Origin of the sequence: [Clostridium] saccharolyticum WM1 (genome assembly GCF_000144625.1) — a bacterium.
GTDB lineage: Bacteria > Bacillota > Clostridia > Lachnospirales > Lachnospiraceae > Lacrimispora > Lacrimispora saccharolytica.
The window spans coordinates 2363782-2479124 of sequence record NC_014376.1 but is presented as its reverse complement, the minus strand read 5'-3'; the positions used below and the strand labels follow the sequence as shown (position 1 = coordinate 2479124).

The 115343-nt window shown below is 43.4% G+C and carries 107 protein-coding genes, 5 tRNA genes, 1 other RNA gene, 2 pseudogenes, 2 riboswitches and 2 other annotated features (2 of these 119 only partly in view); of the genes and pseudogenes, 97 read left to right on the top strand and 18 right to left on the bottom strand.

Annotated elements, in window-relative coordinates; translation table 11 throughout:
* A protein-coding gene (locus tag CLOSA_RS11645; protein ID WP_013272967.1) for an NTP transferase domain-containing protein crosses the window boundary here: on the bottom strand, window positions 1-448 show its start. It extends 482 nt beyond the left edge of the window; only the first 448 of its 930 coding nucleotides appear in the window; the start codon lies at window positions 446-448; its stop codon lies beyond the left edge, outside the window.
* 188 nt (window positions 449-636) lie between these two features.
* Between CLOSA_RS11645 and CLOSA_RS11640 the strand changes: the two genes are divergently transcribed.
* The 7 genes from CLOSA_RS11640 to CLOSA_RS11610 all read left to right on the top strand — a co-directional run bounded on the left by CLOSA_RS11640 (window position 637) and on the right by CLOSA_RS11610 (window position 8979).
* Entirely contained in the window at window positions 637-2016 is a 1380-nt protein-coding gene (locus tag CLOSA_RS11640) for an MATE family efflux transporter (RefSeq protein WP_013272966.1), read from the top strand.
* A gap of 158 nt (window positions 2017-2174) precedes the next feature.
* Window positions 2175-2798: an HAD family hydrolase gene (locus CLOSA_RS11635; RefSeq protein ID WP_013272964.1), complete on the top strand. Its 624-nt coding sequence runs from the start codon at window positions 2175-2177 to the stop codon at window positions 2796-2798.
* A gap of 109 nt (window positions 2799-2907) precedes the next feature.
* Window positions 2908-3819, top strand: coding sequence for an acetamidase/formamidase family protein (locus tag CLOSA_RS11630; RefSeq protein WP_013272963.1), 912 nt, complete (start codon window positions 2908-2910; stop codon window positions 3817-3819).
* Window positions 3820-3975: 156 nt separating this feature from the next.
* Window positions 3976-5043 carry a branched-chain amino acid aminotransferase gene (locus tag CLOSA_RS11625; protein ID WP_013272962.1) on the top strand — a complete coding sequence of 356 codons (1068 nt, stop codon included), beginning with the start codon at window positions 3976-3978 and terminating at the stop codon, window positions 5041-5043.
* Between the two features lie 87 nt (window positions 5044-5130).
* Window positions 5131-6042, top strand: coding sequence for an AEC family transporter (locus tag CLOSA_RS11620; protein ID WP_013272961.1), 912 nt, complete (start codon window positions 5131-5133; stop codon window positions 6040-6042).
* 66 nt (window positions 6043-6108) lie between these two features.
* Window positions 6109-6325, top strand: a binding site (T-box leader).
* A 233-nt stretch (window positions 6326-6558) separates the two neighbouring features.
* Window positions 6559-8520, top strand: a complete 1962-nt coding sequence (gene thrS, locus CLOSA_RS11615) for a threonine--tRNA ligase (RefSeq protein ID WP_013272960.1) — start codon at window positions 6559-6561, stop codon at window positions 8518-8520.
* 144 nt (window positions 8521-8664) lie between these two features.
* Window positions 8665-8979, top strand: coding sequence for a DUF1540 domain-containing protein (locus CLOSA_RS11610; RefSeq protein ID WP_013272959.1), 315 nt, complete (start codon window positions 8665-8667; stop codon window positions 8977-8979).
* A 61-nt stretch (window positions 8980-9040) separates the two neighbouring features.
* Here the strand turns inward: CLOSA_RS11610 and CLOSA_RS11605 are convergent, their stop codons facing one another.
* Window positions 9041-9454 carry an EamA family transporter gene (locus CLOSA_RS11605; RefSeq protein WP_013272958.1) on the bottom strand — a complete coding sequence of 138 codons (414 nt, stop codon included), beginning with the start codon at window positions 9452-9454 and terminating at the stop codon, window positions 9041-9043.
* A gap of 369 nt (window positions 9455-9823) precedes the next feature.
* Here CLOSA_RS11605 and infC point away from each other — a divergent pair, with 369 nt between their 5' ends.
* From infC to CLOSA_RS23680, 4 genes and pseudogenes are all read left to right on the top strand, one after another.
* Window positions 9824-10318: a translation initiation factor IF-3 gene (gene infC, locus CLOSA_RS11600; protein WP_013272957.1), complete on the top strand. Its 495-nt coding sequence runs from the start codon at window positions 9824-9826 to the stop codon at window positions 10316-10318.
* Between the two features lie 27 nt (window positions 10319-10345).
* The gene (rpmI, locus tag CLOSA_RS11595; protein WP_013272956.1) at window positions 10346-10543 is read left to right on the top strand and encodes a 50S ribosomal protein L35; all 198 of its coding nucleotides are present in this window, start codon (window positions 10346-10348) and stop codon (window positions 10541-10543) included.
* A gap of 29 nt (window positions 10544-10572) precedes the next feature.
* Window positions 10573-10929, top strand: coding sequence for a 50S ribosomal protein L20 (rplT, locus tag CLOSA_RS11590; protein ID WP_013272955.1), 357 nt, complete (start codon window positions 10573-10575; stop codon window positions 10927-10929).
* A 181-nt stretch (window positions 10930-11110) separates the two neighbouring features.
* Window positions 11111-11322, top strand: a pseudogene (locus CLOSA_RS23680) (helix-turn-helix domain-containing protein).
* Between the two features lie 387 nt (window positions 11323-11709).
* Here the strand turns inward: CLOSA_RS23680 and CLOSA_RS11580 are convergent.
* Complete coding sequence (locus tag CLOSA_RS11580; protein WP_013272954.1) at window positions 11710-12015, bottom strand: PadR family transcriptional regulator; 306 nt, start codon at window positions 12013-12015, stop codon at window positions 11710-11712.
* Window positions 12016-12114: 99 nt separating this feature from the next.
* Between CLOSA_RS11580 and CLOSA_RS11575 the strand changes: the two genes are divergently transcribed.
* Complete coding sequence (locus tag CLOSA_RS11575) at window positions 12115-12738, top strand: ABC transporter ATP-binding protein (protein ID WP_013272953.1); 624 nt, start codon at window positions 12115-12117, stop codon at window positions 12736-12738.
* Window position 12739: 1 nt separating this feature from the next.
* A complete protein-coding gene (locus CLOSA_RS11570) occupies window positions 12740-13510 on the top strand; it encodes an ABC transporter permease (protein ID WP_013272952.1) in 771 nt (256 codons plus the stop codon).
* 203 nt (window positions 13511-13713) lie between these two features.
* Here CLOSA_RS11570 and CLOSA_RS11565 read toward each other — a convergent pair whose 3' ends face one another.
* Together CLOSA_RS11565 and CLOSA_RS11560 are read right to left on the bottom strand one after the other, a co-directional pair.
* Window positions 13714-14025 carry a hypothetical protein gene (locus CLOSA_RS11565; RefSeq protein WP_013272951.1) on the bottom strand — a complete coding sequence of 104 codons (312 nt, stop codon included), beginning with the start codon at window positions 14023-14025 and terminating at the stop codon, window positions 13714-13716.
* A gap of 9 nt (window positions 14026-14034) precedes the next feature.
* Window positions 14035-15297 carry a DNA polymerase Y family protein gene (locus CLOSA_RS11560; protein WP_013272950.1) on the bottom strand — a complete coding sequence of 421 codons (1263 nt, stop codon included), beginning with the start codon at window positions 15295-15297 and terminating at the stop codon, window positions 14035-14037.
* 238 nt (window positions 15298-15535) lie between these two features.
* Here CLOSA_RS11560 and CLOSA_RS22660 point away from each other — a divergent pair, with 238 nt between their 5' ends.
* From CLOSA_RS22660 to CLOSA_RS11550, 3 genes are all read left to right on the top strand, one after another.
* Entirely contained in the window at window positions 15536-15727 is a 192-nt protein-coding gene (locus tag CLOSA_RS22660) for a hypothetical protein (protein WP_013272949.1), read from the top strand.
* 270 nt (window positions 15728-15997) lie between these two features.
* A riboswitch (purine riboswitch) is annotated at window positions 15998-16098 on the top strand.
* Between the two features lie 64 nt (window positions 16099-16162).
* Window positions 16163-17500, top strand: coding sequence for a uracil-xanthine permease family protein (locus tag CLOSA_RS11555; RefSeq protein ID WP_013272948.1), 1338 nt, complete (start codon window positions 16163-16165; stop codon window positions 17498-17500).
* 221 nt (window positions 17501-17721) lie between these two features.
* A complete protein-coding gene (locus CLOSA_RS11550) occupies window positions 17722-18546 on the top strand; it encodes a Cof-type HAD-IIB family hydrolase (protein WP_013272947.1) in 825 nt (274 codons plus the stop codon).
* A gap of 36 nt (window positions 18547-18582) precedes the next feature.
* Here CLOSA_RS11550 and CLOSA_RS11545 read toward each other — a convergent pair.
* Window positions 18583-18655, bottom strand: a tRNA-Asn gene (locus CLOSA_RS11545).
* Window positions 18656-18719: 64 nt separating this feature from the next.
* Window positions 18720-18803, bottom strand: a tRNA-Leu gene (locus CLOSA_RS11540).
* Window positions 18804-18961: 158 nt separating this feature from the next.
* Here CLOSA_RS11540 and CLOSA_RS11535 point away from each other — a divergent pair.
* The 3 genes and pseudogenes from CLOSA_RS11535 to tnpA all read left to right on the top strand — a co-directional run bounded on the left by CLOSA_RS11535 (window position 18962) and on the right by tnpA (window position 19905).
* Window positions 18962-19045: transfer RNA gene (locus CLOSA_RS11535), tRNA-Leu, on the top strand.
* 51 nt (window positions 19046-19096) lie between these two features.
* Window positions 19097-19180 (top strand) — tRNA-Leu (locus CLOSA_RS11530).
* Window positions 19181-19448: 268 nt separating this feature from the next.
* Window positions 19449-19905: pseudogene (gene tnpA / locus CLOSA_RS11525) on the top strand (IS200/IS605 family transposase).
* 188 nt (window positions 19906-20093) lie between these two features.
* Here tnpA and CLOSA_RS11520 read toward each other — a convergent pair.
* Entirely contained in the window at window positions 20094-20912 is an 819-nt protein-coding gene (locus CLOSA_RS11520) for a MerR family transcriptional regulator (RefSeq protein WP_013272946.1), read from the bottom strand.
* A 237-nt stretch (window positions 20913-21149) separates the two neighbouring features.
* Between CLOSA_RS11520 and CLOSA_RS11515 the strand changes: the two genes are divergently transcribed.
* From CLOSA_RS11515 to CLOSA_RS11480, 8 genes are all read left to right on the top strand, one after another.
* A complete protein-coding gene (locus tag CLOSA_RS11515) occupies window positions 21150-22376 on the top strand; it encodes a response regulator transcription factor (RefSeq protein ID WP_013272945.1) in 1227 nt (408 codons plus the stop codon).
* A 93-nt stretch (window positions 22377-22469) separates the two neighbouring features.
* Window positions 22470-23543: an ABC transporter substrate-binding protein gene (locus CLOSA_RS11510; RefSeq protein ID WP_013272944.1), complete on the top strand. Its 1074-nt coding sequence runs from the start codon at window positions 22470-22472 to the stop codon at window positions 23541-23543.
* 96 nt (window positions 23544-23639) lie between these two features.
* Complete coding sequence (locus tag CLOSA_RS11505) at window positions 23640-25169, top strand: sugar ABC transporter ATP-binding protein (protein ID WP_013272943.1); 1530 nt, start codon at window positions 23640-23642, stop codon at window positions 25167-25169.
* Entirely contained in the window at window positions 25166-26200 is a 1035-nt protein-coding gene (locus tag CLOSA_RS11500; RefSeq protein WP_013272942.1) for an ABC transporter permease, read from the top strand. The genes CLOSA_RS11505 and CLOSA_RS11500 overlap by 4 nt, the downstream gene beginning before the upstream one ends.
* Window positions 26200-27213, top strand: coding sequence for an ABC transporter permease subunit (locus tag CLOSA_RS11495; RefSeq protein WP_013272941.1), 1014 nt, complete (start codon window positions 26200-26202; stop codon window positions 27211-27213). The genes CLOSA_RS11500 and CLOSA_RS11495 overlap by 1 nt, the downstream gene beginning before the upstream one ends.
* Before the next feature lie 108 nt (window positions 27214-27321).
* Window positions 27322-29088: a cache domain-containing sensor histidine kinase gene (locus CLOSA_RS11490; protein ID WP_242647732.1), complete on the top strand. Its 1767-nt coding sequence runs from the start codon at window positions 27322-27324 to the stop codon at window positions 29086-29088.
* A 1-nt stretch (window position 29089) separates the two neighbouring features.
* The gene (locus CLOSA_RS11485) at window positions 29090-30961 is read left to right on the top strand and encodes a substrate-binding domain-containing protein (RefSeq protein ID WP_013272939.1); all 1872 of its coding nucleotides are present in this window, start codon (window positions 29090-29092) and stop codon (window positions 30959-30961) included.
* Between the two features lie 126 nt (window positions 30962-31087).
* Window positions 31088-31171, top strand: a tRNA-Leu gene (locus tag CLOSA_RS11480).
* Window positions 31172-31277: 106 nt separating this feature from the next.
* Here the strand turns inward: CLOSA_RS11480 and CLOSA_RS11475 are convergent.
* Both CLOSA_RS11475 and CLOSA_RS11470 read right to left on the bottom strand, forming a co-directional pair.
* Window positions 31278-32921 carry a sensor domain-containing diguanylate cyclase gene (locus CLOSA_RS11475; RefSeq protein WP_013272938.1) on the bottom strand — a complete coding sequence of 548 codons (1644 nt, stop codon included), beginning with the start codon at window positions 32919-32921 and terminating at the stop codon, window positions 31278-31280.
* Window positions 32922-33124: 203 nt separating this feature from the next.
* Window positions 33125-34342 carry a 6-phosphofructokinase gene (locus tag CLOSA_RS11470; RefSeq protein ID WP_013272937.1) on the bottom strand — a complete coding sequence of 406 codons (1218 nt, stop codon included), beginning with the start codon at window positions 34340-34342 and terminating at the stop codon, window positions 33125-33127.
* Window positions 34343-34949: 607 nt separating this feature from the next.
* Between CLOSA_RS11470 and CLOSA_RS11465 the strand changes: the two genes are divergently transcribed.
* The 8 genes from CLOSA_RS11465 to CLOSA_RS22135 all read left to right on the top strand — a co-directional run bounded on the left by CLOSA_RS11465 (window position 34950) and on the right by CLOSA_RS22135 (window position 39986).
* Complete coding sequence (locus CLOSA_RS11465; RefSeq protein WP_013272936.1) at window positions 34950-35570, top strand: hypothetical protein; 621 nt, start codon at window positions 34950-34952, stop codon at window positions 35568-35570.
* A gap of 139 nt (window positions 35571-35709) precedes the next feature.
* Window positions 35710-36237, top strand: a complete 528-nt coding sequence (locus tag CLOSA_RS11460; RefSeq protein WP_013272935.1) for a nitroreductase family protein — start codon at window positions 35710-35712, stop codon at window positions 36235-36237.
* Window positions 36238-36760: 523 nt separating this feature from the next.
* The gene (locus CLOSA_RS11455) at window positions 36761-37327 is read left to right on the top strand and encodes a thymidine kinase (RefSeq protein ID WP_013272934.1); all 567 of its coding nucleotides are present in this window, start codon (window positions 36761-36763) and stop codon (window positions 37325-37327) included.
* 136 nt (window positions 37328-37463) lie between these two features.
* A complete protein-coding gene (locus CLOSA_RS22910; protein ID WP_013272933.1) occupies window positions 37464-37610 on the top strand; it encodes a CPC_1213 family protein in 147 nt (48 codons plus the stop codon).
* Window positions 37611-37752: 142 nt separating this feature from the next.
* On the top strand, window positions 37753-37962 hold the full coding sequence (locus CLOSA_RS11450) for a cold-shock protein (protein WP_013272932.1): 210 nt from the start codon (window positions 37753-37755) through the stop codon (window positions 37960-37962).
* Between the two features lie 24 nt (window positions 37963-37986).
* A complete protein-coding gene (locus CLOSA_RS11445) occupies window positions 37987-38193 on the top strand; it encodes a hypothetical protein (protein WP_013272931.1) in 207 nt (68 codons plus the stop codon).
* 394 nt (window positions 38194-38587) lie between these two features.
* Window positions 38588-39847 (top strand): glutamate 2,3-aminomutase, encoded by a 1260-nt coding sequence (eam, locus tag CLOSA_RS11440; RefSeq protein WP_013272930.1) that lies wholly within the window; start codon window positions 38588-38590, stop codon window positions 39845-39847.
* Window positions 39840-39986, top strand: a complete 147-nt coding sequence (locus CLOSA_RS22135; protein ID WP_207636041.1) for a hypothetical protein — start codon at window positions 39840-39842, stop codon at window positions 39984-39986. The genes eam and CLOSA_RS22135 overlap by 8 nt, the downstream gene beginning before the upstream one ends.
* Before the next feature lie 175 nt (window positions 39987-40161).
* Here the strand turns inward: CLOSA_RS22135 and CLOSA_RS11430 are convergent, their stop codons facing one another.
* Window positions 40162-40377: a hypothetical protein gene (locus CLOSA_RS11430; RefSeq protein WP_013272929.1), complete on the bottom strand. Its 216-nt coding sequence runs from the start codon at window positions 40375-40377 to the stop codon at window positions 40162-40164.
* Between the two features lie 276 nt (window positions 40378-40653).
* On the opposite strand from CLOSA_RS11430, the gene CLOSA_RS11425 reads away from it, so the two are divergent.
* The 7 genes from CLOSA_RS11425 to mscL all read left to right on the top strand — a co-directional run bounded on the left by CLOSA_RS11425 (window position 40654) and on the right by mscL (window position 46485).
* On the top strand, window positions 40654-40845 hold the full coding sequence (locus CLOSA_RS11425; RefSeq protein WP_013272928.1) for a hypothetical protein: 192 nt from the start codon (window positions 40654-40656) through the stop codon (window positions 40843-40845).
* 124 nt (window positions 40846-40969) lie between these two features.
* Window positions 40970-41890, top strand: a complete 921-nt coding sequence (locus tag CLOSA_RS11420; RefSeq protein WP_013272927.1) for a YIEGIA family protein — start codon at window positions 40970-40972, stop codon at window positions 41888-41890.
* Complete coding sequence (locus tag CLOSA_RS11415) at window positions 41877-42068, top strand: capping complex subunit for YIEGIA (RefSeq protein WP_013272926.1); 192 nt, start codon at window positions 41877-41879, stop codon at window positions 42066-42068. Before CLOSA_RS11420 ends, CLOSA_RS11415 begins: the two co-directional genes overlap by 14 nt.
* 20 nt (window positions 42069-42088) lie before the next feature.
* Window positions 42089-44413 (top strand): xanthine dehydrogenase family protein molybdopterin-binding subunit, encoded by a 2325-nt coding sequence (locus CLOSA_RS11410; RefSeq protein ID WP_013272925.1) that lies wholly within the window; start codon window positions 42089-42091, stop codon window positions 44411-44413.
* A complete protein-coding gene (locus CLOSA_RS11405) occupies window positions 44410-45240 on the top strand; it encodes an FAD binding domain-containing protein (RefSeq protein WP_013272924.1) in 831 nt (276 codons plus the stop codon). Before CLOSA_RS11410 ends, CLOSA_RS11405 begins: the two co-directional genes overlap by 4 nt.
* A gap of 24 nt (window positions 45241-45264) precedes the next feature.
* Entirely contained in the window at window positions 45265-45735 is a 471-nt protein-coding gene (locus tag CLOSA_RS11400) for a (2Fe-2S)-binding protein (RefSeq protein ID WP_013272923.1), read from the top strand.
* Between the two features lie 255 nt (window positions 45736-45990).
* Window positions 45991-46485 (top strand): large conductance mechanosensitive channel protein MscL, encoded by a 495-nt coding sequence (mscL, locus tag CLOSA_RS11395; protein ID WP_013272922.1) that lies wholly within the window; start codon window positions 45991-45993, stop codon window positions 46483-46485.
* Between the two features lie 79 nt (window positions 46486-46564).
* Here mscL and CLOSA_RS11390 read toward each other — a convergent pair whose 3' ends face one another.
* Window positions 46565-48241: a S8 family peptidase gene (locus CLOSA_RS11390; protein WP_013272921.1), complete on the bottom strand. Its 1677-nt coding sequence runs from the start codon at window positions 48239-48241 to the stop codon at window positions 46565-46567.
* 236 nt (window positions 48242-48477) lie between these two features.
* Here CLOSA_RS11390 and CLOSA_RS11385 point away from each other — a divergent pair, with 236 nt between their 5' ends.
* From CLOSA_RS11385 to hslO, 14 genes are all read left to right on the top strand, one after another.
* A complete protein-coding gene (locus CLOSA_RS11385; protein ID WP_013272920.1) occupies window positions 48478-50151 on the top strand; it encodes a S8 family peptidase in 1674 nt (557 codons plus the stop codon).
* A gap of 204 nt (window positions 50152-50355) precedes the next feature.
* Window positions 50356-50889, top strand: coding sequence for a hypothetical protein (locus CLOSA_RS11380; RefSeq protein WP_013272919.1), 534 nt, complete (start codon window positions 50356-50358; stop codon window positions 50887-50889).
* 468 nt (window positions 50890-51357) lie between these two features.
* Window positions 51358-51612 (top strand): hypothetical protein, encoded by a 255-nt coding sequence (locus CLOSA_RS11370; protein WP_013272918.1) that lies wholly within the window; start codon window positions 51358-51360, stop codon window positions 51610-51612.
* 244 nt (window positions 51613-51856) lie between these two features.
* Complete coding sequence (locus CLOSA_RS11365; protein ID WP_013272917.1) at window positions 51857-53533, top strand: peptide ABC transporter substrate-binding protein; 1677 nt, start codon at window positions 51857-51859, stop codon at window positions 53531-53533.
* Window positions 53534-53667: 134 nt separating this feature from the next.
* Window positions 53668-54606: an ABC transporter permease gene (locus CLOSA_RS11360; protein WP_013272916.1), complete on the top strand. Its 939-nt coding sequence runs from the start codon at window positions 53668-53670 to the stop codon at window positions 54604-54606.
* A 2-nt stretch (window positions 54607-54608) separates the two neighbouring features.
* On the top strand, window positions 54609-55514 hold the full coding sequence (locus CLOSA_RS11355) for an ABC transporter permease (RefSeq protein ID WP_013272915.1): 906 nt from the start codon (window positions 54609-54611) through the stop codon (window positions 55512-55514).
* Window positions 55515-55524: 10 nt separating this feature from the next.
* Window positions 55525-56514, top strand: a complete 990-nt coding sequence (locus CLOSA_RS11350) for an ABC transporter ATP-binding protein (protein WP_013272914.1) — start codon at window positions 55525-55527, stop codon at window positions 56512-56514.
* 9 nt (window positions 56515-56523) lie between these two features.
* Window positions 56524-57495, top strand: coding sequence for an ABC transporter ATP-binding protein (locus CLOSA_RS11345; protein ID WP_013272913.1), 972 nt, complete (start codon window positions 56524-56526; stop codon window positions 57493-57495).
* A gap of 38 nt (window positions 57496-57533) precedes the next feature.
* Complete coding sequence (locus tag CLOSA_RS11340; protein WP_013272912.1) at window positions 57534-58301, top strand: copper homeostasis protein CutC; 768 nt, start codon at window positions 57534-57536, stop codon at window positions 58299-58301.
* Window positions 58280-59041 (top strand): DeoR/GlpR family DNA-binding transcription regulator, encoded by a 762-nt coding sequence (locus CLOSA_RS11335; protein ID WP_013272911.1) that lies wholly within the window; start codon window positions 58280-58282, stop codon window positions 59039-59041. Before CLOSA_RS11340 ends, CLOSA_RS11335 begins: the two co-directional genes overlap by 22 nt.
* Before the next feature lie 61 nt (window positions 59042-59102).
* The gene (locus CLOSA_RS11330) at window positions 59103-61682 is read left to right on the top strand and encodes a transglutaminase-like domain-containing protein (RefSeq protein ID WP_013272910.1); all 2580 of its coding nucleotides are present in this window, start codon (window positions 59103-59105) and stop codon (window positions 61680-61682) included.
* Window positions 61683-61935: 253 nt separating this feature from the next.
* Window positions 61936-62445 (top strand): SEC-C metal-binding domain-containing protein, encoded by a 510-nt coding sequence (locus tag CLOSA_RS11325; protein ID WP_013272909.1) that lies wholly within the window; start codon window positions 61936-61938, stop codon window positions 62443-62445.
* A 78-nt stretch (window positions 62446-62523) separates the two neighbouring features.
* A complete protein-coding gene (locus CLOSA_RS11320; RefSeq protein ID WP_330362222.1) occupies window positions 62524-63327 on the top strand; it encodes a class I SAM-dependent DNA methyltransferase in 804 nt (267 codons plus the stop codon).
* Window positions 63328-63331: 4 nt separating this feature from the next.
* Complete coding sequence (gene hslO, locus CLOSA_RS11315) at window positions 63332-64207, top strand: Hsp33 family molecular chaperone HslO (protein ID WP_013272907.1); 876 nt, start codon at window positions 63332-63334, stop codon at window positions 64205-64207.
* A 110-nt stretch (window positions 64208-64317) separates the two neighbouring features.
* Here hslO and CLOSA_RS11310 read toward each other — a convergent pair whose 3' ends face one another.
* Complete coding sequence (locus tag CLOSA_RS11310; protein ID WP_013272906.1) at window positions 64318-64515, bottom strand: cold shock domain-containing protein; 198 nt, start codon at window positions 64513-64515, stop codon at window positions 64318-64320.
* Between the two features lie 214 nt (window positions 64516-64729).
* On the opposite strand from CLOSA_RS11310, the gene CLOSA_RS11305 reads away from it, so the two are divergent.
* Window positions 64730-65275: a DUF5662 family protein gene (locus tag CLOSA_RS11305; protein ID WP_013272905.1), complete on the top strand. Its 546-nt coding sequence runs from the start codon at window positions 64730-64732 to the stop codon at window positions 65273-65275.
* A 109-nt stretch (window positions 65276-65384) separates the two neighbouring features.
* Window positions 65385-66284 carry an SDR family oxidoreductase gene (locus tag CLOSA_RS11300; protein ID WP_013272904.1) on the top strand — a complete coding sequence of 300 codons (900 nt, stop codon included), beginning with the start codon at window positions 65385-65387 and terminating at the stop codon, window positions 66282-66284.
* Window positions 66285-66363: 79 nt separating this feature from the next.
* Here the strand turns inward: CLOSA_RS11300 and CLOSA_RS11295 are convergent, their stop codons facing one another.
* Window positions 66364-67458, bottom strand: a complete 1095-nt coding sequence (locus tag CLOSA_RS11295) for an exonuclease (RefSeq protein ID WP_013272903.1) — start codon at window positions 67456-67458, stop codon at window positions 66364-66366.
* A gap of 293 nt (window positions 67459-67751) precedes the next feature.
* Between CLOSA_RS11295 and ruvA the strand changes: the two genes are divergently transcribed.
* The 7 genes from ruvA (at window position 67752) to CLOSA_RS11260 (ending at window position 75547) form a co-directional block, all read left to right on the top strand.
* The gene (gene ruvA, locus CLOSA_RS11290) at window positions 67752-68360 is read left to right on the top strand and encodes a Holliday junction branch migration protein RuvA (protein WP_013272902.1); all 609 of its coding nucleotides are present in this window, start codon (window positions 67752-67754) and stop codon (window positions 68358-68360) included.
* A 20-nt stretch (window positions 68361-68380) separates the two neighbouring features.
* Window positions 68381-69379 carry a Holliday junction branch migration DNA helicase RuvB gene (gene ruvB / locus CLOSA_RS11285; protein ID WP_013272901.1) on the top strand — a complete coding sequence of 333 codons (999 nt, stop codon included), beginning with the start codon at window positions 68381-68383 and terminating at the stop codon, window positions 69377-69379.
* Between the two features lie 82 nt (window positions 69380-69461).
* Window positions 69462-69830: a cell division protein ZapA gene (locus CLOSA_RS11280; RefSeq protein ID WP_013272900.1), complete on the top strand. Its 369-nt coding sequence runs from the start codon at window positions 69462-69464 to the stop codon at window positions 69828-69830.
* Window positions 69831-70073: 243 nt separating this feature from the next.
* Window positions 70074-72209: a U32 family peptidase gene (locus CLOSA_RS11275; protein ID WP_081443089.1), complete on the top strand. Its 2136-nt coding sequence runs from the start codon at window positions 70074-70076 to the stop codon at window positions 72207-72209.
* Between the two features lie 7 nt (window positions 72210-72216).
* The gene (locus CLOSA_RS11270; RefSeq protein ID WP_013272898.1) at window positions 72217-73542 is read left to right on the top strand and encodes an FtsW/RodA/SpoVE family cell cycle protein; all 1326 of its coding nucleotides are present in this window, start codon (window positions 72217-72219) and stop codon (window positions 73540-73542) included.
* The gene (locus tag CLOSA_RS11265; protein ID WP_013272897.1) at window positions 73532-74959 is read left to right on the top strand and encodes a peptidoglycan D,D-transpeptidase FtsI family protein; all 1428 of its coding nucleotides are present in this window, start codon (window positions 73532-73534) and stop codon (window positions 74957-74959) included. Before CLOSA_RS11270 ends, CLOSA_RS11265 begins: the two co-directional genes overlap by 11 nt.
* Before the next feature lie 135 nt (window positions 74960-75094).
* Window positions 75095-75547, top strand: a complete 453-nt coding sequence (locus tag CLOSA_RS11260; RefSeq protein ID WP_002603763.1) for an NUDIX hydrolase — start codon at window positions 75095-75097, stop codon at window positions 75545-75547.
* Window positions 75548-75647: 100 nt separating this feature from the next.
* Here CLOSA_RS11260 and CLOSA_RS11255 read toward each other — a convergent pair whose 3' ends face one another.
* Entirely contained in the window at window positions 75648-76469 is an 822-nt protein-coding gene (locus CLOSA_RS11255; protein WP_013272896.1) for a CZB domain-containing protein, read from the bottom strand.
* A gap of 284 nt (window positions 76470-76753) precedes the next feature.
* Here CLOSA_RS11255 and CLOSA_RS11250 point away from each other — a divergent pair, with 284 nt between their 5' ends.
* The 4 genes from CLOSA_RS11250 (at window position 76754) to cysK (ending at window position 80768) form a co-directional block, all read left to right on the top strand.
* Entirely contained in the window at window positions 76754-76987 is a 234-nt protein-coding gene (locus CLOSA_RS11250; RefSeq protein WP_013272895.1) for a hypothetical protein, read from the top strand.
* Window positions 76988-77021: 34 nt separating this feature from the next.
* Window positions 77022-78098 (top strand): 5'-3' exonuclease, encoded by a 1077-nt coding sequence (locus CLOSA_RS11245; RefSeq protein WP_013272894.1) that lies wholly within the window; start codon window positions 77022-77024, stop codon window positions 78096-78098.
* Window positions 78099-78273: 175 nt separating this feature from the next.
* Window positions 78274-79770, top strand: a complete 1497-nt coding sequence (locus CLOSA_RS11240; RefSeq protein ID WP_013272893.1) for a carboxypeptidase M32 — start codon at window positions 78274-78276, stop codon at window positions 79768-79770.
* 68 nt (window positions 79771-79838) lie between these two features.
* Window positions 79839-80768 carry a cysteine synthase A gene (gene cysK / locus CLOSA_RS11235; protein ID WP_013272892.1) on the top strand — a complete coding sequence of 310 codons (930 nt, stop codon included), beginning with the start codon at window positions 79839-79841 and terminating at the stop codon, window positions 80766-80768.
* 67 nt (window positions 80769-80835) lie between these two features.
* Here the strand turns inward: cysK and CLOSA_RS11230 are convergent, their stop codons facing one another.
* Window positions 80836-81672 carry a YihY/virulence factor BrkB family protein gene (locus tag CLOSA_RS11230; RefSeq protein ID WP_013272891.1) on the bottom strand — a complete coding sequence of 279 codons (837 nt, stop codon included), beginning with the start codon at window positions 81670-81672 and terminating at the stop codon, window positions 80836-80838.
* A 265-nt stretch (window positions 81673-81937) separates the two neighbouring features.
* Here CLOSA_RS11230 and CLOSA_RS11225 point away from each other — a divergent pair, with 265 nt between their 5' ends.
* Both CLOSA_RS11225 and CLOSA_RS11220 read left to right on the top strand, forming a co-directional pair.
* On the top strand, window positions 81938-83362 hold the full coding sequence (locus CLOSA_RS11225; protein WP_013272890.1) for an NCS2 family permease: 1425 nt from the start codon (window positions 81938-81940) through the stop codon (window positions 83360-83362).
* A gap of 240 nt (window positions 83363-83602) precedes the next feature.
* On the top strand, window positions 83603-84493 hold the full coding sequence (locus CLOSA_RS11220; protein WP_013272889.1) for an SPL family radical SAM protein: 891 nt from the start codon (window positions 83603-83605) through the stop codon (window positions 84491-84493).
* Here CLOSA_RS11220 and CLOSA_RS11215 read toward each other — a convergent pair.
* Window positions 84490-85377 (bottom strand): LysR family transcriptional regulator, encoded by an 888-nt coding sequence (locus tag CLOSA_RS11215; protein WP_013272888.1) that lies wholly within the window; start codon window positions 85375-85377, stop codon window positions 84490-84492. The genes CLOSA_RS11220 and CLOSA_RS11215 overlap by 4 nt on opposite strands.
* A gap of 113 nt (window positions 85378-85490) precedes the next feature.
* On the opposite strand from CLOSA_RS11215, the gene CLOSA_RS11210 reads away from it, so the two are divergent.
* The 15 genes from CLOSA_RS11210 to ilvC all read left to right on the top strand — a co-directional run bounded on the left by CLOSA_RS11210 (window position 85491) and on the right by ilvC (window position 104409).
* A complete protein-coding gene (locus CLOSA_RS11210; RefSeq protein WP_013272887.1) occupies window positions 85491-87221 on the top strand; it encodes an ABC transporter ATP-binding protein in 1731 nt (576 codons plus the stop codon).
* 1 nt (window position 87222) lies between these two features.
* On the top strand, window positions 87223-88968 hold the full coding sequence (locus CLOSA_RS11205; RefSeq protein ID WP_013272886.1) for an ABC transporter ATP-binding protein: 1746 nt from the start codon (window positions 87223-87225) through the stop codon (window positions 88966-88968).
* Window positions 88969-89681: 713 nt separating this feature from the next.
* Window positions 89682-89921, top strand: a complete 240-nt coding sequence (locus tag CLOSA_RS11200) for a hypothetical protein (protein ID WP_013272883.1) — start codon at window positions 89682-89684, stop codon at window positions 89919-89921.
* Window positions 89922-90011: 90 nt separating this feature from the next.
* Window positions 90012-90356, top strand: coding sequence for a zinc ribbon domain-containing protein (locus CLOSA_RS11195; RefSeq protein WP_013272882.1), 345 nt, complete (start codon window positions 90012-90014; stop codon window positions 90354-90356).
* A gap of 71 nt (window positions 90357-90427) precedes the next feature.
* Window positions 90428-90674: a binding site (T-box leader), on the top strand.
* A 73-nt stretch (window positions 90675-90747) separates the two neighbouring features.
* On the top strand, window positions 90748-91767 hold the full coding sequence (gene pheS, locus CLOSA_RS11190; RefSeq protein WP_013272881.1) for a phenylalanine--tRNA ligase subunit alpha: 1020 nt from the start codon (window positions 90748-90750) through the stop codon (window positions 91765-91767).
* An 18-nt stretch (window positions 91768-91785) separates the two neighbouring features.
* Window positions 91786-94206, top strand: a complete 2421-nt coding sequence (gene pheT, locus CLOSA_RS11185; protein ID WP_013272880.1) for a phenylalanine--tRNA ligase subunit beta — start codon at window positions 91786-91788, stop codon at window positions 94204-94206.
* 122 nt (window positions 94207-94328) lie between these two features.
* Entirely contained in the window at window positions 94329-95540 is a 1212-nt protein-coding gene (gene eno, locus CLOSA_RS11180) for a phosphopyruvate hydratase family protein (RefSeq protein WP_081443020.1), read from the top strand.
* A 128-nt stretch (window positions 95541-95668) separates the two neighbouring features.
* Window positions 95669-95902, top strand: a complete 234-nt coding sequence (gene secG, locus CLOSA_RS11175) for a preprotein translocase subunit SecG (RefSeq protein WP_013272878.1) — start codon at window positions 95669-95671, stop codon at window positions 95900-95902.
* 174 nt (window positions 95903-96076) lie between these two features.
* Entirely contained in the window at window positions 96077-98185 is a 2109-nt protein-coding gene (gene rnr / locus CLOSA_RS11170; protein ID WP_041709122.1) for a ribonuclease R, read from the top strand.
* 14 nt (window positions 98186-98199) lie between these two features.
* Window positions 98200-98664, top strand: coding sequence for an SsrA-binding protein SmpB (gene smpB / locus CLOSA_RS11165; protein ID WP_013272876.1), 465 nt, complete (start codon window positions 98200-98202; stop codon window positions 98662-98664).
* An 87-nt stretch (window positions 98665-98751) separates the two neighbouring features.
* Complete coding sequence (locus tag CLOSA_RS11160; RefSeq protein ID WP_013272875.1) at window positions 98752-100734, top strand: BMP family ABC transporter substrate-binding protein; 1983 nt, start codon at window positions 98752-98754, stop codon at window positions 100732-100734.
* Complete coding sequence (locus CLOSA_RS11155; RefSeq protein ID WP_013272874.1) at window positions 100712-101317, top strand: metallophosphoesterase family protein; 606 nt, start codon at window positions 100712-100714, stop codon at window positions 101315-101317. Before CLOSA_RS11160 ends, CLOSA_RS11155 begins: the two co-directional genes overlap by 23 nt.
* A gap of 123 nt (window positions 101318-101440) precedes the next feature.
* Window positions 101441-101534: riboswitch (NiCo riboswitch) on the top strand.
* 115 nt (window positions 101535-101649) lie between these two features.
* Window positions 101650-102588, top strand: coding sequence for a cation diffusion facilitator family transporter (locus CLOSA_RS11150; RefSeq protein WP_013272873.1), 939 nt, complete (start codon window positions 101650-101652; stop codon window positions 102586-102588).
* Between the two features lie 198 nt (window positions 102589-102786).
* The gene (gene ilvN, locus CLOSA_RS11145; protein WP_013272872.1) at window positions 102787-103287 is read left to right on the top strand and encodes an acetolactate synthase small subunit; all 501 of its coding nucleotides are present in this window, start codon (window positions 102787-102789) and stop codon (window positions 103285-103287) included.
* 111 nt (window positions 103288-103398) lie between these two features.
* Entirely contained in the window at window positions 103399-104409 is a 1011-nt protein-coding gene (ilvC, locus tag CLOSA_RS11140) for a ketol-acid reductoisomerase (protein ID WP_013272871.1), read from the top strand.
* A gap of 80 nt (window positions 104410-104489) precedes the next feature.
* On the opposite strand, the gene CLOSA_RS11135 is transcribed toward ilvC, so the two are convergent.
* A complete protein-coding gene (locus CLOSA_RS11135; protein ID WP_013272870.1) occupies window positions 104490-105389 on the bottom strand; it encodes a LysR family transcriptional regulator in 900 nt (299 codons plus the stop codon).
* 216 nt (window positions 105390-105605) lie between these two features.
* Here CLOSA_RS11135 and leuC point away from each other — a divergent pair, with 216 nt between their 5' ends.
* From leuC to CLOSA_RS11085, 11 genes are all read left to right on the top strand, one after another.
* Window positions 105606-106871: a 3-isopropylmalate dehydratase large subunit gene (leuC, locus tag CLOSA_RS11130; protein WP_013272869.1), complete on the top strand. Its 1266-nt coding sequence runs from the start codon at window positions 105606-105608 to the stop codon at window positions 106869-106871.
* Window positions 106872-106883: 12 nt separating this feature from the next.
* Window positions 106884-107372 (top strand): 3-isopropylmalate dehydratase small subunit, encoded by a 489-nt coding sequence (gene leuD / locus CLOSA_RS11125; RefSeq protein WP_013272868.1) that lies wholly within the window; start codon window positions 106884-106886, stop codon window positions 107370-107372.
* Between the two features lie 224 nt (window positions 107373-107596).
* Window positions 107597-108070, top strand: a complete 474-nt coding sequence (ybaK, locus tag CLOSA_RS11120) for a Cys-tRNA(Pro) deacylase (RefSeq protein ID WP_013272867.1) — start codon at window positions 107597-107599, stop codon at window positions 108068-108070.
* Window positions 108071-108380: 310 nt separating this feature from the next.
* Window positions 108381-109283, top strand: a complete 903-nt coding sequence (locus CLOSA_RS11115) for a cell wall hydrolase (RefSeq protein WP_013272866.1) — start codon at window positions 108381-108383, stop codon at window positions 109281-109283.
* 104 nt (window positions 109284-109387) lie between these two features.
* Window positions 109388-109852: a YhcH/YjgK/YiaL family protein gene (locus CLOSA_RS11110; protein WP_013272865.1), complete on the top strand. Its 465-nt coding sequence runs from the start codon at window positions 109388-109390 to the stop codon at window positions 109850-109852.
* A 356-nt stretch (window positions 109853-110208) separates the two neighbouring features.
* The gene (locus tag CLOSA_RS11105; protein ID WP_013272864.1) at window positions 110209-111900 is read left to right on the top strand and encodes a phosphoenolpyruvate carboxykinase (ATP); all 1692 of its coding nucleotides are present in this window, start codon (window positions 110209-110211) and stop codon (window positions 111898-111900) included.
* 162 nt (window positions 111901-112062) lie between these two features.
* Window positions 112063-112707 carry an HAD family hydrolase gene (locus CLOSA_RS11100; protein ID WP_013272863.1) on the top strand — a complete coding sequence of 215 codons (645 nt, stop codon included), beginning with the start codon at window positions 112063-112065 and terminating at the stop codon, window positions 112705-112707.
* A 103-nt stretch (window positions 112708-112810) separates the two neighbouring features.
* Window positions 112811-113074: a hypothetical protein gene (locus tag CLOSA_RS11095; protein ID WP_013272862.1), complete on the top strand. Its 264-nt coding sequence runs from the start codon at window positions 112811-112813 to the stop codon at window positions 113072-113074.
* 89 nt (window positions 113075-113163) lie between these two features.
* A non-coding RNA gene (gene ssrS / locus CLOSA_RS22130) (6S RNA) lies at window positions 113164-113342 on the top strand.
* Window positions 113343-113443: 101 nt separating this feature from the next.
* Entirely contained in the window at window positions 113444-114676 is a 1233-nt protein-coding gene (locus CLOSA_RS11090) for an AI-2E family transporter (RefSeq protein WP_013272861.1), read from the top strand.
* A gap of 9 nt (window positions 114677-114685) precedes the next feature.
* A protein-coding gene (locus CLOSA_RS11085) for a SpoIID/LytB domain-containing protein (protein WP_013272860.1) crosses the window boundary here: on the top strand, window positions 114686-115343 show its beginning. It continues 1619 nt past the right edge of the window; only the first 658 of its 2277 coding nucleotides appear in the window; it begins with the start codon at window positions 114686-114688; the stop codon falls past the right edge of the window.

The window sequence follows — 115343 nt, the reverse complement described above, 5'->3', positions numbered from 1 at the left end:
TTCCTGCGTAGGCAATGATCTCTGGAATAATTGTTTCAGAAAGGACAATCGGATGGCCGCCTTTGTCTTTACAGGAAGGCGTTACAATATCCCCGGAGGCAGCCAGAAGACTGCTTAAAGTTACTGGTGTGAACATGGGGACGTTCACCGGTGTGAATACCATCCGGTCACATTTTCCCAGTAAATATTTCAGGCCAATTTTAACAGAGTCAATAAGTTCCGGCTGTTCACAGTTCTCATTGCGGATAAAAATCACGCCATAGCTGGACAACTGGTATTTTACTTCATCCTCCTCGGCCCCGGTCACCACAACAATGGGAAAAATGCCTGCCTGCTGAAAGGATATTACAATGCGTTTGATTATGGGGATTGTCCCGATCTGCAGTAAAGGTTCCGCATCTTTTTTGCTGGCGGCTGCAATGACTCCGCCAATCCGGCTGATTTTCATTTAGGATCTTCCTCCTTAAATCAATATCTGCTTCAATCATAGCATGCAGCCGGCAGTGGGGCAAGTTCTTGTAACAAGGATCTTGACAGGATTACGAATACATAGGTTTTATTGCTCTAAGGGGAAAAACCGGATGCAAAATCAGAAGGATAATGGTATGATAAAGCAGGTAAGGAGGCAGTAAAGCTATGAAAGATACAAAAAATGACTTTTCTAAAGGAAACGTAGTGGAAAACATATTGAAACTGGCTGTTCCCATGACATTGGCCCAGCTCATCAATGTGCTTTACAATATTGTAGACAGAATTTACATAGGCAGAATTCCGGAAAATGCGACCCTGGCCTTAACAGGGCTTGGTCTTTGCCTTCCCATCATATCCGTAGTCATTGCCTTTTCCAACTTGTTCGGCATGGGCGGTGCGCCTTTGTGTTCCATTGAGAGAGGGCGGGGAAATGAAAAAGAGGCAGAAAGGATCATGGGAAATTCCTTTATCCTCCTGGTTGTCTTTGGACTGGGCCTCACTGTTTTGGGCCTGGCTTTTAAAAAGCCCATGCTGTACTTGTTTGGAGCCAGCGACTTAACCTATCCTTATGCGGATCAATACATCAGTATTTACTTATTAGGCAATGTGTTTGTCATGATCGGCCTGGGAATGAACAGCTTTATCAATTCCCAGGGATTTGGGACCATGGGGATGGGAACCGTTCTTTTGGGAGCAGTTGCCAATATTATATTAGATCCCATATTTATTTTTGCTCTGGGTATGGGGGTAAGAGGAGCAGCCCTTGCCACTATTTTGTCCCAGTTTCTTTCTGCTCTCTGGATCGTTAAATTTCTGACGGGGAAGAAGACTATTTTAACACTTAAGACTTCCTGCTTTCGTTTAAGGAAGCACAGGGTAAAAGATATCATTGCCCTGGGAATGTCAGGCTTTACCATGTCTATGACCAACAGTCTGGTGCAGATCATGTATAATGTCTCCCTTCAGCATTATGGCGGGGACTTATATGTGGGAATTATGACCGTTATCAATTCGGTCAGGGAAGTGATTTCCATGCCTGTTAGCGGCATAACCAACGGTGCCCAGCCGGTCATGGGCTTTAATTACGGGGCAGGAAAGAATGACCGGGTAAAGCGGGCTATTATTTTCACCTCGGCGGTTTCCATCGCATATACTGCAGTCATGTGGGGGCTGGTCCATGGCTTTCCGGAGTTTTTTATCCGGATTTTCAATCAGGAAGAGGAACTTCTGAAAGCAGGTGTTCCGGCCATGCGGATCTATTACTTCGGCTTTTTTTTCATGTCCCTGCAATTTGCCGGGCAGTCTGTGTTTGTCGCTTTGGGAAAAGCAAAAAAGGCAGTGTTCTTTTCCATTTTCCGCAAGGTTGTGATTGTAACTCCCCTGATCCTCATTCTTCCCGGTGTACTTGATAACGGGACCGCAGGGGTTTTTATGGCGGAGCCGGTTTCCAATCTCATCGGAGGCGGAGCCTGCTTTTTGACCATGCTGGCTACCATATGGCCGGAGCTTAGTGATAAAGAGAAAACCAAGGCTGGTACAGAATGAATAAAAGGGTGGAAGAAAAGAACCTGTATTTATTTGATTATATACATTATATAGGAATTAATGGTATAATTAAGGTGTTACGAGTCTGCGATTCCGTATGCACTTGTAAATGATTATCTGATAGTGTAATAAGAGTGTTTTTATGGGGGAGGGCGTAAATGTATAATTATATTATATTTGATATTGATGGTACAATTTTAGATACTGAAATTGCAGTTTTATCGTCACTTCAAAAATTATTGCTGGAAGAACGAAATGAAAATTTTAGTTTTGAAGATTTAAGTTTTGCTTTGGGGATTCCAGGAGAAGCAGCATTAAGTAAACTTGGAATAACTGATCTTTTAGAATCAAATGAGAAATGGAATAAATATTTGAAAGATTATTTTCATCATGTAAAGGTTTTTGATGACGTGAAGGATACTTTAGTTAAATTAAACGAAATGGGAATTGCAACAGGTATCGTTACCTCAAAGACGAAACAAGAGTTTATAAATGACTTTGAACCGTTTGGATTATCCAATTACTTTAAATTAGTTGTTTGTGCAGATGATACAGAAAAACATAAACCTGATCCGGAGCCAATTTTAAAATTCATTGAATTGTCTGGAGCAGATAAATCCAAGGCGATATACATTGGAGATACGAAATATGATAGAGACTGTGCAGTTGGTGCTGGCATCGATTTTGCATTAGCATTATGGGGCGCTAAAACATCAACGGGAATTCATGCAAATTATATTTTTGAAACTCCGAAACAAATATTGGAACATATAATCAAATAATATGAATTCTTGTAAAAATGTGAATTAAGGGAAGTCCCCAAATGACTTCCCTTAATAAATGTTATATACAATGCAATTTTAAAACATAGCCCCGAAAAAGGAGAAGAATATGAAGACCATAACCAGGAATTATATTACTAATATGATTTCAAAGGAGAATCCGCCTTGTGACAGGATCAGTGCAGGAGAGATCGTGGCCTTTGAGACCTATGACTGTTTCACGAACCAGTTTCTTCCGGAAGAAGCGACGTTTGAAAATGTGGTAAGGCTGCCGGGAAATCCTGCTACAGGCCCCCTCTATATTGAAGGGGCGCTGCCAGGGGACATGCTTAAGATCGATATTCTGGATATTGAGATGGGGCCGGTGGGAATTGTCATGCTTGGGCCCGGCAGTGGAAGTGAAAAGGAGGAATTTTCCCGGAAAGTATTAAGGCGGGTTCCTGTAAAAGGCGGATATGCCTATTTTAATGATAAAGTCAAAATTCCGGTCAGGCCCATGATCGGCGTCATCGGCGTGGCACCGGCAGGGGATGGGATTTCTACCATTACTCCCATGGATCACGGCGGAAATATGGACTGCACCCAGGTAAAAAAGGGAGCTTCCCTGTATCTGCCTGTATTTGCGGAGGGAGCGCTTTTGTCCATGGGAGATTTTCATGCTATCATGGGAGACGGCGAGGTAGAGGATTGCGGCCTGGAAATAGAAGGACGGGCTATCGTAAGGGTGAGTGTGGTGCGCAATAAAAACTGTGTCTCCTATCCGATGATTGAGACAGAGGATAAACTTATTACCATTGCATCCAGGGAAGCGGTGGAGGAAGCATGGCGGGCGGCAGCCAGACAAATGTATGATTTCCTGAAGGAGAAGGTGGGAATGGATTATGAAGAGGCCGGAATGCTCCTTACCATGACCGGGGACCTGGCCATCTGCCAGACAGTAAACCCGATGAAGACAGTGAGAATGGAGCTCCCCCGTCATATAACTCAAAGTTATGGTTTTGATTCCATTTCGGTAGAGTAAAAAAGGCTGAAATTTCTTGACATCCAGCGCTTTTTGGAAGATAATGATAGACAAATTATAGAAACTGACAGATATGCCGGTAAGGGAAACACCCTCCAGGTATCCCTTTATGTCCAGACAGCATGGGCACCTCAAGAGGAAAGGAAGAAGTATCACATGGAGAAAATCAGAATTGAAAAATCAGCTTGTCTGAAAGAAAAACCAGGCAAAGATAACCCGTTGACATTTGGAACCATCTTTACGGACCACATGTTTGAAGTGGATTATGAAGAAGGAAAGGGCTGGTATGACCCCAGGGTCGTTCCATATCATAAACTGGAGCTGGACCCGTCTTCCATGGTATTCCACTACGGTCAGGAGATGTTTGAGGGTTTAAAAGCATACAAGGCAGAAGACGGAAGGGTCTTATTGTTCCGTCCGGATAAGAATATTGAGCGTGCCAACAGAAGCAACCGCAGGCTTTGCATGCCTGAGATCCCGGAGGATTTATTTTTAGAGGGATTAAAAACAGTTGTAAGTGTGGATCAGGACTGGATTCCCACAAAGCCGGGTACCTCTCTTTATATCAGACCATTTATGATTGCCACCGATCCCTTCCTTGGGGTCAGACCATCCAATACCTACAAATTCATGATCATTTTATCTCCTGTTGGAGCTTATTATGCCAGCGGACTTGATCCGGTTAAGATCTGGATTGAGGATGAATATGTAAGAGCAGTAAAAGGCGGCATCGGAGAGGCAAAGACCGGAGGAAATTACGTTGCGTCCCTGGCTTCTCAGGTAAAGGCTCATGACGAAGGGTATTCCCAGGTGTTATGGCTTGACGGCGTCCAACGGAAATACATCGAGGAAGTAGGAGCCATGAACATCTTTTTTAAGATCAACGGCGTGGTCATCACACCAGAGTTAAACGGAAGCATCCTTCCGGGTGTTACCAGAGATTCTGTCATTGCCCTGTGCAAAAAATGGGGGGTCGCTGTTGAGGAACGGAAAATATCTGTTGATGAGGTGGTTTCTGCGGCAAGATCAGGTGCAATGGAAGAGTGTTTTGGAACAGGAACTGCGGCGGTTATATCCCCGGTGGGTGAACTTCGCTTTGAGGAAGACAGAATGTCTGTGGGAGGCGGAAGGATCGGGGAACTGACCCAGAAGCTTTATGATTCCATTACCGGTATCCAGCTTGGCAAGGCCGAAGGGCCGAAAGGCTGGGTTGTGGAAGTATAATAAAATCTGACAAACTTTCCGGCGGAGCTGATAAAAAGGCGCCGCCGGAAGCTTTGAGAAAAGACAGAAAGAAAAAGGGAGCCGGATATGACAGCAGTTCTGATAAAAGCAGGCGCATTTGTATCAATTATTATGATGGGATACCTGCTCAAACGGGCAGGTTTTTTTCAGGCAAAGGATTTTTATCTGGTTTCCAGAATCGTGATCAAGATTACGCTTCCGGCAGCCATTGTTTCTAATTTCAGCAGGATCACCATGGATTATTCCCTTCTTTTTGTATGTGTGATCGGTTTTTTATGCAATTGCGTCACAGTTGCCGCCGGGTATGGGATGTATGCAGCAAGGTCAAAAGAATCAAAGGCTTTTGCCATGCTCAATATGTCAGGGTATAATGTGGGAAACTTCACCATGCCCTTTGTGCAAAGCTTTTTAAGTCCGGTAGGTTTTGCAGCTACGAGCCTGTTTGATGCAGGAAATGCCGTTATGTGTACCGGAATGACTTATACTCTGGCCAGTATGGTCATAGGAGAGGAGGAAAAGCCTTCCGTAAAAAAAGCAGTGCTCAAGCTATTTTCTTCGGCTCCTTTTGACGCTTATGTCCTTATGACAGTTTTAAGCATATTAAATATAAAGCTGCCTTCTGTCCTGATCAGCCTGGCAGATACAGCAGGAGGGGCCAATGCTTTTCTTGCCCTTTTAATGATCGGCATCGGCTTTGAGATCCGTATGGAAAAGGAAAAGATGGGCCACATTCTCAGGATATTAGGGGGACGTTATATTCTTGGGATTTTAATGGCGGTGGGATTTTATTATCTGACACCCTTTGAGCTGGAGGTGCGGCAGGCACTGGCCATTGTGTCCCTTGGTCCTGTATCTTCCGTGGCGCCTGCCTTTACCGGAGCTTTAAAAGGAGATGTGGAGACGGCAAGTGCCATTAATTCTCTTTCCATTGTACTTAGCATAGCAGCAATTACGGCAGCTTTGATCATCCTTTTATGAAAAATTTTTCATGACACTTGACAAACTTCCTAACCGTGCTATAATCTAAAACTATAATGTAATATTGAAAAAGCATTGACAAGACCAGTATTATATCAGGAAAGGTCAGAGAGAGGCGTGTTTGGTGAAAGCGTCTTACGGGAATGATATGAGAAAACCAGCTTGGAGCGTCCCCTAATTGGGAACGGTGACACCGTTATCGTCGTAAGAAGTGGTTTGGACAGTTATTTTGTCCGCTCAAAAAGGGTGGAACCGCGATTTTTAGAATAGAATCGTCCCTTTCTGTATGGAAGCATACGGAAAGGGGCTTTTTTTATTTGTGAGGACGATGAAGCGGACGAATATACTTGCTTATTCATTGGCGATTGCCGCGGCAGCAAGAAAAATCCAAAAAGCAAGTTTTCAAATTTAGCCTGGCAGGAAGCAGCGTGGCTGTTCCGAAGGCTATAAAGCAAAGGGGATGTCCCCTTTGGAATGAGATTATTTTAAAAAATAAGTAAAGGAGATTGATGGCAAATGAAGATTACATTAAAAGACGGTTCAGTCAAGGAATATGAACATGCAATGTCAGTGATTGATATCGCTTCCGATATAAGCGAAGGTCTGGCTAGAAATGCCTGTGCAGGCGAAGTGGATGGAAAGGTTGTGGATTTAAGGACCGTTATTGACGGGGACTGCAGCTTAAGCATTCTCACTGTCAGCGATCCGGCAGGTCTTTCCGCTTATCGCCATACAGCAAGCCATATTCTGGCACAGGCTGTAAAAAGGCTGTATCCCCAGGCAAAGCTTGCTATCGGACCTTCGATTGAAAATGGGTTTTATTATGATTTTGATATTCCTTCCTTTTCTAGAGAAGATCTGGATAAAATTGAAGATGAAATGAAGAAGATCATTAAAGAAGGGGTCAAAATTGAGCGCTTTACTCTTCCTAGAGAAGAAGCAATTAAATTTATGGAGGAAAAGGGCGAGCCTTATAAGGTGGAGCTGATTCAGGATCTTCCGGAGGGGGCAGAGATTTCCTTCTACCGGCAGGGCGAGTTTACGGATCTATGTGCAGGCCCCCATTTGATGAACACAAAATCCATTAAGGCATATAAGCTCATCTCTTCTTCAGGCGCATATTGGAGAGGCAGCGAGAAGAATGCCATGCTTACCCGGGTTTACGGCACCGCTTTTGCCAAAAAAGAAGAATTGAATGAACATCTGGAATATCTGGCAAGTATCAAAAACCGGGATCATAACAAACTGGGCCGTGACCTGGAGATTTTCGCTACGGTCGATGTGATCGGCCAGGGGCTTCCCCTTCTGATGCCCAAAGGGGCAAAGATTGTCCAGACCTTGCAGAGATGGATTGAGGACGAGGAAGAAAAGCGGGGCTATATGCGAACAAAGACTCCTCTTATGGCAAAGAAGGATTTGTATATCATTTCCGACCATTGGGATCACTATAAGGAAGGGATGTTTGTTCTGGGAAATGAGGAAACCGACGATGAGGTATTCGCCCTCCGCCCAATGACCTGCCCGTTCCAATACTATGTTTATAAGCAGAGCCAGAAATCTTACCGTGACCTGCCATGCAGATACGGCGAGACTTCCACCCTTTTCCGCAACGAAGATTCCGGCGAGATGCACGGATTGACCCGCGTCCGCCAGTTCACCATTTCCGAAGGACATCTGATCGTACGTCCTGACCAGATTGAAGAAGAATTTAAAGGCTGCGTGGATTTGGCAAAATACTGTCTTACAACACTGGGACTGGAAGGCGATGTAACCTACCGGATGTCCAAATGGGATCCAAACAACGCAGACCACTATCTGGGTACGCCTGAGATGTGGGATGAAGTGGAAGACATGATGCGGAAGATCCTGGATCATATTGGAATCCAGTATACGGAAGCCGCCGGAGAAGCGGCATTTTACGGCCCCAAGCTGGATATTCAGGCAAAGAACGTATACGGCAAAGAAGATACCATGATCACCATTCAGCTTGATATGTTCCTGGCAGAGCGCTTTGATATGAGCTTTGTGGATAAGGATGGAACCAAGAAACGTCCTTATATTATCCACAGAACTTCCATGGGCTGCTATGAAAGAACCCTGGCATGGCTGATTGAAAAATATGAAGGAGCATTTCCGACCTGGTTATGCCCTGAGCAGGTACGCATTCTTCCTATTTCTGAAAAATACCATGAATATGCCGGCAAGGTTGCGGCTCAGTTAAAGGAAAACGGCATTCTTGCAACCGTTGACGAACGTGCGGAAAAAATCGGATACAAGATCCGCGAAGCGCGTCTGTCAAAGCTTCCTTATATGCTGGTGGTAGGACAGAAGGAGGAAGAGGAAGGCGTGGTATCAGTACGCAGCCGTTTTAACGGTGATGAGGGCCAGCACCCGCTTTCCGGTTTTATTGATGATATCTGCCGGGAGATTCGTACAAAGGAAATCAAAAAGATAAATATAACAGAAGAAACCAAATAAATAAAAACTATCTGGCAAAGCCTTTCCGTCCGGTAAAGGATGAGCAGCAGGGAGCGGGGATTTTGTGAGAATATTTTCCTTATTCTGTGTGCATACTAGTTTTGAAACATCATCTTAAGTAAGAATGCCAGGAGGAAATAAGCCATGACAAAATTAGACTGCAATGTAACAAGCTGTCTTCATAATTCCGATAATTATTGCTGCAAATCCGCCATCATCGTGGAAGGATCCCAGGCAAAGGATAGCTATGATACCTGCTGCGGAAGCTTTGATGAGAACAAAGACGGCTCCTTCCGTAACTTATTCAAGACTCCGGAAAGCCGTCTGGAAGTGGATTGTGAGGCGGTCAACTGCGTTTACAATGAAGACCGCCACTGCTCAGCTGAGCATATCGGAATTGCAGGAGACGGTGCAAGCACAGCAGAGCATACCGAATGTTCAACCTTTAAAACCAGATAAGGCATAAATAAAATGCGCCAGGAAAACTCCTGACGCATTTTGTTTCAAACAGACCAGCGGATCACAAGATCATAACAAAGGTTCCAACCGTAATCATCAGGATACCTATGAGCTTATTCAAGGAAAACTGTTCATGAAGAATAAGAAATGCCAGGAGTACCGTGAGTACAATGCTTAGCTTATCTACTGGAACCACCTTGGAAGCTTCTCCCATTTGAAGGGCTTTATAATAGCAAATCCAGGAAAGGCCGGTGGCAATACCGGACAGAATGAGAAAAAGCCAGCTTTTTTTGCTGATCTCTGAAACTCCTGTATGGGCTCCTGTGAAAAAAACGATCACCCAGGCCATGAGTACCACAACAACTGTGCGGATGGCCGTAGCCAGATTGGAATTGACCCCCTCGATTCCCATTTTAGCCAGAATGGAAGTGAATGCAGCAAAAACGGAGGAAAGAAGAGCGAAAACAAACCACATATCAAGCGCCTCCTGATTTATTATCTTATTATACCATCATTGTAGCTCTGCCAATGAAAAGTTGCAAGGATAACCGGAAAAGGATTTGAGACATATTTAAATGATGTCGTTAAAAAAATGTTGACAGAAAGGTAAATATATAGTATCATAATAAAAGTTGTGAAAACAGCAACAGGAAAGTAGGTATCCGCCTCACCACGGCACGAGTAAGTGTCCCTGGTTCATAGCCTTTGGTACATAGGTGTACTGTGTAGAGACTTTGGTGGTGGATAGCGTTTGTCTATCTACTTTTTTTATGCCTATGGGCAGCAATGTGGATTCCGGCCAACACACACTATATGATGGAGGTGCACGACAATTAGCGATTTAATGATTAATGAACAGATCAGAGATAAGGAAGTTCTGTTGATTGGTGAAAACGGAGAAAAATTAGGGATCATGTCTACCAGGGATGCTCTGCAGATGGCAAAGGAAGCAGAACTGGATTTGGTTAAAATTGCTCCGACTGCAAAACCACCGGTTTGTAAGATTATCGATTATGGTAAATACCGTTATGAACTGGCAAGGAAAGAAAAAGAAGCTAAAAAGAAACAGAAGGTAATCGAAGTAAAGGAAGTTCGTTTATCTCCTAACATTGATACGAACGATTTAAACACGAAGATGGGCGCCGCAAGGAAGTTCCTCGAAAAGGGAGATAAAGTTAAGGTAACCTTACGTTTCAGAGGTCGTGAGATGGCGCATATGTCAAAGTCAAAGTATATTCTGGATGATTTCGCTGAGAAGTTAGCAGATATTGCAACCATTGACAAGCCGTCCAAGGTGGAAGGAAGAAGCATGGTTATGTTTTTAACTGCAAAACGCTAATAGAACATTATCAAGGAGGAAAATACAATGCCTAAATTAAAAACAAGCAAATCAGCTGCAAAACGCTTCAAAGTTACAGGAACAGGAAAGCTTGTAAGAAATAAAGCTTACAAATCTCACATCTTAACTAAGAAATCAACTAAGAGAAAAAGAAATCTTAGAAAAGATATCGTTACCGATGCAACCAATGCAAAAGTAATGAAGAAGATTTTACCATATTTATAGGATCTTAAGTTAAGAAGGAGGAAAAACCGATGGCAAGAATTAAAGGCGGTATGAACGCTAAGAAAAAACATAACAGAGTGTTAAAGATGGCTAAAGGCTACAGAGGCGCTCGTTCCAAACAGTATAGAGTTGCAAAGCAGTCCGTTATGAGAGCATTAACAAGCTCTTATGCAGGAAGAAAAGAAAGAAAGAGACAGTTCAGACAGTTATGGATCGCCCGTATCAACGCTGCAGCCCGTATCAATGGTGTGTCCTACAGCGTATTTATGCACGGCTTAAAGTTAGCTGGAGTTGATTTAAACAGAAAAGTTCTGGCCGACATGGCAGTTAATGATGCAGAAGGCTTCACTAAATTAGCAGAGCTGGCAAAATCCAAAGTGGCTTAATTGATCGCATATACAGACCCCGGAAACCTCGTGTTACCGGGGTCTTTTAATGCTTTTGTACGGTCATCATAAGGTTTTCTCCGTTTTCCGAATGGTATAACAACTGAGCCGTATCCGTTTGGTAATCACATAATTTCAGTTACCACAAAAGCCCAGAGGACCGGCTGCGTCTGGTGGAGAATTGGTGCGTCTAACCAACGTCAGATACAGTACCCTAAAGTTCTATACAGAAGAGGGAATGCTGCCTTTTGAACAGGCAGAAACGAATCTACCAGGAGATTCAAACGTGTAGAAGCAATCGCCCGTATTGAGGAAATAAGGGAAATGCGTCAGAACGGCAAAACCATACCGCAGATAAAGGAAATGCTTCAGGAATCAGGGAAGGGCTGTTGAAAGCCCTGGGATTCACATCTTGTTTGTTTGTTTCATATAATGATGTATATACTAATAAATGAGGTGTATAATATGGGCTGTTTTAATTCAAACTCTTGCGGTTGCAACTGCAACAATAGATGTAACAATAGATGCAATCATAGATGCAATTATATTGATCCTTGCGAAGAAGCAAAAAAAGAAGCTTACTGTGCTGGTTTCCGGGATGGCTGCAATGACCCGCGCTGCCAGCATCATCATCATCATCATCACGAGAATGAATCAGATTGCTGATAAAATAAAGTTGGCGGGTACCTGGTGTTACAGGGCCCGCCTTAAAAAATGCTTTTCAGTAAAATATCCCGTCTCTGTTTTGTGTTCCATATTGCCGTTCCCAATGGCATCCGGTTACTGAATCTCTCCTTTTAATTCAGCAATTTTCTCTTTGGCTTGTTCCAGGACAGAAGTCCCTTTTTCGGTTATTGAATAATATTTTCGGACCTTCCCCTCAACGGTTATGCTTTCTGCTCTTAACAATCCGTCTTTTTCCAGATTATGAAATATTGGATACAGTGTTCCTGCACTGATTTTATACCCATGATGTTTTAACTCTTCTGTCATCCATGAGCCGTATATAGGCTCTTTTTTTGCATGGTGTAAAATATGAACTTGTATAAATGCTAAAAAAAGTTTTCTTAAAACAGGTTCTTGCATTCTGGTACCTCCCGTGATATACTTTGTATATCGAAAACCGATATTGAAGTTCGATATATAAAGCTTATCATATTTTGATGCAATAGACAAGGAGGAAATATGAATTTATTTTCTGTTCGCAACGTTCATTACAAAGGAGTTGTCAGCTATAAGCATATTATGATAGAGGAAGGGAAAGTCACTTTTATCTGTGGGAAAAGTGGTTGCGGAAAAAGCACCTTGTTAAAGCTTCTTAACGTATCTGTTTCCGCTGACAGCGGTGAAATACTCTATCGGAACAGGCCGGTCACAGATTATGACACAATCATGCTTCGACGGGAAGTCTCTCTGGTGTCTCAGAATATCTTTCTGTTTGATGACACGATTAGAAATAACTTTATTCGGTTTTATCGCTATAGAGAATTAACCCCGCCGGCAGATACAGAAATTTTGGAGTCTCTGAAGCTATGCATAGCAAATTTTCCTTTGGATATGAATTGCAGTGAGTTATCCGGCGGAGAGAGGCAGCGTGTTTTTATCTCCATTTGTCTGTCTTTTATCCCGAAAGTATTAATGCTTGACGAACCAACCTCAGCGCTTGATGAATCCACAGCCAATGCGCTGATGCAAAATTTAAAGGAGTATTGTCTGAAAAACGGGATTACCCTAATTGCCATAACCCATGACAAAGCACTGGCTCAGCAGTATGCGGATACCATCATCGTTTTGGATTTGGAGGTGTAAGATGGATGGGATTGTTGTATTAAACCTTTGGAAATTCAGTATCGTATATTTGCTTCTGCTTATTGTTTTGGCAGTTATGAAATTCTGTAAAATCAGCCAAAGCAGATTATTGATTATCGGGAGCCTCCGTATGACAGTACAGCTTGTGCTTGCAGGTCTTGTATTAACTTATATTTTTAAGAATCCGCATCCAATGTTTGTTATATGCTATCTTGCAGCTATGATTGCCATGTCCATCCATACGGCCCTTTCCAGAAGTAATGGAATCAATAGAAGGTTTCAGATAATTGTTGCTTGTTCCCTTGCATTTACCGGCCTTTCCGTAATTTTGTTTTTTATTTTGGGGGTAATAGGGGTGAGTTTTTGGAAGCCTCAGTATACCATTCCCATCAGCGGAATGATTATGGGGAATGCCATGACAGGGGTTAGCCTTGGTCTGAAGACTTTTCATGAGAATGTCACAGCGCAGAAATCCCAGATTAATACATTGATTGATATAGGGGCAACTCCCAAAAGTATTCTGATCCCGTTTGTAAACAAAGCCGTGGAAACCGCCTTGCTCCCTACGCTGAATTCTATGCTCGGCATGGGTATTATCTCCCTTCCCGGTATGATGACAGGTCAAATACTGTCGGGAACGTTGCCTGCAACAGCCATTTTGTATCAAATCGCCATTATGATAGCGATTACCACGGTCGTTTGCCTTGCGGTATTCTGCTCCTTGTTTTTTGGATATCGGACTCTGTATAATAAACGAAATCAAATATTTTAAGGCTGCTCACTGCTAACCATAGCAGATACAGCACTCCCGATCCTATAAAAAGGGAGGAGCCGGCAGGATTGGGGGAATCCTGCCGGCTGTATGAAAAAAAGTTTTATTAAAAGGTCGTTGCCTCTTTACAAATATAAATATACCGGAAAATTGTGACGGGAATATGAGGAATCTGTGAAGCGTGTGTGAAAGATGCCGCCTTTTTATATTACCATCACCCATTTGCAGGCTTCCATGTAAAAAACCAGCTTAAATTCCTGGCGTATGCCGCCGATAATTGCTATGCATTGAAATTCTTTTGAGGGAATGCCGTTATAATTTTTATCCTCGGAGCACTTTATGGCGATATCAGATATTGTTTGTATCATACCGTCATCGCCTTCGAACTTAATACTCAGGGGTCTGGGGCTGCAGCTGGCCGTGAACCATGCCTTGCAAGCAACATGGTACATCCTGCCGTGCAGTTCTCCGCCGTCAATATCTGTTACATTAGTCCCTATTCCAAATATTCCCATATCCATCACCTATAATATATTTTGTTTCTTGTAATCTACGGTCCTTTTTTCTCTGCTGATTCCGCCGCTCATATGATCAATGGTTTTAACCGATATAAAGCTGGCTCTTTTGATCGAGTCCATGCCAAAGCGCTTTCGGATTTCATCAATTGTTTTATCAAGTTTTTCTAATTTTTCGTAATTTGTGTTATCAAAGATGTTTAATTGACGGCTGCTTTCTCCGGTTACATGGCTTGTGTGGATTCCTAAATGACGGATAGGGATATGGTTCCACATGTTTTCAAAAACCTCCCGGGCTGCACTGTAAATTTCATTGGTTATATTTGTGGGAGTTAACAGAGTTTTTTGACGGCTGTAATATTCAAAATTGTAATCCCTTATTCCAACGGATACTACGCTGATTTTCACATCATCTGTCCGCAGTCTTGCTGATACGGTTTCTGCCAAAGACAGCAGTACCAGTCTGGCAGTATCTGCATCGGTTACATCGAAAGATATGGTGGTACTGTTGCCATATCCCTTATTCGGCGCAGGAACCGGCTCCACGGACGAAAAGTCAATTCCATTTGCAAAAGACCATATGACTTCCCCGTATTTGCCAAAATGGCTTTTTATAATAGATAAATTTGTCTGTGCCAATTCTCCGATGGATTTAATGCCAATATCCCCAAGCTTACGGGAAGTTGCTCTGCCTACAAAAAACAGCTCGGATACCGCCAGCGGCCACATCTTTGTGCTTATTTCATTTTGCCAAAGTGTATGGATCCGGTCAGGCTTTTGGAAGTCAGAAGCCATTTTGGCAAGAACCTTATTATTTGAAATTCCAATATTCACAGTAAACCCCAATTCCTTATGAATGCGCGTTCTGATTTCATTTGCAACATCCTCCGGATTTCCCAATAATGATTCAGTGCCTGTCATATCCATATACGCTTCATCGATAGAATATTGCTCCACGGAAGGGCTGTATTCTTTTAATATTTCTATAAATGCCTGTGATGATCTCTGATACAGATTATAATTCGGCGGTACAAGAATAAGGTGCGGACATTTTCTCAGAGCATCGGTTACAGGTTCTCCGGTCTGTATCTTGTATTTCTTTGCCGGTCCGCTTTTGGCCAGTATTATTCCGTGCCTTTTGAATTTGTCTCCTCCCACAGCAGACGGTATCTGCCGTAAGTCCAGTTTCCCTCCTAAGTGATGCAACCGGTATACTGCTTCCCAGCTTAAGAAAGCAGAGTTTACGTCAATATGGAATATAACATTGTTCATGTGATCTCACCTCAGTTACATTATATTCGAATATATGTTCGATTAATACTGGAAATAAAAGGGAAGGCTGCTCTTTGTTTAAAGTCCGCGTTTCTAACGTAAAAATAATCAGTTCCTTTCGGTAGATAATGGGTCAGAATGGATCATAAACACGCCATACACTGAAATACAAAAAGCTTCACATCTTTTCTACTGGTCCCATATAATAAAATATAAAATTAATAAAAGAGGTGTCAATATGAGTTGTTTTTGGGGCGGCTGTAATAACAACTGCAGACGTAATTGCAATTATAACTGCGGCTGTAATAATAGATGTTATTATGAAGAAGAAAAAGACGAATGTGAAAAGGAAAGAAGAGAAGCGTATTGTGCAGGTTTTCGGGATGGCTGCTACAGCGCTGCCCGCTGGCACAACGATGACGATTGCTGATACAATGAACGTACGATAAGATAGAAGCAAGGAAAATAACTTCGTTTTTAAAAACTTTAACAATAAAACAGCCCCGTGACCGTTGTCTTCGGGGCTGTTTTATTGTGGTTTTTTGGGAAATAGAAGCAAATATATAAGATCCTGTTCGCGGGATTACAATATAATGTACGAGTCACCTAAATAATTTTTTGATAACCAAAAAAATATTGACAAACATGTGAAAAATGATATATCATATAAGATGCTAAAACAGTTTTTTGTGAAAAATGAATAGTTTTATATACAGTGTCTTGTATATGCCCGGGATAATGGCCTGGGCGTCTCTATCCGACTTCCGAAATGTCAGGGCTACAAAGGCAGTTTATTTTTGCTGTCTTTAAACTTCGGAAGTTATTTTTTTACAAGAAACTGAAATACAAAAAAAGGAGAAGGAATATGAAAAGTAACTCGGAAATCAGCATGAATAATATTTACAAGCTGGATGGGCGTGTGCCGTTAGGAAAGGCGATACCATTCGGTTTGCAGCATGTACTGGCTATGTTTGTAGCCAATTTGACCCCGATTGTCATTGTGACGGGCGCAGCAGGGCTGGATCAAGGGCAGACTGCCGTACTCATTCAGAATGCCATGTTTGTTGCGGGAATAGCCACCTTGATTCAGCTGTATCCGTTATGGAAAATCGGGGCAAAGCTTCCTATCGTCATGGGGGTTAGTTTTACGTTTGTTACTATTTTGTGCTCGGTGGGAGTTAAATACGGATATCCGGGTATATTGGGGGCCATTCTCGTTGGAGGTGCAGTTGAAGGAATCCTGGGGCTTTTTGCAAAGTATTGGAGAAAGCTGATTTCTCCAATTGTTTCGGCCTGTGTGGTTACTTCCATCGGTTTTTCCCTTTTAACCGTTGGCGCCAGATCTTTTGGCGGCGGCTACAGTGACTCTTTCGGGTCGGCAACTAATCTTTTAATAGGGTTTGTGACGCTGCTTAGCAGCATCTTGTTTAACGTTTTTGCCAAATCCTTTTGGAAGCAGCTTTCTGTTTTATTTGGACTGGCAGTAGGCTACATCCTTTCTGCTGTTCTTGGAATTGTGGACTTGAGTGGGATATTTACCGGAGGATTCATATCTCTGCCCAGAGTATTACCTTATCTTCCGGAATTCCATATGGGCGCTATTTTGTCAGTGGTGGTGATATTCCTGGTTTCAGCAACAGAGACAATCGGAGATACCACGGCAATGGTAATTTCAGGTCTTGACCGTGAGATAACGGAAAAAGAGATCTCCGGATCCCTTGCCTGTGATGGTTTTGCCAGCAGTATTTCTTCCCTGTTTGGCTGCCTTCCGGTTACTTCTTTCAGTCAGAATGTAGGACTCATTGCCATGACAAAGGTGGTCAACCGTTACACCATTATGACAGGGGCTGTCTGTATGATACTGGCTGGTTTATTTCCGCCGATCGGTGCCTTTTTTGCATCTCTTCCAGATGCAGTACTGGGAGGCTGTACCATTATGATGTTTGGATCCATCATCATAAGCGGAATGCAGATGATGGCCCGGGCTGGTTTTTCCCAGAGAAATTCCATTATCAGCGCTCTTTCCCTTAGTGTGGGAATTGGGTTTACCCTGGTTCCTGAAATTTTTCACATATTCCCGGAAATCATTCAGGATGTATTCGCACAGAATTGCGTGGCTGTGGTGTTTGTCATGGCCTTAGTGCTGAATCTCATACTTCCTGAAAAAATGGAGATTGAAAAACCTGCAGAGGTATTGGAGTAAAGCAAATGGTGCCCTGATGGTTGAACACAAAAAATAATTTGTGTTTAACTGTCAGGGTATTTGTTGTATCATGGAGTCAGTTACGGCAGGTTGTCCTTCCTGATCTGGATTTATGGGTTGCAAGGGAAGGAAAATGGAGTAGGTGATTTGATATTATAGACTCTGAGCCGGAAGAAGCAGCGGATTGTGAAGAAGCAGACAATGAAACGGAGGATTCACAGATGGCGATGCAAAACAATATAACGGGCAGGGTGAAGATAATCTTTAGTGATATTGATGGAACGTTACTTGACAGCTGCCATCAGATAACCGATGGAACCCGTAATAAAATCATTGAACTGGAACAAAAAGGGATACCTTTTGTTTTGGTTTCAGCAAGAATGCCGGAAGGTGTGGCAAGCATTCGGCGCCAGATCGGCAGCCATAGCCCTATTATCAGTTATAGCGGCGGTTTGATATACGATGCAAACAGAAGAATATTATATAGCTGTCTTCTGGAACTGAATCATGCATTAAAAATTAAAAAAGTATTAGAAACAGAATTTCCCAGGATATGCTGCAATACTTATGGCTATGAAAAGTGGATCGTTGACAATGCTGATGATCCATGGGTTCGGAGGGAGGAAGCGATCACCGGGTTAAATGCAGCCGAAGGGGATATCAAAAAAGAGTTTGAGGAGGAAGGCGGAATCCATAAGTTCCTATTGATGGGAGAGGCAAAGGAAATCCATAATGTAGAAATCTGGTTAAGAAAGGATTATCCGGAATTATCCATTGCGTTGTCGAATGAAAATTATCTGGAAGTTATGCATGGAAGTGTAAAGAAATCAGCGGGAATCACCTACTTATGCAATTATCGTGGAATTTCCCTGGAGGAAGCCATGGCGTTTGGTGACGGACATAACGATATGGACATGCTAAAGGTTGTGAAGTACGGCTATGCCATGGGAAATGCGCCGAAGGAAGTAAAAGAAAGTGCAGCTTTTGAAACACTGGATAATGATCACGAAGGGGTTCTTGCTGTTATAAAAGAATTGAATGAATGACGTTCTGCATAAAATACATTGCTGGCAATAAAAAAACTCCCCGAGTAGGACTTGAACCTACGACCCAACGGTTAACAGCCGTTTGCTCTACCGACTGAGCTATCGAGGAATACATGAACTATTATACCCAAAAAGATAAATATGTCAATAGGAAAAATAAAAAAAATAAAAAGTGCGGGAGATGGGACTTGAACCCACACGTCTATACAGACACAAGATCCTTAGTCTTGCCTGTCTGCCAATTCCAGCACTCCCGCACAACGAAGCCTATTTTAGCATCCTTAAGTAAAATTGTCAATATTTTATGAAAAATATATACAAAAAAAATATTTCAAAAATATAGGGAAATGTTGTTGACAGATAGGGGCTTGTATACTATAATAACTATTGTTGTTGCGAGAGGTAATAACAAAATGCAGAAGTGGCGGAATTGGCAGACGCGCACGGTTCAGGTCCGTGTGGTAGCAATACCTTGAGGGTTCAAGTCCCTTCTTCTGCACGAGCTATACAAATAGTCATAGGTGTATGGTTTAAATTTCTTATATGACATGCGGGAGTGCTGGAATTGGCAGACAGGCAAGACTAAGGATCTTGTGGTTGTATGATCGTGTGGGTTCAAGTCCCATCTCCCGCATTATAATATTAGGGAACATCAATTCAGATATTCTGTATTGATACAGCGAAACGAGGGTTTTGGATGAGAAATTCAAAACCCTCGTTTTTTGTTTTATGGGCTTTAGCCTGTTGAACATGGGTGAGTTTCTCTTTAAGAGAAATGAATCCATGTGAAATAATAAACCACCCGCTATGCGGGTGCGAGTCAGTAAGTTATACAAAAAATCACCTTTCCGATTATAATAGAGGTGTCCAAGCCACTATTAGAGAAAGGAAAGGTGATTTCAATGGCGAAGAAAGCCAATGAACTGGCACACACGAAATGGATGTGCAAATATCATATCGTCTTCACACCTAAGTATAGACGAAAAGTAATTTATAATCAATACAAGGAAGATTTGAGAGAAGTCTTGAAGCAACTATGTAATTATAAGGGGGGTCCAAATCTTAGAAGGCCATATTATGCCGGATCATGTACATATGCTGGTAAGTATTCCACCTAAAATTAGCATATCCAGTTTTATGGGTTATCTAAAAGGCAAATCCGCCCTTATGATGTTTGATCGCCACGCAAACCTAAAGTATAAATTCGGAAACCGACATTTTTGGTCGGAAGGATACTATGTAAGCACAGTAGGACTAAATGAGGACACCATCCGAAAATATATACAGGAGCAGGAAAAAGCGGATATTATGCAAGATAAACTAAGTGTAAAAGAATACGAGGACCCTTTTAAGGGTTAGTCGGTATTACAAAGGCCCCTTCAGGGGCGGCGACGAGTCAAAAGCATAGTGGCTTGAACGAAGTGAAAGCCAGCGCCTTGAGACGCTGGCCTAGTATCAAAGGGTTATACCCTTTTCACAAGCCACCCGTTTTACGGGTGGTCTTGACTGCAAAGCTGTCTTTCGAATTCATTGATATTCGGTTATTATTATTTCTTTTTAACTGGATAGCAAACCTCGGTCACTAACTCCTCTGGGTTCTGGGTTTGGGCGGGACTGACGTGATAGATGCAAAACATGGCTCCGTTAAATTCATATCCATTATCATTTACCCAGTTTGCCACGGAATTGTTTACAGCGGTAAGCTGCTCATAGCTGCCTTTGTAGGTCGCTGAGGCGATCTCTATTTCAGGTACAGTTTTAAACACAACGTGCTCCGTATCATGATAAACACCTTTTACCGAAATTTGTATTTCCACATCCACATCGCTGTCCTTGTATCCCTCATCGTGGAAGATTGCCAGGCTGCAGCAATTATCAGCAGGCTGCAGATGCAGTGAAGCTGTATCTGTCATCATAAGGTTCCACAGAATACCTTCCTGATCGTAGGAAGGAATCACTTGCCGGACGCTGGCAACATAGCGTTCTGGTAAACTTTTTAAAACAACATTATAACTCATAGCGGTATCATCCTTTCTCAGCCGTTTGATGGCTGTGTCAAGGAGAAGTAAACGGCGGTTTGTTTCTGCGGCTTCGGCCTTTACCTCAGCCTGTTTTACCGTCAAAAAGTCGGCCAATGCCCGTGGGTCATCATAGCTTTTAAGGATTTCCCTGATCGCAGCGAGACTAAACCCCATATCCTTAAGCGCTGTGATTCTGCCTGCAACCGGCAGCTGATCTTCCCCATAATAACGGTATCCGGTTACGCTGTCAGTGGTTTGCGGAACCAACAGGCCGATCTCATCGTAATGACGCAGCATCCGTATACTGATCCTTGACAGTTTTGAAAAATCACCTATTTTCAGCATTTTTATTACCTCACATATATGTGTTTTTGAGCTCAATTACAGTATAGAGTATACCATAATGTGAGAGTCAATGGAGAATTTAAAAAATTTATGTTATGATTATAAATGCATTTGCAGAAGGTGATCAAGCATAAGCATTGCTGGTTTCACGGGAGAATGATTAAAGTGAAATAAAAAGTTTAGAAGTACGAAAAAGTATACGGTGAAAGAAGCTAATAAAATTCAGGAGGGGTACCTATGGGGTATAAAGTACTGGTAGCAGATGATGAGTACATCATTCGCCGGGGGATCATCAGTTTTTTGAAACAATACGGCGATTTTGAACTGGCAGCAGAAGCAGAGGATGGAGAGATGGCTCTTGAACTGGCAAAGGGCGTTTCGCCGGATGTTTATTTTGTTGATATTAATATGCCATTTCTTAATGGCCTTCAATTCATAAAAAAATTAAGGGAAACGAACCCCAGAGCGGTGGTAGTGATCATCACCGGGTATGACCGGTTTGAATATGCCAGAGAAGCTTTGAAACTGGGGGTTTTTGAGTATCTTCTAAAGCCGCTGATGGAAGGGCCTTTTGACGAGATGATGCAGCGGGTTCGGGAAAGACTGCATAGAGAGGAGAGTGAAGATAAATACCTTGACTGGGCGATGAGTATGCTTGCACAAAACCGTACTTATCTTGCCTCTAACTTTTTGCAGAGAGCATTGGAAGGGCATTATACAAGAGAAGAGATTGGGGAACGGTCACAATATTTAAACTTATCACTTCCCCAGCCATTTACCGTTACGGTGGTTTCCCTGGAATATCAGAAAATGGAAGACGTAAAAGGCACCTGGAATGAAGATCTGCTGTTTTTTGTTGCTGAGAATATTGCAAATGAAATGTTTCAGGGGCTGGTGAATCCAAACAGCTGCCAGGACCGGCACGGAAATTTGGTGGTGATATCAAAGACAATGGCTCCGGAAAATGCAGAGGAACAAGCGGAGATTTACTGTAAAATACTGGAGTCGCATTTGCCCGTGCGCAGTGTAATCATGCAGGTGAACGGAGATGATTACGGATCTCTGGCTGAAACCTACGAAGCAGCCGTCAGCCGTCTAAAGGAACTGGAAACCGGTTCGTCTGTGATTAAGGATGTGAAGCTGTATATTGAGGACAACTACTCACGGGAGGATTTTTCCTTCCAGGATGCGGCGGACCATGTGAACCTGTCTGTAGCCCATTTAAGCAGGATGTTCCGCAGAGAGATGGGAGTCACCTTTGTTGACTACTTGACCAGTGTCAGGATCCGGAAGGCCATAGAGCTATTACATAACGGGGAATTGAAGATATATGAAATTGCGGAGCTGGCCGGATATGCGAACCAGCATTACTTCAGCAATGTGTTTAAAAAGAATCTGGGCGTCAGCCCCGGAGAATACCGGAGATTGATTAAGAAAAATAATCAGAACTCCTCCATGCAATGATTTTATACTTTTTACTCAAATTATTGCAAAGACTTTTTTCCCTCCTTCCGGCATAATAGCCGTATGGTTCAAATAAAAAAGGAGGATTAAATCATGAAAAAAAGATTTTTAAGCATGCTGCTATGCGCTTCCATGGCTGCGGTTTCCTTAGCCGGATGCAGCAACGGAGCCAGCAGCGGGGCCGCAACTACAGCAGCTCCCCAGACTACGGCTGCACAGGCTGATACTGCTGCAAAGGCGGAGGAGACCAAGACAGAGGAAACCACGGCTAAAACGGCTGAAGCATCAGGGGAAAAGCTGGTAGTTGGTTTCGCTCAAATCGGCCAGGAGTCCGGATGGCGTGATGCGGAAACTCTTTCCATCCAAACCTATGCTGCGGAAAACGGTGATAAGGTAGAGCTTCTATTTGCCGATGCACAGCAGAAACAGGAAAATCAGATTAAGGCAATCAAAAACTTCATTGAGCAGGGGGTGGATGTGATTGGTCTGGCTCCGGTAGTAGAAACAGGTTGGGATCAGGTGTTTGCCGAGGCGAAAGAGGCCGGCATTCCCGTTGTCCTTCTGGACCGAAGAGCGGATGTGAGCGAAGATTTATTCGCAACCTTTATTGGCTCAGACTTCATTGAAGAAGGCAAGATGGCCGCAAAGGAAATGGCTAAACTGCTTGGGGAAAAGGGAAAGATTGTTGAACTGGAAGGAACGGTAGGCGCTTCTGCAGCAACGGACCGCAAAACCGGATTTGACGATGAAATCAAGGCCAGCTATCCCAATATTGAAATCGTAGCTTCCCAGACCGGCGATTTTACCAGAGCTCAGGGAAAAGAGGTTATGGAGTCTTTCCTGAAATCCAATAAGGACATCAAAGGTGTATATGCACACAACGATGATATGGCTCTTGGAGCAATTGAAGCGATCAAAGAGGCTGGATTAAAGCCGGGAGAAGATATTAAGATCGTATCCATCGACGGTGTCCGCGGAATCTTTGAAGCAATGGCAGCCGGAGAGGCAAACTGTACCGTAGAGTGCAATCCCTTGCTTGGGCCGCTATTATTTGAAACAGCGGCAAAGCTGAAAGCAGGCCAGTCTGTTGATAAATGGGTAAAATCGGTAGATGGCGTATTCACTGCTGATATGGCAGCTAAGGTACTTCCGGACCGCAAATATTAAACCGCGGGGTTGTTGCAAAAGTATCATTATTTTTGCAGCAGCCCTTTTCATATCAGAGGAAATGTCCTCTTAATTTAAATGCGAGGAGGAAACACCATGAGTGCTGGAAATCAGCTTTTGACAGCGAAAAATATAACCAAGGCGTTTGGGAAAGCGGTCATTGCGTTATCTGATGTACGATTTGAGCTTCATCGGGGTGAAATACATGCCTTATTAGGGGAAAACGGTGCAGGAAAATCAACCCTTATTAAAGTGCTGACGGGAGTAGAAATCAAGGATCAGGGGATCATTGAGCTGGAGGGAAGACAAATCAATCCCAGATCCACACAGGAGGCACAAAATGAAGGAATCTCAACGGTATATCAGGAAGTTAACCTTTGTCCAAACCTTTCTGTAGCGGAAAACATTTACATTGGGCGGGAACCGAAGAACCGGTTTGGAACAATTAATTGGAAAAAAATCAATGCCGATGCCAGTAAGCTTCTGGAAAAGTTTGATTTACATATAAATGTCACGAAAAATCTGGATCATTACTCCGTTGCCATCCAGCAAATGGTAGCTATAGCAAGGGCAAGCGATATTGAGGCAAAGGTTTTGATCCTGGATGAACCTACCAGCAGTCTTTCCTCTGCCGAGGTTGAAAAGCTGTTTCAAATCATGAAAAAACTTCGTGAGGAAGGCATGGGGATTATATTTGTTACACATTTTCTGGATCAGGTTTATGAGGTCACTGACAGAATCACCGTACTTCGAAACGGAACGTATGTGGGAACTTATTTGACCAGGGATCTGCCAAAAGTAGAGCTGGTGGGAAAAATGATAGGAAAGGATTATGCAGGGCTTAAGGAAAGTATGAGTACAAGACAGCCGGAGGATGCAGAGCACCATGGGAACGAGATCTTTATTCAACTGGTCAATGCCAGCAGTCCGGGAACGATTAAGGATTTTGGGCTTAAAGTGAAAAAGGGAGAGGTTCTGGGCTTTTCCGGGCTTTTAGGCTCCGGCCGTTCGGAGACTGCCAGGGTTTTATTTGGAATAGATCCTATCAGCGAAGGTGAAATAAAAGTTAAAAATAATACCATACAACTCCATTCCCCTTTAGACGCCATCCGGAATGGGATCGCCTTTTGCCCGGAAAACCGGAAGACAGAGGGAATTATCGGCGAACTCTCCATCTGGGAAAATATCATACTTGCCCTTCAGGTAAAAAAAGGGCTCTTTTATAAGATTTCCAGAAAAGAAGCGGAAGAACTTGCAATGGATTATATTGAAAAGCTTCAGATCAAAACACCCGGAACCGGGCAGCTGATTAAGAATTTAAGCGGCGGTAACCAGCAAAAGGTAATTCTCGCCCGGTGGCTTGCCACAGAACCGGATTTTTTGATGCTGGATGAGCCGACTCGGGGAATTGATATCGGAACAAAGGCAGAGATTCAGAAAATCGTCATGGAGCTTGCCGGAAGAGGAATGGCGGTACTCTTTATTTCATCGGAGATTGATGAGATGCTCCGCTGCTGCACCAGGATGGTCATACTCCGGGATATGAAGCAGGTGGGAGAGTTAAAGGGAAAAGAAATATCGGAAGAAGCAATCATGAGAATTATGGCTGGAGGTGAAGCGTCATGAGAGAAATCTGGAATCGTTTGTCAGGAAAGCAGTATTTTCGTCCCCTCATGATCTTTGCGATGATTCTGCTCTTTAACGGCATTGTCAGCAAGGGAGATTTCTTCCTCCTTTCCATCGTTGATGGACACTTATATGGGCGTATGATTGATATCGTAAGAAACGGAAGCAAGCTTATGATATTGGCTGCCGGTATGACCATGATATTGGCCACAGGAGGAACCGATATTTCCGTTGGATCTATCATGGCAATCAGCGGTGCCATTGCCTGCAGTATCGTCAACGGAAATATTTTACCGGCGTTAAACGGAAATGTGGCCGCAGCTATAATGATTGCAATTCTTGCTGGAATTGCCAGCGGTATGTGGAATGGATTTTTAGTGGCAAAAATAAACATTCAGCCGATTGTAGCAACCATGATTTTAATGGTTGCAGGAAGAGGAATCGCACAGCTGATTACCAGGGGAAAGATTGTTACCATTACCTCGGAAGCTTACTATTTTATCAATGGAGGCTATATTTTGGGTCTTCCTTTTCCATTATTTATTGTGCTTCTTTTGGTGGGGTTTTTGGTGATATTTACGGGAAGAACGGCATTTGGCCTGTTTTTGGAATCCGTAGGCTGTAATCCCACCGCCTCAAAGTATGTTGGCATTAAGGTTGACCGGATGCTGCTGGCAATTTATACGATTTCCGGAGCATTTGCTGCCGTAGCCGGCCTGATTGAAAGTGCAGGGATCAAAGGCGCAGACTGCAACAATGCAGGTCTGGGGATTGAAATGGACGCCATTCTAGCCGTAGCAATAGGAGGGACGAACCTGATGGGCGGGCGTTTTTCCATTCCGGCCAGTGTGATCGGGGCATTGATCGTACAGAGCATCACCACAACGGTACTGGCGCTTGGAGTTCCGGCGGCCTATATCCGTGTCTTAAAGGCGTTGCTGATTATTATCATTTGTCTGTCCCAGTCAAAGCAGTTTAAAGAACTGGTAATCGGGCGCAAAATGATAAAAAGAAAGGTGGTTGGCAGCTGATGGAACAGACAGCAAAAAGAAAAAGGGTTCAGATCAATAATATTTCACTGGCTATCACCATGGTACTGTTTGTCCTGATGTTTCTGTTTGGTTCCGTAAAGTACAATAACTTTATGTCTTTATCAACCTTTTTAAACCTCTTTAATGACAATGCATATCTGATGATAGCGGCAATCGGAGCGACTTTTGTGCTTATAAGCGGAGGGATCGATATTTCCATTGCATCCACCATAGCATTTACCGGTGTGGGTTCCGCATACCTGCTGGAACGGGGAGTTCCGGCCTTTCTGGTAATTCTTCTGATGCTTCTCGCAGGAATAATCATTGGCTGTACCCAGGGGGCCCTGATTCATTATTTTAAGCTTCAGCCGTTTATTGTAACATTGGCAGGCCAGTTTTTAATGCGGGGGCTTTGTGTTGTGATCAGTGAGCGTTCCATACCCATAAGCGATCCTTTTTTTAAGACCATGGCTTTGGGAAAGGTAGCGGTACATCTGGGAGAAGCAAAAGCCTGGAACGGGAAGATTTATTATTATGTATTTATCCTTCTGATTGTTTTTGCGGCTGCGGTCTATACCCTGAGATATACAAAATTTGGAAGGTGTTTATATGCATTGGGAGGCGGTGAAACGTCTGCAAGCCTTATGGGATTAAATGTTGCCAGGACGAAAATTGCGGCATATGGGATCAGCAGCTTTTGCGCGGCCCTGGGAGGAATCGTGTTCAGTTTTTATACTCTGGCAGGGTTCGGGCTTCAGAATTTGGGCCTGGAATTGGATGCCCTTTCCTCTGCTGTTATCGGCGGTACCTTGCTTACGGGAGGCGTTGGTACTGTGGCGGGAACAGTAGTGGGCGTCATGATAGAGGGAATTATCCAGACGATCGTTACCTATCAGAATCTGAATACCTGGTGGACGAAAGTTACCATTGCGGCCCTTCTCTGTTTCTTTATTGTAATTCAGAGAGTTATTTCAATCCGTGCAGAAAAATCAAAGGGGAAGAAGGGGCAATAAGGCCAATATTGCAGTTGTAAGAACCTGTTAATTTCGCTATACTGGATAGGTAGGAAATAAGTAATGAAAATTGGAGTGAGGGCAATGAAATATTGGAAGAAAAGATTCATGGATATGAAAATTCGTGATAAAATGATCAATTCTCATATTTTTATTGCGCTCATTCCATTCTGCTTTGTAGGGATTCTGGGAATCATCAGCTCCACCAGAGAGGCGGAACGCAATGTGACCCAGCATACGTCTCTGCTGGTGGGGCAGGTACAGCATACCACAGATATCTATATCAGCAGCATTGAAAAAACTGCGAATATGCTGATCCGTATTATTGAACCTATGGATCTTGACCGCATTCCATCTGCAGAAGACATCCGATGGAAAGAGTATGAAACAGCACTGAAAAACAGCTTTGAAATGGTGGCAGATACTCATGATGAAATAGCGGGCATTTTTTTTGCAACCGAGCATGATATGTATGTGGGAACCGGGATGTCCAGAGTCTCCCGGGATCCGTTTGCCAAAGAGGTCTGGTATGAAAAAGCAATGGCTTCTCCAGGTGAAATGCAGATCATCAGTAATGTTACCGGAAGGAATATAGTTACGGAAGCTGCCTACAGCATTGACGATGTATTTTCGGTGATGAAGGCTGTTATGGACCCGGAAACAGGCGAGAGAATCGGCGTATTGCTGTTTGATGTAAAACATGAAATCATTTCTTCCGCCATTCAGGATGCCAACATCGGCGAAAATGGATTTGTTTTTGTCCTGGATGAACAGAATCACTTAGTATATGCACCAACCAATAAAATCGTCTACCGCATCCGCCCGGAATGGCTGTGGAAGGAAGAAGAGCCTGTGACAGCAATCATCAATGGGGAAAAATATCAGATCAGCTATCAAAGATCTGTCTATACCGGCTGGAAAACCGTCAGTGTCTCATCCTATCAGGAAATCATGGGCGGTATTCATACTATGCTGTTCATGTTTGGCTGGGTATTGGTTTTAACAATTCTTACGGTATTTATTGTAGCAGTAAAAATATCAGAGACGGTTACAAAGCCCATTGTCAGACTCCGCAACCTGATGAAGGAGACGGAAAAAGGCAACTTATCCGTCCGTTTTGAAGGCAATTATCTGGATGAGGTCAGTGAGCTTGGACGCCGGTTCAACCAGATGCTGGAGCGCATACAGGAATTGATGGAAGAGGTTTACAAGGAACAGGAAAACAAACGGAAAGCACAGCTTAAGGCAGTCCAGGAACAGTTTAAGCCTCATTTTTTGTACAATACCCTGGACACCATAGGCTGGATGGCAAGAGAGCATTCCGCCTATGACATTGTTCATCTTGTGGATGCCCTTACCAATGTTTTCCGCATCAGCTTAAGCAAGGGAAAAGACTATATTACCATTGAGGAAGAAATCCGATATATTTCCAATTATCTTTACATACAGAAAATCCGGTATGGACCTAAGGTGCAGTATGAAATCCAGGTAGAGGAAGACTGCATGAACGTGATTCTGCCGAAAATGATCCTGCAGCCCCTGGTGGAAAACTCCATTTACCATGGGGTAAAGATGAAGAACGGAGACGGGCACTTAAAAGTCATTGGTAAGGCGGAAGGGGATTGGGTAAGCCTGGAAGTATGGGATGACGGAAAAGGCATGAAGGATGAAACGGTTGGGGAGTTATCCAGATTGTTAAACGAGCCGGGAGAAGCCGGCAGGAACAGAAGCTTTGGATTATTTTATATTAAGGAACGGCTGCGCATCCGGTATGGAGAGCAGTTTCAGGTGTTGGTGGAAAGCAAAGAGGGGCAGGGGACGCGTATTGTTGTACGAATTCCAAAAGAAGTTCCCAGTGAACTTGAAAAAGGGTAAAATGGAAAAAAGAACGAAATTACTTGTGATATTGCTGATTATGGTATTTGTTTTTTTGGGATACCGGATTTACAATGGTGTGATCACCCAGACGGTTTATAAAAGTGATGTGGAATATGTGATCGGTGTTTCCCAGGCGAACATGCGGGAAGCATGGAGGGTAGCGCTGATCAATGAGATCCAGGAGGAAGCGGGAAAGTATCCCAATATCAGGATAGTTACAGCGGATGCAACCTCCAGTGTAGAGAAGCAGGAAAAGGATGTAGACAGGCTTCTGGATTTCGGCATTGATCTTTTGATCATTTCTCCCTGCGATTCCAGCCGCTTAACAAAAAAGGTGGCAGATGTCTATCAGGAGGGGGTTCCTGTCATCGTTATGGACCGGAGTGTGGAGGGGTTTGATTATAATCTGTTTATCGGCCCGGATAACAATCTGATCGGTAAGCAGGGCGGAGAATGTGCAGTCCGGCTGCTGGAAGGCGGGAAGGGAAAAATTCTGGAGCTTCGCGCAACAGCCGGTTCTCTGCAGAGCGAGGAGCGGAGCCAGGGCTTTGATTCGGTGATCAGGGATTATCCTGGCATAGAAAAGACTGTTTGTGATCTGAAAAATGACATGAAGGATCCGGCCTATGATGCGGTATTTGCCATGGAGGAAGAACTGAAACGTGTTTCCCTAATATTTGCCAACAATGATTCGGTGGCCTTTGGAGCATACGAAGCACTAAAGGACAGGAATCTGGCTGAGAAGATAAAGGTCATCGGGTGCGACGGCTTTACCGGAGAAAACGAAGGGGTGGATCTGGTGCGGAAAGGAAAGCTTGCGGCAACCATTTCCTGCCCTACAGGAGGAAAAGAGGCAGTACAGTATGCAATTAATATTCTGCGGAAAGAAAGCGGTGTTCCCAAGCAGGTGATTTTAAGAAGCCATACCATTTACCCTCAAAATGCCAGTGAATATCTGGCGGCTCTGGACAGAGAAAGTATGGATGATGGCAGAAGAATTACAGTAGGCTATTCCCAGGTTGGGCAGGAGAGCCAGTGGAGGCTTGCCAATACCCGTTCGATTCAGGAGGCCGCCAGGGAGTTTCATATGGAGCTACTTTTCGACAGCGGAGACCAGTCTCAAAAAAAGCAGATTGAGGCGATCCGGAGGTATATTAAGGAGAAGGTAGATGTAATCGTAGTTTCTCCCGTCGTGGAGACCGGTTGGGATGAGGTACTTAAAGAGGCCAAGGAGGCCGGTATCCCTGTCGTAATGTCTGACAGGAGAATCGAAGCAGGGGAAGATTTGACAACTACATACATCGGAGCTGATTTTTTAGAGGAAGGGCGAAGGGCAATGCGCTGGCTGAAAGAACATGTAAAACCGGAGCAGGGAAATGTTCGTATTTTAGAGATTCAGGGAAGTGAAGGAGCAACGCCTACGGAAGAGAGAAAGAAAGGGTTCTTTGAAATTTTGAAAGAAAACCCCCGGTATGAGATCGTATATACGGATTACGGTGATTTTACTTACGATGGAGGGAAAAAGGTAATTGAGGAGTATATCAACAGTCACAACTGGGATGTGGATATTATATATTCCCACAATGACGATATGGCCCTGGGGGCGATTGAAGCCTTGGAGGCACATGGGCTGAATCCGGGAAAGGATATTACCATTGTTTCCGTAGATGCAACAAAGGAAGCGTTTCAGGCAATGATAGACGGTAAGCTGAATTGTGCAGTGGAATGCAGTCCGCTTCTGGGTCCACCGCTTATGAAGGCAATCCGGGATATGGTTGCAGGAAAGGAAATGCCTCTTCGGATTATAACAGAAGAAAAAGTCTATGACCAGTCCGATGCAGAAACAGTCATAAAAAACAGAGAATATTAAATTCACATAGATTCTATTGGACCAGACCGTAAAGATTTGGAAATGGATAAAAAAAGTACTTGATTATTTGCCAAAAGTATAGTATTATAATTGTACGAATTGATTCATCAATTTGTACAATTATACGCAGAAGTGGCGGAATTGGCAGACGCGCACGGTTCAGGTCCGTGTGGTAGCAATACCTTGAGGGTTCAAGTCCCTTCTTCTGCATGATAATCAGAAAGATGCTCTGGGGAAAATACCGCAGGGTATTTTTTATGAAACTGTAAAAAGGGGTGCTGCAAACTGTATGATTATTTTGCAGCACCCTTTCTCTTTATGATTTTATCATGCTCATACCTGGCTCATAAACTGCGTATTGGCTGCGGCCATGTTTCTTTGCATGATAGAGAGCAATATCAGCCTTTTCATATAATTCTTCAAATACGGTTCCATCTTCCGGGTAGGCCGCTGTTCCCAGACTGCCGGAGATGTGGGCTTCCGGTTCCAGGGCGCTGCCAATTAAGCTGCACAGGTTTTCCAGACGAGCGTACAGATCCATGCTGTAAGCGACATCCTTTAGTAATATGATAAATTCGTCGCCTCCCAGCCGTCCGAAGATGTCATCCCGCCTTAGGGCAGATTTAAGCCTTGAAGCAGCACGGTGGAGTGCCTTATCTCCAAACTGATGACCGTAATTATCATTCAGCTGCTTGAACCGGTCAATATCCAGCATAATGAGGATGTGATGGCCCTGGCTGTTTTTCAGTGTATTGCGTATGGCATGAATGGCAGTTGCCCTGTTTAGCAGGCCGGTCAGGGAGTCCTGTTTGGAAAGTTCCTGAAGCGTCAAAGCTTCCCGTTTGGAAGCATCAATATCCTTAATGAGGATAAATGCTTTAATGGTATCGGTATAAGGATCGGAGACAATCTGAACCAGGCCAAGTCCCCAATAGACGCTTCCGTCCGGCCGCAAACGCCGATGCTCCAGCCGCAGGGACCGGTTTCCGCGGTAATAGTGATAGAGCAACTGATTTTTATTGAAGAATTTCAAAAACATCTCACGGTCTTCTTCAAAAATATGATGCTCTGCAATAAAACTCATGATGCTGGAAAAGGAATTGGTAACATATTCCGGCATGGTCTGAGTCATTTCGCCTATAATCTCTTCAAATAAGTCGAATTTTAAATTATATTCGTAATAGCCAATGCAGTCTTTTTTCTGTTCGCGCATGTACTCCATCCATTTTTGATATGCCAGCTCTTTTTCATACTGGTCCGTAATATCCTGATAGGATATGATTCCTCTGAGAGGCCTTTGATCCTCGGTACACACCAGGGAGTAATGAGTGGAAAACCAGTGATAATCTCCGGAACCTGTTTTTAAACGCGTGATACATTTTCCCTCGGGTACTCCCCGTTCCATGTTCTGATAAAAATCCAGAAGGTCTGTAACACTTTCCCTGTGTACTATGCCGTTTTCAATAAGAAACTCCGGGGAGAGGGGCTGGGTGTAGGGGAAGGGGAAGGTTCTGGAAAATTCAGGTGAGGGGGAAAGAGTTCTGGAAGGAATGTCATAGATGCTTACAAGGCAGCCGGAATGCTGGCTTGCCAGCCGGTATTGTTCTTCGCGGATCCGTAAGTGTTCCTGAAATTTTTTCATACATGTAATATCTGAGATTGCACAGTACAGTATTTCCTCCTCAGGAATATAATTTAGTTGTAAGGAACACCAGACGCAGTTCTTTTGCATTTTTGCTTTGAATTCCAATTCAAAGCTGACTGTCTGGCCGGTGAGGTGGCTGCATATTTCTGCCAGCAGCTCCGGATATTCCGATTCACATACCATGTCCTTAAGTGAAGCAGGCGTTTGAAACAGTTCTTTTATTGCCTGGTTGGAATAAAGAATGGTTAAGTCTTCATCGGTCTTAAGCTTCAGTATGCCGCAAGGGATGCGGTCTAAACAAGGTTCTTCGTTCATTGTTCACTTTCTCCCATAAGTGCTTTGAAAATAGAATTAGACTTTATTATGAATATATGATACATACTGTCAAAAAATGCATAAAAAAAATGAATATAGTAGACATTGGAAAATTATTAATCAAAAATATGAATTTGATCAATAATAAGAGGCACAGCCAGAGAAATAGCTGGCTGTGCCTCTTAAGAGTTCTATAGAAATCATCATTTCCGGTACAGATATACCGGTCTGCCGTTTTCTATTTTTCGATTGGGCTCTCCCTGGATCAAAGGCAGTACATATTCCAGAAAGTCCGGAGTAACATCGGTACCATTGCTGCAGATCCATTGGGCTGGGAAGAGTTTTTCCTGATTGCATACCTGGTTGACATCAACCGTAGTACATTCCATAGAATAAGGAGAGTTACCTGTGCGGCAAAAGGCCACCATTTTTCCGGTAAAGCCGTTTAAAGCTGCTTTTACCCCTTGCGAGCCTGCCTGAACAGATTCTTCTATATCAGTAGCAGAGGCCAGCATACCGCTGCATCTCTGGTTTACGTTCAGTTCAATGGAACGAACCTTTACGCCGAATCGGTCACGGACAAAATTCTCCAGCATTTTACCGCTGCCGGTGAGCATTTTATGGCCGAAGGTGTCTAAACGGACTTCATCGGCATACTCGCAGATGAATTTACCCTTGGCATCAGAGAGTCCCTCTGAGATACAGATAATAACGGTACTATGCTTATTAAGGGCGGCCTTTACATCCGATGCAAACCGTTCAAAATCAAAATCCGTTTCAGGAAGGTAGATAAGTACTGGATTATCCCCCTTAAACTTTCTGGCCAGGGCACTGGCGGCAGTGAGCCATCCGGCATGACGGCCCATCAGTTCTATAATGGTGACTGATTTTTGCTGGTAAACAGAAGAATCCAGGACGATTTCCCGGACAGTATCTGCCACATATTTGGCAGCGCTGCCGTATCCGGGTGTATGATCCGTTAAAATCAAGTCATTGTCAATGGTTTTGGGAATTCCGATAAAACGGATGATGCTGTTGTGATGGGCGGCATAGCGGGAAAGCTTGCTTACCGTGTCCATAGAATCATTTCCGCCGATGTAAAAGAAATATCCAATTTCCAAGGCCCGGAATTTTTCAAACAGAGCCGGATAAAGGGGAGAAGACAGATTGTCAGGGAGCTTATACCGGCAGGAGCCTAAATAAGCAGCAGGTGTTAGTTTCAGCAGCTCCAGTTCTTCTTCCGTTAAGTCGTTTGATAAATCCATATAATTATCGGACATGAAGCCTTCTATGCCGTTGATCATACCGTAAACCCGGCTGACACCAGCCTGAGCCATTCCTTCCTTAATGACGCCGTAAAGGCTTGCATTGATCACAGCGGTTGGTCCGCCGGATTGTCCTACGATTGCATTTTTCTTCATGTATAAAATCCTCCAAGTTTGCATATGCCACGGGCACCTTCCCTATTCTATAATAGAACGACCATCTTTGCAACGGTCATTCCAGAATTTCCAGGAATTAATTAGCCCATAAAAAGGGAGGAGCCGGTGAAATGTGACTTTCACCGGCCAGTTATGAAAAAAAGTTTTTAATTTAACAAGTATTGGAGTTCTTCTTGTTACTATCTTAATTATAGTAGACAGATGTGAAAAAAGTTTGTAGAAGTTGTAAATAAATTTTGTACGTCTTGTGAAAAAACTGTGAATGAATAATATTCTGGCATTGGAAATTTTATATTGATTTGGCGAACTCAACCGCTGGTTCGTTCCATATCCTATTGGGATTTGATAGTCTAAGGGCAGGAAAGGAGGACTTCCCTATGGATCAGATTAAAATCGGAAAATTCATTGCTTCTTTCCGAAAGGAGATCAATCTGACAATAATTTCAAATTCAAAACGGTAAACACATGAGCTGCTAACTATCAATATTAGTTAGTAGTTTTTTTATACAATTCGGATATCCCGCTCTTTTCTTGAATAAAACTAAAAAGTATGTTAAATTTCATATATACGATTGGGGGATTTACTATGAAAAAGTACCTTTTAACAGTGGCTTTGGCTCTTGGAATTATTTGTTTAACGGGCTGTTCAAAAAATGGTTTGGAAATACAAACTGCTGCTGAAACTAATGGGAGTGTTGAGATTTATGAGGGAGATAAGAGAGTTACATTTAATTTAAAAAACTTGCCTTACGATATGGAATACAAAGGGCATATTCTTCAATTTTCATCTTGTGAGCTGTTTCAGGAAAAGTCAGATGCAGATTATTCTTATACGCCTTACGTAGTTGCAAAAGTTAAAATAGATGGAATTGATGATGAAACATTGCAAAGATATAATGAAGATTTATATGTTTACGGGAATATAACTAATAATAAAAGTCATAACAGCAAGGAATTGTCAAAAATTTGTGAGATTGATTATAGGGGGTATCGATATTATGTATTTTCACAATCTTTGTTTATGTCGAATGATCAAAGCTATGATTTTTCAGAATCTTCATTTAATGTAGGTTTTTTGATTCTTCAAGGTAAAAATTATAGGGCATTGCAATTTATTTATACCGGATCTTCAAGTTTAAATGTTAGGGATTTGAAAGATGTAGGTGAAGAAGTCTGGTATGAAATCAAACAAAAACAACTTAAATAAGAACCATTTATAAGTAAAAATAATGAATATTAAAATTACATTGGTAGTAACGCCATTTACTATCGCAAAACATAGAAATACATGATATAATTTTATTACAAAAGCATAAAAAACAGGAAGATAGAAAGGACTTAAAAGAATGGACGTAATGGATGCAATCTACACAAGAAAAAGCTATCGTAATACATTTAAACCGGATCATATCCCTGATGCCGATTTAAAAGAAATCTTGAAGGCTGGTGTAGCGGCTCCCTCTGGCTGCAATCAGCAGACGACTTGTTTTATCGCAGTAAACGATCAGAAAATGGTATACAATCTAGCTGCTATATATGGTGCGTCATGGGCACTGACCGCACCTGCAGCAATCCTTCTGTTAACAAAAGAAACGATTTCTTATAAAGGAAACTCCTACCACATACATGATTATTCTGCCGCAGCTGAGAATGTTCTTCTGGCAATACATGCAAAGGGATATTCGACTACCTGGATTGAGGGCCAGATCGAAGGAGAAAAAGCAAAAAAAATGGGAGATGTTCTTGGTGTTCCAGAAGATTTAACGGTAGTTATCTACATGCCCTTGGGTATACCAGATAAAGAAAATCCTGGTGTAACAAAAAAACCTTTTGAGGATAGAGCTTGGCTGAATGGTTATAGGAAAGAATTTTAAATAGCAGAGAGTATAAAACCAATAGAGAAAAAATATTTATGGCCTGGGATTATCCAGGCCTTTTCTTTTGTCAAGCTAATTATGCCAAAGAGCATGATTACACCAGCACTCTTTGCATGATTATTGATAATTATATACATAGGATTCTAATCATAAAGATATATTTAAATTGAAAAGGGGAAATAAAATTGGATATCAATAATATTTATAATTTATCTGAGCAATATATATGGAAAGATGCGGTGGGCCTTAACTTAGAAGTCGTTAGGAGAAGCTGCAGGAAGCCGAAAAATATATGTAAACATTGACTATGTTCCACATAAGTATCTAGTACGAAGTTTCATTCGCAGTGTAGTAAGCATGCATGCCTATTTTAGGAGACTGAAATTGGGGATGCCGATATTATTCAAGGATAGATTTTTATCTTACAGAATTGATTTTGGAGAAATAAATGAAGCTTTTTCGTTTGGAACAGCAGGTTTGATTTCTTAGGACATAAACATATAGAGAAAAGGAGAAATAAATGGCTAAATTGTACTTCAGATACGGCGCAATGGGAAGCTCTAAGACAGCCAATGCACTAATGACCAGATATAATTATATGGAAAAAGGGAAGAAGGTTTTGCTCGTAAAGCCTGATATAGAAACCAGAGATGGAAGAAAGAAAATCAAGTCCAGAATCGGGCTGGAGGCGGATTGTATTTTGTGGTCTGAATTTAAAAATTATGACTTTAAGTTCATCAATAATCTGGATGCGGTGATTGTAGATGAGGTCCAATTTTTATCGGAAGCCGATATTGATCAACTTTCAAATATCGTTGATGAATACCATATTCCAGTCTTCTGTTATGGCCTAAGGATTGATTTTACATCTCACCTTTTTTCCGGCTCAAAGCGTTTGATGGAATTAGCAGATGAAATTGAAGAGCTAAAGACAGTATGCTGGTGCGGCAATCATGCGAATATGAATGCTCGAATTGATGAAAATGGAAACATCGTAAGGACAGGTCAGCAGGTATCAATGGGGGCTAATGATAAATATGTTTCCTTGTGCCGTAAACATTATAAGGAAGGTAAAATAAAGCAATAAACCGGAAGCAGTCATGGTTCACTGACTTCCCATGCACGATTCAGATTTCTGGTTCAAATTGGAAACTGATCATAGAATGGGTTTTTTATAGGAATGGTATAATAGAAAATAGTTTTATAATTAAAGGAGGCAAACGATGAGCAGGGATAATTCAAAAAAAAGTACTAGTAATCATAAAAAGGAAGATGGTACTTTTCATTCAAAGCATATTAAGCATAATCCACAGGCAGAAAGCGCCCGGGCCGTATTTGGTTTAAAGGCAGATAATTCAAAGGATAAATAACCTTAGACTCTAATGTGAACTAAAATAAGTTTCATTTAGCCGAAAAACAGGAAAATATAAATATTTCCCCATATAGGAAATGATAAAGGTTTGGCTATCTTTTGTAGGATAATAGTGGGTTTATAAGGAGGTTTTCAATAAAATGTCTAATTATACGGGTGTGGTAAAATGGTTTGATAATGAAAAAGGCTACGGCTTTCTATCAACCAGTGAAGGACAAGATGTTTTTGTACATCATTCACAAGTCAAAGAAAAAACTCATAATAAAGATTTGCACGAAGGTGAGTCGGTTAATTTTGATGTGAGAAAAGATGAGAAAGGGTTATGTGCTTTAAATGTACAAAAAATATAATAGAAACGGTAAAGGAGTGATTATATGAATCGCGTTCATTATAATATATCAGGCTTACAGAATTCTGAGATTAAAACACAGCTGAAAAATGCTTTGGATAAAATAGAAGGTATCTCTATGGTTAATATTGACGTAGCAAGAGATTCTATTGAAGTCGGATACAATCAATCAACAGACGAAAATTTAATAAAATCTTGTATTGAAAATGTTGGCTGCAATATAATAAGCTGAGTTTTACTGAAGGTTATTACACGAAATCCTAATACGCACTCAATAGAAGCATGGAATTTACTTGCTCTTATTGAGTGTGAATTAGGATTTTTTCATAGGGTTGACTAGGTGACAACTTTGCTGGTATAATTAAGTTGTTACTTTGCCCGTGGCAAAAGTGCAGTAAATAATAGAGGAATTCATAGAAACGATTTACTTAATCTTGTCCAGGCAATATAATTCAAAATCAAGTCTAAAATTAATTATCCAAACATCCCATATAAGAACGTTTCAATTAACCGCGGAACAAACCGCTGATTGCTTCGTAAAAAGAGAAATTATCACGGATCAATGTAAAAATCTCCATAGAAAGATTATTTTTAGGGAGTAAATAAAATATGGAAGGAGACGTTTCATGGAAGAAGGCAGGAAACGACAGGTATCAAAGGAAAGAGCAGAGGAATTAAAGGGGCGTATCGAAGATTTTTTAGAAGCCAGAAAAAGGATTCCAAAGGGAATGGACATGGAGGAAGAGTTTGTTAAGAGGAAAAATAAAATATTAAAGGTATTAAACGCAACAGAAGAGAATTGGAATGATTATCATTGGCAGTTAACCCATAAGATATCGGATATTAATACGTTAAGTGAAATCATTCCCTTAAATGAAACAGAAAAGATGCGCATTAAAAAGGTTGAAAAAAAATACAGATGGGCGGTTTCTCCCTATTATTTAAGTTTGGCGGATCCGCATGACAATTATGATCCCATACGGTTATTATCAATTCCAACCCATAAAGAGCTGGAGGATCCCTGTTTGGACCTTGATCCCATGGGGGAAGAATATACAAATCCGGCAGGCTGTATCACAAGGCGGTATCCAGACCGGTTAATTATCAATGTGACCAATGAATGTGCCATGTACTGCAGACACTGCCAGAGAAGAAGGAATATCGGCGAGGAAGATGTTCATAGGTCTCGAGAAATGATCCTGGAGTCTATTGAATACATAAGAGAAAATGAGGAAATCAGGGATGTGCTTATCACCGGCGGTGATGCCCTGTGTTTATCTGATGAGGACCTTGAGTGGATGATTAAGCAGTTAAAAGAGATATCCCATATCGATTATATCCGCCTGGGTACCAGGAGCCTGGTAACCATGCCTCAAAGGATTACGGATCAATTATGCTCCATGCTTAGAAAATATCATCCAATTTATATAAACACGCATTTTAACCATCCAATAGAAATTACTAAAGCGTCAAAAGCGGCATGCGAAAAGCTGGCTGATTCCGGAATTGTCCTGGGAAATCAGGCAGTGTTGTTAAATGGAATTAATAATAATAAATACATAATGCGGGTACTCAATCATGAGCTGCTAAAATGCAGAGTGAGACCTTATTACATCTTTCATGCAAAACATGTTCAGGGTACCGCTCATTTTAATACATCCATTGAGGACGGCATAGAGATCATGGAATACTTACGCGGTTATACTTCGGGAATGGCGATTCCCACATTTATAGTAAATGCACCAAAGGGACAGGGAAAAACTCCCATCTTTCCTAATTACATTGTATCCCGGGGACCTGGCTATGTTCAGTTGAGAACCTGGGAAGGAAATATGGTTAAATATGAAGACCATGAAACAAAGGACATCAGGAAATGCCTTGAATGATCGCACCAATGCCATTCATATGAAGATTTTTACATTGGCTGAAAAAATTATTGCTTTAAGCCGGGAAGGGATTGAGGATAACTTAGATCCTAAATGCGTGGTTGTATTTGCTCAGGCAAAGGATATAAAGCATGGGTGATTAAACAAAGATCAAAAACAGAACTTGCTGGTCACATGAAGTTAGGAAGATATTAATAATGAATGACTTTAAGCAACATCTTGCGATATAAGATGTTGCTTTTTTAATAGATTCCCCGATCCTGCAAGCTAATTCTGCTATTTTTCTAAGCCATTGATGTCTATCCTCTAACAAATTATCCATGAACAAGCATTCCGCATTCTTCGCAATATAACCAGGTGGATTTATTACGGACTTTATTTGGTGTTTTAATCCTTTTGGCATTGGCATTGTTATAACCGCAAATAGGGCATATAAATCTTGTTTCACCATACCAGCCTATTTCTTCTAAGGCATTTAATCCGGATTCAATAAAAACGAAACATTCATCATTCATTAGTTGTTTTTCCATTGCAATTACTCCTTATGTGTCTTTTCGTAAGTATTATAACATATAAAAAACAATAAATCAAACATATGTTCGAATTTGCGTATATGAGCTGTAAATGCAGGGATGGGAAACCGCTTCAATCGGATGTAAGAATCGATATAGCAGTATTAAAATATGAATTTTTTTACAAAGGAAGATGAATACAAGAATAAATCTACAATAATTATATATGCTATGACTGTAATGTATTTACAAGAGAAATGAGACCGGCAGGAGCCTGGAAGAAAGGAAGACAGTATGAGGAAGATGTTGGTAAAAGCAGCAAAAACTGTTATCAATGTATCGGTAATTTATGGGGTTGTTATGGTTGTTTTCATGACCTTGGGCTTTACTGTAGTGCAGTCGGTGTTTGACTTTAGAAACGATGAAATGGGGACAGATGACAGCAGCAGAAAGGAAGCCCAATGCGGAACGGATCAAGTCTTATAAAACTGCGAGATGGGAAACAATGCCCTTTGTTTCTGGCTCCTGTATAGGATATAAGGAAAAGGTAATAATATTCTAAAATTTAGATTGGAGAATTATGGCCTCACCTGTGATGCCATGAAGTCAAATGGAGAAAACATTAGCATTTCATGATCTTACGATTATATTGTGCGGTATCGCAATGGGAACGATTGCGCGGATTATTACGCTTCGCATTGATACACGTCAAAATCCCAGTTATCCGACGGGCGGATTTATCAGCATCGTCATAGGCATACTGGCTTCTGCTTTGGGATCTGTTGCAATCCCATCCCTGCTAAACAAAGAATTTACGGCTGTAACTTTTATTGCCTTAGCCATCCAGCATTTCCGGGATGTAAGAGAAACAGAAAAGGAAAGCCTTGAGGATCTGGAAAAAACAGAGTATTCCAAACGAGGAGCTGCCTATATTGACGGCATTGCAAAGACTTATGAGTCCAGAAATTATTTATCCCTCCTTACCTCCCTGCTTGTTGTTCTGATCTTAAGTGTTTTATCTTCGAATAATCTGGTGCTGAACATGCTGGTTGCCGCTGCCAGCGGCCTTGTTATTATTTATTTCCTGACCAGATTGACAAAAGGTAAATGCATTGGTGATATCTGTTATATAAAAGAAGGGAAAATAACCATTGAACATTCGGATTTGTTTGTAGATGGCATGTATGTCACCAATGTACTGGGAACCCGGGTAAGCAGGGACTTATTCTTAAAAGAAGGCATTGGTATTGTCATAGAACCGAAAAGCAATAAATTCAGAATTACCCTTGAGAATTCCGGACAGAGACAGGCAATGCTTTTTGAGGCAACCAGAACCTTTGGCGTTAAGCGGTTCAGTTTCACCAGAAAAAATTATACAAAAGGAAAGCTGCTGCTGGCTTTTGTGCCAATTATCCGTGACCCTGATGCCATTATAGATGTCATTAAAAAGACACCGGTATTGGAAAACAGCAGAAAAATAAATACTATTATGGATATTGATATAGGAGGAGGGCACGATGGGACAGAGTAATCCTGAGATATTAGTTTATATAACAGATAACAAAGAAAGGATCATATCAGGCGATCCATTGACCCTTTATATCCCTGATCTGGAGGAACGAGAAATCTGTCTGACCGACTTGGGGAAGGCGCTTCGAGCCAGTGTGGTGCAGCTTAAAAACGGTGACCATATATTAATTAGCAAATAAAACATATCAGGAGGCGGCCAATGGAAACCCAGTTGGGAAAAGATACAGTAAGAAAAGAGGCAAACCATAAGGTGACGGGCATGGCCAAATATACAAACGATTTGAGTGATTTCCCCATGCTTTATGCCAGGCTATTAACAAGTATTCATGCTCATGCCCGGATTATATCGATTGATACGTCGGAAGCATCTGCAATGCCTGGAGTAAGGGCAGTCATTACTGCAAAGGAATATCAGATCTTGTGCGGAACGATGTTCCGGGACCGGCCTCCTTTAGCTAGAGAAAAAGTGCGTTATTACGGCGAACCGGTTGCCATTGTTGTAGCAGATGATGAAATGCAGGCAAAGGCTGCAGCAGGAAAAATACTGATAGAGTATGAACCTTTGCCGGTTGTAAATACAGTGAAAGAGGCAACGAAGAGGAATCCCGTCATCATACATGAATCTCTCATGTCCTATACAAAAGCCGCAGAGGAAGTTTATCCCGTTAAAGGAACAAACATCTGTCATCATCAGAAAATCAGAAAAGGGAATATGCAGAAAGGGTGGCAGGACAGTGAAATTGTGATAGAGGGAAACTTTTCGCTTCCCCAATCGGATCACGCTGCCATGGAAACCAGAGCAGTCCATTGTATGATCATGCCGGATGACAGCGTAATAATAAAGACTTCCTCTCAGTCTCCTTATGAGGTCAAGGAACTGGTCAGCCAATACTTTAATATTCCGGAAGGAAAGGTAACCGTACAGGTTCCGTTTGTCGGCGGAGGGTTTGGAGGAAAATCCTGCGTACAACCGGAGGTATTGGCAGTGATTTCGGCAATGAATGTAAAAGGCAAATGGATCAATCTGGCGAATACGAGAGAGGAAGATATGGTCACCTCTCCGTGTCATTTGGGGTTGGAAGCATCCATCAGAATAGGCGCAAAAAGAGACGGAACAATTACAGCGGCTGAAATGTCATTTCACATAGACACCGGAGCATATGCGGATATATCTCCTAAAATTGCGAAGGCCATAGCGGTGGATTGTGCCGGTCCTTATCATATACCCAATATCCAATGTGATTGTTACAGCGTATATACAAATCATCCATATGCCACCTCTTTCCGCGGGTTTGGACATGAGGCATATACCTTTTGCCTGGAAAGAATGATGGACAAGCTGGCAGACAAAACAGGGCTGGATTCTTTTCAGCTAAGGCATTTAAACCTGGTCCGTGCCGGTGATTTGACTCCTACCCAGGTTAAGGTTACTGCCAGCAATACAGGCAATGCGGAAGAATGTTTGGAAAGATTAAAGACAATTATTAACTGGAAAGAAGGAGCACGCATAGAGGAAGGAAATGGCCTGATAAGAGCAAAAGGGATCAGTTGTCTGGTCAAAACCTCCGATACTCCTACGGACGCAGGTGCAAGTGCTGTTTTGACCTTTAATTCTGACGGAACCATGAATCTGGATTGCGGTGCCACCGAGATAGGTCCGGGAATGAAGACAACAGCAGCCCAGCTATTGGCAGAAAAAATGAGAACATCCATTGACAACGTTTATGTAAAACTGGATGTGAATACTCAGTCAACACCATATTTATGGAAAACAGTTGCCAGCATGACTACTTTTTTAGTAGGGCGTGCCGTTTTAAATGCGGCTGATGATGCTATCTCCCAGCTGCTGAACTTGGCATCCATTGCACTCCGGTGTCCTCCCGAGGATCTGTATTTTGAGAATATGATGATATATGCAAAGCATAATCCTGAGCTTTACATCATGTTCAAAGATCTGGTCAAGGGTTATAAATATCCCAATGGTAATTCTGTCAAAGGGCCTGTCATAGGACGTGGCAGCTATGTTATGAATCATCTCACCCCCCTAAATGAGGCATCAGGACAGGGAGTGCCAGGTCAAAGCTGGACCGTTGGCGCTCAGGCAGTTGAAATTGAATACAATACCAGACAGCATACTTACCGGATTTTAAAGGCTGCTACTGTGATTGATGCAGGAAAGGTCTTAAATCCAAGGAGTGCAAGAGGTGTAATCATGGGCGGCATGTGCATGGGACTGGGATTGGGAATCTGTGAAGATTTTATTTACAATGAAGATGGAATTGCAGAAGATACAAGCTTCCGGACTTATAAAATGATCCGTTACGGAGAAAACCCGAAATACCTGGTTGATTTTGTAGAAACGCCTCAAATGGATGCACCTTACGGAGCCAGAGGGATTGCAGAACACGGCATCATCGGAATGCCTGCCGCACTGGCAAATGCCATATCATTGGCGGCTGAGATCGATGTAAACCGGCTTCCCATTACGCCTGAATTCATATGGCGGGAAAGGCTGAAATTATGATACCTTTTGACTTTGATTATTATAAACCAGATAGCCTGGAAGAAGCATTGGGCTGCTATCATGATTTACTTTTAAATAACAAAAAACCTCTATATTATGGAGGCGGTACAGAAATAATCAGTATGGCCAGGGTTAACAGCATAAATTTTGATGCAGTCATTGATTTAAAAGGAATACCCCAGTGCAATCAGCTTGAGTTAAGTGACGGGAAACTCAGAATCGGAGCAGCCCAGACTCTTACAAATATTGCAGAACACAATGCATATCCTTTGCTGTCCAAATCCATCAAACGGATTGCTGACCATACCATTCAGGGGAAGATTACCATAGGCGGTAATCTGGCCGGTACGATCAAATACCGGGAAGCGGCTTTGCCTTTTATGATCAGTGATTGTACCCTGCAGGTGATGACGCAGGGGGGATTGGTCTCGCTGCCGTTTTTACAGGCATTTGATGGTAAACTGAAGTTAAAAAAAGGAGAATTTATTGTATCCATAATGATAGAAGAAGATAATTTATATTTACCTTACAATCATGTTAAAAGGACCAGAATGGAGAAAATAGATTACCCATTGATTACCATGGCGGCAGTGAAATATAAAAAAGCGGCTAAGGCAGCAATTACCGGGTATGGGAACAATCCGATCCTATTATCGGAAAGGATCATAAACCATAAATTATACAGCACGGATCAGAAAATTAAGAAAATCATTAATTCAGTACACAATGACTGTAAGGGTGATTTGTCAGGAAGCAGGGAATATCGGGAATTCGTATTAGAAAACATCCTGCAGGAAATGTTTATGAATTTTGAAAAGATAGGATGATCTTTTCAGGAATTAAGGAGTAATATGTATTTATCAGGAAACAGTATCATCATTCTTAATGTAAATGGAGAGGATAGGCCTGTTATGGCGAAACCATCCCACACCCTGCTTCATGTACTCCGGAAAGAACTGTCTTTGACCGGGGCAAAAAGCGGATGTGAAAACGGGGATTGCGGCACTTGTACGGTGCTTGTTGACGATATGCCTGTCAAATCCTGTCTGATGCTGGCTGCGGAGGCGGTTGGGCATAAAATAACAACGATTGAAGGTCTGAAAGATGCTCCCATACAGGATGCGTTTATAAAGAACTGGGGATTTCAATGTGGTTATTGCACTTCCGGATTTCTGATGGTTTGTCATGCATTAGCCAGGCATGTTCCAAATGCCGACGATCCTATCATAGAGGAATGGTTACAATCAAATTTATGCAGATGTACCGGGTATGAGGAAATTGAAAATGCCGTTAAATCAATATTATCAGGGAATTATCAGTGAAATTATGTATGCTTGAATCTGAATGAATAAAGAAGGCGGCCTGCATGACAAGGCGTTGCAAATACACTCGATGTTGATGTAATAGAAAATAAAGGCGGCTGTTAGTAAGATTGAGCGGGTATCCGGCATCCGGAACCCGCTTTTTAAGATATTTCCAAAAGGGCTCCCGTTTCTGTAATAGCACATATACAGGATAAGGCTTAATTCTAAAGTTTATCAATTAGTTTCGGAAATTTGTAGAGAGGATTGATGTTTATGGGAAATAAAAAAGGTATGATAGCCGAATTTAAAGAATTTGTTTTGCGCGGCAATGTAGTGGATCTGGCAGTCGGTGTAATTATCGGTGCTGCTTTTCAGGCAATTGTCAATTCTCTGGTCAAGGACATTATATCGCCTTTGATTGGAGTGATTACCGGAGGAGTGGATTTTTCCAGTAAATTCCTCCTTTTGTACAATGTCCCGGAAGGTGCAGATGTTTCCAATCTTCAGGCAGCGAAGGTACTTGGGCCGGTATTTGCATATGGTTCCTTTATTACAGCAGTTATAAACTTTTTCATCATGGCTTTTGTTATTTTCCTGATGATTAAAGCGATTAATTCTATGCGGGGAAAGAAGCAGCAGGCTGAGCCTGCCGCCCCTGTGGACAAGGAGTGCCCGTATTGCTTCAAACGTGTCAATATCAGTGCTACCCGGTGCCCATATTGTACAAGCCATCTTGGAATACAGCAGGAAACCGTGCAGCAGGACTAAAGGGATAAAAACAGTTCCCCAATCTGATAAAACGAAATCTTTATTGGCAGACCGTCAGGAGTAAGGCTGAGCCATGAAATTAAAAGATCTGGGAAGTCCTATCCAGTAAACGCTGCACATCCAATTGCCCAAATCCCCATATGTTGTTTGGATAACTGAAGGCAGGATTCCTGTGAGCCGCTCTTATAAGGATACGGCTGACCTGTTCACCTGTGATATAAGTGAAATTGCCTTTGCCCTGACTCCATTCAAAAACAATGGCAGAAGTACCAGCTGCGATGGCTGCAGATGCACCGGTGCCTGTTAAGGTTCCGTATTGGTTTTCCGGAACAGCACAGGGAATCAGATAGCCGGGTGCTGCAAGTTCTGGTTTGACCAGACCGCTTCTTGTATAACCTCTTCCTGAAGCATCCAGAATGTTGTCGGTTTGCTGATTGTAAGCCGTTACTGTCAGTGTTCGTCTGGAATTACCGGGGGAGGTTATGGTCGTATCCGGATTGGAATTCAAAAAAAAGGTTCCATTTGATATTAAATCACCGCTGGGCAGCCAGGAATGGAAGGAAAAAGGTTCGTTTGCCAGGCTTTGGACGCGGAAGTACCAGATACCGGGAAGAGCATTTTCAAACCGCAATAAAATCAACTGGTCACCGCTTTCCCTTTCAAAGATCATGTTATTTACCCAGACCACACTCTGACTGGTTTGAAAAGTAAATTTTTGGCATTCATTAAAGGAAGGATTGACAGGTGATATTGTTTCCCTGTTTGGTGCAGCGATTTCAATAGAAAGGATTCCGGGAATGTGTGCCCAGAGTTCCATGGAGAATTGCTGGTCAACCCCTGCAATATTTAGTTGGAAATCGTTAAAGTAGGGAGCGGAGCTGGTTTTGTTAAAATAATGTCTGCTGCTGTTTCCTTCGTTCCCGGCAGAAATGGATACTCCCAGGTCAGGCTGCTGAACGAGGCTTTCTAAAAAGGCACTTAGCACGCCTCTTCCATCATGGCTGCCCTGACTGCTGCCCAGAGCAATGCATATGGCAAGAGGACGTTGCAGCCGTTGGCTGATACCAGCCAGATAGCGGATTCCAAGAACGATATCTGATTCCTGGAAGCACAGTTTGTCTTCCGGAACAGAAAATATCCTCTTAAGATTCGGCTTGGCATCTTTTAATTTCACAACAGCCAGATCTGCATTTGGGACTATGCCTCTAAACGTTTGTTCCTTATTGGGTGAGCCGGCGGCGATACTGGCTATGGCTGTTCCATGGCCGTTAATATCGGTTGTAGGGACAACGGAAAGCGGCATATCATATCGAAGTGCATCATTTATAGCAGCCTTTGTATATTCCGTTCCATAGGTAAAACCCTCCGGCGGCGTCCCCTCCTGTATGGTCTGGTCCCATATGGAAAGAATCCGGCTGGTTTTATCCCTATTCATAAATGCAGGATGCCGGTAATCAATTCCTGTGTCTATGATGCCGATAATCACTCCCTGCCCCAATAAGCCTAAATCCGAATTTTCCATAGAACTGCATACGCCAGAGGTTTGAGCGTCAATCGTTGAGGTAAGGGTATAAAGGGATGGAAAAATATGGTAGGAGTTTTGACCCAAATCGCATGGCTGCTTATTTTTTTTGTATACATGCAGCAGAGAGAACCTGTCATTCAGCGGTGTGATATCATCACCGATTCCAACGGATGGTACTACCTGATTACTGATAATCAAGTCGTAATAATTATTATCCAGTATTTTTTCCATAATAAAGTCTCCCTGTTAAGATCTAGTTAGAGCATATGATACATTTTATGCGGCAATGTTCCTGATATGAGTGCCGCCCATATGCATTTGACCGCTTATTGCTGTCAAATGGCATAGGTTGATCTCAAATCAAATCCCGGGAACGTATGTACCCTCCTTTTCTAATGCTCATAATAGGAACCCTGTTGCATAAAATATATCATATGTGCCAGTAGTGCAGACAGGGAGGCCTTACCATGCAGAAAATCTTGGATGATAATTATTATGACTTGATCATCAGTAACGTTATGATTCCTACATACGATACCGGAGATAATATAACACATATGGATTTAAGGCATTCTTTGGCTCATATCCCTAATGATTCTGTGAATCCATGCGATCTGGGAATTTATCCTTATAATGCATTTCCTTCCGTATTAACCCTAAGCTCCACCGTCAGTCTTGAAAAATCCGGTATCGGGACGGTTCAGAGAAACCCTTATCTGGCCTTGTTTGGACGGGGAATCATCGTGGCAGTCATTGACACCGGGATTGATTACCAGCATCAGGCATTTTTATATAATGACGGTACGACCCGTATCCTTTCTCTTTGGGACCAGACCATACAGGAGGGGGAGCCGCCGGAGGGATTTACCTATGGTACCGAATACAGCAGAGAGCATATTAATGTAGCGTTAAGGTCAGAAAACCCTTTGTCAATCGTGCCGTCGGTGGATACCAATGGCCATGGAACCGCAATTGCAAGTGTAATTGCAGGGAAACCCAGTCTGGAACAGTCATTCAGTGGTGTTGTCCCGGAATCTGATATACTGGTAGTAAAATTGAAGCCGGCTAAAAACAGTTTAAAGAAAATTTTTTTTGTTCCGGAAAACATTGAATGTTACCAGGAGTCGGATCTGATTATAGGAATCAGCTATGTGACCTCGGTTGCCAAAAGGCTGAACCGTCCCATTGCCATATGTGTTGCAATGGGAACAAATCAGTCAAGCCATGATGGTCGCGGAGCCACCAGTTTTATCACCAATTATCTGGCCCAGCAGCCGCAGACCGGGATAACGATCACAACAGGCAATGAAGCAAATAAGCGCAGACATTATTTTAACAATACAACCGCGGAACCTTTTCTTAATGATTTTGAATTAAGAGTTGGCGAAAATGACAAATTGTTTGCCATAGAGCTATGGCCCTTTGCTCCGGCAAGATTGTCTATAGAAATAACCGCTCCAAACAGAGAAACAACGGGGCAGGTTTTTCCGGCACTGGGGGAATGCAGAAGATTTGCCTTTGTATTTAACCCTAGTGTAATATGGATAAATAATTATATTTTTGAAGAAGAAACGGGGGATCAGCTTATTTTAATGCGCTTCCAGGATCCGCTTCCAGGAATCTGGACCATACGGGTGCAAAACCTTGATAAGGAACCGTTTTCTTTTCACACATGGCTGCCGTCCGGGGATTTGATATCGGAAGATACTTTCTTTTTAAATTCCAATCCGGATACGACTATAACTTCTCCGGGTAATGCAACCAACCCCCTGACCGTTACGGCTTATAACCAATTTAACAACACGATACTTCCTGAGTCCGGAAGAGGCTATACAAGAACCGGATTCGTTAAACCAGATATTTCGGCACCAGGATATCAGCTCACTTGTGCGGTTCCAGGTAACCAATATGGAAGCATTACCGGAAGCGGAGCCGCCGCCGCTCATGCGGCAGGAGTTGTTGCCATGGTTTTTGAATGGGCCATTCCAAGAGGAAATTATACAAGTATTACCGGAAATGATGTAAACCGCCTGCTGATACGGGGGGCGGAGCGGAGCAGCGGGACTACATATCCCAACAATATCTGGGGATATGGCCAGATAGAGATTAACCGGTTGTTTGAGAGACTTACGAATATTTAAGGGGCAATGCTCAAAGGGTTTACTAGTTAAAAACAAACAACCCGCAGTTTGTTACTATTTTATCATTGAGGTTATCCAAAACATCAGATATAATAAAAACGCTGGCCAAAGCCTGTCTTGAATCTGTTGATGCTATGGTACACCGGTATGTGACGGTTTTCAGGGGAGGTATTAAAAAACAGGATACAGGAAAGAGGAGAAGGAATGGAAGATATGAAAGATATGAAAGCCCCCGGGCTGGAAGCGCTTGAAAAAACAGTAGAAATCAGTGAATTTAAATGGTATATTTTTGATATCCTTAATGAAGGAATGGAACAGGATGGAATAGAAAAAAGTAAATTCAGTCTGAACCAAGAGGAGCCGGATGCGGTCAGCTTCATCATAAGGGACGGCGCTCTGATTGTTTGCGGCAAAGGAGGAGAAGCTTCCATACATCACCATAATTTTTATCATGCGGTATGTGACTTTTTTAACAGGATCTATGAAAATGAAGAAAAGGCAGAAGCAGCGGTAACACGTTTCCTTGTGAGGACTCTTGATTTGCCGGGTCTTATGAAAATCCCCAGCCGTTCAATGCTGAAGGATCAGATCTGCAGATGCCGGAAGGAAATAAATGCTCTGGAAGAAAAGATTAAAAACGAGCCGGGTAAAACGGATGAGGCCATGCTTTCTCTGAAAAGGATTTATGTAAAAGGATTAAAGGAAAAGATAGAAAAGTATTACGGGGAGTCATTATAAAAAAATAATCTTAGTTTTATATGAATAAAACATCCGGATCAGGCCATAATAGGATTATACCAAAGATGAGTGAATACTTATCCTCCCCTTTTTAATGAGAGAAGTCCCATAAACATTGTTTATATGGCTTCTCTCATTTTTTGTCTTGGGAACCACAAGACCGGAAAGCAGCCAGGTATATTACAGGCAGGGAAATCCAGGTAATATTTTAAAACAGAAAGAACATATGTTTGCATTTGTAGTTTACTTATGCTATAATAGAAATAAGCTTGCAGAAGAATACGCTGGCACTTCCTGTTTTAATGACTGCTGCTGTATTTTCTGACTGCGGACCGCTAAAAAGAATTTCGGAAAACGGATGGATCCTTCTCCGCCGGTTATATGAAATTTTATTTGCAACCACTGTGATGTGGTTTAATTTTTAACCACTGAACGAACATATGTTCTGATGCGAAAGGAGATTCGCGTATGATGATCACAAGAAATAACTTAAAAGAAATACTGTTTGAAAACCAGGATGCAAGGCTGCTGATTGAATGCGTGGTTTCACATACGCAAGCTACCTTATATTATTATCATGACATTGAGATCACCGTGGATAAGGCATTGGAGATATACAACCGGGCGATGAGGGCTGAAGAAGAAGATTCGTATTATTGTGTATCATTCCTGGATTTTTTCAGGGAAGATCATAAATTTCTGTATTCAGGAAGCATTTGTTAAACGGCTTTATGGATATGGACTTCACCGGCGGTATTGTAACCAGCAGGGAGCGAATGAAACAGCACCAGCGGTGGTTCGTCACAAGAGACTTTCTATATGAAATTAAAACAATTCAAAACAGGATGAAATGATAAAAATTATTGACATAAATCCTAAGATTATGTATAATTCAAATAATTTCATAGGCGAAATGCCGATAAAATGAGACGAAACAAGAAAATCAATATCAAAAGGAGAGGGAAAAATGAAAAAAAGAGTATTAGCTTTAGGTACAGCTGCCTGTCTGGTTCTGGGATCTTTAACAGGCTGTGGTTTTACCGGATCTACCGGCAGCCCTACGACAGGAGAAGCTTCCCAGGGAACGGCACCAAGCGAATCCGTATCTGATAAAACAGATGCAGCGGGCTCCGGAGATCAGGTGCTCAGTGTGTATGCCAATGCGGAAATCAAGACCCTTGTACAGTGGGCAGCGTCTGACAACCAGTCCTCCATGGTGAACAATAATGCGTTTGAAGGTCTGCTTCGTTTGGATGAGAATCATGAGGCGCAGCCTGCCCTGGCGGAAAGCTTTGATGTTTCCGATGATAAGCTTACATATACCTTTCACTTAAGGGAAGGCCTGCAATGGAGCAACGGAACTCCTTTAACAGCAAAGGATTTTGTATTTTCCTGGTTAAAGCAGATGAGTGCAGAGGCCACCAACGGATACAGTTTCATAATGACTGACTATATTGTAAACGGCGCAGAATATAATGAAGGCAAAGTCAGTGGGGAAGAAGTAGGGGTTAAAGCAGTCGACGACAAGACTTTTCAGGTGACTTTAAAAGCACCTACTCCTTACTTTTCCCGCTTGACTGTTCTTTGCCAGTTCTTTCCGTTAAATGAAGAATATGTCACATCGAAAGGCGATCAATATGGGTTAAGCGCTGAGAATATGATTTACTGCGGTCCTTACGTTATTACCAGCTATGATCCGGCGGTAGGAGCTACCCTGAAAAAGAATGAAAAATACTGGGATGCTGCCAATGTAAAAATTGAAAACGCACAGGTCAGAGTCATGAAGGATGGGTCTGCAGCTCTAAACGCTTATCTGGCGAATGAGCTTAGTCAGGTAAACCTTGATTCTTCTAACGTAGCTGCTTACCAGAGTGATCCGGAATTCAGCTCTAAAAGTGAATTCAGGACCGAATATCTCCAATTCTCTTTAAGCAATCCGGTGATGGCCAACAAAAATATCCGCAGGGCTGTTTCCATGGCGATTGATCGGGAGACTTTGACCAAGGCAATCCTGGCAGATGGTTCCGCTCCCAGCGTTGGACTTGTTGCAGAAGGCATGTTTGGTAGCGAAAGCAAAACCTTCCGTGAGATAAACGGAAATTTAAGCCCATTTAATCCGGAAGAAGCCAAGAAATACTGGGAAGAAGGCTGTAAGGAATTGGGTCAGACGCCTACTCTGACTTTGCTGGTACGAGACGATTCTGTGACAAAAGCAGTTGCTACCTACATACAGAGCGAGTTAAATAAGAATTTAGGCATTGATATTGTAATCGATACCAAGACGGTTCAGGCAAGAAATGAATTAATGGATAATGATAATTACATGTTTGCCTCCACCGCTTGGGGGGCCGACTATGACGATGCCATGACCTACCTTGATTTATGGACCAACGGCACTCCGTACCGTGGCTCTTACAAGAATGAAACATATAATAAGCTGATTAACGATGCCAGAGTTGAGACTGACGACACCAAGCGTCTGGATATGCTGCTGCAGGCGGAGAAGCTTCTGGTCGACGAGGATGTGATCGTAGCTCCCTTGTACCATAGAGGTTCTGCAACCCTTACAAAGTCCAATGTGAAAGGATTGATCAACCATCCTTTCGGACCGGATGTGGAATTTAAATACGCTTATTTTGAATAAGCCGCGGCGGGCAGAGGATTGCCCCGGCCAACGGAATGCGTAAAATGAGAAGAGCCGTCCTTCCTTTTTAAAATTGAAAGAGGACGGCTCTTTTTAAAATCTCATGAGAATATAAATGCAAAGGAGGACACAGCATGATAAAATATATCTGCAAGCGACTGGTTTATCTGGCGCTGACGTTATGGGTCATTGTAACAGCGACTTTTTTTCTGATGAAGAAGCTGCCAGGCTCTCCTTTTGATGCGGAACGCTTTAATCTGATGTCCGTTCAGCAGCAGCAGACCATTTTAAAGCAGTATGGACTGAATGAGTCCCTGCCCCGGCAATACGTAAAATATATGGGAAATATCCTGCACGGAGATTTCGGAACATCCTTTACCTATACCGGGCAAAAGGTATCTACCGTAATCGGAGGAAGGATCGGCCCTTCCGCTTTGATCGGCATACAGGCAGTGCTGATTGGGCTGGCTGTGGGCCTTACTTTGGGAATCATTGCGGCGTGGAAGCATAACAGCGGCATCGACTATTTCACAATGATTATGGCCGTGCTTGGAGTTTCCGTTCCTAATTTTGTGGCGGCGGCTCTTTTACAGTACTATGTAGCTTTAAAATGGGGAATCCTGCCTGTGGGATTCTGGACCGGCTGGAAATGCTCGGTTCTTCCTTCTGTTGCTCTGTCTTTTTCTGCCACTGCGATGGTGGCACGGTTTATCAGGACAGAGATGCTTGAGGTCCTGGAGCAGGATTACATTGTCACGGCCAAAGCAAAAGGGCTTAGCCCCATGAAGGTGCTCATGGGACATGCGGTTAGAAACTCCATCATCCCGGTAGTGACCATCTTGGGACCTATTGTGGTAAATCTTCTGACGGGCTCTTTGGCTGTAGAGAATATTTATACCATTCCGGGTATCGGCAGCTTATTTGTAGACAGTATTAAAGCCAATGACTATTCCACCATCATGGGAATTACCATATTTTACAGCGCTTTTTATATTTTTGTGGTGCTGATCGTTGATATCGCATATTCCCTCATTGATCCAAGAATTCGTCTGGCAGCCGGCAAGGAGGGTTAAGCATGAATGAATTATTTGTAAAGGCAAATGTCGATGAATCAGAGAAAGAACATATTGCCCGCCCGAATCTGACCGCCCTTCAGGATGGCTGGCTTCGTCTGAAGAAAAATAAGGCAGCGGTTGTTTGTTTATTTACTTTGATCACAATCGGACTTCTGGCAATTCTGGCGCCGGAATTTTCCAGATATTCCTATAAGGAAACCAATTATGATATCATATATCAGACCCCCTCTCTGGTACATCTGTTTGGAACGGACCAGTTTGGACGTGATCTATGGGTTAGGACGTGGATGGGAACCCGCATATCTCTGCTCATAGCCTTTGTGGCGGCACTTTTGGATTTGACGGTGGGAGTGGCTTACGGATCGGTTTCCGCTTTGGCCGGCGGGAAAGTAGATGCTGTTATGCAGCGGATCATTGAAGTGCTGGTAGGCATTCCCCATCTGATCATCGTAATTCTTTTAATGATGGTCATGCCGGCGGGAATCTGGACGATTGTAGTGGCCCTTTCCATTACAGGATGGGTGAATATGGCGCGCCTGGTCCGCGGGTCCATATTAAAGCTTAAAAATCAGGAATTTGTACTGGCGGCCCGGGTGCTTGGAACCAGTACTTACGGGATCATTCGGAAGCATCTGATACCCAATACGGTTGGAGTCATTGTAATCAATGCCATGTTTACCATTCCCTCCGCCATATTTACGGAAGCTTTTTTAAGCTTTATCGGCATAGGTATGCAGGAACCGAAAGCTTCTTTGGGAGTTTTGATCAACAATGGATACCAGGTGCTTCGTAATTTTCCTCATGTACTGATTTTTCCGGCCATTGTGATCGTCCTGATTATGGTTTGCTTCAGCATTCTTGGAGACGGCCTGCGGGATGCTCTGGATCCAAGAATGAGAAAGTAGGTGAAGCATCGTGAGCAGATTATTAGAAGTGAATCAGTTACAAGTACAAATTAAGACTCAGCATGGAGTTGTCCGGGCAGTGCGGGGGATCAGCTTTTATCTGAATGAGCAGGAGACTCTGGCAATCGTAGGAGAGTCAGGTTCCGGCAAATCCATCTCTGTAAAAAGCATTATGGGTCTGCTTCCCAAGAACGGAAAAATCACAGAAGGCAGTATCCTGCTAGAAGGAAGGGATCTTGCAAAATACAGTGAGCGGCAGATGCAGACTGTGCGGGGTTCGGATATTTCCATGATATTCCAGGACCCTATGACCTCTTTAAACCCTACGATGACCATTGGTAAGCAGATAGTAGAGATATTAAGAGAGCATCGAAAGGACATGTCAAAAGCCCAGATGAAAAAACGGGCTCTCGAACTGATTTCTCTGGTTGGAATATCCAATCCGGAAGCAAGGTTTCACCAGTACCCTCACCAGCTTTCCGGGGGCATGAGACAAAGAGTCGTGATTGCAGTGGCTTTGGCTTGTGATCCTAAGATCTTGATTGCAGATGAGCCGACAACAGCCTTGGATGTGACCATTCAGGCCCAGATCCTGGATCTGATGAAGGACCTTCAGAAAAAAATAAAAACTTCTATTATTATAATTACCCATAATCTTGGGGTGGTGGCAAACATTGCAGACCGGGTCGCCGTAATGTACGGAGGCCAGTTGGTGGAGACTGCCGGAGTGCGTGATCTTTTTTACCAGACCACACACCCATATACAAAAGGGCTTCTGGCTTCGATACCAAAGGCTTCCCTGAAAGGAAGCGAGCTGACAGCCATACCGGGAACACCGCCGGATCTTATGGATCCGCCCAAAGGCTGCCCATTTGCTGCCAGATGTCCAAAGACCATGGAGGTCTGCAGACAATATCCGCCGGAGGACATGCTCTGCGGTGAAGAACACCACGCGCGCTGCTGGCTTCTTGATGAGCGGGCAAAGGCTCTTAGAGAATAGGAGGAAATCATGATGTCGGCAGATAAGAAACCATTACTAGAAGTAAAGCATTTAAAAAAGTATTTCCATGTTGGAAAAAATCAGATTTTAAAAGCAGTGGATGATGTAAGCCTGGAAATTTATAAGGGTGAGACCCTTGGCCTGGTGGGTGAGAGCGGATGCGGAAAATCGACTTTTGGCAGAACCGTAATCCACTTGTATGAGCCAACGGAAGGAAGGATACTATATGACGGACAGGAAATTAACAGCCGTTTTCCTGGGGCGGAGCGCCATGGGTTTACCAAAAAGGTCCAGATGATCTTTCAGGATCCCTATGCGTCCTTAAACCCCCGGATGAAGGTCATAGATATTGTTGCGGAAGGCATTGATGCCCATGGAATCTTAAGCGGGCAGGAGCGGAGAATGAAAGTACTGGAACTCCTGGAGATTGTAGGGCTTTCCGAAGAGCATGCAGACCGTTTTCCCCATGAATTTTCCGGCGGGCAGCGCCAGCGTGTTGGCATTGCCAGGGCGCTGGCTGTAGACCCGGAGTTTGTGATCTGCGACGAACCCATCTCTGCTCTGGATGTTTCCATACAGGCTCAGGTGATCAACTTGCTGAAAGAGCTGCAGGAGAAGAGAGGGCTTACCTATCTGTTCATTGCTCATGACCTTTCCATGGTCAAGCACATCAGTGACCGGATCGGAGTCATGTATCTGGGAGCAATGGTGGAACTGGCGGATAGTGAGAGCCTGTTTGAGGATCCGGTGCATCCCTATACTCAGGCATTGCTTTCTGCAATTCCCATTCCGGATCCGGATGTGGAAAAAAGCCGCAACAGAATCATGCTGGAGGGAAGTTTACCAAATCCCGTCAATGTGAAAGATGGCTGCCGATTTGCATCCCGTTGTCCTCATGCAGTGGAAATGTGCCGGGAAAAAACACCGGAAATGAAAGAGGTCAGGCCAGGGCATTTTGCAGCATGCCATAAGGCGGTGTAAGATGCAGGCAATAAAATATAGACTGTTAGGAGAATACGATGAAAAACTATATCTTGGAGGTCTGTGTGGATTCTGTGGAATCTGCCAAAGCGGCGGTACGTGGGGGAGCTGACAGGCTGGAACTCTGTGCCAATCTGGTAATTGGGGGGACAACCCCCGGCGTGAGCCAGTTTAAGCAGATACGTAAAGCCTGCGACGTTCCCATTAACGTACTGATACGGCCCCGGTATGGAGATTTTTTGTATACAGATCATGAATTTCAGATGATTTCAGAGGATGCCCTGATGTTTCGGGAACTTGGCGCCGATGGGATCGTTGTGGGATTTTTAAAACCAGACGGGGATCTTGATATGGAACGGCTGAAGGTGCTCAGAGAAAAGGCAGGAACGGGAAGTATGACCTTGCACAGAGCCTTTGATGTGTGCCGGGATCCATACAGAAGCCTGGCAGAAGCCATAGAGGCAGGAGCTGATACCATACTGACCTCCGGGCAGCAGAATACCTGTATGGAAGGAAAAAAGCTTTTGGGAGAACTGATCGGACAGGCATCCGGCAGGATTGATATAATGGCCGGCAGCGGGGTCAATGTGGATGCCATTGCCTGTCTCATGGGTGAGATAGGTGCCCGTAGCTTTCACATGTCAGGCAAAATCATTGTTGACAGTGGTATGACCTATCGAAAAGAAAATGTAAATATGGGCATACCGGGAATCGGGGAGTATGATATTTTCCGTACCGAAGAGGAGCAGATACGCCGGGCGAAGAAGCTGATGGAGGAAAAGGCATGTTCACGGAAGAGCGTTTAGACAGGATTTTGCAGATCCTTCAGGATCAGGGAATGGTGAAGGTAAAAGATTTAAGCACCCTTTTTCAGGTGACAGAGGACTGTATACGCAAGGATTTAAAGAATCTGGAAAATGCCGGAAAGCTAAAACGGACTTATGGCGGAGCCTTGTTATCCCAGGATTATCCGCTGAAACGGGATGTTATTGACCGCAGAGATACAAATATTGAGAAAAAAAGGTTGATTGCCCAGAAGGCATCTGAGCTTATCGGAAGCAATGAGACCATATTTTTGGATATTTCAACCACAAATATCATGGTGGCAGAGCTGCTTGCCAAGTCTCACAAGCGGCTGACTGTGGTAACCAATATGATTGATATCATGCAGACGCTGGCAATCAATCCAAACATCACTGCCATCGGAACCGGCGGGATCATGTACCGGACCGTCAATGGCTTTATGGGAGCTGCTGCCATTGAGATCATCAAGCAGTACAGCTTTGACCGGGCTTTGATCGGAACCTGCGGCTTAGATCTTACAGATAATTCCATCACGACCTTAGGCGTGGAAGATGGTTTGACAAAGAAGGCGGCCATTGCAAGCAGCAGGCATAAATATCTGGTAATGGAAAAAGATAAATTCTATTTTAATGATTCCTATAAATTTGCTCATTTTGATGACATAGACGGGATAATCACGGACTCCATGCCGGATGAAGCCACTTCCAGTAAGCTTTACTCAGCAGGAGTTACGATTCTGTAGCTTTAGCCCTGCCGGCAGAGTCAGAACATAATTAATTGATTTCGCAAAGGAGAATTTAGTCATGTTTTCAGAACATTTGCAAAGATATGCCCAGGAAAAATATGACCTAAGACTTCCCTTTCTGGGAGGTCTTAAAGGAGAAATCGAGGCTGCCATGGGAAACTGTACTCCCAGAGAACAGGTGCTCATGAAATTTTTATATGGGACCATGCCGCTTCGGGATGCGGGAGAGTACGATTTTGCCATGTTCCTTGGATTTGTCAGGCACTCCATCATGGTTTATGACCGTATGGAATGGTGCAGGGAAATCCCGGAGGATATTTTTCTCCATCACATTTTATATTACAGGATCAATACGGAAAATATTGAAGACTGCCGCGGATTTTTTTACGACAAGCTGATTGACCGGGTCAAAGGGCTTTCCGTAAGGGAGGCCGTTATTGAAATCAATTACTGGTGTGCAGAAAACGGAACCTATGAGGCCTCTGACAACAGGACCATATCGCCGGTTACTGTGTATAAATCCGGTAAGGGCAGGTGCGGGGAGGAATCCACCTTTGCTGTTACAGCCTTCCGCAGCGTGGGTATCCCTGCCAGACAAGTGTATACACCCAGATGGGCCCATTGTGATGACAACCATGCATGGGTTGAAGTATACGTGGAAGGGAAGTGGCATTTTCTTGGAGCCTGTGAGCCGGAAGAAGTACTGGATAAAGGATGGTTCACCAATGCTTCCTCCAGGGCACTGCTTGTTCACACCAGGACTTTTTCTGATTATTCCGGTGACTCGGCGGCGGAATGTCTTGGACATGATGATTTAATGGTCTATTATAATGATACGGCAACCTATGCCCTGACCAGGCCCTGTGAAATCCAGGTACTTGATGAGGATAGAAATCCGGTTGAAAATGTTCATGTTTCATTTGAGATCCTTAATATGGCAGAATACTGCAGCGTGGTTAACTTATATACGGACGGGGAGGGTAAGGTTTCCGTTACCATAGGCTTAGGGGACATTCATGTCCGTGCCATGAAGGATGGGCTGAGCTGCGAAGCGTGGATATCTCCGGAGGACGGGGTAGGGACGGTGCTGATATTAACAGGAGAAAGAGAGAAATTAAAAAAGGATGTCTGGAAAGATACCGATGTAAGGGCTCCGAAGGATTACCCCATGAACCCAGTGATCCTTACAAAGGAACAAAAGGAGAGAAACAGAAAAAGGATTCATGAAGCAAACCAGATGCGGGAAAACCGGATTAACGGTTACTTTAAGAAGGAAGTAGCTTCTCAGTACCCGGAAGAAGCAGAGATCCTCCGGCTATCCGCCGGTAACTTTGCCGAGATTTATAAATTCCTGACCAAGGATCAAAATCCATACCGCAAAGCCTTGCTTCACAGTCTGTCCGTAAAGGATTATAAGGATGCAAGGGCAGACATTCTGGAAAGCCATTTAAAAGGGGCGGCTCCTTATAGCAAGGAGTGGGAGGAATATGGAGATCCGGCAATCTATGAAAAATATATTCTCTGTCCAAGAATATTGCTGGAGGAAATGACGGATTACCGGGGGTTTATTGAGGACTTTTTCAATGACAATGAAAAGGAAGGGTTCCGGAAACATCCGGGAGCTATTTGGGAATATATAAACCAGCACATTAGTTTTGAACCAAAGCTGGATTACAAGACGATTTGTTCCACACCGAAAGGGAGCCTTAAGCTTTTACAAAGCAATCCGCTTAGTCAAAGAATATTATTTGTAGCCATCTGCCGGACGCTGGGTATTCCATCCAGGATAAATCCGGTGAACCTGGAAGCAGAGGTTTATAAAGCGGGAAGCTTCGTATCAATCTTTAGAGCCGATGAGATAATAAGCGACAATTTCCAGGAGTCAGGAAAACTGGTGCTTCTTGGGGAAACGGATAGTTTGTGGACCTATTACCAGACATGGACCATTGGAAGATTGAATGGGGGACAGTTTACGTCTCTGGATTACACAGGCTTGAAGTTTGCTGACGGCGTTCTGACATTGGATCTGGGGCCAGGTATTTACCGCCTGATCACCTCTGTCCGACTTCCCAGCGGAAATCAGAATGCCAGTGAATATGTCTTTGAATTAAAGAAGGATGAAGAAAAGACTGTGACCATGCGCCTGCGTTCAGGAAACCTGGAGGATATGCTTGTTGAAACCTTACTGGATGATTTTGAAGTGACTGTGTCAGAGGAAAACGGGATAGAGCAGACGGTTCCTGCATCAGTGCTTACGGAAGGAAAGGCCAATATCCTGGCAATCCTGTCCGAGGGTCAGGAGCCTACAGAGCACGTTCTTAACGAGATGCTGGAGCAAAAAGATGCCTTAACTTCCGTGGATGCCCGGATTATTTTCCTATTGCAAGGAAAATTCTCGTTAAAGAACAGGACCATTGGCAAGGTTTTGGAAACAATCCCCGGAATCAAGGTGGGGTATATAAACTTTGATGATACGGTGGAACCGTTGGCCAGGAGAATGTATGTGGACCCGGAGAAGCTGCCCCTTTTGATCGTTACGGACCCGGGCATGAAGGCAATCTACGGCTGCAGCGGCTACAATGTTGGAAGCGTGGATTTAATGGTGAAGCTTCTGGGTTTAAGCAGGAACCGGTTATAAGCCGGCGGGCTAGAATGGCAAGGGCAGGCAGAATTATTTTCTATCATCTGGCACCATAGAATTACAAAATTAGAAAAAACATTTTGCAAAATAGATAAAGATGTTATATACTGTTTGTTGGAGTACTACCAGAAGTTAAATACTCCGAAGCAGCTACGGGGTATCTGACTCCGTGGGCGGTTGCCAAAGTCGAGCTTGTTTGACCTTGGCCCGTTGCTTTCACGAGAATAACAGACAAAAGGATGGTTTGAACATGGCTATTTTAGAAAATTGGAGAAACCTGGCATACGGTGATGGGCTGGATGATAAAGGAAAAGAAGAATTATGGACCGAGTATTTCAAAGTAGAAAAGGGAATCTATGAGCATATTCTTTCCAAGCCAGAAGAATTGGTTGAGGGAACGGTGGAAGAGCTGGCCAAGAGATATGGTACAGACATCCAGACAATGACCGGATTTTTAGATGGAATCAATGAAAGCTTAAAGGGATATGAAAATCCTATTGAAACCATGGACGAGCAGACTGTGGTAAAAATAGAGATTGACCCGGAAAAGCTGTATTATAATATGGTAGAGGCTAAGGCCGAGTGGCTGTTTAATCTTCCCCAATGGAATGATATACTGACGGAAGAGAAGAGAAAAGAACTCTATAAAAAGCAGAAAGCTTCCGGGACCATTGTAAAGGGTGCTAAGGTTGGAAGAAACGATCCATGTCCATGCGGCAGCGGCAAAAAGTATAAGAAATGCTGCGGATCCAACTTGTAATCAAACACTACTTTGTTGGCAGGATAAAGAGACAGGAAGGCAGGTACCTCTTTATGAGTTACCTGCCTTGTTTTTAGAATTTGGGCAGAATGCCAGGGAAAGTCGAAGGCAGAAAGGGAAACGATTATGGATGCGTACACTAGCTTTGCTGAGGTCTATGACCGGTTTATGGACAATATTCCATATAAGGACTGGTGTGAATACGTAACCGGTCTGCTGAATGAATATGGAGTCATGGATGGCCTGATCCTTGACTTAGGCTGCGGAACAGGAAGCCTTACGGAGCTTCTTGCGGACCGGGGTTATGATATGATCGGAGTTGACAGCTCCGGAGACATGCTGCAGATCGCGATGGAGAAGAGGGAACGTTCAGGTAAAGACATTCTTTATCTTATGCAGGATATGAGGGAGCTTGAGCTTTACGGAACGGTAAGGGCCGTAATCAGCATCTGTGACTGTATGAACTATATCCTGGATTATGTAGATATGGTGGAAGTTTTCCGTCTGGTCAATAATTATCTGGATCCAGGAGGAATTTTTATTTTTGATCTGAACACCATATATAAATATGAAACCCTTATGGGAGATTCCACCATTGCAGAGGACCGGGAGGAGTGCAGCTTTATTTGGGATAATTATTATGATAAGGAATCCAGGATTAACGAATACGGCCTTTCCCTGTTTATAAGACAGGAAGATGATCTGTATCGGAAATTTACGGAGAATCATTACCAAAGAGCATACAGCCTTGATGAGGTAAAGATGGCCATAAAAGAGGCCGGTATGGACTATGTGGCTGCTTTTGATGCATTTACAAGATCTTCTGTAACGGAAAACAGCGAGAGAATTTATATCATAGCAAGAGAATGCGGAAAGGAATAATAATATGGCGGATTATATTGTCAGAGCCACGGCAGGAGACCATCAGATCCGTGCCTTTGCTGCAACGACCAGAGAACTGGTGGAGCAGGCAAGACAGGCTCATAATACAAGTCCTGTGGCTACTGCGGCTTTAGGCAGGCTTTTGACTGCCGGAAGCATGATGGGTGTCATGATGAAAGGGGATGAAGATTTACTAACCTTAAAAATTCAGGGAAGCGGACCTATAGAGGGTCTTACAGTGACAGCGGATTCCAAAGGAGATGTAAAAGGCTATGCATACAATCCTGGTGTCATGCTTCCGCCCAGCCAGGCCGGAAAGCTTGATGTAGGCGGGGCAGTAGGAGAGGGGGTATTGAGTGTCATAAAGGATATCGGCATGAAGGAACCTTATGTGGGACAGACCATATTGGTAGGGGGAGAGATTGCAGAAGATCTTACTTATTATTATGCTGCTTCAGAACAGACCCCATCATCGGTGGCACTGGGCGTTTTAATGAATAAGGACAACACCGTAAAACAGGCCGGCGGTTTTATTATCCAGCTTTTGCCGGGAGCTTCTGAGACAATGATCGAAAGCCTGGAGAAAAAACTGGGAGAGATCACCTCGATTACTGAGCTGCTGGATCAGGGAAATACTCCGGAGATGATCCTTGAGCATATTCTGGGAGAGTTTGGCCTGGAAATGATGGAGCACAAGACCACCCGCTTCCATTGCAACTGCGATAAGGCAAGAGTGGAAAAAGCTTTGATCAGCATCGGAAAAAAGGAACTTCAGGAAATGATCGACGAAGGAAAAAGCATTGAAGTGAATTGTCATTTCTGTAATAAAAATTACGAATTTACAATAGAAGATTTAAATCGGCTCCGCGATAAGTCATAAGGCGGCCTCATCAAAAAGAGCCATCCAATTGGATGGCTCTAATCGTAATCATGTGAAACAATATAACTTCTTCCTGTATATTGAAAAAAGGTACACTGATGAGTCAATGATTATATTTTGGTAACGTTTGTAGCCTGTGGTCCCTTAGCTCCGTCTACGACATCGAACTCTACAGCAGCGCCTTCATCTAAGGACTTGAAACCATCCATATTAAGACCTGAGTAGTGAACAAATACATCGTTACCCTGTTCGTCGGATATAAATCCGTAACCCTTTTGGTTGTTAAACCACTTAACTGTACCTTTCATTATGATACCTCCAAAATGAATAAAAAATTGTACTGTTACAGGATATCTGTAACCTCCCTAAGAATAGCATAAAAAGGGGAAGGTGTCAAACGTTTTCCGTTTTAAAAATCAATTAATGTCTTTGGCAAATTTAAGGGAAAATAAGTGGTAAAAACTGAGAAAATTGTGGTAAAATGGGAAAAGATTCTTCTGCAAGGATGAAAAGGGGAAAGCAATGAAACTAACGAATTTTTGGGGGCATTTCTGCACCATTCATATACACAAAGCCAGAGTCATGAAAAACTGTTTTCGTGTGGGTCTTATTAAGCAGGGATTGCTTCATGATCTGTCAAAATACAGTCTTGAGGAATTCCTTCCAGGCGTTCTTTATTATCAGGGAAACAGAAGCCCCAACGCTGCGGAGCGGGAGGACAAGGGCTTTTCGAAAGCATGGCTTCATCATAAGGGCCGCAATAAACATCATTATGAATACTGGATTGATTTCACCACTGACATGTCCAAAGGATTGGTGGGGCATAAAATGCCTTTAAAATATGTTATTGAGATGATGATGGACCGGATTGCAGCATCGAAAACCTATAAAGGAAAGAATTACACCGATGCATCGCCATGGGAGTATTATATACATTCAAAAAACTACATGGTCATTGCCCCTGAGACAAGGAAGCTGCTGGAAAAACTGCTCCTGATGTTAAAGAATGAAGGAGAAAAAAAGACATTTTTCTACATCAGGCATTTATTGAAAAAGGGGGATTACTAACCACCAAATTAAAGGATTTTAGTAATTGCCCATTCCCTTTAAAAACTGTAACAGGATTTTCCTTTGGTTAATATATAGTAATTAACAGATTTTTCATTGGAGATTAAAATTGGCTGATTATTTTCCATACTTAGGCTATAAAGAAGTATGCAATCAAGTACCGGTACAGTTTCCGCCCCAGCACCAGTCAGAACAGCCAGGGCTGGAGACTCTCATGGTTCCCCAACCTGTTTTTGACAATCCGGATTATATTGGAACAGGGAAACTGAAAGATAAGGTGGCACTGGTGACCGGAGGTGACAGCGGAATTGGAAGAGCGGTCTCTTTGGCATTTGCGAAAGAGGGTGCTGATGTAAGTATTGTTTTTTATAATGAGTACGATGATGCACAGATGACGAAAACCTTAATAGAAGCACAGGGGAGAAGATGTCTTTTGATCTCAGGAGATGTCCGGGATCAAATGTTTTGTCAAAATGCCGTATCTGAAACTGTTTCTGCTTTCGGAAGTCTTGACGTGCTGGTCAATAATGCAGGTGTACAATTTCCGCAAAGCGGCATTGAAAACATTTCCGTAGAACAGATGGTCTTAACCTTTGAGGTGAATTTTTTCGGAATATTCATTATGACAAAGACAGCTCTGCCTTATCTAAAAGAAGGCAGCACCATAATTAACACAACATCCATAACTGCATATGTTGGAAATGACCAGTTAATTGATTATTCCAGTACGAAAGGTGCAATTGTTAGCTTTACGCGAGCAATGGCCCGCTCTTTGGTATCAAAGGGCATTCGAGTCAATGCGGTTGCACCAGGACCAATTTGGACTCCGCTCCAGCCGGCCAGTTGGCCAGCGGACTACATCCCAACCTTTGGTTCGGATACACCAATGAAAAGGGCAGGGCAGCCGGTTGAACTTGCTCCTACTTATGTATATTTGGCAAGTAATGACTCCTCCTTTGTTACCGGCCAAGTACTTCATGTGGATGGGGGGCAATCAATGCAATCCTGAAAAAACATAAATGAATAAAACTAATATTAGAAGACAGTAAGTGGAAAAGGCTTTTAAAGCCTGGCCGGAAGTTCTTGTATTACCGGCGAAGGATATCCAGCAGATGACGGATATATAGGCAAAGCTTTTCCCCATCTTCAAAAAAATCCGGTTCATAAGAGAGATAGGTAATTTTATCCTTGAATTCCGCTTGAAGACATGGTGTCCACAGAGGGGTAAACTGGGGAAGGTAGCATCCTTTTCTGCGGGTGTAGCAGGTCTTGGCCGTAGCCTTTATCCTGGCCTCCTTATCCACGTACTCTGCCACACTTTTGTGTATGGCCTTATCTTCGTAAATCAGATAATAATAATTCTTATAATCCGGATAAAAATATTTTAACTCCCCCTCATACAGATCAATCGTTACTGTCAGGCATTCTCCTTCTGCTTCCAGGGAAACCAGGGAATTGGATCTTGTAAATCCAATGGGAACGGAGAAACCGTTTTTACAGGAAAGCCTTAAGGAGTGGAACTCCCGGCCAAAGATGTCTTCCCGGCATATAAGCTCCTGATGTTCAAGAAAAAAGTTGTGCTCCAAAAAGTCCGGGTAATTTAATATGGGAAGGATCAGTGGCATTCCTTTTAAATCATCTTCATTATGTAATATTAAAAGATCGAATAAATATTTGTTATGGGAAACAAGGTAATCCTTATAAACCTCGATCAGCTGCCCGCCGGAATACAGATCCTTCCTCTCTACTTTTAAAAACTCTTCAATAGATTTTTGCTTCATTGCGGAAAGACCGAGAAGCCCCCGGTAGGGGCGTATTTTTTTGTAAATATCCAGGCTTTCTACGCCGGAAAAATCATAAGTCAAGCCATATGCAAGACATCGCTTTAAAAGATAGGGAATATCAAAACCATCCCCATTAAAATGTATTATTACTGTAAAATCCTTTAAAAAAACAAAAAAAGTCTCTAACAGCTCCTTTTCCGAATCCGGTGTGTCTGCAAACCACTGGATCAGATTCCAGCAATTGTTCCTGTAATAAACGCAGCCAATGAGATAAAGCATAGAATACTCCCCGGAAAATCCAGTGGTTTCTATATCAAAAAACAGCAGATCTTCATGTCTGCCGATCCGTTCAAAGGCATATGTTTCATGAAAAGCTATGGTTTTCTGTAAGGTAATCATGAATGATTCCGCCCTTTCCTTATTCGTGTCCATGTCTTCAGGACATAAAGGTATACCCGAAGGGTGTTTCCTTATTCGTGTCCATGTCTTCAGGACGGGGGCCACTCCGCTTTACCGGGTCTAAAGGTGAGACTGCAGGTGTGTCCTTCTTCAGTATTATAGCGGAAAGGAGTTGGTCCGTCAACGGAAACAGAATATTTGTTCGACCATCCGCTTGCATAACATCATGCAGTATGCTATGATAAAGGCCATGGAATAAATTTGTGGATTACCGTTAGAAGGAGAAAGACGGAGTGATTTCTTTTATAAAGGGGCCTCTGGCCGAAATATTTGAAGATACCGTTGTAATAGAAAGCGGGAACGTGGGATTTGAGATACATGCTCCCTTATCTGTACTTGAAAAATTGCCGGGAATCGGGGTTGAGATAAAACTGTATACATATTTTCAGGTAAGAGAGGATGCCATGTGCCTTTTTGGTTTTTTAAACCGCCAGGATCTGCAGATGTTTCAGCAGCTCATAAGCGTTAATGGGATAGGTCCTAAGGGTGCCTTGGGAATTCTTTCTGCCTTAAGGCCTGAGGAGTTACGAAGAGCTATTATTTCCGGGGATGCCAAGGCCATTTCCAAAGCACCGGGAGTCGGGGCGAAGACGGCTCAAAGGATCATATTGGATTTAAAGGATAAAATAGATTTGGCTGAGATTCTTCCTTCCGGGTTTACGGAGTCAGCAGACAAGGTTATTTTGTCCGGCGGGGTAACAGAGGAAGCCCTGGAGGCACTGACAGCTCTTGGCTATTCTGCAGCTGAGGCTGGCAGGGCGGTCCGTCAGGTGGAAGTAACAGAGTCCATGACAGTGGAAGATGTGCTTAAGGCTTCCTTAAAGCATTTGGCATTCATATAGAATAACGGGTAAAGGCAGAGATGGAACGTAGAATTATAACCACAGAGGTAACAGAAGAAGATAAAAGGATTGAACCGAACTTAAGGCCAAAATACCTGGAAGAGTACATTGGACAGGAGAAGATACGGACCAATTTAAAAGTATATATCGATGCCGCCAAGGCAAGAGGTGAATCCCTGGATCATGTTTTATTTTATGGGCCACCCGGTCTGGGCAAAACCACCCTTTCGGCAATTATCGCCAATGAAATGGGAGTTAATATGAAGGTCACATCAGGACCTGCAATCGAAAAGCCTGGGGAGATGGCCGCCATACTGAACAATCTTCAGGAGGGGGACGTACTGTTTGTCGATGAAATCCATCGCTTAAACCGGCAGGTGGAAGAGGTTCTGTATCCGGCCATGGAGGATTTTGCCATAGATATCATGCTTGGAAAGGATTCTTCCGCCAGATCGATAAGGCTGGATCTTCCTAAGTTTACTTTGGTTGGGGCGACTACCAGGGCAGGACTTTTGACTGCCCCTTTAAGAGACAGGTTCGGTGTGGTCCAAAAACTGGAGTTTTACACGCCTCAGGAGCTTAAGATCATTGTCTGCCGGTCGGCCAGGGTCCTCCAGGTGGAGATCGAAGAAGAAGGGGCGGCAGAGATTGCCAAGCGCTCCAGAGGAACTCCCAGGCTGGCAAACCGGCTGTTAAAAAGAGTGCGGGATTTCGCACAGATAAAATACAACGGTACCATTACAAAGGAAGTGGCAGATTTTGCCCTTGATATCCTGGATGTGGATAAGCTGGGTCTGGATTGTAATGACAGGGCCATCCTTACTACAATGATTGAGAAATTCGCCGGCGGCCCCGTAGGGCTGGATACTCTTGCAGCTTCCCTGGGAGAGGATGCCGGAACCCTGGAAGATGTTTATGAGCCTTATCTTCTGATGAACGGTTTTATCAACCGCACCTCCAGGGGCCGCGTTGCAACGGAGCGGGCATATGAACATCTTGGGATCCCCATGGGATCATGATCTGCCTGAATTTTAGAACTTTCCTATCTGTGCAAAATATGTTATAGTAAAAAAGAGCAAATGATAGCAGGGAGAGAACAGAATGGATTCCAAACGCAATACAGAAGTTTTGATAGATGGCAAGATTTATGCATTGGGCGGAAGTGAAGAGGAAAGTTATATCCAGCGCCTGGCCAGTTACATCAATGAGATGATTCTAACCTTAAAGCATCAGGAAGGATTTTCGAAACAGAGCGCAGAATATCAAAATATTATGATACAGTTAAATATGGCGGATGATTATTTTAAAGCTAGGGACCAGATCGCCAGACTGGAGCAGCAAAAAACGGAGATGGAAAAAGAAACCTATAGCTTAAAGCACGAGCTTGTGGCCACCCAGATGAAGCTTGAATCAGCAAAGCTGGAACTGGCGGAAGCCAGGAAAACTGTGGATTCCGGTAAGAAAGAATAATACGGGAGGGGATGTTTGGCGGCAGGGCCGTGACATCCTCTCTTTCATCAATAAAGGGGAAAGTCCCCCGGGGTATCCCTTTCCTCCCGGGAATGCGGCGTAAACCATGTCCAATCACCATGGTCAATAGAGAGGAAGCCCATAAGGAGATAGGTTAAAATCCATGGACAATAGAAAGTAATTCAGGAGGAACATGTGAAGAAAGCAGTTGAAATTCTTGCTCCGGCAGGATCGTTTGAAAGTATGAAAGCTGCGGTAGCCGCTGGCGCCGATGCAGTCTATATGGGCGGAAGCAGGTTTGGGGCAAGAGCCTTTGCGGAAAATCCCGGAGAGGACAAGCTGTTGGAAGCCATTGATTACGTCCACCTTCATGGGCGGAAGCTTTACCTGACCGTCAATACTCTGATGAAAGAGCAGGAATTACATGAGCTTTATGATTATCTTGCTCCATATTACAGGCAGGGTCTGGATGCAGTTATAGTACAGGATTTTGGTACATTTGCCTTTATAAAAGAACACTTTCCAGGACTCCACCTTCATGCCAGCACTCAGATGACCATTACTGGTGTTTATGGTGCCAGGATTTTAAAAGATCTTGGAGCGGAACGAGTGGTTACTGCCAGGGAATTGTCCTTAAAAGAGATAAAAAAAATCCGGGATCAGGTGGATATAGAGATCGAAAGCTTTGTACACGGCGCGTTATGCTATTGCTATTCCGGTCAGTGCCTCTTCAGCAGTCTTATAGGAGGACGAAGCGGGAACCGGGGAAGATGTGCCCAGACCTGCCGTCTGCCCTATGAGGTGAACCGGGAGGCGCAGGGGTTGGGAGGAAAAGATGATCGTTATTGCCTAAGCCTTAAGGATCTGAGTACTTTGGATATTCTACCGGATCTGATAGAAGCCGGAATCTACTCCATGAAAATCGAAGGAAGGATGAAAAGTCCCAGGTATACGGCCGGAGTAGTGAGCATTTACCGTAAATATGTTGATCTTTATCTGGCGAAGGGAAGAGAAGGATACCGGGTGGATGGGCAGGATAAGAAAGCTCTTTTGGATCTTTTTGACAGGGGCGGTCAGACCGACGGTTATTATAAAAGGCAAAACGGAAGGGATATGGTGGTCTGGAAGGAAAAGCCTGCTTTTCGGGAAGGCAATCAGCAGCTATTTGATTATCTGGATAAGAATTACGTAGAAATACAGTGGAAGGAACCGGCAGCAGGGACCGTGTTTTTGGAAGAGGGGAAGAATGCCTTTCTGCAGTTAAGTGCATGCGGCCATCATGCTTCTGTTACCGGAGAACTGGTGCAGACGGCTCAGAATCAGCCGGCTACAGAGGAAAAGGTAAGAAAGCAAATAGACAAGACAGGTAATACCCCTTTTTACTTTGATAATCTTGATATCAAAATAAAGGGAAATGTATTTCTGCCGGTCCAGGCTCTCAATGAGCTTCGCAGGCGGGGGCTGGAAGCGTTAGAGGAAGAGATCCTTAAGAAGTTCAAAAAGGACAGGGTTCTTAAGCCGGTAAAGGATTGTAATGAGTCTGTTTATAGCCGGAAACCATCTTGGGAAGGACCGGCCCTTACCATCTCGCTGGAGCGGCCGGATTGTTTTGAAGAGGCAGTAGCCAGCCCGGAGGTGAAAAGAATTTATATTGATGCCGCGGAATTTAAACCGGAAATATGGAGGAAAACCGTAGAATCGTGTCATCAGGAAGGAAAAGAATGCATGCTTACCATGCCTCATATCTTCCGTAATTTTGCAGAACAGTATTTTGATAAACATTTAACAGAACTGCAAGGGGCGGGCTTCGACGGATATTTGATCCGTTCCCTGGAAGAGACTGGTTATCTAAAGGATAAAGGGATCAAGAGCCGCCTGATATTTGATTTTGGCATGTATGGAATGAATAATTATGCCCAGGAAATGCTGGAAAATCTGGGAGCTGATGAACTCACCTGGCCGGTGGAATTAAACAGCCGGGAATTGGGAAAACTAAAGGTTCCGGGGGAATTACTGGTATATGGCCGCCTTCCCATGATGGTGACCGCCCAGTGCCTTCATCAGGGGCTGGAGCAGTGCGACAGGACCACCGTTGTTTTGTCTTTAAAGGACCGGAAGGGAAAATCCTTTCCAGTAAAAAACCACTGCACGTTCTGTTATAATACCATTTATAATTCGGCGGCCGTCTCGCTCCTTGGTCTTTGGGAGGCTGTGAAGGGATTAGCCCCTTCTTCCATACGGCTTCAATTCACTACGGAGGACAAAGCGCAGACGAAGGCGGTGATAAAATGCTTTTCTGATGAATTCCTTTATGGAAGAGAAGCCAAGTTGCCGTTTGAAGAATTCACTAGAGGTCATTTCAAACGCGGTGTGGAGTAGGTAACATATGATTAATCTGATTATAGATGTATCCAGATATCTGATGATACTTTTAATTGCATTATACACATATTTTAATTTTCGATTTTTTTCTCTTCCGGATGAAATCAAGAAGAGAAAAATTTGCGGACGCCAGAATTTTGTCATGTTTCTCATTCATCTGCTGGCCTATTTGATCATCTGGCTGGAAACAGGGGATGAAAAGATGCTGGTGTTTTATGCGGCCCAGGTAGTGTTTTTTTTCAGCTACCTGATCCTGTACCGGCTGATTTACCGCAATGTATCCAGATTGCTTGTCAACAATATGTGTATGCTTCTTACGGTAGGGTTTCTCATGCTGACCAGGCTTTCTTTTGACCGGGCCATAAAGCAGTTTGTTATCGTTACCTTTGCAGCCCTGGTGACTTTTGTGATTCCTTTTGTCATTGACAGAGTGTGGCAGCTTAGCAAGATTCCGTGGGTTTATGGGATCGTGGGTCTTCTTCTCCTTGGGATAGTATGTATTACCGGGACCAGCAGTTACGGCGCCCAGCTTTCCTTGGAAATTGGCGGTTATTCCTTCCAGCCTTCGGAATTTGTAAAGATCAGCTATGTCTTTTTTATAGCTACCATGTTTTACCGGTCAACCAGCATTCGGACAGTTCTTACTGTGACCGCGGCGGCGGCCCTTCACGTGCTCATACTGGTAGCTTCCAGGGATCTTGGAAGTGCCCTCCTATTCTTTGTTACCTATGTTTTTATGCTTTTTGTGGCGACTGGGAAATGGCGGTATCTTCTGGCTGGGGCAGGTGGCGGTTCTTTCGCGGCCGTTTTCGCCTTCCAATTATTCAGCCATGTAAGAACCAGAGTATCGGCATGGTTAAATCCCTGGTCTGACATTGCAGGAAAGGGATACCAGATCACACAATCTCTGTTTGCCATTGGAACGGGAGGCTGGTTTGGCATGGGGCTTTACCGTGGGATGCCAAGAAAGATTCCGGTGGTTGAAAAAGATTTTATTTTTTCTGCAGTTTCGGAAGAACTGGGAGGGATATTTGCTCTGTGCGTCCTTCTCATATGTCTGGGATGCTTTTTACAGTTTATGATGATAGCCAGCCAGATGCAGGCAGTGTTTTATAAACTGATTGCATTTGGTCTTGGAACTATTTACATTACTCAGGTATTTCTAACCGTAGGAGGGGTGACGAAATTCATTCCTTCCACAGGAGTGACGCTTCCCCTGATCAGTTATGGCGGAAGTTCCATCCTCAGCACCTTTATCATCTTTGGGATAATCCAGGGACTTTATATACTCAAACGCAATGAAGAGGAAGAAGATAAATATGAAGGCTAATCCGAATCCAAAAGCAAATCGTCATATTCTGATGCTTACCTATGGGGTCGTACTACTTTTTGTAGGGCTAGGGGTTTATTTTGGCTATTTTCTTCTTTTTAGAAGTGACAGTGTGATTAACAATTCCTATAACGCCAGGCTCGACAGTTTTGCCGACCGGGTCGTAAGAGGGGAGATTTACAGCAGTGACGGCAGAGTTCTTGCCAAGACAGAGGTAGATGGAGAAGGGAAGGAAACAAGGGTCTATCCATATGACTCCCTTTTTGCTCATGTGGTGGGTTATTCCACCAATGGTAAGACCGGACTGGAGGCCTTGTCCAATTTTTACCTGCTTACCAGCCATGTAAATCTCATTGAGCAGGTAGTAAATGAATGGTCTGGTTTAAAAAATCCAGGTGACAGCGTTTTTTCCACCCTTGATGTGGACCTCCAGAAGGCGGCTTTTGATGCTCTTGGAAAGCGGAAAGGAGCGGTGGTTGTTATGGAGCCGGATACAGGGAAGATTCTTGCCATGGTGTCCAAGCCGGACTACAATCCCAATACTTTGGCTGCGGACTGGAGCAATCTAGTTGCGGAGGATAACAACTCGGGACAACTGCTAAACCGCGCTACTCAGGGTCTATATCCTCCAGGCTCTACCTTTAAGCTGGTAACGGCTCTGGAATACATGAGGGAAAATCCAGCCAATTACAGGGATTATATCTTTGACTGCAATGGGATTTATAAAAATGCGGACTATACCATCCGATGTTACCACGAGACAGCTCATGGGCATCAGAATCTGGAGCAGGCATTTGCAAATTCCTGCAACGGAGCATTTTCCAACCTCGGATTGCAGTTGAATCTAAATAAATGGAAGAACACGGCGGACCAGCTTCTTTTTAATACGGATCTGCCTTTGCCCATTGCCGGAAACAAAAGTTCTTATTCCATGGAATACGGGGCAGATACATGGGAGATCCTTCAAACCGCCATCGGTCAGGGACAGACCCAGATAACACCCATTCATAATGCAATGATCGTTGCAGCTATTGCCAATGGGGGAACCCTGATGAAGCCTTATCTCATTGACCATGTGGAAAACGCGGGAGGAGATGTGATTAAAAAATTCCTTCCGCAGTCCTACGGAAATCTTATGACTGCGGTGGAAGCTTCTGATCTTACTGAGTTTATGGGGGCCGTGGTAAGGTCAGGAACCGGCTCTGCTCTTAGGACCGATGCTTATACGGTAGCCGGAAAGACTGGTTCGGCAGAGTTTGAAAAAGGCAAGGAGACCCATGCGTGGTTTATTGGGTTTGCTCCTGCAGAGCAGCCAAGAGTGGTTATCAGTGTAATAGCGGAGGAGAGCGGCTCCGGCGGGCAAACGGCGGCTCCCATTGCCAGAACTCTTTTTGATTTGTATTTTTCCAGACAATAATAGATAATGATATCTGTTTTCAATGATTACGCACTTGCATATGAGACCAAAAAGAGGTATACTAAAGCCAGTCTGTGTGACACACCAAAACCGAACTTCCTAAGGGAGTTACGGTTTCACTCTGGAGGATTTGCAATGATAGAAGCAACGAGTTGTGGCGGTGTGGTTATTTTTCGAGGTAAAATTCTGGTTTTATATAAGAATTATAAAAATAAGTATGAAGGTTGGGTTTTGCCAAAGGGAACAGTAGAAGCGGGTGAAGAGTATAAAGAGACGGCTCTCCGGGAAGTAAAGGAAGAGACAGGGGTAAGTGCGTCCATTATCAAATACATTGGTAAGAGCCAGTACTCCTTTAACACGCCTCAGGATATGGTGGAAAAAGATGTGCACTGGTATCTAATGATGGCCGACAGCTATTACAGTAAACCACAGCGGGAAGAATATTTTATTGATTCAGGATATTATAAGTTCCATGAAGCGTATCATCTTCTGAAGTTTTCCAATGAAAAGCAGATCTTGGAAAAGGCCTACAATGAATATCTGGATTTAAAAAAGAGCAATTTGTGGGGGAATAAGAAGTATTTCTGAGAGAGGAATCCAGGGATGCCCTGGGCTTAAGCGAGAGAGCCGGAAAAGTTTGACAGCAGCTTTTCCGGCTCTTTTCCCGGAACGGGCCAAAGGAAAGCTTTTAATATGCGGCCTCCAGCTCTTTCAATTTAGCTGACAGTGCATTTGTGTTTAGTTCAAAAATAAGTCCTTCGTTTTTAGGACTTTCCATTACATGATTGATATAGGAGCAGCGCCTCACCATGGGATCTTCCTCCCTGCTGTCAATGATATCCAGGTCTTCTACGGCAACGATCTCGTCCACCACGATTCCCCATTTGATGCCGTCCAATATTAGGACCATTTCTTTGTATATGGTGGAACGGAATATATCTTTTGTCTGATCCAAGAGTTCCAGGATGGTTGGCATGGATTCATCTTTTACCCGTTTTAAGATCTTGATCAGGCATTCATCCCGATTGCAGTTTTCACAGTCTTTTTTGCAGCGGTCTGCTTCATCCGCAGCCATGTGAAGCTTTGCATGGGGCTCCTCGATTTTACGAAGATGGTAAGCAACGGTATGGTTGTCTGTTTTAAAATTATCGTACCACCTTCCCAGGGCACACTGGTGAGGATCCTTTGCCAGGCGGAAGTTACCGCCCTCTTCGATAAAGCGCTCCAGCTCCTTTACCCAATTGACGTGGTCCTGCTTCCTGGCATCAATCATCTCTTCGAAATCCCTACATTCATCGGAAATGGATTTTAGTCCAAAGGTAACCCGCAGATCAAGCATTTGCACAACCTCATCCCGGTATTTGAACATTCCCGTCACATTGGCCGGGGCGGCCGGTATTGTACTGTAGTCAGGTAATTGTACAATGGTTGATATGTATTTACTGTTGACACAATAGAGGGAGCCGGCAATTTTAAATAAAATATACGGATATTTGATCTCTTTTTCCATTTTCTGATAGTACCTTCCCTTTTCAATTATTCTTGATAGTTATATTATAAGTCCTCTTGCCACATAGTTCAACGTCTTTTGAGGAAAATTATATGTTAAAACTTAATGATTGGACTATGAATAACTGGAAATTCAGAGTATAATAAATTTGGATATCTGATCGGACATGTTTGGAGGGGGGAGTTCAGATTTGGCTGGATGATATGGGAAGTAATGTCTGGAATTGCTGTTAAAGGAACAGTTCGTACCATGAAACAGAACAAATTTATCAGGGAGGAAGGAACATGGTAAAAGTAAGCTCTTTAAGCCGCAGCATTAATTCGTTTTATGTGGAGTGGAGTGCTCTCAATCACTACTTGTCATCCTATGAATGCGAACGGAATGGAGTCCCTTACGTTGGGTTTGGGGATCCTCGCGTTCAAAAGCTGTGGAAGGGATTAACTGCTCAGGAGCGGAAAGAGGTTATGAAACGCCTGGGCGCAAGAAATGAGACGGAATTACAGAATTATTTTACATGATGGTGCAAAGTTTTTGAAATGAATGGAGAAATACATGTCTGAAAGAAAATTTGTAATCGTTGACGGCTCTTCCATGCTGTCGACCTGTTACTATGCGGTTTTACCAAGGGAAATCATGTTTGCAAAGTCAGAGGAGGAAAAGCAGAAGCATTATGATAAAATCCTTCATGCAAAGGACGGCACATATACCAATGCTGTCTTTGGAATGCTTAAAATGATCGTTTCTCTGATGAAAAAGCAGCAGCCGGACTACATTGCTTTTGTGTTTGATAAAACAAGGGATACTTTCCGAAGAGAACTATATCCGGACTATAAAGGAACCAGGGGGATCACTCCGGAGCCCTTAAAAAGCCAGTTCGTGCTGATGGAAGAAATTTTAAAAGACGTGGGCTTCCAGGTCCTTTTAAGTGAACAGTATGAAGCCGATGATTATGCCGGAAGTCTGGTCATGAAATTCAGGAAGGAGATTTCCATGATCCTGCTTACAAAAGACCACGACTATCTTCAGCTGGTAAACGATGAATATAATGTCAGGGCATGGATGGTCCAATCCAGGCAGGAAAAGGCAGAAGAGCTGTATCAAAAATATTATTCTTTTTATGGCGTGAAAAAGGAAGAGGTTAACCTTCCGGAAAAGGTTTTTGAATATACCTCTGATACAGTACTTCGGGAAGAAGGCGTAAGGCCGGAACAGATTGCAGATTTAAAGGGAATACAGGGAGACCCTTCTGACAATATTCCCGGGGTTAAAGGAGTGAGCAGCGCAGTACCGCCGTTGCTTCGGGAATACGGTACGGTGGAAGAGATCTACCGTTCCATTCACGAGGCTGAAGCCGATAAAAAAATCTTAAAAGAACTCCAGGATTTCTGGAAAAACCAGTTGGGAATCACCCGATCTCCATATAAGGCGTTGACAAAAACCAGTGAGGAGGAACTATGTGGAGAAAAGGCAGCCATGCTTTCCAAGACCCTGGCGACGATGAAAACGGATATACCAATAGATATGGCGCTGGAAGCTTTTTCTGCAGAGGCATATCAGGAAGAAAAAGTTAAAAAATGGCTCAAAATTCTTGATATAAAAGAAGCTTCCATTTTTGGCTCAGGAAAATAATATTTTTAAAAGTATTTTTTCATCCTGCCTGGGGACACTCATACAGAGCGTCCCTGTTTAAAGTCAAATACCTGCAAACAGCCAGGTATATTTGATCCCTGCAACATTTAACGGATACAGAAATGCCTGCATTCCTGTATCCGTATCATATGTATTAATAAAGGAGAAACTGATTATGAGCAAAACTTATGAAATATTATCCTCTATGCTGGAAAAGACCATGGCACTTCAGACTTCCCTGGTCCTTTTTGAATGGGATAATGAAACCCTTGCGCCGGAAGCTGCCGGTTCCTATACGTCCAGGGTAATCGGTGCGCTTTCTGAGGAATATTACAGAGTGATGACAGGGGAAGAGATGGGGAATGCCATTGCCGGCTGCGAGGAAGATAACAATCTATCTGATGTGGAGCAGGCGATAGTCAAGGGAGCTAAGGAAGCCAGAGAAGAACTGATCTGTATCCCGTCAAAGGAATACCGGGACAATGCCCAGCTCATTGCCGAGGCCGCCAGGATATGGTCTAAGGCTAAAAAAGAGGAGGATTTTGATTCCTTTGCGCCTACCCTTGAAAAGGTGATCGGCTTTAAAAAGAAATTCGCTTCATACCGGAAGAAGGAAGGCCAGAAGCTTTATGATGTTTTGCTGGATGAGTTTGAAAAAGGGTTTAACATGGAGCTTTTGGATGAATTTTTCAGCCGCTTGAAAGAGGAGATTGTACCTTTCTTAAAAGAGATCAAGGATCATGGTAAAACTATTGATGATTCTTTCCTGTCAGGCGGTTATCCTGAGGAAAAACAAAGAGAGATGGCCCGCTATCTTGCTGAATATGTTGGCTTTGACTTTACAAAGGGTGTGCTTGCGGAAAGCGCCCATCCCTTTACCACCAATCTTCATAACCATGATGTAAGGATCACTACCAGTTATAGAAAGAAGATGGACAGCTCCATGTTCTCCGTGATCCATGAAGCTGGCCATGGACTTTATGAACTTGGGATCAGCGATGAGATTACCCAAACTCCCGTAGGGCAGGGGACATCGATGGGAATGCACGAATCCCAATCCCGATTCTTAGAAAATATTATCGGACGCAGCAAGGCTTTCTGGGTCCCTCTTTATCAAAAGCTTCAGGAGCTTTATCCTGAAAAGTTACAAGAAATATCCATAGAACAGTTCATGGATGCAGTCAATAAGGTGGAGCCAAGCTTTATCCGTACAGAGGCCGACGAACTCACTTATAATCTCCATATCTTGATCCGCTATGAAATTGAAAAAATGATCATGGAAGAAGATGTGGACTTAAAGAAGCTTCCGGAAATCTGGGCGGATAAATACGAGGAATACCTTGGGGTACGTCCGGAAAATCCTTCGGAAGGAATCCTGCAGGATATCCACTGGTCCCAGGGACTCATGGGGTATTTTCCGTCTTATGCCCTGGGAAATGCATTTGGAGCACAGCTTTATTACCATATGAAAAAAGAGATGGATTTTGACGATCTGCTTATAAACGGGAAAATTGATGTTATAAGAGAATATTTAAGGGAACACGTCCACAAATACGGAAAGCTGAAAACCAGCCGTGAGATTTTAAAGGATGTTACGGGAGAGGATTTCACACCGGATTATTTCATCCAGTATCTGAAGGAGAAATACAGTAAGCTGTACGAACTTTCATAACGGCCCGGCCAAATGGAATGGAAAGGGAATCTGTATCGCCATATTTACAGCTGAAAAGAGGATGAATTATGGGAAATATTAAAAAAAGTGCATCAGAACTCATCGGGAGTACGCCTCTTGTGGAATTATGCAATTATGGGAAGCAGCATAAGGCTGGGGCTTGCATTATTGCAAAGCTGGAATATTTTAATCCGGCAGGCAGTGTAAAGGACCGGGCAGCCCTTTACATGATTCGGGATGCAGAGCATGCCGGACTCCTAAAGCCGGGTGCAACCATTATTGAGCCTACCTCCGGCAATACGGGAATCGGAATTGCCAGTATTGCGGCCATGAGGGGATATAGAGCCATCCTTACCATGCCGGAAACCATGAGCGTGGAGAGGCGCAATCTTTTAAAAGCATATGGAGCAGAAATTGTTCTGACAGAAGGAGCAAAGGGAATGGCAGGAGCCATTGCAAAGGCGGAAGAACTGCAAAAGGAAATCACCGGTTCTCTTATTCTGGGACAGTTTGATAATCCGTCCAATGCAAGGGCCCATCGTGAGACCACCGGACCTGAGATATGGGAGGATACCGATGGAACAATCGATATCCTCATTGCCGGAGTGGGTACCGGAGGCACCATTACAGGAGCAGGAGAATACTTAAAGAGTATGAATCCAGAGATAAAGGTGATTGCAGTGGAACCTGCCGCTTCGCCGGTTCTTTCCGGAGGAAAGCCGGGTCCCCATGGGATCCAGGGAATCGGTGCCGGATTTGTTCCCTCCCTCCTGAATACGGAAATTTATGATGAAATCATACCTGTGGATAATGGAGATGCTTACGAGACCGGAAAAGAAATTGCGCAGACAGAAGGGATCTTAGTAGGAATCTCTTCCGCTGCAGCCGTATGGGCGGCAAAAGAAGTTGCAAAGCGTCCGGAATATGCCGGAAAGAAGATCGTTGTAATTCTTCCCGATACAGGTGACCGATACTTATCCACTCCTTTGTTCACCTGATAATTTCATTGAAGCTGATATAATAGAAAAGCCAGGGCAGCCGATATTCTGCGGCCCTGGCTTTTTCTTATTGCCGTGCATGCTCTTTCCAGTTTATGGAATAATAGTAATTAATTTCTGCCCCTAAAAATAAGATGCAGATGCAGGAATAAATCCATAGCATCAGCAGCACAATGGCAGTAAGGCTTCCGTACATAACGGAGTAATTGCCAAAGTTATTAAAGTAAATGGAAAATGCAAAAGAAAAGGCAATCCATCCTAAGGTACAAAAGGCGGCTCCCGGAAGCTGTTTATAAAATTCCTGTTTTTTTTCCGGCACATAGGTATATAGAACGGCAAAGCATGCCGTCAGCATGAACACCAGCATAGTGCGGAATGTGAGAACAGACTGGGTAATCTCTGCCAGCAGGGGAAAATGGCGGTTCATAAAGCCTTGGATGGAGCTTCCAAGAACCAGTAGTACCAGAGTCAGAAGGCAGATAACCATAAAGACAATGGTATACCCTGCACAAATGATCCGGGTCACAAAATAATTCCGCTTTTTTTCATGACCGTAAACACGGTTTAAGCCCCTTTCTATGCTGAGCATCCCCCGGGAGGCGGACCAAACGGCTGCTGCTGCAGTAACGGAAAGAACGGCTACCGGAGAATTGGTGTAAAGGTCGTCGATGACTGTGACGATCACGCTGTTTATTTCCAGGGTGCTGGGAATGATCGTAATAATAAGCTGCAGCAGATTGGCTTTTGTGATGGATGGAATAAGCTGTATCAATGCCAGCAATAGCATCATAAAAGGAAATGCCGCAATGATGGAGAAAAAGGAGGCCTGAGCCGCATACACAGTCATTTCATCTTTACTGTATTTATCATAGATTTGTTTGCAGCGCAATAACAATCGAATCATAGTATCTCCTTTTCCTGTCACGATTTTTATCGCTGGTATTAGCATATTATCATGGGACAAAAAAAATATCAAGGCTTATTATCTTTTGAATCTTGAGAATCACATTTACTAAAAAAGTCGAAATAAATGGAATGAAACACCTAAAATTACCAAAAAAATTTTTAGAACTTAAAAAAATTTTTAAGAAAATTGTTGAAATATGCTAAATGTTATGATACCATTTACACATGCATCAACATAATAGACAAGACAATGGAGGTTATTTATGGACAACAAAAGGAAAGCGGGTTTTTTGAGCCGATATTTTAAGCTAAGTGAATATGATACAACAGTAAGAACCGAAATATTAGCTGGTATTACTACCTTTATTACAGTTGCATATATTTTGATATTAAACCCGCAAATATTAGCAGATCCATATGTTATTATGGGAAATCCGGAAATGGCAACAAAAATATCAAATGGTGTATTCATTGGTACTTGTTTTGGTGCATTTATAGGGACCATGATGGTTTCGATTTATGCAAAATTGCCGTTAGCTCAGGCACCAGGAATGGGATTAAATGCATTTTTCGCATATACAGTTGTTTTGGGAATGGGTTATACCTATGGAGAGGCACTGGTAGTCGTATTTCTTTCAGGAATGTTATTCATTGTAATTACAGCAGTTGGTCTTAGAGAAGCAATTATTCGAGCAATTCCGGATGCGGTAATAAAAGCAATTACACCGGGAATCGGTTTGTTTATTACAATCATCGGGTTGAAAAACGGTGGAATCATTGTTGGTAATAATGCAACACTGGTTAGTATGGTTGATTTTGCACAGTGGAGAACGGAGGGCGCAGACGTAAGTGCAATACTTGGGGCTTTGGTGGCAATTATTGGACTTATGGTTATGGGAGTGCTGCATGCTCGTAAAGTAAAAGGTTCCATTCTTATTGGAATTGTGGTATCTACATTAATCGGTATTCCTTTAGGAGTTACAAGTATTTCCAGTATTAACTTTAATATTGGTGAAAAATTTGCAGATTTTGCAGAGGTATCCTTCTTTAGGATGGATTTTGCCGGAATGTTTAGTGGAAAAAGTTTATTTGAAACAATTTTTACAGTAACACTTTTAGTAATCAGTTTTTCATTGGTTAATATGTTTGACTCCATAGGAACTTTATTTGGAGCTGCCAAACAGTCGGGCATGCTTGATGAAAATGGCGAAGTTATCAATATGAAACAGGCACTTATGGCAGATGCAATTTCAACAGCAGCTGGTGCGATGCTTGGAACTTCTACCGTAACAACAGTTGTTGAATCCAGTGCAGGTATCGCAGAAGGCGGACGTACCGGAATGACAAGCTTTGTTACAGCACTTCTTTTCATTGCAGCGATTATATTTGCTCCTATAGTAGGAATTGTTCCAGGTGTAGCCACAGCACCAGCACTAATTTTTGTTGGAATTCTTATGATTGGTAATGTTAAAGACGTAGATTTTAGTGATATGACAAATGCTCTTCCTGCATTTTGCACCATCGTATTTATGCCTTTTACTTACTCCATTGCAAATGGTATAGCAATGGGATTGATAACCTATTGCTTGATTAAATTGTTCACAGGAAAAGGAAAAGAAATTAAACCATTAACAGCAATTGTAGCTATAATTTTTATCGCAAAATATGCGTTTATGACTTTGGGCTAAAAAATTAATATTAAATAAGATTCAGGCCAGGCGGGATTGAAGAATGCCATTCATTCTTTCAACCCGCCCTTTTGATTTCTGAATGACTCCACATATGATCGCACTCAACTTTAAATAATGTTACAACTCAGACATGCCATGTATAATATTTGCGGATCCGGCAGATTGACAGATCCGGTCAATAATCATAGAATAGATCCAGTGAGTATTCAAATGGCAGTGAGGAAAGGACCAAAGCGGATGGAATACATTTCTGCAAAGACCATAGTAACCAAGACAAAAGGCTCCCAGTGGTTTGGCATCGATTACAATATGAATATTTATAAAGGGTGCTGCCACGGCTGTATTTATTGCGACAGCCGCTCCGATTGTTACAAAATCCAGGATTTTGACAGGGTCCGGGTAAAGGAGGATGCACTTCGGATCATTCGGGATGATTTAAGACGCAAGGTAAAAACCGGCGTTGTTGGAACAGGGGCCATGAGCGATCCCTATAATCCCGTGGAACAGGAGCTTGAATTAACAAGACATGCCCTTGAGCTTATTGATGCATATGGATTTGGAGCGGCAGTAGCCACGAAAAGCGCCCTTCTTATGCGGGATATGGATATTCTCAAAGGGATTATGGAGCATTCCCCTATTATATGTAAAGTGACCGTTACCACCACCGATGACGGTCTGGCTAAAAAAATTGAACCTCATGTGTCCCGTCCCTCTGAGAGGCTGGCTTTGATTGAGAGTTTAAGAACAAACAGCATATTTGCAGGAATATTATTGATGCCGGTACTTCCGTTTCTGGAAGATCATGAAGAAAATATCCTTTCTATTGTAAAAGCTGCCCACGAAGCAGGGGCCTGCTTCATTTATCCTGCTTTTGGGGTAACCTTGCGAAACAACCAAAGAGAATGGTACTTTGATTGCCTCCGGGAGCTGTTTCCTCAAGAGGAACTGGTGCCGGAATATATCAAAACCTATGGAAACAGCTATAAATGTACTAGTCCCAGGGCAAGGAATCTATGGCGGGTATTTTCCCGGGAGTGCGAACGTTATGGAATCTTATACCGAATGAAGGATATTATCCATGCATACAAAAAGAACTATGAGGTGACACAGTTAAGCCTTTTTGATTAGGAAAGGGACATCATTTCTCCAAAAAAGGAAACAAATTCTCTGGCTATGTTAGAAACATAGCCGTTTTTCTTATATACAGCAGCCATTCTGGTTACCGTATCATCTGAGTCGATTTCCCGGCAAACAAGATTGGTATGCTCAGTAATTTTGCTGATAGATTCCGGTACAAGAGCGATGCCAAGGCCAGTATCCGCCCATTGGAGGCAGGTTCTGGCATCATCATTTCGGCAAAAGATATCAGGTTCTATCCCGCAGTTTTGAAAGGCAAGGGAGATGATGGAATCAAAACGGCGGTAATAGATCAAGGGCTTGCCAGCAAGGTCTGTCAGCCTGATTTTATTCAAGGGGATGCCAGAAAAAAAGGAGGGGTTTCCAACCGCAATCAGCGGCTCCTTTTTACCATACACACATTCAAATCCTTCCCCATTAAACGGGGTCCGTAGAATGGCACATTCTACGATCCCGTTTTTCATCTTTTCCAGAAGCTGGTAGGTGTTTCCCTCTGTAATCTCAAACCGTACCTTTGGATGGGAGCGGCAATATATTTTTAAGAAATCATGGAGCAGTGCTCCGGAAGAAGAGATGGTTCCCAGTTTTAGAATTCCTTTGGAGGCAGTTGGAAAATGCTGCAGCTCTTCCCCAATGGAATCCATCATGGCCAGGATATCCCTGGCCCGGGAATAGAGGAAAGAACCAGCTTCCGTCAGTTCTGTTTTTCTGGAGCCGCGTTCAAAAAGTTTTACTCCAAGTTCTTCTTCCAGCAAAAGGATCTGCTTGCTTAAGGGCGGCTGGGATAAGCCAAGTTTTTTTGCTGCAGCTGTAAAACTGCCTGCTTCAGCAATTGCGGCAAAATAATATAACTGTTTTGAATTAATTGGATTCATCAGGATATCCTCTTTTTCGTATTTCTATATTGTATTATTATACCAAAATGATATAATGTTACAATACACTATATCAAAAAAGAATTAATTTTTTTAACTGCGGAGGAATTGGGATGAAAAAGCTCCTGAAATATTTAAAAGACTATAAGAGAGAAAGCGTCTTAGGGCCGTTATTTAAACTCCTTGAGGCCTGCTTTGAATTATTGGTCCCTCTTGTAATGGCTAAGGTCATTGATGTGGGAATCAAATCCCAGGATATGCCTTATGTATTAAAAATGGGGGGACTGCTGGTACTGCTGGGCATAACAGGCCTTGCTTGTTCCATAACAGCCCAGTATTTTGCGGCTAAAGCAGCGGCTGGTTTCGGTACCGCCCTGCGGAATGATCTGTTTGCCCATATAAACAGACTCTCCTACCAGGAGATTGATTCCATTGGAACCGCGACCTTAATCACCAGGATCACCAGCGATGCCAATCAGGTTCAGTCAGGAGTAAACTTATTCCTGCGTTTGTTCCTTCGTTCTCCGTTTGTGGTGTGCGGAGCAATGATCATGTCATTTACCATTGATGTCAGGGCAGCTTTTATTTTTGTAGTCCTCATACCGCTTCTTTCCTTTGTGATATTTGGCATTATGCTGTTAAGCATCCCGTTGTATAAAAAGGTGCAGAAGCAGTTGGACCAGGTGCTTCTCACTGTCCGGGAGAATCTTGAAGGAGTCCGGGTCATCCGTGCCTTTGCCCGTCAAAATGATGAGGTCCGCCGGTTTGATGGGGAAAACAGCCTTTTGGTGCGTTTTCAGGTATTTGTAGGAAAGATTTCAGCCTTAATGAACCCTCTTACCTATGTGATGATCAACTTAGGGATCATTGTTCTAATAAACACCGGTGCCGGACAGGTCCAGAAGGGGATTATTACCCAGGGGGAAGTGATCGCTCTGGTAAATTACATGTCCCAGATTTTAGTGGAGCTTGTAAAACTGGCGAACCTGATCATAACAATTTCCAAATCCCTGGCCTGCGGCAGCCGGATCAGTGCTGTGTTTGAACAAGAACCAGGAATTGTGGAAACCGTTCACAGGGTTGTGGAAGGAGAGCAGGGAGCCGCAGAAGTTGAATTTGATCATATGTCCTTTGCCTATTGCGGGGCAAAAGAGACAGCCTTAAACGGCATATCCATTCAGGTCAAGAGAGGAGAAACCATCGGGATTATCGGCGGGACTGGCTCAGGTAAGACTACCCTGGTAAATCTCATCCCCAGGTTTTATGATGTTACAGAAGGCTCAGTAAAGGTGTGCGGAGTTGATGTAAAACAATATTCTCTTGGCCAGCTCAGGGAGCTGGTAGGTATTGTTCCGCAAAAGGCAGTGCTTTTTAAGGGAACCCTTCGGGATAATATGAAATGGGGGAAAAAGAACGCAACGGACGATGAAATTTACCAGGCTCTTGCCATTGCCCAGGCAAAAGATTTCGTAGAGGAAAAGGGACAGGGACTGGAGCTGATGATTCAGGCAGGGGGAAAAAATCTTTCCGGCGGTCAGAAGCAGAGACTTGCCATTGCAAGAGCTCTGGTCAAAGATCCTCAGATTCTTATTATGGATGACAGTGCTTCTGCACTGGATTTTGCTACCGATGCAAAGCTGAGAAAAGCAATCAAACAAAACACCAGAGACATGACCGTATTCCTTGTATCCCAGAGAGCTGCCACCATAAAAAATGCAGACAAAATCCTGGTTTTAGATGACGGACAAATGGCAGGCTGGGGAAATCATAAGGAGCTTTTGGCTTCCTGTGAGGTTTACCGGGAAATCTGTTTATCCCAGTTGGCAGAAGAGGAGGTACAATAACATGGATATGAAAAAATACAGATCCACCATGAAACGGATCCTGGGCTGTATCAGCCGGTACCAATGGGGAGTTGCAGCATCTCTGGCCTGCGCCTTTGTTACTGTCATCCTGACTTTATATGTTCCCATCCTCACCGGCCGTGCCATTGACTGCATCGCAGGAGCAGGAGCCGTTGATTTTCCCCGCATGTGGAAGATCTTAAAACAAATCGGGATCATCACTGCCATAACTGCTGCCTCCCAGTGGCTTATGAGCCATATCAATCATTGGGTGACTTACCGTGTGGTAAAGGATATCAGGACCCAGGCATTTAATAAGCTGGAAATACTGCCTCTAAAATATATTGACTCTCATTCTCACGGAGATATGATAAACAGGATCATTGCAGATATTGATCAGTTTTCCGACGGGCTGTTAATGGGTTTTACTCAGCTTTTTACCGGGGTTCTCACAATTCTCGGAACCCTGGTTTTCATGTTTTCCATGAATCCGGCCATAACCATTGTCGTGGTGCTGGTAACTCCTGTCTCTCTGTTTGCAGCCGGTTTTATAGCCAGGAGAACCTACCGGATGTTTAAGATGCAGTCCCAGACCAGAGGGGAGCTGACTTCTCTTGTGGAAGAGATGCTGGGGAACCAGAAGGTAGTAAAGGCCTTCCGCCATGAGGCCGATGCCCAGGAACAGTTTGAGAATATCAATGAGGAATTGCGGATATGGAGCCTCAAAGCCACATTCTTCTCATCCATTACTAATCCGGCGACACGTTTTGTTAACAGTCTTGTTTATGCCAGCGTTGGAATTGCGGGAGCCATTGCCTCAATTAACGGACTTTTATCCGTTGGCCAGCTTGCCAGTTTTTTAAGCTATGCCAATCAATACACAAAACCATTTAATGAAATATCAGGAGTGGTCACTGAACTTCAAAATGCCCTTGCCTCTGCGGCGCGGGTGTTTGAATTGATTGACGCAAAACCTCAGGTTCCGGAGGACCCTGACGCTGCAGTTCTCAACAATGCAAGGGGAGAAGTATCACTGGAGCATGTATACTTTTCCTATAACCCGGAGGTACCCTTAATCGAAGATATGAATTTAAAGGTATTGCCTGGCCAGAGGATCGCCATCGTAGGCCCTACCGGATGCGGAAAAAGCACAGTGATCAATCTGCTTATGCGCTTTTATGACGTAACATGCGGCTCGATCCAGGTAGATGGAACCGATGTACGGCATATGACAAGGCAGAGCTTAAGAACCAATTATGGCATGGTGCTTCAGGAAACGTGGTTGAAATCCGGTACCATTCGAGAAAACATCGCCTATGGAAATCCGGAAGCTTCGGAGGAGGAGATCATACTGGCTGCAAAGGAAGCCCATGCCCACGGTTTTATCAGACGGATGCCCCAGGGATATGACACCGTTATATCAGAAGACGGGGGGAATTTATCCCAGGGCCAGAAGCAGCTTTTATGCATAGCCAGAGTTATGCTGTGTCTTCCTCCTATGCTGATCCTTGACGAGGCCACCTCATCCATTGATACCAGAACAGAAATAAAGATACAAAAGGCTTTTAGCAAAATGATGGAGGGCCGGACCAGCTTTATTGTAGCACACCGGCTTTCTACCATCAGAGAAGCGGATGTGATATTGGTCATGCGAGATGGCCATATCATCGAACAGGGAACTCATGAAAGCCTGATTTTCCAAAATGGATTTTATGCACAGCTTTATAACAGCCAGTTTGCTGTGTAATTCAGTTGAAAAAAGTGCTGACAGCGCCGAAAACATATGAAAGATATGTTTTCGGCGTTGTTGTTTTCATGAGATACGATCCGGAGAGCATGGAGCCGTTTATAGAAATTAGCGCAGGTGTTTTACTGACTGTAGAAGAATAAAATTTCGAAAGGCAGAGGAAAAAAACGTTAAATATGGCCTCGTCCATTTTTCTGTCACAGGTGCAGCAGTCTCTGTAAAGTCCTTGGTTTTACCGGACTCCCAAGCAACTTTTACTTCCATTACCACTCCTGATTTGGTATAATAAATTATCATGACAAAGGAGAAAAACATTGGCAAATGCAGATCCGGTGAGGATGTCCGGCCAACAATCATTCTTTATCAGTATACAGAGACACAGGCCAAGTACAATGCGATAGAGAATCTCATGGTTTTGGAACTCTATCTGGAAGATGGTTGCATTTTCTTTCATAATCTTAACATTTAACTAATCTTATTATGAAATTCCTCATATAGTTCGATATTCAATATAAATGAACTTTTTAAAGGCGGCAGGAACATGACAGAGCTTACGATAATTGTCAGGGAAACAGCCTCTTTCAGGCCCGTAAAAATTCCTTTGCAGTATACGGATCAGGGGAGGGAATACGGGTGAGGTATTAGCATACAGATTTAGTAACAAGCAGTGAAAAATTGGTTGTATGTTATGTTTTAAAGAACAGGGGGAAAAAATGAGTTTTTTAGATATTATATTGGTGGGTGCATTGTTTGTTGAGAGTGCACTCCTGATTTTATTGGTTAATTTTTATCAAAAAGAAAAAGAAAAGGTTCAGACCGAGAAAATCAAAAGGGCTGAAGATAAGGCGTATATTGATATTTTTATTGAGCACCTGGAAAAAAGGGCGGAAACATATGAAATACTCCTTGAGTTTAAACGCATCTTGGAAGAATCTTATAAGGATGCCATTTGAAAAAACAGGAAGACAACCCCCTTTCTCTAAGCCAACTGCTGGGATGCGATTGAAAAAATAGTGAAAATATGATATAATGATTCATATTAAATGGTGGAGAGGGGGAACGGAACTGTTTTTGCCCACAGTTCCTGGCAGATCATGAAAGTGTGTCCGCACTGCGGGAATCAGATTCCTGATGATAACAGCAATATTTACTGCCCTTATTGCAATTACATAGCCAATGAAGAAGTGCTGCTTCGCATGAAAATAGAGAAACAACTGCGCAAGCCGGAAGACGATCCTAAAAAGCCGTTGGGAAACAAAAGACGTTATGATGACGATGACTTTGATACAGTAAAGGTTTCCGATGACAGGAACCCTTTGATTTCCGCAGCGATCAGTGTTGCAGTAATTGCTGCTGTTATTGCAGTTGCTTACTTCCTTTTAAGATAATCCTTAAAAATAATCCTTGACATTTTGAACAACCGTTATTACAATGGAACCTAATGTAACAATTAAAAATATCAAATGCAATGAAGGTGTCAGTAAATCTTTATTTTCTTCCAGAGAGAAGGGGCCATCGGCTGCAAGCCCTTTTAAGTTCAGATAAGAGATTGAATTTCCCACCGAAGCAGCATGATTGAAACCAGGAGACAGTTTTGATGCCGGTCTGGCGGGTAAGTCATGACGTCTTTACACGTTACGTATACCGAGTGCCTGTGTCATACACAGGAATTAGGGTGGTACCGCGAATATAGCTTCGTCCCTTTATGGGATGGAGCTTTTTTAATGCATTATGTCATTTGCGGGCAGAAAAATTTGATCATGAAAGAAGGAGAGCAGGATGAAAGATCAATTAGAAAAAATCAAACAGGAAGCATTGAGGCAGATCGAAGCTTCGGATGCGCTGGAAAAACTCAATGACATCAGGGTCGCTTATCTTGGGAAAAAGGGCGAACTGACCAGCGTATTAAAAAGCATGAAGGATGTTGCCCCGGAAGACAGGCCAAAGGTAGGGCAGATGGTCAATGACGCCAGGACCATGATCGAAGGGAAATTAGAGGAAGCCATGTCAATCCTTCAAAAGAAAGCCAGGGAAGAACAGCTGAAAAAAGAAGTGATTGATGTAACACTTCCTGCCAAGCGGAACAAGGTAGGCCATACCCATCCCAACACCATTGCCCTGAAAGAGGTTGAAAGAATCTTTGTTGGCATGGGATATGAGGTTATTGAGGGGCCTGAGGTAGAATATGATTCCTATAATTTTGAAAAATTAAATATACCAAAGAACCATCCGGCAAGAGATGAACAGGATACCTTTTATATCAGTGACAACATTGTATTGAGAAGCCAGACATCTCCGGTACAGGTACGTACTATGGAAAAGGGGAAGCTGCCCATCCGCATGCTGGCTCCTGGCCGGGTATTCCGGTCTGACGAGGTGGATGCCACTCATTCTCCTTCCTTCCACCAGATCGAAGGCCTTGTCATTGATAAAAACATTACATTTGCAGACTTAAAGGGAACCCTGGCGGAGTTTGCAAGAGAGCTATTTGGCCTGGAGACAAAGGTAAAATTTCGTCCTCACCATTTCCCATTTACAGAACCAAGCGCAGAAATGGATGTTACCTGCTTTAAATGCGGCGGAAAAGGCTGCCGCTTCTGCAAAGGCTCCGGCTGGATTGAGATTCTTGGATGCGGAATGGTTCATCCAAACGTACTAACAATGAGCGGAATCGACCCGGATGAATATTCCGGCTTTGCATTTGGCGTTGGGTTAGAGCGTATTGCTCTGTTAAAATATGAAATTGATGATATGAGATTATTGTATGAGAATGACATCAGATTCTTAAAGCAGTTCTAGGGAAAGGGAGATAGATCAATGAATACACCATTATCATGGATTAAAGCATATGTTCCGGATTTAGACGTATCAGCTCAGGAATACACGGATGCCATGACGCTCACCGGAACAAAGGTGGAAGGCTATGAATGCCTGGATAAAAACTTAGAGAAAATCGTTGTTGGACAGATATTATCCATTGAGCGCCATCCGGATGCGGATAAGCTGATTATCTGCCAGGTTGACGTTGGAACGGAAACAGTACAGATTGTCACAGGTGCTTCCAATGTTAAGACAGGAGATAAAGTTCCTGTGGTTTTGGATGGAGGAAAAGTGGCAGGAGGCCATGACGGCGGCCCACTTCCTGAAGAGGGAATCAAGATAAAAAAAGGAAAGTTAAGAGGAATCGAGTCCTGCGGCATGATGTGCTCCATTGAGGAATTGGGTTTTTCCAATGAAATGTATCCCGATGCTCCGGAAAGTGGAATTTACATTCTGCCTGAAGATACAAAAACAGGCGCGGATGCCGTTGAGGTGCTGGGTCTTCATGATTCCGTATTTGAATATGAAATCACCTCCAACCGCGTGGATTGCTATAGTGTCATAGGAATTGCCAGGGAAGCGGCTGCAACCTTTCATAAGCCCTTTATCCCTCCGGTGGTGACAGCTACAGGTAACAGCGAGGATATCAACGACTATTTAAAGGTGACTGTAGAGGACAGCTGCCTATGCCCCCGTTATTGTGCAAGAATGGTGAAAAATATTAGGCTTGCCCCATCTCCGGTCTGGATGCAGAGACGTCTGGCAGCATGCGGAATCCGGCCCATTAACAATATCGTTGACATAACCAATTATGTAATGGAAGAGTATGGCCAGCCCATGCACGCCTTTGATTATGAACTCCTTGCAAACCATGAGATCATTGTAAAATGCGCCAAAGAAGGGGATACCTTCCAGACTCTTGACGGACAGGAGAGAAAGCTGGACGGCACCATACTCATGATCAATGACGGGGAAAAGGCGGTTGGAATTGCCGGCATCATGGGAGGAGAGAACTCCAAGATCACTGATCAGGTGAAGACCATGGTGTTTGAAAGTGCCTGCTTTGACGGCACCAATATCCGCCTTTCCTCTAAAAAGGTGGGATTAAGGACGGATGCTTCCGGGAAATTCGAAAAAGGACTTGATCCTAACAATGCAGAGGAAGCCATCAACCGCGCCTGCCAGCTGATCGAAGAGCTGGGAGCAGGAGAAGTAGTAGGCGGTATGATCGATGTATATCAGTCAAAGAGAGAAGGAAAAAGGCTTCCTTTTGAACCGGATAAGATGAACAGGCTTCTGGGAACTGAGATCGAACCGGATACAATGGTTGGTTACTTTAAAAGGCTGGATTTGGGTTATGACAAGGCTGCTGGTGAGATTCTTATCCCTACCTTCCGCCAGGACTTAAACTGTATGGCCGATTTAGCGGAGGAAGCTGCCAGATTCTTCGGATATGACAAGATCCCGGTATCTTTGCCAACAGGCGAAGCAACTACCGGAAAGCTGTCCTATAAGTTAAGAGTGGAAGAAGTGGCAAGAGAAGTGGCGGAATTCTGCGGATTCTCCCAGGGAATGACCTATTCCTTTGAAAGTCCCAAGGTATTTGACCGCCTTCTTATTCCAAAGGACAGCCCGCTTCGTGTGACAGTGAATATTTTAAATCCTTTGGGAGAAGATTTCAGCGTTATGAGAACCTCCCCTCTCCATGGGATGTTAAATTCCTTATCCACCAACTATAACCGCCGGAATAAGAATGTACGCCTTTATGAGCTTGCCAATATTTATCTTCCAAAGGCTCTCCCATTGACTGAGCTTCCCGATGAGAGAATGCAGTTTACCCTGGGCTTTTACGGAGACGGCGATTTCTTTGATATGAAGGGCGTCATTGAAGAATTTTTTGATAAAACGGGGATGCACGAAAAGCCTCATTATGATCCGAAGAGCGGAAAAACATTCCTTCACCCCGGAAGACAGGCAGATATTGTTTACGATGGGGTGACCATTGGATATTTAGGAGAAGTCCACCCCGAGGTGGCTGACAACTACAAGATCGGGGACCGCTCCTATGTGGCTGTGATCGATATGCCGTCTATGATTCCGTTTACAAGCTTTGACCGGAAATACACCGGAATTGCAAAATATCCCGCTGTTTCCAGAGATATCAGTATGGTGGTTCCAAAAGAGATCTTGGTTGGGCAGATTGAAGCTGTCATCCAACAGCGGGGAGGTAAAATATTGGAAAGCTATGAGCTTTTTGATATTTATGAAGGATCACAGATTTTATCAGGATATAAGTCTGTTGCCTATTCCATCACCTTCCGCTCAGGAGACCATACTTTAGAGGAGCAGGAAGTACTGACTGTGATGAAAAAGATCCTGAACGGATTACAAGCACTGGGAATCGAACTTCGGGCATAATAGATAAGATGCCAGGATGAAAGACAAATTCATCCTGGCATCTTTTTTCTCTGTACTTGCATGGATATGGAAAATTCCGTCAATCCTTACGGTAAGATCGCAAGAAAAAGCAGGGAGGCAAAATGATGCGAAACGAACTTGATATTATAGAAGTAACAGGCAGAACAATCCATGATTCCTGGGGATATCCTGGAATCGAAGCTGAGGTAGTGCTGGAGAACGGTGCCCATGGCAGGGCTGCCGTTTCCCTTGGAAATACTGACAGGGCAAAAGAACAGGCAGGCATTGTTAATGAATGGTTTTCTGAAATTATATTATTTGAGGATGCGTCAGACCAGGGAAAGATAGACCGGCTCCTTTTGCAGGCAGCAAAGGAAGGGGGAGAGGGAAAAAATGAAAACCAAGGAATTTTGGCTCTGTCCATGGCTGTTGCAAGGGCAGCGGGTGCCGGTCTTGGCCTTCCTCTTTACCGTTATCTGGGAGGTACTTCGGCTCCTGGGATGCCGGTTCCCATGATGACCATGATCAGCGGAGGCAGCGGGGAGAAAGGCCTTGATTTTCATGAAATTATGATTGTTCCTCAAGGGGCCCGGTCCTATTCGGAAGGGCTCCGCATGGGAGTGGAAATTTACCAGACTTTAAAAAGACTTTTATCCATGAGCGGATTCAGCACATCTGTGGGGAAAGGCGGCGGCTTTGAGCCGGATATGAAAAATGCAGAAGAAGCACTTCACTACTTAATGGATTCCTTTAGACTTACAGAATATAAACCGGGAATTGATGTACTGGTAGCCATCAATGCGGAGGCGGACCGGCTGTATGTAAAAGAAGAGGGAAGCTACTGTTTTTCAAAAGAGAGCAAAAAAGGCGGAATCTCCATAAACAGGCAGCAAAAGGATATGATCGCCTATTATATGAGGCTGACGGACGGATTTCCCATTTGTGCGGTCATGAATGGATTGTGGAAGGCCGACCTGGTGGGCAGAATGCAAATGATGAACCTGCTGGAGCACCGTGCTCTCATGATATCCGATGATTTTAATGCGGCCAACGCCACAATCATCCGGATGGAACAAGCCGGGACAGTAACCGGAGCGCTGGAAATGGTAGAAAAGGCGAGGAAAGCCGGGCACAAGGTGATTATTGCCAGTGATGTGAGGGATACGGAGGAATCTTTCCTTTCCGATATGGCTGCGGCTGTCCGGGCTGACTATGTGAAAAGCGGTGCTCCCTGCAGAGGAGAATGTACGGCCAAGTACAATGAGCTTCTGCGAATTGAAGAATTTTACCGGATGCCTGGGCAGCCGGCGGTCTGTGGAAGAATATCCTTGTGAGAAAAGTACCAATGAACGGCCTGGCATTTGGATATAGGGCGGGTTGATTATAAAAATATAAAAATATATTGTATTTTCAGAAAAATTATGGTATGATAACCTGTGTTTGACTATAGGAGGTGGGAAACGTGATCAGGATTATTTTATCAATCATATTTGTTATCATATGTGTTGCCTTATCAGCAATTATCCTTTTACAGGAAGGAAAGAGTCAGGGACTGGGTTCTATCGGCGGTATGGCAGATACTTACTGGGGTAAAAATAAAGGCCGTTCCATGGAGGGAAAACTGGAGAAATTCACAAAATACGGAGCAGTCCTGTTTTTCATTCTGGCACTGGTACTGAATCTGAATATACTGTAAAGATTAAACACTCTTGTATGGTAACAAGGGTGTTTTTTTCGCATTAAAGCAAAGTTTCGTAATACCTCCCGGTAAAGTGCAGATAATAAAGAAAAGAATGAGAAAAAAATAGATTATTATGATATTTAAGAGAGGAAGAAAATGACAGAAGAACAGTTAATACAGCGGAAAGCCATGCTTCTCCAGTTATTTGAAGATCCTGCCTATGCACCCATGAAATTAAAGGAGCTTGCCATGCTTTTTGACATACCAAAGGAGCAGAGGGAAGATTTAAAAGAGGTGCTGGATACGCTTTTGACAGAAGGAAAGATTGGCATATCACAAAAAGGAAAATACGGTAAGCCGGACTTAGGTTCCATTGCCGGAGTTTTTTTCGGCCACCCCAAAGGCTTTGGTTTTGTTGCAGTGGAAGGGCTGGATCAGGATATTTTTATTCCGGAAGATAAAACCGGCGGTGCACTTCATGGGGATACTGTGCTGGTGTCTGCCGAGACAAAGCCGGGAAACGGCAAAAGGGCAGAGGGCCATGTGGTAAAGGTGCTGGAACATGCCAATGAACAGATCATAGGGTATTACCAGAAGAATAAAAGCTTTGGTTTCGTCATTCCCGATAACCAGAAGATTTCAAAGGATGTGTTCATTCCCCAGGGCAAGGATATGGGTGCCATGACCGGTCACAAGGTGGTGGTTAAGGTTACCGATTACGGAGGGCCGGAACGTAAGCCGGAAGGGGTTATAACAGAAATCCTTGGACATGTCAATGATCCGGGTACAGATATCCTTTCGATTGTAAGGGCGTATGGGCTTCCGGAGGAATTTCCCGACAGCGTGATGAAACAGGTGACAGCAGTGCCGGATGAGATTACAGGCAAAGATATGCAGGGACGTCTGGATTTAAGAGATTTGCAGACAGTAACCATAGACGGGGAAGATGCAAAGGACCTTGACGATGCCATTACCATATCTAAAAAGGGCGGAGTCTATACTTTGGGTGTCCACATCGCAGATGTTACCAATTATGTAACAGAAAACAGTCCCTTGGATGAGGAAGCTTTAAGACGGGGTACCAGCGTTTACCTGGTGGACCGGGTGATTCCCATGCTGCCTCATAAGCTGTCAAACGGGATCTGTTCCCTGAATCAGGGAGAGGACCGTCTGGCTTTAAGCTGCATCATGGACATTGATGAAGATGGCAGCGTCATAGGACACCGAATCGCTGAAACAGTCATAAACGTGGACAGGAGAATGACTTATACGGCAGTGAATGCCATCATTACTGACCGGGATGAGTCGGTCCGAAAGGAATATGAGGCATTCGTTCCCATGTTTGAACAGATGAAGGAGCTGGCTGATATCCTGAGAGAAAAGAGAAAGAAGAGGGGATCCATTGATTTTGATTTCCCGGAGACAAAGGTCATTCTGGATGAACGGGGAAAGCCTTTGGAGATCAAACCCTATGATAGAAATTCTGCTACGAAAATCATTGAAGATTTCATGCTCATGGCAAATGAAACGGTGGCAGAAGATTATTTTTGGCAGGAGATCCCTTTCCTTTACCGAACTCATGACAATCCGGATCCGGAGAGGATGAAGAGCCTTGCTACATTAATAAACAATTTTGGTTATTCCATCCGCTTTCACAACGGAGAGGTTTACCCAAAGGAAGTCCAGAAGCTCCTAGCCAATGCGGAGGATACACCAGAGGAAGCCTTAATCAGCCGTCTGGCCCTGCGTTCCATGAAACAGGCGAAATATACGGTGGCAAATACCGGTCACTTTGGTCTGGCGGCCAAATATTATACCCACTTTACTTCTCCCATCAGAAGGTATCCGGACTTACAAATCCACCGAATTATTAAGGAGAATTTAAGGTCAGGCTTATCAGACAAGAGGATCAGTCATTACGATAAGATCCTGCAGCAGGTGTCCGTCCAGTCTTCGGCCATGGAACGTAGAGCCGATGAAGCGGAGCGGGAAACCATTAAGCTTAAAAAGTGTGAATATATGTCAAGACACATTGGGGAAGAGTTTGACGGAGTGATCTCCGGTGTGACAAACTGGGGCCTTTATGTGGAGCTTCCCAATACAGTGGAAGGATTGATTCATGTCAATCAGCTTCAGGATGATTATTATCATTTTGATGAAGAGCATTATGAGCTGGTAGGTGAGATGACAAGGAAAACATATAAACTTGGTCAGCCTATCCGGGTTATGGTGGCAGGTACGGATAAGCTATTACGTACCATCGACTTTATTCCGGCGAAGAAATTTGATGAGGAATAACAGGAGGAATGAAAATGGGGAAAGAGAGTTTCAAATTGATTGCCAATAACAAAAAGGCATATCACGATTATTTTATTGATGAAAAATATGAGGCCGGTATCGAGCTGGCCGGAACCGAGGTAAAATCCATACGAATGGGCAAATGCAGTGTTAAGGAATCCTTTGTCAGGATCGATAAAGGAGAGGTTTATGTCTATGGCATGAACATCAGCCCATATGAAAAAGGAAATATCTTTAATAAGGACCCTTTGAGGGTCAGAAAACTGCTGCTTCACAGAACCGAGATCGGAAAGCTGGATGCTAAGATCGCCCAGAAGGGGTATACGCTGGTTCCTCTTCAGGTATATTTTAAGGGCAGTCTTGTAAAGGTGGAAATCGGCCTTGCCAGAGGAAAAAAACTATACGATAAGAGAGATGATATTGCCAAAAAGGATCAAAAAAGAGAACTGGAAAGAGACTTTAAGGTGAGGAATCTTTAACTGAGACACTTTAAGCTTCCTAAACAATCTATACAGAATGCTGCTTTAATGCTAAAATAACCTTAGAAAAGGATGGAGGAAAAGCGGATGGCATTATATGATTATGTAGGGGCATTAAGGCGGGGCCGCAGACAATATCAGGCTTCCGTATCAAAGGGGGAATATCCGTATCTGCCGGTTCTGGATCAGATCCTGTCCTATACGGATATTGTTTCAGAAGTGAATCTGGGGATCATGGATATTCCTCTGGAAAAAGTGGTAGGCACGAAAACTGAGGGGCGGACAACTGCCTTTGCCAGCAATTTTATGCCTCTTTTATCAGAAAAATCAGAGTTCGGGGCGAAATGGGCTTATTTGTATGATCATCAGATCAAGGAGGGGATCCACGATCCCATTGCAGCCTATGAATTTATGAACCAGTATTATGTCCAGGAAGGCAATAAAAGAGTCAGTGTCTTAAAATATGTAGGTGCTTTCAGTATTTCAGCTTCTGTCACACGGCTGATTCCAAAAAGGACCGATGATTTAGACAACAGGCTTTATTATGAGTTCCTGGATTTTTATCAGGTTTCCTTTAATTGCGACGTGTGGTTCAGCAAGGAAGGGTGCTATGACAGGCTGATTAAGGCTATGAGCAAGAATCCGGGAGAGCCTTGGAGCGAAGAAGACAGGATCGTTTTTAAGTCCGCCTATGACCGCTTCTCCAAAGCATTCCATGCCTTTGGCGGCGATGATTTTGATATGACTTGTTCTGATGCCTTTCTTGTTTATGTAGAGCTGTTGGGATATGAAGAGGTAAAGGACCGGATGGAAGGGCAGATAAAAAAAGATCTGGTCAAGATAAAGGATGAACTTCTCCTGGCTTCCAGGGGCAGTAAGATCGCTTTGGTTGAACAGCCGGAAGAAATTGAAGAAACATCTGATAACAGTCCTCTTAAGCTGATCAACTGGCTGCGTCCGTTCCAGGCCATTGAACCGCATATGCTGAAGATCGCATTTATCCATGCGAAAACAGCGGAAACTTCAAGCTGGACTTATGGCCACGAGCTTGGCCGGATGCACCTGGAACAGGCTTTTGACGGCGCCATACAGACGGTATCGATCTTTAATGCCGATTCTGAGCCTGAAATTGCCAATGCCATTGAACTGGCAATTTCGGCCCGGTGTAACGTAATTTTCACTACTGCCTCTCAAATGATCAATTTATGTGTAAAAGCAGCAATCGACCATCCGGAAGTAAAGGTTTTTAATTGTTCTGTTAATATGTCTTATTCCTCCATCTGCACCTATTACGGAAGGATGTATGAATCGAAATTCCTTATGGGTGCTTTGGCAGCTGCCATGTCCCAGAATGAGAAGATCGGATATATTGCCGATTATCCCATTTACGGCACCATTGCCAATGTCAATGCCTTTGCCCTGGGTGCAAGAATGATCAATCCTTATGCCAAGGTATACTTAGAATGGTCAAGGGTAAAGGACCGGGATGCCCATGAGGAACTTGAAAAAGAGAGGATTACCTTTATCTCCGGGGAAGATATGATTACACCTTTGACTCCTACCAGAGAATATGGGCTTTACCATAAGACACTTGACGGAAGCCTTAAAAACCTGGCAACTCCCATTTGGCATTGGGGTAAATTCTACGAAAGAATCGTCAACATCATTTGTCATGGAGATTTTGACAGAAAAGGAATGAAGGGAAAGCAGGCAATCAATTACTGGTGGGGCATGTCAGCAGATGTGATTGATGTTATTTGTTCCCAGAATCTGCCTTACGGCACCAGCCGCCTGATTGCATTTTTGAAGAATTCCATACGGACCGGAAGCTTTCAGCCTTTTGAAGGAATCATTTATTCTCAGGATGGACACCTCCGGTGTGAGGAACATTTCAGCCTTGCCCCTGAGGAAATAACCACCATGAACTGGCTGACCGAGAATGTGGTGGGGCAGATTCCTGCATTTGATGAGCTAACAGAAGAAGCACGGTCTCTGGTACGCCTCCAGGGACAGACAATATACGAAAACATGGATATGGAGGAATCGCGTGAAAATTCTGGTACTGTCTGACCATGAGTCAAAATCACTCTATGAATATTATACGCCGGAAAAACTGAAAGACATTGATTTGATTATTTCATGCGGAGACTTGAGGGCGAATTACCTTACATTTTTTGCAACGTTTTCCCATGCTCCGGTTTATTATGTCCGTGGAAATCATGATTGTAAGTATGAGGAGTGTCCTCCTGAGGGCTGTACCTGTATTGAGGATGATATCGTGACCTTCCGGGGAATCCGGATTATGGGGCTGGGCGGGTCCATGCAATACATTCCAGGCTCGCCCAATCAGTATACGGAGCGGGGGATGGAACGGAGAATCAAAAAAATGTGGTGGAAGCTTAAGAAAAACAAAGGCTTTGATATTCTTGTCACCCATGCTCCGGCCTATCAGCTCAACGATCTGCCGGACCTGCCACATCAGGGGTTTTCCTGTTTTAAAGCGCTGATGGACAAGTATTCTCCCAAATATTTTCTTCATGGACATGTCCACGCCAACTATGGAAAGGCCTTTCGACGGGAAGACCGGTATGGCTGTACAATGGTTGTAAATGCGTATGAATATTATATTATTGATTATCCAGGGAATCTGTAACATCATAAGCCATTGGTTACATATAATATAAGAGAAGCCTGATGGATAAAACCTAAAAGTAATATTGACAATCTGGCTCTATTTTTGTAAAATGTAGAGACACTCTTTGCACTGCATAATTCTACAGTACAAACTGAACAGGCGATAGCGATCTTAGCTATAGGGCCGGGTTGCCGGGGGCGACAACGGATGACTTTCGTGCATCTGTGGGACAGTAGTTTACTCGTATTGTTCCTCAGGTGCATTTTTTGTGTCATATCATATGAAAATATACAGATTGGGGATTTAACGCAGGGTCATAGGGCTATCTTATTTTATGGGGGGTAACTGTTATGAAGCGGATGATGAAAAGGAAAAAGGAAAGCGATCCCAGAACGATTGCCATGTATGTATCAATGGTAACCATTGTGATCAATCTGTTGCTTTCGGTTTTTAAACTGACAGCCGGTATTCTGGCCCATTCCGGAGCAATGATATCCGATGGGGTACATTCGGCATCCGATGTATTAAGTACCATTGTGGTCATCGTTGGGGTAAATATAGCAGGAAAAAAGTCAGATAAGGAGCATCCTTACGGTCATGACCGCATGGAATGTGTAGCCGCCATCATTCTTTCAGCCATGCTCATGGCGACAGGAATAATGATCGGCATAAGCGGTATCAGGAAGATTGCATCAGGAAGCGGAGAAGAAACCGTTATTCCGGGTTTGTTGGCGCTTGCAGCCGCAGTTTTGTCCATTATGGTAAAGGAGTGGATGTACTGGTACACAAGAGCGGCTGCAAAGAAGATACATTCAGGGGCAGTTATGGCAGATGCCTGGCATCACCGCTCCGACGCCCTGTCTTCTGTGGGAGCCATGATCGGCATTGCCGGAGCAAGGCTTGGCTATCCGGTTCTGGATCCTGTGGCCAGTGTGGTGATTTGTATTTTTATCGGAAAGGCAGCCGTTGATGTTTTTCGGGATGCCATGGATAAAATGGTGGATAAAGCATGCGATGATGAAACCGTACGTAAAATGAAGGAATCCGCCATGGAAGTCATGGGCGTGAAGCAAATTGATGATATCAGAACAAGGATGTTCGGGGCCAAGGTGTATGTGGAAATTGAAATCGCCGCCGAGGGGAACCTGGTTCTCATGGAATCCCATGAGATTGCGGAGAATGTACATCTATCCATTGAAAAGCATTTTCCAGATGTAAAGCATTGTATGGTCCATGTAAATCCTCTTCCTGGGTCTGAAACACAAAAAAATGACCGGGAGTGCTTGTAGGGTTTCTTACCTGTGATATAATAATAGGAAGGTATTCATCAGACAGGAGGCCGGTGTGGATTTCTGCCGGATCGGCCGCTGCATACCGGCATATTCAGATATAACTTCAAATTATAATACACATTCCTATTATTTAGTTGACAAATAGATAATGGATTGCTATCATTTAAATTACTATACAAAAAGGCAGGGATATGGATGGAAAGAATCGTATTATCATTGTTGGTTGATAACACCTCCGGCGTTTTAAGCCGTGTGGCCGGACTGTTCAGCCGCCGTGGCTATAATATTGAAAGCCTTACGGTAGGTGTGACTGCGGATGAGAGATATTCCAGAATGACAGTGGTGTCCACCGGCGATCAGGAGATTTTAGACCAGATTGAAAAACAGTTGAGAAAGCTGGAAGATGTAAGGGATATCAAAGAATTAAAGCCGGGCTGTTCTGTTTACAGAGAGCTTATTCTGGTCAAAGTGCATGCCAATGCCAGTGAGCGTCAGGCAATCAGTGCCATAGCAGAAATTTTCCGAGCCACTATTGTGGATGTGGGCAAGGATTCTGTGACCGTCATGCTGACAGGAGATCAGTCAAAGCTTGATGCACTTATTAACCTGCTTGAAGATTATGAAATATTAGAGCTAGCGAGAACCGGTCTTACCGGACTTGCCAGAGGCTCTGACGACATTCGATATCTGCCGTAGGCAGCCGGTATTTGTAAGCTAGAGGTATTGCCAAAGGCGGACAGTGAGTCGTCGGCAGGGTTCCTTTAACAAGAATATATCAAGAGTCAGTATATGAGGAGGAAATAAAAGATGGCAAAAATTTACTATCAGGAAGATTGCAACTTATCCCTATTGGAGGGTAAGACCATTGCAGTTATTGGATACGGCAGTCAGGGCCATGCCCATGCGCTTAATTTAAAGGAGTCAGGATGCGATGTCATAGTAGGACTTTATGAGGGAAGCAGTTCCTGGGCAAAAGCAGAGTCTCAGGGATTAACCGTATATACAGCTGCAGAGGCGGCAAAAAAAGCTGACATCATCATGATATTGATTAACGATGAGAAGCAGGCTGCTATGTACAAGGAATCAATAGAGCCTAATTTAAAGGATGGGGACATGCTCATGTTTGCCCATGGCTTTGCGATTCATTTTGGACAGATCGTTCCTCCCAAGAATGTTGATGTTACCATGATTGCACCAAAGGCTCCCGGTCATACTGTTAGAAACGAATATCTGGTAGGCAGGGGAACTCCATGTCTGGTTGCCGTTCATCAGGACTACACAGGCAAGGCGAAGGACAAGGCTCTTGCTTATGCATTAGCCCTGGGCGGTGCAAGAGCCGGCGTATTGGAGACCACCTTTAAGGTTGAAACAGAAACTGACCTTTTCGGTGAGCAGGCCGTATTGTGCGGCGGTGTTTGCGCATTGATGAAGGCTGGATTTGAAACTCTGGTAGAAGCAGGCTATGCTCCTGAGAATGCTTATTTTGAATGCATCCATGAGATGAAACTGATCGTGGACCTGATTTTTGAAAGCGGCTTTGCAGGTATGAGATATTCCGTTTCCAATACTGCAGAATATGGTGATTACATCACTGGACCAAAGATCATTACCGAAGAAACCAAGAAGGCAATGAAACAGGTTCTTGCTGATATTCAGAATGGTACCTTTGCCAAGGACTGGCTGCTGGAGAACCAGGTAGGCTGTGCTCACTTTCATGCAGCTAGAAAAAAAGAGGCATCTCATCAGTTAGAAAAGGTAGGAAGCGAGCTTCGTAAGCTTTACAGCTGGAACGACGGCGGAAAGCTGATCGATAACTAAAATGAATGCTTCCGGCAGTTCCTTGTAAATAGTAGAAGCCAGGAAAAAGGCAAGTCTTTTTCCTGGCTTCTATACGTTTTTCAGGCCCGGATTCCGGCGTCTCTCATGGCATTAAAAAAATTCTCCATAGCCGTAGACACTCCCCCGGGGTGATAAGCGAATCCAATGGTTCTCTTCCTGATGGCCGGTTTCAAGGGGATCTGGATTAAATCTCCACGGTCCAGTTCCTCCTGGACAAATTCCTTGATCACACATCCGATACCCAGACCGATTTTTGCAAATTCAATGAGCAGATCCATGGTAGTAACTTCTAAAAGCTGGTTTGGTACAATCTGATGTTCATTGAGATACTCATCAATGTATTTTCTGGTCATGTTGTTTTTGTCCAAGAGCAGGATATTTCCTGTCTGGAACAGGTCTGCATCCGGACCTTCCCTCAAATAAAGGTTATCCAGATAGGATCTGGTTGCCACAAAAATATCCTGGATATCCATAATCGGCTGAAACAAAAGGGGACGGCGGCTGGTAGGCTCTGCGATCAGCCCCAGATCTATGCGCTGCTGTTCCAGCATGATAATCGTATGGGAAGTGGACTGGCTTTCAATGGTGATCTTAATATGAGGAAACTTCTCAATAAACCCCTTTAAATAAGGAAGAAGGATATATTTGCAAAGCGTATTGCTGACACCGATTTTTAAGTGTCCGATATTGAAATCCTTAACCCGCTTCAGTTCCAGCTCCCCACGGTTTAATTCTTCAAAAGCAGCCTTTGCATGATGAAATAGAAGCTTTCCCTCTTCTGTAAGCTGGACGCCTCTTGAATTTCTGGTAAATAAAGCCACCTCCAGACTGTCCTCCAGCTTGCTGATGGATTTGCTGATGGCAGGCTGGCTGATGTACAGCTCTTTTGCAGCCTTTGAAATATTGCCGGCTTTTGCAACTTCATAAAAAATTTTATACTGGGAAAGGTTTTGATCCATTATAAGGTTTCCTCTCATCTTATAACTAACTATTATATTAAATATTCATATTATGTATTTCTATTATATCAATAAGTATGCTAGAATGTAAAGCAGTAAAAAGAAGTTACCGTTTGGATCTATAGGCATATGTTTCCAGGAAATATGTCCGGTTCGGCAAATCATAAAAGGCATGGCTGAACAGGAATAATGATAAATTAACAGGAGGACGCGACAATGGGAATGACGATGACCCAGAAAATTTTGGCAGCCCATGCAGGGCTTTCCCAGGTGAAAGCTGGACAGCTGATTGAAGCGGAACTGGATCTGGTATTGGGAAATGATATCACATCTCCGGTTGCCATTAAGGAAATGGAGAAATTTAATAAGGAAACGATCTTTCACAAAGATAAGATTGCATTGGTTATGGATCATTTTATTCCAAATAAAGATATTAAATCCGCAGAAAACTGTAAATGCTGCCGTGATTTTGCCGGCAGACACGAAATTACCAATTATTTCGACGTGGGACAAATGGGAATTGAGCATGCCCTTCTTCCGGAAAAGGGGCTGGTGGTTGCAGGAGATGCAGTTATTGGAGCAGATTCCCATACGTGTACCTACGGTGCCCTGGGAGCTTTTTCCACCGGTGTCGGCAGTACGGATATGGCGGCAGGCATGGTGACCGGAAAAGCCTGGTTCAAGGTGCCTTCTGCAATAAAATTTGAGCTGATAGGAAAACCTTCCCAATGGGTCGGCGGAAAAGATGTCATTCTGCATATCATAGGCATGATCGGCGTAGACGGCGCCTTATATAAGTCCATGGAATTTTCTGGGGAAGGCATCAGGAATCTATCCATGGATGACCGTTTTACCATTTGCAACATGGCCATTGAAGCAGGCGGTAAAAACGGCATATTCCCGGTGGATGACCTGGCTGTTCAGTACATGAAGGACCATTCAAAGCGTGAATACAAGATTTATGAGGCAGATCAGGATGCAGAATATGAGGCAGTTTATACCATTGACTTATCCACGCTGGAGCCAACCGTATCATTTCCTCACCTTCCTGAAAATACCAGGACCATAGGAACCTTTGAGGAGATCCCGGTGGACCAGGCGGTGATCGGCTCCTGTACCAACGGCAGACTGGATGATATGCGCATAGCAGCTGCTGTCATGAAAGGACGGAAAGTGGCAAAAAATGTTCGCTGCATTGTGATTCCAGCCACCCAGGAAATCTATCTGCAGTCCATGAAAGAAGGACTATTAGAGATTTTCATCGAAGCCGGAGCGGTAGTCAGCACACCGACCTGCGGTCCGTGTCTTGGGGGGTATATGGGAATCCTGGCGGCGGGAGAACGCTGCATCTCAACCACCAACCGGAATTTTGTGGGACGTATGGGTCATGTGGACTCGGAGGTATATTTGTCCAGCCCTGCAGTGGCTGCTGCAAGCGCTATTACCGGCCATATATCTGCGCCGGCTGAACTGGGATTATAGGAGGAATATCATATGAAGGCATGTGGATCTGTTTTTAAATACGGAGATAACGTGGACACGGATGTTATCATTCCAGCTAGATATTTAAATATCACAGATGGGAATGAGCTGGCGAAGCATTGTATGGAGGATATTGACAAGAATTTTGTAACCAATGTAAAAAAGGGGGACATAATTGTCGCAAATAAAAACTTTGGATGTGGTTCTTCCAGAGAGCATGCGCCTCTGGTAATCAAGTGTGCAGGAGTAAGCTGTGTCATTGCCGAGACATTTGCCAGGATCTTCTACCGGAATGCCATTAACATCGGTCTTCCTATAATAGAATGTCCGGAAGCTGCCAGGGCCATTGAAGCAGGAAGTGAAGTGGAAGTTGATTTTGACAGCGGCATCATTACCGACAGGACTACCGGCGAATCCTTCCAGGGACAGGCATTTCCTCCCTTCATGCAGGAAATCATTTCGGCGGGAGGATTATTTCCCTATATTAATAAGAAGAAATAAATGTTTTTTCATAGAAAATACGTCCGTAATTGCCACGAATTGTATCCGGCAGTTGGGACCTGATATTCACGCGATGGCAGTGAGACAAGGTCAAGGTTGTCTGATTTTGGCCACTGCCCGCGGATCAAATACCCTGCAGCCTGCTGCGGGGTATTTGATTTTCTGGCATTGCCATACAGAGGAATGCGTATTATAATTAGAAAAAATTCAAGGAGCTGATTGATATGGTAAAGACAAATGCTATGCGCATGCTGGACAAAGCAAAGATCGAATATACCACCAGGGAGTATGAAGTGGATGAGCAGAATTTATCCGGCAGCCACGCAGCGGATATGATGGGCGCGGATCATGGGTGCGTATTTAAAACTCTTGTATTAAAAGGTGAAAAAATGGGATATCTGGTCTGCTGTATTCCGGTGGATGGGGAATTGGATTTGAAAAAAGTGGCGAAGGCTGCCGGAGATAAGAAGGTAGAAATGATTCCCATGAAAGATTTGCAGAAAATCACCGGATACATTAGGGGAGGCTGTTCTCCTATCGGCATGAAAAAACAATTTCCTACGTTTATTGAAGAATCGGCCCGTTCTTATTCGGAAATTGTCGTCAGCGGAGGATTAAGAGGTCAGCAGATCGCTCTTCAACCACAGTCTCTCATTGGCTTTGTAAAGGGCAGATTTGCATCCTTAATGCAGGATTAGTTTACATAACACATTAAAAGATGGAGACAAGCCCTTCGTTTGGAATTGAATAATTAACATAAATGTAACAGTATTGTAAAATGTTCATATAAATATATTACAATTATACAGATGATTGGCTCGAGATATTAGTGTATAATATACAAAATAAAAAGGAGGACAAAAAAATAAAAATTAAAATATCACAAAAATGTTAAATGACCATTGACTTTTTTAGCAGGCTTCTTCTATAATTACGGACGTCACCAGGAAACGGCTGGGGGGTATGTCTCCAGACCAGGCAAGTGATATAAGAGAAAGAGGTGTATGTATGCTTACACTACGCTCTATCCTTCAGAATATTTGTCAGTTTTTCAGAGGGATGACCTTTAAGGTCACAAAGCGGATGTATCGTTCTTCCGCAGTATTCATGGCGGGTGCGGCAATTATTACTGTTGTGGCTTTCACCTCAGCAGGCTTTGGAAGCGGCGGCAGAAATGCGCTGACGGCATTTGCAGAAACGCCGGAAACGGAAGACGTCACGGATCAGGAAGAAGTAAAAGAAGAAACCGCTGCTCAGGAAAAAGCCCAAATAAAGATTACAGAAGCCCGGATGCAGGCACAGCAGCTGGCCGGTGATTTTCTGGAAAAAGAGGTAATTCAAAAGCAGGAGCTGGCGGAAGAATCAAAGGCGGAGATAGAACGGATCAATGACCGGATCGCTATGGAGGAAGAGGCGAAACGGCAGGCAGAAGTAGCGGCTAAAAGGGCAGAAGAAGCGAAAAAAGCGGAAGAAGCAAGAATAGCGGCAGAAGAGGCAGCCCGAAAAGCTGAAGAGGAAAAAGCGCTTCAGGCTATGTCCATATCCCAGGAAGATTATAAAGTCTTGCAGCGGATCGTGCAGGCGGAGGCCGGCATTTGTGATGACAGGGGAAAGATCCTTGTTGCCAATGTGATCTTAAACCGTGTTAAGAGCGGTGAATTTCCAGATACGGTAAAAGGAGTCGTCTATGAGACGTCTCAGTTTTCACCAGTGTCAAACGGTAGCATTAATTCCGTAAAAGTGACAGATGATACGAAACAGTGTGTTGACCGTGCTCTGAAAGGAGAGGACTATTCCAATGGAGCCCTGTATTTTATGAACCGCGGGGGTTCAAGAAGAGGTGCGGTAAGCTGGTTTGATTCTCATTTGACCTATTTGTTCCAGCATGGAAACCATGAATTTTTTAAATAAAAATATTGTAGATGATTCTGCTTCCGGTGTATACTATATGTATCCGGCAGGGACCTTTAAAGCCTGCTTCGGAACGATACGATACATAAAAGGAGAGCATGAATATGATTTTTGACTCAGCAAAGAACCTTGATTTTTACAGAAATCTTGGAATGGATGGAAGATACGAAAAAGCGGTTGATTTTCTGAAGAACACAGATTTGGAGAGCCTGGCGCCAGGCAAATATGAGATTGATGGCAAGAACGTTTTTGCCAATGTAACAGAGTATACTACGGTTCCATGGGAGGAAGCCAAGTACGAAGCTCACCATGATTATACAGATATCCAATATATGATATCCGGTTCTGAAACCATGACGTATGCACGGATCGATGAACTGGCTGAAAAAGTACCTTATAACGAAGAAAAAGATGTTGTATTTTACGACAATGAAAATCCAGGCTTAAAAGTGGTAGTAAAGGCTGGAGAATATATGATATTTAATCCTTGGGATGGCCATAAACCTAAGGCGGCTGCCGGTGAACCGGCTTTTATCAAAAAAGTAATTGTTAAAATCAAAGAAAATTAATCAGAAAACGGGAACCAATTTCTTGTAAAGAGAATCGGTTCCCGTTTTTATGGATTCAGGGAATATTACGACATTTCAACCATATCCTCCCCTGTTGTTATTGTTCGATGGATGCCAGTCATCCGGACTGGAAAGGACAAGCTTTAAAGAGCATCCCCGATGCTTTGAAAATCTCCAGCACCATCCTTTGAAATGTGAATCATAATTGGCTTCCTTCCGTATATTGTACACATAATGCATAGTGTATTTTAAATATATCCATTTTTTTGGAAAATTGCAATAGAAATCATTGACTTTTTATTAACAAAGTGAGATAATAGTAACAAATTTGGATTTTATAAAAGGAGGATTTTTCTATGTCAACAAAAGCTTATTATCCAATCAATGAAATTGGAAAGGGTAAACCAGGTTTTGCAACTACGCGTTCGATCATTGAAGCTCCGTTTTATGGAAACAACGTAATTAAAGTTAATACACTTAGAGAGGCATATGAACTGGCAAAAAATTCACCAGGAACCGTGGTAACGGATATGCCCGTATACAGAGGAGAGGAATTTGGCCTGGATAAGGATGCCAAGGTTCTCTTATTTAATGATGGTGCGATAACCGGACGTTATGCGACCGCAAGAAGAATTGCAGGAGAACCCGGTGTAAATTGCGGCGCTCTAGATAAAGTTGTTATGGACGCAGTTTATGAGACCCGCTGGAAAACAATGTATCATGCAGAAGTTTTTGCCGGTCTTGACCCTGAATTTATGGTGAAAGTACATCTACTTATTCCGGAAGGAGAAGAAAATATTCTGTATAACTGGATGCTCAACTTCCAGTATATGTCTGACGAATATGCGAAAATGTATAAAGCTTCTAAACCAATCGGCGATGGAAAGGAAGCTGATATCTATATTTTCTCTGATCCTCAGTGGAACGGTTCTGACCGTCCCGGAGTCGATCTGTCCTGTTTAAGCGATCCAAAATGTTTATGCTATTTTAATACGGACCAGAACTGCGCGGCAATCCTGGGTATGAGATATTTCGGCGAGCATAAAAAGGGAACCCTTACTATGGTATGGGCTTTGGCAAACCGCAATGGATATGCTTCCTGCCACGGCGGACAGAAAGAATATAACTTAACCGATGGATCCAAATATGTTGCATCTGTATTTGGTTTATCCGGCTCAGGAAAATCCACCATTACCCATGCAAAGCATGGCGGAAAATATGATGTTACCGTTCTCCATGACGATGCATTTATTATCAATACCGACACTTGCTCATCGGTAGCAATTGAACCAACATACTTTGATAAAACACAGGATTATCCGACTGGCTGTGAAGATAATAAATATCTTTTAACTGCCCAGAACTGCTCCTGCACCTTAGATGAAGACGGAAAGATCCAGCTGGTAACAGAGGACATCAGAAACGGCAACGGACGTGCCATCAAATCAAAACTGTGGTCTCCTAACCGTGTGGATAAGATTGATGCTCCGGTCAATGCGATTTTCTGGATCATGAAGGATCCTACCATTCCGCCGGTAGTAAAGTTAAAAGGCGCTTCCCTGGCATCTGTTATGGGCGCAACCCTTGCAACAAAGAGATCATCAGCAGAAAGACTGGCACCGGGAGCGGATCCCAATGCTCTGGTGGTTGTACCTTATGCCAACCCATTCAGAACCTATCCTCTTGCCAATGACTATGAGAAATTTAAAAAGCTGGTAGAAGAGAAGAACGTAGATTGCTATATTATCAACACTGGTGATTTCATGGGTAAAAAGGTTCAGCCAAAGGATACTTTAGGCATCCTGGAAGCTATTGTGGATAAGACCGCTCAGTTCAAGCAGTGGGGCCCGTTCTCTGACATTGAAATCTTTGAGTGGGAAGGCTTTGTTCCTAACCTTGATGATGCCGCTTATGCGGAGCAGTTAAAGGCCCGTATGGAAGACCGGGTGAAATTCGTTGCCAATACTGCAGTAGTGAAAGAAGGCTATGACAAGCTTCCTGATGATGCTCTGGCAGCACTTGAGAAAATCGTTGCAGAATTAAAGTAAAAATTCCATAGAGACGAAAAAGGAACCCCCTTTTTCGTCTCTGTTTTTTACGCAGGCCAGGAGCCACAGGAATATGCTTTGTTATTCACCCGGCCAATGCCGCGTCAACTAAGAAAAATTCGCAAAGCGTGTTTGCTTTCGTTTCACGGTACAGGAGGAATTATGAATAAAGATTATTTTTTATTTGATTTGGATGGGACCCTTACAGATCCCAAAGAAGGGATAACAAAATCCGTCCAGTATGCTCTCCGTCATTTTGACATTGAGGTGAATCATTTAGATGAGCTTTGCTGCTTTATCGGTCCGCCACTGAAAGACAGCTTTATGGAGTATTACGGCTTCAGCGAGAAACAGGCAAGAGAGGCCATTGATATTTACCGGGAATACTTTTCCGGGAAAGGGCTGTATGAAAATAAGGCATACGATGGAGTTGCAGAGGTTTTGCAGTCATTTCTCGCGGCAGGGAAAAAGCTTTATGTAGCCTCCTCAAAGCCTGAAATCTTTGTCAGGAAGATACTTAAACATTTTGAACTGGATTCCTTTTTCTTATTTATGGGCGGTGCCGACATGGAGGAAACCCGGGTGAAAAAAGCTGATGTGATCCGTTATGTATTAAAGGAATGCGGCATCAGGGATTTGGACAAAACGGTGATGATCGGAGACCGGAAGCATGATGTTCTGGGAGCAAAGGAAACCGGAATTGCATCTGTTGGGGTGCTTTACGGTTATGGAAGCAGGCAGGAGCTGAAAGAGGCAGGAGCTGATGTTCTGGCGGAGACAATTTTTGATTTGCAGAATCTCATATAGTATGCTATACTGAGTCTCTAACGCCGGAAAAGGAATGCGTTCTCCTTAGCCGGTCCGGCAGAAAAGCCGGGATACATTTGGATAATCAGGAGGAATACAGGAGATGAAAAAGGTGGAGATCGGATTCTGGGGAGTTGAATCCATCCTGGAGTTTGTCTCAATAGCGGGGGCGTGTAAAGAAAAAATGAATTTGGCTTGCGGGGACAGCATGGTAAATGCAAAATCATTGCTTTCGGTACTGTCTTTGTCCGCTGCGGGAGGTTTGGAATTGATCATACATGATGACTCCTGCGATTCTCTTTTAAGACTTCTGGAACTGTATGTTGAGCATGGAAGACTGCTTGGCAACAAGCATATTACGGTCTGATTGCAACTTTGAAAAAAAACTGACAGGAAAAGGAACTTGAAAAACAGATTGAAGTAGTGTATACTAAGACCATAGAAAACATGGGAAAGTAATTCCTGAAATGTGCGACACTCTTACCTTTTTTGAACCTACATTATGACTCATGGGATTCCGATATTTTCAGGCGGATGTCAGGCCTCCGTAGCAGTGGAAGGCAGAAACCTGAGTGAGGTTGCCCACCTAGCAAGGCTAGGCGTCAATAAGTAAGAACCGGCATTTTGGGGTTACTAAAGAAAAAAGCAGCGAGAAATCGCTGCTTTAACTTTATGGAAAAGTATGGTAAAGTATTAAATAGACAGTAGTCAAACTTAATAACTTAGGAGAATTTCAATGAAAGAAAGAAAATTTGGAAATTATATATGCTGGGGAATTACAGCCCTTTGCGTTATTGCCTTGAGCATTGCCTTTGCCTTTTTCCTTTCCAGGTTTCAGGCTGTAAAAGATACGGCAAAATTAGTGATAGGAATTCTGATGCCGGTCATTTACGGAGCTGTGCTTGCATATCTTTTACTGCCGGTCTATAACAAGTCCAGAGACCTTACAAATCACATACTTTCTTCCGCGTGGAAAAACGAAAACGGGGTGAAGTCTGTTTCCAGTGCCATGGCAACTTTGGTCAGCCTCATTTTTCTGTTTGTGATCGTAGTCGGACTCTTTTGGATGATCATTCCTGAGATTTATAACAGCGTCATGGGACTTCAGGAGTCACTGGGGGAGAACATCAATGATCTGGCCCTGTGGCTCCAGAAAATGTTTGAGGATAACCCTGCCGTAGAACAGGCGGTCATACCCATATATGACCGGCTGACAAGCCAGCTTCAAAATTGGATGACCTCTGACCTTGTTCCCAATATGTCCATGCTCATCGGCAGCCTTTCCATCGGACTGCTAAGCGTGGTGCTTGTCCTTAAAAACATCCTGATCGGTGTCATAGTTATGGTCTATCTTTTAAATATAAAGGGGACCCTTTCTGCCCAGTGCAAGAAGATTATTTACAGTGTATTTTCTGTGAAAACGGCGAACCGGGCAATCGATGAAATCCGCTTTGTTCACCGGGTTTTCGGCGGATTCATAACCGGTAAGATTTTAGATTCCCTGATTATTGGAATTATGTGCTTTGTCCTTTTAAACGCCATGAAAATGCCTTATGCCCTGCTGGTAAGCGTGATTGTGGGAGTAACCAATGTAATCCCGTTTTTCGGACCGTTTATCGGAGCCGTACCAAGTGCATTCCTCATCCTTTTGGTCAGCCCTGTTAAATGCCTGTATTTCCTGATATTCATACTTTTGCTCCAACAGTTTGACGGAAATATACTGGGACCGAAAATATTGGGACAATCCACAGGTCTTCCCAGCTTTTGGGTGCTGTTTTCCATCCTGTTTTTCGGAGGCCTTATGGGATTTGTAGGGATGATCATAGCTGTGCCCACCTTTGCTGTGTTCTACAGCGTAGTTTCAAGACTGGTAAACCGTTCTCTGGCGAAAAAAAACCTTTCTCTTAAAACGGCAGACTATTTTGAACTGGAGCGAATTGATGAAGATAAAAAAACATTTATGAGATAAGAGGAGCGCATGAATAAAAAGACATTTATCGGATTTGTTGTCGGTATTCCTCTTCTGGTTTTGATTCTCATTATAATTATTCTGGTAAATGAACCGGAACCGGAGGGAATATCAAGAGGGGCCGCATATAAGTCGGCCGCTCTCCTTCTTACCGATAGAGGAAACTGTGAAAAAATGCTGAAGGATCAGAAGCAGGAGTATTTTCCGGAAAAGGAACAGAATAACTGGTATGTGAAATACATGAATTACCTGTATATTGGCGGCTATCTTGATCCCGGTATCATACCGCCGAAAAGGGAAACTGCAGAAGGCTTTCTCACTTATCAGGAGGCGGAAAGCCTGGCAGAAGCCTTGGTCCCTGGCTCAGGAAAGAAAATTCATGATGGCGGGAAAAAACAAAACACGAAGATTCCAGCCGGTGAATGGTGGGATTTGTATGAAGAATTAAGGGAGACCCTGGACAAAGAAGGGAATATTAAGGAGCTTGACGTCCTTCTTTATGGTACTCCCACCAATGTAAAAGCAGCATCAGCCTGGACTGCCTATACCAGCAGGGGGAATTTCCAATTTGAAGGCATCAGCCTGGACTCTTACATAGACTGGGAGCTGAAACTTCTGGTCAGGAACGGCGAGATCATCGCTTTAAAAGAGACGGTTACAGATTCTA

Bases quoted from the DNA above. Each gene is read 5' to 3' on its own strand.
- CLOSA_RS11365 (WP_013272917.1), top strand. From the start codon at position 51,857: ATGAAAAAAAGAGTATTAGCTTTAGGTACAGCTGCCTGTCTGGTTCTG.
- rnr (WP_041709122.1), top strand. From the start codon at position 96,077: ATGCTTCTCCAGTTATTTGAAGATCCTGCCTATGCACCCATGAAATTA.
- CLOSA_RS11340 (WP_013272912.1), top strand. From the start codon at position 57,534: ATGAAAAACTATATCTTGGAGGTCTGTGTGGATTCTGTGGAATCTGCC.
- CLOSA_RS11220 (WP_013272889.1), top strand. From the start codon at position 83,603: ATGGAATACATTTCTGCAAAGACCATAGTAACCAAGACAAAAGGCTCC.
- CLOSA_RS11295 (WP_013272903.1), bottom strand. From the start codon at position 67,458: ATGATTACCTTACAGAAAACCATAGCTTTTCATGAAACATATGCCTTT.
- CLOSA_RS11470 (WP_013272937.1), bottom strand. From the start codon at position 34,342: ATGAAGAAAAATGCAATCGTAGGACAATCCGGCGGACCAACCGCTGTG.
- infC (WP_013272957.1), top strand. From the start codon at position 9,824: ATGATTAATGAACAGATCAGAGATAAGGAAGTTCTGTTGATTGGTGAA.
- CLOSA_RS11100 (WP_013272863.1), top strand. From the start codon at position 112,063: ATGAATAAAGATTATTTTTTATTTGATTTGGATGGGACCCTTACAGAT.
- mscL (WP_013272922.1), top strand. From the start codon at position 45,991: ATGGGAAATAAAAAAGGTATGATAGCCGAATTTAAAGAATTTGTTTTG.
- hslO (WP_013272907.1), top strand. From the start codon at position 63,332: ATGGCGGATTATATTGTCAGAGCCACGGCAGGAGACCATCAGATCCGT.
- pheT (WP_013272880.1), top strand. From the start codon at position 91,786: ATGAATACACCATTATCATGGATTAAAGCATATGTTCCGGATTTAGAC.
- CLOSA_RS11610 (WP_013272959.1), top strand. From the start codon at position 8,665: ATGACAAAATTAGACTGCAATGTAACAAGCTGTCTTCATAATTCCGAT.
- ruvB (WP_013272901.1), top strand. From the start codon at position 68,381: ATGGAACGTAGAATTATAACCACAGAGGTAACAGAAGAAGATAAAAGG.
- eno (WP_081443020.1), top strand. From the start codon at position 94,329: ATGATGCGAAACGAACTTGATATTATAGAAGTAACAGGCAGAACAATC.
- CLOSA_RS11335 (WP_013272911.1), top strand. From the start codon at position 58,280: ATGTTCACGGAAGAGCGTTTAGACAGGATTTTGCAGATCCTTCAGGAT.
- CLOSA_RS11445 (WP_013272931.1), top strand. From the start codon at position 37,987: ATGAATCGCGTTCATTATAATATATCAGGCTTACAGAATTCTGAGATT.
- CLOSA_RS11225 (WP_013272890.1), top strand. From the start codon at position 81,938: ATGGACAACAAAAGGAAAGCGGGTTTTTTGAGCCGATATTTTAAGCTA.
- CLOSA_RS11090 (WP_013272861.1), top strand. From the start codon at position 113,444: ATGAAAGAAAGAAAATTTGGAAATTATATATGCTGGGGAATTACAGCC.
- CLOSA_RS11640 (WP_013272966.1), top strand. From the start codon at position 637: ATGAAAGATACAAAAAATGACTTTTCTAAAGGAAACGTAGTGGAAAAC.
- CLOSA_RS11550 (WP_013272947.1), top strand. From the start codon at position 17,722: ATGGCGATGCAAAACAATATAACGGGCAGGGTGAAGATAATCTTTAGT.
- CLOSA_RS11400 (WP_013272923.1), top strand. From the start codon at position 45,265: ATGTATTTATCAGGAAACAGTATCATCATTCTTAATGTAAATGGAGAG.
- CLOSA_RS11570 (WP_013272952.1), top strand. From the start codon at position 12,740: ATGGATGGGATTGTTGTATTAAACCTTTGGAAATTCAGTATCGTATAT.
- CLOSA_RS11635 (WP_013272964.1), top strand. From the start codon at position 2,175: ATGTATAATTATATTATATTTGATATTGATGGTACAATTTTAGATACT.
- CLOSA_RS11520 (WP_013272946.1), bottom strand. From the start codon at position 20,912: ATGCTGAAAATAGGTGATTTTTCAAAACTGTCAAGGATCAGTATACGG.
- CLOSA_RS11110 (WP_013272865.1), top strand. From the start codon at position 109,388: ATGATTTTTGACTCAGCAAAGAACCTTGATTTTTACAGAAATCTTGGA.
- CLOSA_RS11310 (WP_013272906.1), bottom strand. From the start codon at position 64,515: ATGAAAGGTACAGTTAAGTGGTTTAACAACCAAAAGGGTTACGGATTT.
- CLOSA_RS11460 (WP_013272935.1), top strand. From the start codon at position 35,710: ATGGACGTAATGGATGCAATCTACACAAGAAAAAGCTATCGTAATACA.
- CLOSA_RS11135 (WP_013272870.1), bottom strand. From the start codon at position 105,389: ATGGATCAAAACCTTTCCCAGTATAAAATTTTTTATGAAGTTGCAAAA.
- CLOSA_RS11280 (WP_013272900.1), top strand. From the start codon at position 69,462: ATGGATTCCAAACGCAATACAGAAGTTTTGATAGATGGCAAGATTTAT.
- cysK (WP_013272892.1), top strand. From the start codon at position 79,839: ATGGGAAATATTAAAAAAAGTGCATCAGAACTCATCGGGAGTACGCCT.
- smpB (WP_013272876.1), top strand. From the start codon at position 98,200: ATGGGGAAAGAGAGTTTCAAATTGATTGCCAATAACAAAAAGGCATAT.
- CLOSA_RS11575 (WP_013272953.1), top strand. From the start codon at position 12,115: ATGAATTTATTTTCTGTTCGCAACGTTCATTACAAAGGAGTTGTCAGC.
- CLOSA_RS11095 (WP_013272862.1), top strand. From the start codon at position 112,811: ATGAAAAAGGTGGAGATCGGATTCTGGGGAGTTGAATCCATCCTGGAG.
- leuD (WP_013272868.1), top strand. From the start codon at position 106,884: ATGAAGGCATGTGGATCTGTTTTTAAATACGGAGATAACGTGGACACG.
- CLOSA_RS11385 (WP_013272920.1), top strand. From the start codon at position 48,478: ATGCAGAAAATCTTGGATGATAATTATTATGACTTGATCATCAGTAAC.
- CLOSA_RS11500 (WP_013272942.1), top strand. From the start codon at position 25,166: ATGAGAGAAATCTGGAATCGTTTGTCAGGAAAGCAGTATTTTCGTCCC.
- CLOSA_RS11515 (WP_013272945.1), top strand. From the start codon at position 21,150: ATGGGGTATAAAGTACTGGTAGCAGATGATGAGTACATCATTCGCCGG.
- CLOSA_RS11215 (WP_013272888.1), bottom strand. From the start codon at position 85,377: ATGAATCCAATTAATTCAAAACAGTTATATTATTTTGCCGCAATTGCT.
- CLOSA_RS11630 (WP_013272963.1), top strand. From the start codon at position 2,908: ATGAAGACCATAACCAGGAATTATATTACTAATATGATTTCAAAGGAG.
- CLOSA_RS11410 (WP_013272925.1), top strand. From the start codon at position 42,089: ATGGAAACCCAGTTGGGAAAAGATACAGTAAGAAAAGAGGCAAACCAT.
- rpmI (WP_013272956.1), top strand. From the start codon at position 10,346: ATGCCTAAATTAAAAACAAGCAAATCAGCTGCAAAACGCTTCAAAGTT.
- CLOSA_RS11390 (WP_013272921.1), bottom strand. From the start codon at position 48,241: ATGGAAAAAATACTGGATAATAATTATTACGACTTGATTATCAGTAAT.
- CLOSA_RS11205 (WP_013272886.1), top strand. From the start codon at position 87,223: ATGGATATGAAAAAATACAGATCCACCATGAAACGGATCCTGGGCTGT.
- CLOSA_RS11275 (WP_081443089.1), top strand. From the start codon at position 70,074: ATGAAAGCTGCGGTAGCCGCTGGCGCCGATGCAGTCTATATGGGCGGA.
- pheS (WP_013272881.1), top strand. From the start codon at position 90,748: ATGAAAGATCAATTAGAAAAAATCAAACAGGAAGCATTGAGGCAGATC.
- CLOSA_RS11355 (WP_013272915.1), top strand. From the start codon at position 54,609: ATGAATGAATTATTTGTAAAGGCAAATGTCGATGAATCAGAGAAAGAA.
- CLOSA_RS11465 (WP_013272936.1), top strand. From the start codon at position 34,950: ATGAAAAAGTACCTTTTAACAGTGGCTTTGGCTCTTGGAATTATTTGT.
- CLOSA_RS11265 (WP_013272897.1), top strand. From the start codon at position 73,532: ATGAAGGCTAATCCGAATCCAAAAGCAAATCGTCATATTCTGATGCTT.
- CLOSA_RS11620 (WP_013272961.1), top strand. From the start codon at position 5,131: ATGACAGCAGTTCTGATAAAAGCAGGCGCATTTGTATCAATTATTATG.
- CLOSA_RS11450 (WP_013272932.1), top strand. From the start codon at position 37,753: ATGTCTAATTATACGGGTGTGGTAAAATGGTTTGATAATGAAAAAGGC.
- CLOSA_RS11380 (WP_013272919.1), top strand. From the start codon at position 50,356: ATGGAAGATATGAAAGATATGAAAGCCCCCGGGCTGGAAGCGCTTGAA.
- thrS (WP_013272960.1), top strand. From the start codon at position 6,559: ATGAAGATTACATTAAAAGACGGTTCAGTCAAGGAATATGAACATGCA.
- CLOSA_RS11415 (WP_013272926.1), top strand. From the start codon at position 41,877: ATGGGACAGAGTAATCCTGAGATATTAGTTTATATAACAGATAACAAA.
- CLOSA_RS11330 (WP_013272910.1), top strand. From the start codon at position 59,103: ATGTTTTCAGAACATTTGCAAAGATATGCCCAGGAAAAATATGACCTA.
- CLOSA_RS11425 (WP_013272928.1), top strand. From the start codon at position 40,654: ATGAGGAAGATGTTGGTAAAAGCAGCAAAAACTGTTATCAATGTATCG.
- rplT (WP_013272955.1), top strand. From the start codon at position 10,573: ATGGCAAGAATTAAAGGCGGTATGAACGCTAAGAAAAAACATAACAGA.
- CLOSA_RS11490 (WP_242647732.1), top strand. From the start codon at position 27,322: ATGGATATGAAAATTCGTGATAAAATGATCAATTCTCATATTTTTATT.
- CLOSA_RS11200 (WP_013272883.1), top strand. From the start codon at position 89,682: ATGAGTTTTTTAGATATTATATTGGTGGGTGCATTGTTTGTTGAGAGT.
- eam (WP_013272930.1), top strand. From the start codon at position 38,588: ATGGAAGAAGGCAGGAAACGACAGGTATCAAAGGAAAGAGCAGAGGAA.
- CLOSA_RS11115 (WP_013272866.1), top strand. From the start codon at position 108,381: ATGCTTACACTACGCTCTATCCTTCAGAATATTTGTCAGTTTTTCAGA.
- CLOSA_RS22910 (WP_013272933.1), top strand. From the start codon at position 37,464: ATGAGCAGGGATAATTCAAAAAAAAGTACTAGTAATCATAAAAAGGAA.
- CLOSA_RS22660 (WP_013272949.1), top strand. From the start codon at position 15,536: ATGAGTTGTTTTTGGGGCGGCTGTAATAACAACTGCAGACGTAATTGC.
- CLOSA_RS11210 (WP_013272887.1), top strand. From the start codon at position 85,491: ATGAAAAAGCTCCTGAAATATTTAAAAGACTATAAGAGAGAAAGCGTC.
- CLOSA_RS11495 (WP_013272941.1), top strand. From the start codon at position 26,200: ATGGAACAGACAGCAAAAAGAAAAAGGGTTCAGATCAATAATATTTCA.
- CLOSA_RS11260 (WP_002603763.1), top strand. From the start codon at position 75,095: ATGATAGAAGCAACGAGTTGTGGCGGTGTGGTTATTTTTCGAGGTAAA.
- CLOSA_RS11255 (WP_013272896.1), bottom strand. From the start codon at position 76,469: ATGGAAAAAGAGATCAAATATCCGTATATTTTATTTAAAATTGCCGGC.
- CLOSA_RS11250 (WP_013272895.1), top strand. From the start codon at position 76,754: ATGGTAAAAGTAAGCTCTTTAAGCCGCAGCATTAATTCGTTTTATGTG.
- CLOSA_RS11485 (WP_013272939.1), top strand. From the start codon at position 29,090: ATGGAAAAAAGAACGAAATTACTTGTGATATTGCTGATTATGGTATTT.
- CLOSA_RS11565 (WP_013272951.1), bottom strand. From the start codon at position 14,025: ATGGGAATATTTGGAATAGGGACTAATGTAACAGATATTGACGGCGGA.
- CLOSA_RS11510 (WP_013272944.1), top strand. From the start codon at position 22,470: ATGAAAAAAAGATTTTTAAGCATGCTGCTATGCGCTTCCATGGCTGCG.
- CLOSA_RS11580 (WP_013272954.1), bottom strand. From the start codon at position 12,015: ATGCAAGAACCTGTTTTAAGAAAACTTTTTTTAGCATTTATACAAGTT.
- CLOSA_RS11270 (WP_013272898.1), top strand. From the start codon at position 72,217: ATGATTAATCTGATTATAGATGTATCCAGATATCTGATGATACTTTTA.
- ybaK (WP_013272867.1), top strand. From the start codon at position 107,597: ATGGTAAAGACAAATGCTATGCGCATGCTGGACAAAGCAAAGATCGAA.
- ilvC (WP_013272871.1), top strand. From the start codon at position 103,399: ATGGCAAAAATTTACTATCAGGAAGATTGCAACTTATCCCTATTGGAG.
- CLOSA_RS11455 (WP_013272934.1), top strand. From the start codon at position 36,761: ATGGCTAAATTGTACTTCAGATACGGCGCAATGGGAAGCTCTAAGACA.
- CLOSA_RS11195 (WP_013272882.1), top strand. From the start codon at position 90,012: ATGGTGGAGAGGGGGAACGGAACTGTTTTTGCCCACAGTTCCTGGCAG.
- CLOSA_RS11345 (WP_013272913.1), top strand. From the start codon at position 56,524: ATGATGTCGGCAGATAAGAAACCATTACTAGAAGTAAAGCATTTAAAA.
- CLOSA_RS11475 (WP_013272938.1), bottom strand. From the start codon at position 32,921: ATGAACGAAGAACCTTGTTTAGACCGCATCCCTTGCGGCATACTGAAG.
- CLOSA_RS11240 (WP_013272893.1), top strand. From the start codon at position 78,274: ATGAGCAAAACTTATGAAATATTATCCTCTATGCTGGAAAAGACCATG.
- CLOSA_RS11105 (WP_013272864.1), top strand. From the start codon at position 110,209: ATGTCAACAAAAGCTTATTATCCAATCAATGAAATTGGAAAGGGTAAA.
- CLOSA_RS11625 (WP_013272962.1), top strand. From the start codon at position 3,976: ATGGAGAAAATCAGAATTGAAAAATCAGCTTGTCTGAAAGAAAAACCA.
- CLOSA_RS11160 (WP_013272875.1), top strand. From the start codon at position 98,752: ATGGCATTATATGATTATGTAGGGGCATTAAGGCGGGGCCGCAGACAA.
- CLOSA_RS11420 (WP_013272927.1), top strand. From the start codon at position 40,970: ATGGAGAAAACATTAGCATTTCATGATCTTACGATTATATTGTGCGGT.
- CLOSA_RS11405 (WP_013272924.1), top strand. From the start codon at position 44,410: ATGATACCTTTTGACTTTGATTATTATAAACCAGATAGCCTGGAAGAA.
- ilvN (WP_013272872.1), top strand. From the start codon at position 102,787: ATGGAAAGAATCGTATTATCATTGTTGGTTGATAACACCTCCGGCGTT.
- CLOSA_RS11245 (WP_013272894.1), top strand. From the start codon at position 77,022: ATGTCTGAAAGAAAATTTGTAATCGTTGACGGCTCTTCCATGCTGTCG.
- CLOSA_RS11150 (WP_013272873.1), top strand. From the start codon at position 101,650: ATGAAGCGGATGATGAAAAGGAAAAAGGAAAGCGATCCCAGAACGATT.
- CLOSA_RS11305 (WP_013272905.1), top strand. From the start codon at position 64,730: ATGAAACTAACGAATTTTTGGGGGCATTTCTGCACCATTCATATACAC.
- CLOSA_RS11370 (WP_013272918.1), top strand. From the start codon at position 51,358: ATGATGATCACAAGAAATAACTTAAAAGAAATACTGTTTGAAAACCAG.
- CLOSA_RS11230 (WP_013272891.1), bottom strand. From the start codon at position 81,672: ATGATTCGATTGTTATTGCGCTGCAAACAAATCTATGATAAATACAGT.
- CLOSA_RS11325 (WP_013272909.1), top strand. From the start codon at position 61,936: ATGGCTATTTTAGAAAATTGGAGAAACCTGGCATACGGTGATGGGCTG.
- leuC (WP_013272869.1), top strand. From the start codon at position 105,606: ATGGGAATGACGATGACCCAGAAAATTTTGGCAGCCCATGCAGGGCTT.
- CLOSA_RS11360 (WP_013272916.1), top strand. From the start codon at position 53,668: ATGATAAAATATATCTGCAAGCGACTGGTTTATCTGGCGCTGACGTTA.
- CLOSA_RS11605 (WP_013272958.1), bottom strand. From the start codon at position 9,454: ATGTGGTTTGTTTTCGCTCTTCTTTCCTCCGTTTTTGCTGCATTCACT.
- CLOSA_RS11560 (WP_013272950.1), bottom strand. From the start codon at position 15,297: ATGAACAATGTTATATTCCATATTGACGTAAACTCTGCTTTCTTAAGC.
- CLOSA_RS11430 (WP_013272929.1), bottom strand. From the start codon at position 40,377: ATGGAAAAACAACTAATGAATGATGAATGTTTCGTTTTTATTGAATCC.
- CLOSA_RS11555 (WP_013272948.1), top strand. From the start codon at position 16,163: ATGAAAAGTAACTCGGAAATCAGCATGAATAATATTTACAAGCTGGAT.
- CLOSA_RS11505 (WP_013272943.1), top strand. From the start codon at position 23,640: ATGAGTGCTGGAAATCAGCTTTTGACAGCGAAAAATATAACCAAGGCG.